We start from the raw sequence: 113839 nt of genomic DNA on the forward strand, positions 1-113839 counted from the left end.
CTGGTAACAGGAGGAAGCGGCTTTTTGGGGCGCAATCTCGTGCACCGGCTGGTGGAAATGGGGCTGGATGTGACCGTATTGCACCGACGCACCTCTACATTGGCGGGTTTGCCCGAAGGGATTTCCTTATTGGAAGGAGATATCATCCAACCGGAAACGATCCAAGGGGCATGTGAAGGGATGGATTGGGTCTTTCATGTGGCGGGAGAGGTAGCGTGGGGTAAATGGCACAGACAACGGATGTACCGGATTAATGTGGACGGTGCCAGAAACATAGCCACCGAAGCGTTGAAAAGTGGCGTCAAGCGGTTTATCCACACCAGCTCGGCTGCGGCGGTGGGATTGCCGGAACGGGATGAAATCGATGAATCCTTTGCGTTTAACGGCAGAGAACTGCAGGTGGAATACGCGATCGCCAAACGGGCGGGGGAAGATGCGGTATTGGCGCTGGTGGAGCAAGGCTTGCCGGCAGTGGTGGTGAATCCGACCGTGATCATAGGGATTCGGGCTGAGCCGGGTGGTTTTGTGCATGCAGTATTGCAAGGAAAGCTGTCTGTTGCCCCGTCAGGTGGGGTAAACGTGTGCAATGTGACGGATGTGGTGTGTGGACACCTGTTGGCGGCGGAAAAAGGCCGGATCGGCGAACGATACATATTGGGAGGAACCAATTTGCCCCTGTTATCCTTCCTCCAACAACTAGCCGACCAAGGGCAAACCGGATTAACCATTCGCCAAGCGCCGCGAAACTTAATGAAAGCGGTGGCCATGCTGGGTGAGCTGGCGTCCGTGGCCACTGGAAAAGATCCAGCTTTTGCTTGGGATTTGGCAAAGCTGACCGGGCGCAACATTTATTATTCTTCCAGCAAGGCGGAGCGGGAATTGGGCTATACGATCACTCCATTAACAGAGACAATCGAGGAGATCGTCGCTTGGGAGAAACAAAAAATGTTGTGATCGTTTGAATCGCATTCATTCTAGGTAGGGTATTTCGTTGTGTTAGAATATAGATGGGATGTTAGAGTAAAGGTGTGAAAGGTTATGGATGTATGGCGGTTTATCCCATATGAAGCATATACGCCCGCGCAAAACATGGCGATAGATGAAGCGATCTTGCAGTTGCACCGGGAAGGGAACGTACCACCAACCATTCGGTTCTACGGTTGGACGCAACCGACCTTGTCCATCGGGTATTTTCAAAAAGCCAAGAAAGAGATCGACTTTGTGAAATTGCGAGAAAAAGGATTTGGATTCGTCAGGCGCATGACGGGAGGGCGAGCGGTGCTACATGATCAAGAGCTGACTTACAGCGTGATCGCGAGGGAGGACCACCCTCTGATGCCAGCGACAGTGAGTGAATCCTACCGTGTCATCAGTCAAGGGTTATTGGCTGGCTTCCGGCGCTTGGGTCTGGAAGCTTACCTCGCTCCACCCAAGACGGAAGGGCGTTCCGGTGTGGCTTCTTCGGCCTGTTTTGATTCCCCTTCCGACTATGAATTGGTGGTTGGCGGGAGAAAAGTGGCCGGAAGCGCGCAAACGAGGCAGCGGGGTGTGATCCTGCAACATGGTTCCATTCTGCTCGATTTGGATGCGGATGCTTTGTTTGATGTGCTGATCTTTCCGTCAGAGCGCGTAAGGCATAGACTGAAACAGTCCTTTGTGGAAAAAGCGGTCGCCATCCGTCAGCTGGCGGAGCGTGAGATCGATCTTGAGGAATGTAAGCGAGCGTTTTATGAAGGATTTGGGGAAGGAATGGGGATTCAGCTCAAGCCGGGCGCATTGACCGAGGAAGAGTGGGAGCGGGCCCAGCAGCTGATCGAAACGCGATATGCCCACGATGAATGGAATTACCTCAGATGAGAGCCAGTAGAGCCATGCTTTGCTGGACTTTTTTAAAACCGCAGACCAGTACGCGCTGTTTTCTTTGCAAGGTTGAATTTGCATTTCCATTGTCTTTACACATAATTCGGTCCATAAATTTTCGAGGAATTTTTAGTTTGTTTATAGAAATTATTTATATAAAACAAGCGAGGAGGTTGGGATGTGAATAGCGCTTCAGGATTGACGTAAATGGACTGGTCCGTTGGAGAGATTCCCCCTCCCGACAGAAGGAAATTTCATGCAAGGGGGTGATTTATTTCTGTACGCGTAACAAAATTGCCCGAATGTACACGGAAATGTCAAAGACTTTTGCCAAATCCCATTGGTTTTATGTTGTTGAATAATTTTCTTCTTGATTTTTCGGTTGCTTATGATAGCATAGAGGTGCTAGCAGATATATGCTATTATTTTCTAATTCATTCTAACTTTCATCAAATCTCATTATCATAAAGGTTAGGGGAAACTAGATTGAAACAGGAAACAAATATGAAGCGTCGATATTATGAAAGATTTCAAGTGGAAGATGTGATCAACTTTTTTTCTGGTCAACTTCTACAAGCGAAATCTGCGGATGGTGCCCAAGTTTTCCTACAAAGCATCAAGATTACACGCCGCCCTCTTCCTAACGGTTATGAAGAAGCATTTCGTCGGCTGCAGCACCCATATTTAGCGCCGATCCTTGACATCATTGAGGAAGAAAACGAGCTGTTGTTGGTTCACCCTCCGTTTGCTGGAGACCCCTTGCCTTTAGTCGTAAATAAAGAACGGGCAATGGACCCAGAAGTGGCTGTACGCATTGTGGGCAAGTGTTTTAAAACGTTACGGGATTTGGAGCGTTTACCCCTACCTCTCAGCGCGACGTTAGATCCTAAGAATATTTTGTTGAACGGACATAAACCCCTTATTTTATTCTATTTTATGAAGGATCCCAAAACACCGCGCTACGATGAGAAATGGCGTGAACTCCTCTTTTATCTCTTAACCGGTCAAACACCAGTAGGCGGAATAAAACAGTGTGAAACGGTCTTGGAACGGAAAAAGATTCCGAGTCGAATCGCCAAATTGGCCCTCATGAGCTTGGATCGCAAACAACCTTATGTGGATGTATTGCAGGCGGTTGAGGGTTACATTGATTCCAAGGGAGACATTCAAGGCAGCGGCTTGAGCCGTAAAAACGCGGCGTCGAAAAAGACGAAACGGAAAGGAGTTGTCACCACGGTTACCATTGCTGCTGCTGCATTGGTATTGGTGACTCTTGCTGTTTCTCAGTGGCAGCCGGAAGATAGTTACACGGGAATTTTTGAAAATCCGGATAATGCGGTTGGCCAACAAGGCGGGGAACAGATTGATACGGGTGGTTCCCTCGTGCAGTCGATTCATTTCTCCAATGACAAAACCCAATTCGCGCTTCCTTACACCTTGACGGGTGACTCCAATTTGCGCGGGGAGTTTGAACTAGCCAAGTTAAACGGGTTTTACGGTTACTTGGAATCTTCCGACGGCAAAGCACAATACGGGATTTATATTAATAAACAAGGTTCGATCGAGCTATATCATACCCTTGGCTCCAAAATGACCAAAGTGGGCGTTTCCGGTGATGGCTATAAGATCAAGCCGGGGAAAAAATACACATTTGAAATTTTGTACTATCCCAACGAACCGATCCGTATGGCATTTTCTGAAGAAGGACAACCTGAAAAATGGGTTGCGACAGGGATCACTCCGGTTTCAGGTGAGTTGAAATTGCGATTCAGCGGAAAAGAAGGCGCCGTGTTGTACTATCCCGAACCGAACCCGGTGACCGATAAGCAAATGGTGGAACGTGTCTGGATGAACCAACAACCTTGGCATATCGATTTTGGGCAAGCGGTGTTGACGCTGGATGAACAGCAACGTTCGCGGCTGAAGGTATTCCCGGCTTCTCAGATTCGTTTGGGTGCCAATGATACGTCTAAATTCTCATTTATTCCCGCGACGCAAGATGATGTGTTCCAAATCGACATTCAAACCATCAACAGCGTTCGCTACCGGCTGGTGTTGGAAGGCAAAGAGAAGAAGGTCAGCTTGTTCAAGTTGGAAGAGAAAATCGAGAAGGTCGCCGAGAAACCATTGGATTGGAAATCGGTTGACGATGTGCCTTATGCGGTTACGATCAAGCCATCCTTCACCACGTTAACCATTGATCTGTCGCGAGGGACCAATAAAACGACATTGGAGCATACGGACCAGTCCCCCGTGCTGCTCAAAGATGTAACCTTGCAGAATCGCAATGGGTTCCAGTTGGTTGAAGAGAAAGAAAATATCCAGGAAGAATTGCAGTAAAAAGACCGTGACTTAAATGGCACGGTCTTTTTCCATGCTTACAAAAAAGGCTGCTGTGATCCAGCAGCCAACAGTGTGAAGGGAGACAATGATGATGAAGGGTTAATCGCTTAAACATGGAGTGAAGTTGAACCATATCAAGACCATGTGAAAGATCCCTCTACATCGGCGTCTACAAACGACTAATTATATGTTCGCCAATGTTGTTGTTTTCCCTTCCATTATTTTCAATAAATTTCAAGAAGGAGTGTCCGAGAGGGTGGTGCGTTTGATCTCATTGACGAACGCTTCCTGGAGCTGTTTGGTTATCGGACCTGGCACGCCTTGATTCACCGGTTTGTTGTCGATTTCGACGATGGGGCAAATTTCCATCGTGGTGCTGCTCAAAAAGACTTCATCCGCTTGGTCCAGCTCTTCCTTGGAGAAAGCTGTCTCACTAAACGGAATTTCGCATTCGTCTGCCAATTTGAGAACCACTTGGCGGGTGATCCCGTTTAAGATCAGATGATTGGTCGGATGGGTATAAAGGGTGCCGTCTTTGATGATAAAGATATTGGTGGAGCTTCCTTCCGTAACGACACCGTCGCGAATGAGAATCGCTTCTTTGGCTCCATGGTCGATGGCCGTCTGTTTAGCCAATACGGCACCAAGCAAGTTTAAGCTTTTGATGTCACAGCGCAACCAGCGGATATCGTCCGTGGTGATGGCCCGGATGCCATGGTTCAATTCAGCCAACGGGCGCTTCGCATGTTGCACGTAGGCGATGGTCAGCGGGCGGGCTTGGTCTGGAAAACCGTGATAGCGAGGCGCGGTGCCACGGCTTACTTGAATATAAATATTCCCTTCTTCAAGCTGGTTCCGCCGGATAAGTTCATGCAACAACTGTTTCAATTCGGCGATGGGATAAGGGAGTTCCAGACGGATTTCTCTGGCACTCCGCTCCAAACGCGCCAAATGCTCATCCATATAGAAAGAACGCCCGTGGTATACCCGAATCATTTCATACACGCCGTCACCAAATTGGTAAGCGCGGTCTTCAACGTCGATGTGGGCTTCTTCACGGGATATTAAACGGTTGTCATATAAAATCATATCGCTTCATCCTCTCTTTATGTATCTTTATTCTAGTTTGCCGGAAGGGTCTGAAAAGTACAAGCCTTGATCTTGTGGGAAATCAAACATCACTTTGCTTGCCAAGCGCCGGTTTTTTTGAAACAATGGGAGTAGCTTTGGTCATACATAGGCGTCAAAATGGATTAGGGATGTGGAAACAGTGGCTATATACGCATTAAGTGATTTGCATCTATCTTTTAACAGACCCGTTACACTTTATGATATTAACCCCGATCAAGATATAGAAAAGCCAATGGATGTGTTTGGCTGGACGCGCCATTATGAACGGATTCGTGACCACTGGAACCGTGTGGTGGACAGGGAGGATACGGTGCTGATTCCCGGCGATATCAGTTGGGCCATGAAATTGGAGGTGGCTCGGTATGATTTTGAGTGGATTAATCAATTGCCGGGCAAGAAAGTGATGTCCCCAGGGAACCATTGCTATTACGCCAACAGCAAGAAAAAGGTGCGGTCGGTGTTACCGGAAGGTATGGAGTGGATCGATGCCGATTACACGCTTGTTGAAGGGAAAATCGTGGCGGGCACGAGAGGTTGGACGTTACCGGGGGATCGCTTTTTTACGGAAGAGGAAGACCGAAAGATATATGAACGCCAAGTGGGCAGGCTTAGGTTGGCCCTGGAGTCGGCCGCGAAGGAGCATCCCGCGAAGGAGAAGATCGTCATGCTCCATTTTCCGCCGCTTACCGTATCAGCGACGGAGTCGGGATTTATGGAGATAATGAAAGAGTTTGGGGTAAGCTTGTGCGTTTATGGGCATATGCATGGTAAAGCGCAAGAGGAAGCGATCCAGGGGCGAGTGGATGGAATAGAATTAAAGTTGGTCGCATGTGATGCGATTGGTTTTTGCCCTGTAAAGCTTTGTGATAGCGGAAACCACCTATCAAGACGGTAGGTGGCTGTTTCACTCCATAAACGGAGTAAATCCCCACCCATTAGTGGGGATCCGCTTAACGGTAAAATTGTTGAGGATGGTCTATGTTGTTGACACATCCCTTCAGCTGTTCGCGAAGTTGCCGGTTTTCTTCGCGCAATTGCTGCACATCGTACAGAAGCTGTTGGAGCAGTTGCTCAATTTGGTTGTACCGTTCATGTTCATTCAATACCGATTGCGCTTGCATTGTTTTTTCGAACTCTATGTAATCTTTTATGATCTGATCGAGGAAATGATTGACTTCATCCATATCGTAACCGCGTACTGCACGTTTGAATTCCTTGTTGTGGATTTCACGGGCAGTTAAGCTGGGCATGTCTCATACCTCCTTGGCAAACATTTATAAATTCAGTATACTCACTCAATTGTGAATGGTAAATACTCTGTCTGGCATGTTGTACACAACTTTTCATAAAAATAGTTCATCGAGAAAAATGTAATGCTGACAAAGAATAAAAATATTAATTTGGTAAGGTAAACGTTAAGGAGATTTCCCCGCTTCATGCGCTGGTAATGGCGTGGGATATTCGGTATACTGTAACGTGCGACAGAAGTAAAAATGTCTGACCAATGGAGAGGTGGCAGCTCGTATGAAAATCCTTGCAGTGCCCGGAAGTTTAAGTGAACAATCGACAACTCATATGGCTGTGGCGATTGTGGCGAATGCAGCTGAAAAAATGGGGGCAACCGTAGAAATTTTTGATTTGCGGGAGTATCCATTGCCGATCTATGATGGACGGGAAGAATCTTTTTATCCCGAGACGGTTCATCTGTTCAAACAAAAAATGCTGGAGGCAGATGGGTTCATATTGGCTTCTCCTGAATATCATGGTAGCATTTCCGGTGTTTTGAAAAACGCCTTGGATTTCATTGGAGCACGCGAGTTGGAAGGGAAATTGGTCGCTTTGCTCGGCACAGCAGGAGGCGCGCTGGGAGCCACGAATACACTCAATACGCTTAATATCATTTGCCGTACATTGCATGCGTGGCCGTTGCCTTCCATGCCATCGGTTCCACAAAGTTATATGGCGTTTAAATCGGATGGTACATTAAAAGATGAGAAACTGCAACAGCGGCTGGAAGACTTGGGGGCAAACTTGGTGAAGGCGATTCGACTATACGGAACAGAGCTGCGCGTCAATGCGAAAAGATAGGAGTAAAATATGCTCTATCCGCAAAAATATGATAAACTAACTTTGATTTTTACTTGCTACGTAGATAGGGGGACTTTCGATGCCAACACCGAGTATGGAGGATTATTTGGAGAACATTTATAAGTTGATTGAACAAAAAGGTTATGCCAGGGTGTCGGATATCGCGGAAGCATTGGAAGTACACCCCTCATCTGTGACAAAGATGGTTCAAAAGCTGGATCAGAATAAGTATCTGGTGTATGAAAAATATCGAGGTTTGGTTTTAACTTCTAAAGGGAAAAAAATAGGAAAACGTTTGATGGATCGACACCAGTTGCTTGAGCAGTTTTTGCGTCTGATCGGGGTAAGTGAAGACCAGATTTATCATGATGTGGAAGGAATCGAGCACCATTTGAGTTGGGATTCCATCACTTGCATCGAAAACCTGGTGGAGTATTTATCGGAACATCAAGAAGTAGTAGCCTACCTACAATCCTTAAAAGAAGCGGATGAACAAGAGGACGGCGAAACGGAATAACCCATGGACTTGTCCTTGGGTTTTTTCACTCTTATCCACATACATTTTTTTACAAGGGCTTTGAAAGAGGAGGGGAATGTGATGTGGGCTGATGCCGTATTTGAAGGCGGTGGCGTGAAAGGGATTGGCTTGGTGGGCGCGTTATCGGTCGCTGAGAGCAAAGGCTACAAATGGAAAAATATTGCGGGGACATCGGCGGGGTCGATTATCGCCGCGTTGCTGGCGGCGGGATATACAGGGAAGGAATTATACGAAATTTTGATGGAGCAGGACTTTTTGCAATTTTTGCCCCCGTCTTGGTATGATTACATTCCCGTTGTTGGTCCCGCTTTGCGGTTGTGGATCAAAAAAGGGCTTTATCCAGGGACGGCCTTGGAAAAATGGGTAGCGGATCTGCTCAAAGCCAAAGGCATTCAGACCTTTAAAGACTTGCCGGATGATGTGAAACTGCGCATCATCGCATCAGACATCTCGCGCAGCCAACTGTTGGTGTTGCCGGAAGATTTGAAGCTGTATGGATATGATCCGGGTTCCTTTTCAGTGGCCAAAGCGGTGTGCATGAGTTGCAGCATTCCTTTTTTCTTTGAGCCAGTTAAGTTGTTGCACCTTCCCACCCGAAAAACGTCATATGTGGTGGATGGCGGGGTATTGAGCAATTTCCCGGTCTGGCTGTTTGACCAGGATAACCCGCGTTGGCCCACCTTTGGCTTTGCCCTCTGTTCAGAAGGGGATAACCAAATCCACCAAATCGACGGCCCGCTCAGCATGTTTCGTTCACTCCTTTATACGATGCTGGACGCGAGGGACAATCGCTTTGTGCAACAACACGAAGAGATTCGAACCATTCAAGTGCCGATCGCCGGTGTGAAGATGACAGACTTTTCCCTCTCGAAAGAAAAAAAGGAACAGTTATTCATGTCGGGGGTGAAAGCGGCTGAATTATTCTTTAACCATTGGAGTTTCGAACAATATCTCAGCGCCCGCGGCAAAAGCAAACAGATCACGTACAAGATGCGCCCGTCTGATCAAATAGGGGGATAGTCATGGCTTATTTGCGATCGGAATCGCAACGGATTCGCATCATTCCTGTTGCAGAGCAAAGGAATCTGCCGTTGGCTGTGATTCAATGGATGCTGTTGAGACTCCACACGGCTGAAGCCGTGGGATTCTTGTGTAGTTAGCGCACTCAATCCATTTCTGCTTCATGCAACTCCCAAGTTCAGGGCTGTCTCATCAGCCCGTCCCATGCAGTTCTACAACTCATGTTGCATGTACCCACATGGGCGGAACGCCTATTACCAGCATTCTAGTTCCGTTTTACTCACTCTCATGATTTTACCCAGTGGGAGAGATTGGTTCGCCACTGGAACCCCATATCATGACGTACAGAGGAACAAAACCCACTACCAGTGGGATGAGCACCGCTCATGCGTTAGATTATACTGAAAATTGTTACTCTTAACAATCCCATAAAGGGATTACCGAGCAACGCCGACTTTCATCCCATCCTTGAAAGAGTTGGGCTTTCAGTCGGCAACTTCTGTAAAAAAGAAAACACCAGAAGTTGCCCGGCTTGAGTGGGGAACTTATTGTTATCATTTGATATCTGTGGGCGAGCGTCCCAATCCGGGCTACGAACTCGAAGTGGTGGAGATTGGCGAGGAACGCGACGAAGGAGCGGAGATCACGGTGCGGGAAAGATGGCCGCTTGCAGATCGGGTATACCCGCAAGTGGTGTCGTATCCCTCGGTATTGGCAGAGATCCTTGGTTCTGTTCGGGTATGGCTGCTGCAAAATGGCCAGAGGCTTCCATTTGAGTGATGTGACCACAAAAAGAACCTAGCGCCACATGCGATTGTGGCAACTAGGTTCTTTTCGTTACAGTGTTTTCTTTTTGTTGTTCCCTTCAATCACGCGAAACGGGTATTTCTTCCGCTTTTTTGGCTTGGGATTGGCTTGTCTTTTGGTTGCTAAGGGTGAGCTGAAGGAGCCTAAGCGCAATAGCCAGCGTGGCGGGAACTTGTACAGGTAGAAGACGATGCCGACAATGATAATGGGCAGGAGCAATTGCTCGGGATGCTGCATTAATTCAATCACGGCACCGAATAACACAAAAGCCAATACCACAACATGCCAACTTTTTTTGTTGGTGGGGTTGATCACGCATTTCACCCTCTTTCCTATGGGCTAACTGGTGTGAGCCAAATGGGAAGCTTGATGAACGTGTTGTTCCTGTTCCAGGGCATCCAGTTCACGCATCCGCACAAAAGCGGCGATAGCCACTTCTACTTGGTCATCGGCAGGTTCTTTGGTCGTGAGCTTTTGCAGCCATAAGCCGGGATATCCCAAATAGGTGAGGACGGGTATATCGCGCACGGCATTGGTCAAGCGAAGCAATTCATATGAGATGCCAATCACGACCGGAAGCAACAACAATCTCGTGGCGATGCGATCCCATACCCCGTCGTAACTGAAGAAAGAGTATAGAATCACACCGACGATAATACTGAGAATGATAAAGCTGCTGCCGCAACGGTAATGAAGGGTAGAATATTTTTGCACATTGGTTACTGTTAATTCTTCCCCATGTTCAAAGGCTGTAATCACCTTATGTTCTGCCCCGTGGTACTGAAAGAGCCGTTTGATCAGGGGTGTTTGCGAGATCAACCACAGATAGGAAAGGAGCAAGAGGGTTTTGATCGCTCCTTCGATCAAGTTTTGAATGATAAGGTTTTGTACAAACCGATCAAACAACACACTGGCCAAAAAGGCGGGAATGGCCGTGAATAGAACTTTGCCAAAGAGAAATGACAGGATGCCCACCACGGTCACACCGATGATCATGGTCCAATTGGATTGTTTCGACCCCGTTGCCCCTTCTTCTTCCGAACCGTCGGATTGATCCAGTTCATATTTCTCGGAAGCGAATTGCAGGTGTTTGGCCCCAGTGGCGCTGGCCGAGATTAAGGCGACGATTCCCCGGAGAAAAGGAACCTTCATGAGAAAGTTTAGCATTGGAGTCGTTGTTTTTTTGCATTCGAATAACTCGATGTTGCCATCTTTACGACGAACGGCAGTGACTTGGGAGTGCTGACCGCCAAACATCACACCTTCAATAACGGCTTGTCCGCCATAGGCAATGGGTTTACCTGACACGTAGGTGCACCACCTTGTTGTAATTAGCAATCATGCAATGTGTATTTATTCTAACACAATGTGTTGGGAAGTGTGAGAGGAGAGAAAATTTGGAGGATCAGAGAGCGTGAATGTACTATATCAATTGTACAAGCGAGCAGGGGATTCCTGCTTGATGAACGAGGAAACGCTTTCATTTAGGGCGGCATGACCCATGGACAAAAATGCCGGTTCATGGGAAAATATAAAATTGCCTGGAGAACGATATCAAGGATGCTCATTTTTGTGTTACAATGGCGAAAGAGTTGCGGGGAGGTGGGTAGAGTGGTGAATGTCCTCGTATTGCATGGTCCAAATCTCAACCGCTTAGGCAAGCGCGAAAAAGCGATTTACGGTCAAACGACGTTGGATGCGATAAATGAACGCCTCATCCAAAAAGGGCAAGAATGGGGCCTCCGTGTCGCTTGTTATCAAAGCAACATAGAAGGGGAATTAATCGATCGGATTCATCATGCCGAAGGGAAATATGATTACATAGTGTTTAACCCAGGTGCTTATACCCATTATAGTTATGCCTTGCGTGATGCGATCGCTGCTGTCGATGTACCCGTGATCGAAGTTCATTTGTCCAATATTCACGCCCGTGAATCTTTTCGACATACCTCTGTAACCGCCCCCGTATCGCGTGGACAGATCATGGGATTCGGTGCGTTGAGTTATGAGCTTGCTTTAGCTGCGATCAGGGAGATGGCTAGCCCAAACATGGACCATGAGGGGTGAAGAGAATGGAACAGCGCATTTTGAGGCTGAGAGAGAAACTGACAGAGCAGGGAATTGAAGCGCTTTTGGTCAGTCATCCTATGAATCGGCGGTATTTGAGCGGATTTACGGGATCGGCCGGCGTGGTGTTGGTAACGGCCTCGGAGCAGATCTTGATAACCGATTTCCGCTATGTGATCCAGGTGCAAGAACAGGCGCCCCATATGACCTTGGTGCAACATCAAGGCGCGATTTATCAAACGGTGGGAGATCAATGCCGAAAATTGGGGATCACGACGTTGGCCTTTGAACAAGAGCATCTGACCTTTGCCGAATTCTTGCAGTTGAAAGAAGCGGCCGGCCAAATCAAACTGTTACCAACCAGTGGCGTTGTGAAAGAGTTGCGCATGGTCAAAGATGCGGCCGAGTTGGCGGTGATGAAAGAAGCCGCCCGGATTGCCGATGAGGCCTTCAGCAAGATTTTGGGGGAAATCAAGCCAGGCGTGCGTGAAAACGAGATTGCCTTTAAGCTTGAATTCACCATGCGCGAAATGGGCGCGACATCCTCTTCATTCGACATGATTGTCGCATCGGGCAAACGTTCCGCGTTACCGCACGGGGTTGCAAGTGACAAAGTGTTAGAACACGGCGATCTGGTGACACTAGACTTTGGAGCCTATTTTCAAGGTTACGCTTCAGACATCACGCGTACGGTCATGTTAGGGAAACCGAGCGAGAAACAAAAAGAGATTTATGATATTGTATTAGAGGCAGGCAAACGTACGATTGAAGCGCTTCGCCCCGGAATGACCGGGAAAGAGGCGGATGCGATTGCCCGTGATTATATCAGCGCTCATGGCTATGGTGAATATTTTGGTCATAGCACGGGTCATGGCCTCGGTATGGAAGTGCATGAACTTCCCATGCTCTCATCCCGGGGGGAAACGGTGCTTGCGCCAAATATGGTTGTAACAGTAGAACCAGGCATTTATCTGCCGGAGCTCGGTGGTGTCCGGATTGAAGATGATGTGGTTATCACTGAAACTGGCTGTGAAGTGCTCACCCACTCCAACAAAGAATTGATCGTAATTGATTAAAAAAATGGAGGAAAGTCAAGATGATTAGCGTTAACGATTTTCGTACTGGTTTGACCATTGAGCTGGACGGCGACGTATGGCAAGTAATAGAGTTCCAACATGTGAAACCGGGAAAAGGGGCGGCCTTTGTCCGTTCCAAACTGCGTAACCTGCGCAACGGAAATATCCAAGAGCGCACCTTCCGTGCGGGGGAGAAAGTGCAAAAAGCGCTGGTGGAAACCCGCCAAATGCAATACCTGTATGAGAGCGGCGGCGAATATACCTTCATGGATAACGAAACCTATGACCAAATCACGCTTCCTGCTGAGCGGTTAGAATATGAATTGAATTTCCTGCAAGAAAACATGAACGTGCAAATCGTTTCCTTTAAAGGGGAGACGATCGGGATCCAATTGCCAAACACCGTTGAATTGGAAGTGGTGGATACGGAACCGGGCATCAAAGGGGACACGGCAACGGGTGGCAGCAAATCGGCAACCCTGTCCACAGGCTTTACGGTGCAAGTGCCGCTCTTCATCAACATTGGTGATCGCCTCATCATTGATACCCGCAGTGGTCAATATGTTTCCCGCGCTTAATCGAGTCATCGGATGCAAAACCTCTGAAGCCAACGCGCTCCAGAGGTTTTACTTTCATGGGAGGAGGAGTTTCGCATGAAAATCGTGTCGATTGAACCCACGCCAAGTCCCAATGTGATGAAGTGCAACTTGGATGAAACGTTGCCTGCCGGCACAAGTTATAATGTGACAAAAGAGACAATGGCCAACGCTCCGCTCCATTTGCAACGTTTGCTGCGGATCGAAGGGGTGAAGAGCCTGTTCCAAGTACTGGATTTCATCTCCATTGAACGCCACCCCAAAGCGGATTGGCCAAGCGTGTTGGCGCAAGTGCGTGAAGAATTGGGGGATGCGACTGGACCCGCCTTTCCTGCCGATGCGGATGATGGGAGGGCGGGCTTAGAAGCCTTTGGCGAAGTCCAAGTCTTTATCCAGAAATTGAAAGGCATCCCGATGCAAGTGAAGTGTGTGAAAAACGGCGAAGAGTTTCGTTTTGGTTTGCCGGAACGGTTTAAAGCGTCGGTGATGAAAGCCCAGGCGGCGACAAGCAATTTGGTGTTTGAGCGTGAATGGGTGGAACAGCGTCCGCGATACGGGAATGTGCATGAAGTGGGCGAGCAAGTCGTTGAAGAACTGGCCGCCGCTTATGATGAGGTGCGGTTGACCCAAATGGTTGAACGGGCTTTTCAACCGGAACAAGAACGAAAAGAGCACAAGATGACCAAAGCGGAAGTGATGCGGGCGTTTACTAAAGAGTCATGGGAGAAACGGTATGCGGCCTTGGAGCAATATGAACCGACGCTGGAAGAACTTGAGGTCTTGGACCGGGCCCTTGACGATCCGAAAGCAGCTATTCGCCGGTTGGCGGTGGTTTATCTTGGTTTTATCGGGGGCAAAGAAGTATTGCCTTATGTGATCCGGGCCTTACGGGACGCCTCGCCGATCGTCCGCCGCACTGCGGGTGATACTTTGTCTGACATCGGCGACCCGGCAGCGACACCGGCGATGTGCGTTGCGCTCAAGGACCCCAACAAGCTGGTTCGTTGGCGCGCGGCCCGATTCCTCTATGAAGTGGGGGATGAATCTGCTTTGCCGGCGCTTAAGGAAGCAGTGAATGACCCTGAATTTGAGGTGCGTCTGCAAGCACAGATGGCTTTGGAACGGATCGAACGCGGAGAAGAAGCCAGCGGCACCGTTTGGCAACAGATGATGAAACGGATGGAAGAAGAGAAAAAGGGAAAAGGAACGGAATAAGATCGATGGGGATAATCCTTCGTTGTCTCACAAGGGTTATCCTTCTCTTTTGGCGTTAGTAAAAAGCCCGCCTTAAGGTAGAGTAGACGGGCTTTTTACCTATTAACTTTCCTGGGCTTTTGAGGAGGCGGAAGGATGAGATTTTGCCAAGAATAAACGACGATATCGCTTCTGTACTGATTGAAAATAGATTTGCAGTTTCTTGTAAAAATAAACAGATACTTTTCCGGCCAAGGCCGCAAATCCCAAAGCGACAATCAGACTTAGAAAGCGCGGAACTTCATAGGGGCCGAACTGAAATGGAATTGAAGCTCCAAATGTATGCATAAGTCCCGCGAGCAGAATGGCAATGGCGGCGATGGCGAATGAAAAACTGACTCCGCCCAAAAATACGGTGACGACCGGGCTGGTCATGCTCGTTGTCGCGAAGAAAACCGTTTTTCTAAACAAAAAGGAGGGGCGTGTTGACTTTTGTTTGAGATAATATTCCCCAACATAACCTTTCGCAAGCTCTTTGGGCTCACCCAATTTGACGATCAATTCATCGATCGGCTTGCCATGTTGGATCCCCTCAAGCAGATGGCTCTCGATTTCTTGAGTGATCTCATCCTGTTCAGCGGATGGCAGCGGATGCAGATAAGAGCGAAGCTTCTCGCTATAGTCTTGGATTTTCGGATTCATGTTGTAACCCCCGTACGAATTCAGTTTGTTCCTCCATCTCAAAATGGCAATCGGATGGGGAAAAAAGAGAGCGACTATGGATGATGAGATGATGGCGTGATGTGATCCGGATCGATGGTGGATGGTGAAAACGATGGATTGGTTCTTTTGTTGGTATCATGGTCTTTCAACGAAATGCTTCAGTTGGTATTATCTTACTATATGGTAAGTGGCAACGCAAGGTACCTCTCTATAATTATTAGCAAATTACCGTTTGCGTTCATTTGTTTATTTTCCAATCAAAAGAAAAAACCTGCTTCGACATGGAAGCAGGGCTAACGGAATATTAATTTGAGAACTTGCAAGAAAAAAGCCGTGAGTCCTGCTGCCATGAGTGGACCAACCGGAATCCCCCGCATGAAAAGGATTCCAAAGATGGAGCCCATGACCAGCCCGACGATAAGCTGGGGGTCCACCTTGAGCAGATCCAGCCCTTTGCCATTCATATATGTGGCGAGCGCTCCTCCCAATAAGGCGAGAATTCCCGGTGTTGAGGTAAAGACGGCCAACATATCTTTGGTGTGGATGCGTCCGGAGGCAAAGGGAACTAAGACGGACAGGGTCAAAAATAACAATCCAAATTCTAACCCTCGCCGCTCAACAGCAGGGAAATATCGTTCAAGGTGAATCAGCTTTAATATGAGTAGTAGGCTCGCAGCGGTGGCGATCAAAGGCGATCGTCCGACAATGCCAATAACGATTAAGACAACGAGTAATATATCGGGATTCATATGGTTAGCCCCTGTCCGAGGTTGTTTAGTATCACTTTATGATGGACAAGTGGGATTTAGTCATCCTTTTCATAAGTGGCCAAGATTCGCCGGAAAGGGGGGTTAATTGATCGGATTATATCCGAATATTTAGAATATTAGTTGCCCGTTGGAAATTGGAATAGAGAAAAGGTATCGGCCCGCAAGCCTCTGCGCAAGGACTCCAAAGAGATGACGTCACAGGCCTGTATATTGCCAAGGTTCACATAATTGCCCAATCGCTTGATGAGTTGGGCTTGCTGTTTGACTTGTGGAGCTTCCCATATGACATACTGAATCGGGATGCGCTCAGCCAGTTTTTCCAGAAAATCTTGATCCAGATTCCCATCATGATCATACATTCCGATGTTTTTTCCGGAGTCTCTGCTCTCCATGATGACGTATGCGGCTCCCGCTTGGCGATCCTGTTCAAACAGGGACACAAACTCCGCCACGGTCGGATGATAGCCATTTTCTTTCTTGCCGATTTCAGTGATGACATGCAAATTCGCCCGGCGTGCTTGTTGAATTAATTGAAAACGGGTTTTCGCGGGAATCGTGATGGTCCCGTCAGAAATCTCGATCCAATCCAACTTCAGATGACGCAACATTTGAAAGTATTCGTTCACCTTATGGCGGCTACAGGCGATTTCAAAGAAGGTTCCACCCAAATAAAGTTGGATTTGATATTGCTTGGCGAGTGTGATCTTTTGCTCGAGAATGTGACGTGGGGTGATCGCGGCCGTGCCGAAGGCGAGCTTAATAAAGTCGATGTATTCGCCTGAAAGCTGTAAGAGATCTTGATAAGCGGATAACCCCAATCCTTTATCAATCACCATCGTGCAACCGGTTGATCGAGGCTTGGCATTATCCGCTCGTGTGCCACTCAAATCGGCTAGAGCTTGCCAAAGATCTTTCTTTTCCATCAGGCTCTCCCCCTTACGCCGTATTCACTTCCACTCTATTGCATAAATGGCAGGAGAAGCAAGTGTTTCTTCTAGGGCGTGTCTGGCAAATCAAGTTGACCATTGGGAGAAGGCGGAAAAACCTTTTCCCGATGAGCGCCGAAGGACAAGTGAAGCGAATGGGAAAACGGTTTTGGAGCCGCCGACATATTTATCAGACACGCCCTAGATAGGCGAAAGACGTTTTTTGCGCATAATCAACCGCGAACGCCCATCTTTCCCTTTGATCCGTTGGGGTGGATGGATGAATGCGACACACAGCCAAGTGACGAGAAATAACGTGATTCCCAGTCCAATGAACAGCAAAAACGGACGATCCGCCAAGGCGCCGAAGACGGGTGGCCCCATGGCCACGCCAAAAAAACGTACGCTTCCATACAATGAAGTGATGATGCCGCGTTCCTGTAAGCCAACGGCTGAGGTAATCAATGTGTTCAAACAAGGCAACACCAAACCGTTCCCCACCCCGATGAATGAAGTCGCCGTGACGAGCAAAGGGGCATTTTTGATCCAAGGGATGGTGGAGATGGCTATGGCCGACAAGAGAAGACCAATCGAAAGCCATTTTTTCATTTGATGGGTATTCTCCTTGACATGCGAACCGGTGAAATAAGCGGTTACGCATAGAGCCAAGAGGGGAATCGCCAGGATAAACCCTTTTTTGATTCCATCGATGCGATACACCTTTTCCAAGAAATCGGATAGATGGAACAACACACCAAACATGGTGAACATGGTAAAGGCACCAGCCAAGAACGCGACACTCATCCATTTGCCTTGCCGCTTGAAAATCTTTTTGATGTGTTCCTTATATTGGGTGAGCGGTTGCGGCTCTTCTTTTTTCGTCGGCTCCTTGACCAGTTTCCATAACGCCAGCGCGGCGGGGATGCATAAAATCGGAAAGGCAAAAAACATGGCGTACCATGTAATCAGGGCAATGAGCGAACCCAAGATGGGGCTTAACACTTTCCCAAATGCATTGGAAGCTTCGATAATTCCCAACGCTTTACTGCGGTTGTCTTTGGTGAACAGGTCACTGACCAACACCATGGCAATGGGCGCCGTGCCTGCGGCCCCCAGCCCCTGGACAATCCTTGATGCGAGCATAAAGCCGTAGGAGCCTCCTTTATAAATGGCGGAAAAACCCGCCAACAATCCGCCTATCCCATACAGAATCAAGCCAAAGATGATGACTTTTTTACGTCCGATTCGGTCGGATAAGACCCCCGCGATCGGAATGGCAAGCGCGGCGGGAATCGAAAAGAGTGTGATGAGCAAGCTGACTTGAAAGGCATTGACCTTTAACACTTTGCCAGCTGTGGGCAAAACGGGAATCAGCATGGAGTTACCCAAAACCATGATCAACGGAATGGAACTTAATGTGATAAGGACAGACCAACTTGGCGCCGTTGTTGCTTTTGCGCTTTTGTCTTGTGGCATCCCAATTTCACCTCTTTCTATATGTCGAAAATAGTTTGCCCTGGAAGCACATCTCCTATTTGCCATTTATTGAATGGATTTGCTTGGGCAAGTTAATGCCAAACTAGTAACAAATTGAAGCTTAAAGAGGTGAATGGTGATGTTCGAAAGCATTAAACGGGATTTATCCTTCATTCAAGGTTTATTGGAAGGCGATTTAAATCATCAGCATCATGTGGAATACCGTGGTTTGTCACGGTTAGCAGATGTGGTGGATTTGTTGGTTGAGTCTGTCGAGCAACTGGAACGCCGTTTGACAGAGCTGGAAGAATATGTTGAGACTATCGATGAAGACTTAAATGAATTGGAATTGCTCTGTTATGAGGATGATGATGAGCTTGATGAATGGGAGCATGAAATCGAAGTCACTTGTCCCGAATGCGGTGAAGATGTCACCATCGATGAAGATGATTTAGATGATGACAATGTGGAGCTTCTCTGCCCCAAGTGCCACACAGTATTGGATATTGAGGAAATTGAAGAAGACGAGATTGAAGATGTGATAAACGAAGATGGAGAGCGGAAATAAATTCCGCTCTTTTTACTATTTGGCATAAATGTTACCACACGAATCGCAAATTAAAGGGCGAGACTCAAGCGTATTTGACCAGACGAACTTTAAATAGCCCGGCGTATGCTTTGATAACCAAACGTTCTAGGGCACTGTGTTTTCTTCCGCAAGGCGGACCTTTAAAAATGTTTCGTTCAATCGTTCAAAACCTTTTTAAGCAAGAAAAGCGAAGTCCAATAAAATCGCACGCATCTAAAGAAAAATGAAATCATAGGACTTATCATAAAGTGTTCTAAGAGCATTTTTCGTAGTGTTTCTGGAACATTTTTTTGCAATTACCGTGTGTCATAAATGGAACAAGCTTACATATGTATGGGAATAAACAAGAACCATGGGACAGGAGGTGTTCCATGCCATTCCAAGCGATCTATGCGATTCTTCCACCCAGGTTGCGCGAAGCCATCCGATCCCTGCCCGCTGAGGTGATCCATTGTTTAGAAGAGATTCGTATCCGCCAAGATCGGCCGCTGGAAGTGATCACTCCCACCCAAGCCTGGTTTGTAAATAGAGAGGGTGCTTTAAGCCGCACTCCATCGCTTCCCTGGATTCCTACGCGAGACGAGTGCCTGAAGTTGTTGAATTTAATCAGCAACCATTCATTGTATGCGCTGGAGGAAGAACTCAGACGGGGATTTGTAACAGTTGAGGGCGGTCACCGCATCGGATTGGTGGGAAGAGTGGTGGTGGAAAAGGGGTTTGTCAAGCATCTAAGGGAGATTACCGGCTTTAATATTCGAATAGCCCGTCAGGTTAAAGGGGTAGGGGACCGCTGGATTTCCACCATTTTGCATGATGGACAGATAGAGAATGTATTAATCGTTTCTCCGCCTCAATGCGGCAAAACGACGTTGATCCGCGATCTCGCTCGATTAGCGGGCACGGGTGGACAAGGGTTCCCCGCATATAAAGTGGGGATCGTTGATGAACGTTCAGAAATTGCTGGTTGTTTGCATGGCGTGCCGCAACATGATGTCGGATTAAGGACGGATGTGCTGGATGGGTGTCCCAAGGCGGAAGGCATGATGATGATGATTCGCTCCATGTCACCCGACATCTTGGTTGTTGATGAATTGGGACGAGCCGAAGACAGCCGGGCGATTCATGAAGCGATTTATGCGGGAGTCTCCTTATTTGCCACCGTGCATGGGCAATCGATCGAAGAGTTGACGCTCCGGCCCACGCTTGCCCCGCTGTTGGAGGAACGGGTTTTTTCCCGCATTATGATCCTCAGCCGCAAACAAGGGCCGGGAACGGTGGAAAAAATATTGGATGATTCGTTGCGGCCGTTTTACTGGAACGGGAAAGAAGGAATGGTGGTTCGGGGATGATGATGAAGCTGATCGGTGGATTGTTGGTGCTCTTCACCACCAGTTGGTTGGGCTTTACCCTTGCCGGACATGTGCGGGAACGCCCTAAACAGATTAGGCAGCTCCGTGCTTATCTCGCTTTATTGCAAACGGAAATTGAATATGGGACAAGGCCACTCGCCGAAGCGTGCGCCAATATTGCCGAACATGAGGATAACGAAGTGTCCGCTTTATTTCGGGCAAGTGCCCATCAGTTGATGAAACGGGATGGCTCTTCTACATTTGAATGTTTTAAGCGCGCCATTGATCAAGAATGGAGACAGACGGCGCTGCAACAAGCGGAACAGGACGTATTGTTGCAACTGTGCCAAGTGCTTGGCACATCAGATCGCCATGATCAAGTGCATCATCTGACGATGGCGTGTAATCATTTGGAATTAGAAGAAAAGCGCGCCCGTGATGAACAAGATCGGTCTGAAAAAATGTATAAAACGATGGGGGTTTTAAGTGGAGCTTTATTGGTGATTCTCATGATTTGACCGAAATTTGGAATGGAGGGTGCCTATGCCGTATCATCTGGATTCCGTGTTTCAAATCGCGGGCATCGGGATTATTGTCGCGATGATCCACACGGTACTGAAGCAAATGGGGAAAGAGGATTTCGCCCATTGGGTGACCTTGTTTGGATTTGTCGTCGTACTCTTTATGGTGGCGATGCTGGTGGAAGATTTGTTCCAGACAATTAAGAATGTGTTCCTGTTTCGCACATGACGGGAGGCGATCCGCTTGGAAATTATCCAGGTGGTGGGACTGGGTCTCATTACCACGTTTCTCGTCTTGGTCATCAAGGAACAGAAACCGGTCTTTGCTTTTCTTTTGGCTACTTTTGTTGGCGTCATTATCTTTATCTCCATCGCGGGGAAAATCGCCGAGGTACTGGGAGTGTTGCAGAACTTAGCCCACCAAGCGCGTGTGAACGACCTTTTTCTGGAAACGATCTTGAAGATCATCGGCATCGCCTACATTGCTGAATTTGGCGCGCAAGTGACCAGAGATGCCGGGCAAGGGTCGATCGCTTCCAAGATTGAACTGGCGGGAAAAGTGCTTATCATGGTGATGGCGATTCCCATCATCACCGTGATTATCGAAACGATCATCCGAATTTTGCCTGCGTAAGGATGAAGATAGATGAAACGAGTCGATTGGACCTTGAATTTCTTCCTGTGCCTTCTCATTATGCTATGGTCAACCCCGGCGTTTGCCACGGAAGAAGAGCCCGGTTCCTCTGTGGTGAACCAGTTGGTGCGCAGCCAGTTAAACGAATTGCAAGTGGAGCAAGTGGACGAGTTTTGGAAGCAACTGAAGAGCGATTATGGCCAGTATCTCTCTGAACCGCAGGGACAAAACATTTTTGATCTTTTGCTGTCACCCAACAAAGAGTTGTCACTGAAACATGTCCTGATGGCGTTTGCGCGCTATTTCTTCCATGAGATTTTGTATAACGGCAAACTGCTCGGCACGATCGTGATATTAACGGTGTTAAGCATGCTCTTGCGAACATTGCAGACCGCTTTTGAGCAGAACCAAGTGAGTCAAGTAGCTTACGCGATTGTGTTCATGGTGCTGATCGTCTTGGCTGCCAACAGTTTTCATGTGGCGGTGGATTCCGCCAAGACGGCGATCGGACGGATGATCGACTTTATGCTCGCCTTGGTGCCGATGATGTTGACGCTATTGGTGTCCATGGGCAACTTCGGATCGGTGGCCTTATTCCATCCACTGATCGTGTTCATGATCCATATGATTGGCACCTTTATCTACACCGTCGTCTTTCCGTTGCTTTTCTTGTCGGCCATTTTAAGCATCGTCAGCTGTTTGTCCGAAAAGTATAAATTGGATCACCTGGCGGGGTTACTGAGGAAAATCAGCGTGTCGGTGTTGGGGGGATTGTTGGCGATTTTTCTCGGCGTGATCTCTATTCAAGGGGCGACCGCCTCGATTGCCGATGGAGTCACGCTGCGGACAGCCAAGTATATCACAGGGAATTTTGTGCCGGTGGTTGGGCGCACCATTTCAGAAGCGGCAGATACGGTGGTCGGTGCCTCACTTTTGGTCAAAAACACGATTGGACTAGCAGGTGTACTCATCTTGTTGTTTATTTGCGCGTTTCCCGCATTGAAAATTTTGTCGCTCGCCTTTATCTACAACTTTACGGCGGCAGTGATGCAACCCTTGGGCAACAGCCCCATCATCGAGAGCCTAAGCACCATTGGCCGCACCCTCATCTATGTTTTTGCCGCGTTGGCAACGGTGGGCTTGATGTTTTTCTTGGCCATTACAATTATCGTAGCTTCCGGAAATGTCTCGGTGATGATGAGGTAGGTGATCCAAAGTGATCGAGTGGATAAGTGATTGGCTGAAACAGATTATCATTCTGGTGTTGATTGCGACGTTTATCGATTTGTTGCTGCCCAACAATGCCCTGGATCGTTATGTCAAGTTGGTGATGGGGCTGCTCATCATCATGGCCATCCTGACACCCATCTTCCAATTGTTGACGCAAGATTTGGACTTGTCGGCGCTGGCTTTTGCCAATGTACCAGCAGAGCAAAAACAAATGGCCTCCCTTCACCAAATTCAAGAGCAGAGCAACCAGATGAAAGCGACGCAAGACCGGCTCATTCAAGAGCAAACGACGAAGCAGATGGAGCTGAACGTCACAGAACAAGTGGAGCAAAAGTTTGGCGTGGAAGTGATGGAAGCCAAGGTCGCGTTGCAAACTGGGCCAGAGGGCATGGCCCAGATTAAACACATCCACGTGATGGCCCGTGTGCCGATATCTCCTCACTCCGCCGCTGAAGGCAAACCGATTCAACCCGTACATATTGCGGTTGGCGAAGGGGAAACGGTTCCCGCTTCAGGGCGGGTGGAGCAAGCGGGGCAAGCGTTCATTTCCAAAATCTCAACTTACCTTTCGGATGTTTGGCATCTGCGGCGAGAACAAGTGCATGTGGTGGTGGATGCGCTTTAGGGCAAAGTGGGAGGTGAAGCAAATTGCTCAGTAAATGGATGAAACGGTTGGAAGCAAAAATGGGAAGCAGCGACAAGCAGAAAAGTAAGTTGGGATGGATGGTGATCTTAGGGGGAGCCGGTGTGGCAATCATGTTGTTCTCTTCGTTCATCGGGGTGAAAGAAAATGCCACGCCGCCTGATCCGATGAGTGTAATGCCCACGTCAGCCAAGCCTCAAGCGAAACAGCCAGTATCGACCATGCAGGATTACGAACGGCAGGTTGAACAACAATTGGCGGAAGTGCTGAGCAAAATTGTCGGCGTGGACGATGTCTCGGTTGTTGTCAACCTCGATTCGACCGAGGAAGAAGTGGTGCAAACCGATGAGCGCCAATCAGAGCAAGTGACGACAGAACGGGACAAATCAGGAGGCAATCGCTCCATTACGCAAAACACCCGTGACAAAAAGACGGCTTATTATCGCAATGAAAATGGCGAGCGGCCCGTCGTCGTGAAGAGGCTCAAGCCCAAAGTGCGCGGCGTGCTGGTCGTGGCGCGCGGGGTGGAAAACCTGCAAGTCAAGGCCATTGTGATTGAAGCCATCCAGCGCACCTTGGATGTTCCCATGCACCGCATTTCCGTTTTGCCAAAAGGATAAGGAGGGTTAAACATGTCAGTGAATAAACAAACGGTATGGCTGGTAACCATGTTGTCGATTATGGTGGTGTTGTCCGCCTATTACATTGTGACGGGGCCCGTGGAACCTGTCCGCCAAGTGACCAATCAAGTGAAGCAAACGGCGACAGGCGTCGATGTCAACATTAAACCGATCGATCAGCCCGCCGCCAATGCAGGGTCCAAAGACTTGTTGAACAAGAAGGACGAAGGTGACTACTTTGTGGGGTATCAGTTGCAACGGAGCACGCTGCGACAAAAAATGGTTGAAGACTACATGAAGGTCTTGACCAATCCCGATGCGTCAGAAAAAGAGTTGCAGGAAGCCAACCGAAAAATTGAGGAATTGATGAAAGTGGACAATGCGGAAACGGTAATGGAAGAACTGATTCGTCAAGAGGGTTTCCGCGATGCCGTGGTTGTCAGCAACAATCCGCATGTCGATGTCGTCGTACAGACCGAGCAGTTGAGCAGAGCGCAAGTGGTGAAGCTGATCAGTTTGGTGAAACAGCATCTCAATGTGTCACCGCTCAACGTATCGGTTGCTTTTCGGAAGTGAATGGGCGAGAGAGCCGGTTTTCTTTAAGGAAACTGGCTCTTTTTATATAAAAAAGCGTTTGGACGAGGCCAAACGCTTTTCTACTAAGGCTACGTTTTTCATCTGGAGGGGAAATGGGATGACTTCTTTATTATACTCGCTGGTCAAATTGAGTGAAAGATGTTTGTGGTGAAATGTTTTACAATTGTATTAACGTTAACGACTGGATAGAATGGTTGAACATCGGGCGAGAATAAGGGGGAAACCGAGATTGACCATCATGTGCGAATTAGTATCAGGTATTAAAAGTTGATATTAGATTTGGAAACAAGTAGGATGGATGTGTAAGTGATTTTGAAGCTATTTCTGCAAGGATGAAGGAAGAACCAGGTGAGTGACCGATTCCTGTCAAGGGGTGGTCAAACCACTAAAAAAACGTTATGCTATTAGCGTTATTATAATGTATCCTTGACCAAGAAATCACAAGGAGTGAATATGATGGCATTTAAAATGCATGAGATTCGCGAACTGATTCGACTGATCGATGAGTCGAGTATTGAAGAATTCGAAATCGATAACGACGGCACCAAAATAACCATTAAAAAAGCCGGCGAACGAGCCGTGGCGGTCGCGTCACAAGCGCCTGCCAATGTGGTCGCAACCCCTCCCGCTCCGGAGGCTCCCTTAACCGCCCCACAAGCGCCGGTAACCGAAGAAGCGCCACAAGTGGCAGCGTCCGCTAAAGCGGAAGAAAATGTGGATGACGCTAACTTACATAAAATCGTTTCTCCCATGGTCGGCACGTTTTATCGCGCCCCCGCACCAGATGCCGATCCGTATGTGAAAGAAGGCGACACCGTCAACGCAGAGTCTGTTGTCTGCATCGTAGAGGCGATGAAATTGATGAACGAGATCGAAGCAGAGGTGCGTGGAACCATTGTGAAAGTTCTCGTGGAAAACGGTCAGCTGGTTGAGTTCGGGCAACCTCTGTTCCTGGTGAAAACATCATAGGCCAAGGGAGGAGGTTCATTCGATGTTTAAGAAAGTGTTAATAGCCAACCGTGGTGAGATTGCCGTTCGCATCATTCGCGCTTGTCGCGAATTGGGAATCAGCACTGTTGCCGTATATTCGGAAGCGGATCGCGAAGCGCTGCACGTGACCTTGGCAGATGAAGCCTATTGCATCGGACCCGCGATGGCGCGAGACAGCTATTTAAATATGACTAACCTGCTCAGCACGGCAACGTTAGTGGGAGCCGACGCGATTCACCCAGGTTACGGTTTCTTGGCGGAAAACGCGGATTTTGCGGAGTTGTGCATGGCATGCAACATTACATTTATCGGCCCATCGCCCGATGCGATCATCAAGATGGGGGATAAAACCACGGCGAGAGATACCATGAAAGCGGCCGGTGTACCCACCGTGCCGGGAACCGAAGGGGTTATTCAAGACCTTGACGAGGCGGCCAAAACCGCGGGCGAGATCGGCTATCCCGTTATTGTGAAAGCCACGGCGGGCGGTGGTGGAAAAGGGATGCGGGTCGTTTACAATGAAGATGAGCTGAAACGGGCGATTACTTTAGCGCAAAAAGAAGCGGAAGCCAACTTTGGCAATCCAGGGGTCTATTTGGAAAAGTTTTTGGTGGAACCCCGCCATATCGAAATCCAAGTCCTGGCTGACAATTACGGCAACGTGATTCATTTGGGTGAACGGGATTGTTCCATTCAGCGCCGATACCAAAAGCTGATCGAAGAGGCGCCATCCCCCGCATTAAGTGAAGAGTTGCGCTCCCGAATGGGTGAAGCGGCCGTAAAAGCGGCGGAATCTGTTCAATACTCCGGAGCGGGAACAGTCGAATTCCTGCTGGATAAAGAAGGCCATTTCTACTTTATGGAGATGAACACCCGGATTCAAGTGGAACATCCCGTGACTGAGCTGATTACGGGCATCGATTTGGTAAAAGAACAGATTCGCATCGCCGCGGGCGAAAAGCTACAATGGAAACAAGAAGACGTACAATTTGACGGCTGGTCCATTGAATGTCGGATCAATGCCGAACGCCCGGACAAAAACTTTATGCCGTCCCCGGGAAAGATCCAATTTTACCTGCCACCTGGTGGAAATGGCGTCCGCATTGACAGCGCGTGCTACCAAGGGTATCAGATTTCTCCTTTTTACGATTCCATGGTGGCTAAACTCATTGTATGGGGAAAAGATCGGCAGGAGGCGCTTGAACGCATGAACCGCGCACTCAAAGAATTTGCGATCGATGGGGTTCACACGACGATTCCGTTCCATCTCAAGGTCTTAAACCATCCCAAGTTCGTGTCGGGTGATTTCCATATCCAATTCTTGGAGACTACCAATTTAGATGAGGAGAGTATCGATCGGCATGAGTGAATTATATCATTATGATGCGAACCAGCTAGGCAAAGTAGAGATTGCCCCGGAAGTGATACAATTGATTTCGGGCATCGCGGCTTCCCGTGTGGAAGGGGTCATCAGTTTGAGCGGGGGTGTGGTTGGCGACATCAACCAACTGCTTGGCCGCAAAAACCTGAAAAAAGGGATCCGTGTGGATCTGGAAGAGCAACTTACGATTGATTTGGCTGTCGTTGTCCAATACGGCTACCATATTCCCGATGTGGGCCGTGAAATTCAAGAGCAAGTGAAATCGGCGGTGGAAAGCATGACAGGCTTGGCCGTCGATAAAGTGATTGTTCGTGTGGACGGCATCAAGATGCCACAAGAGAAAACGGAGTAAAAACAAAAGAGACGCAACCCCTTGGACGGGCATCAGCTGAATTGCCCATGCAAGAGATCGAACTCATCTGGATAAGATATGAACAAGCGAGTGCCACTCAGAACGGGTGAAGAGTGAGATCAACCATGCTCGATAAAATGGATGCGTCATATTATGGGACCGGGCAGACTCTGCTCGGGCTTCTTTTTGGAGGAAGGTTTTAATGAGCAGAAGAACCGCACGCGAAAGAGTGATTCAGGCATTGTACGAATGCGATTTTCATCCTGATGAAGAAACGAATGTGATCCAGGCGAGAGGAGAAAAATTGGCGCAAGAAGATCGTTCGTTTTATCTCCGGTTGGCCCAAGGAGTGAGGGAGCATCAGGCGACCATCGATTCGATGATTGAAAGCCACCTTAAGGAAGGTTGGTCGCTCGCCCGCATTTCTTCCGTTGACCGTGCCGTTTTGCGTTTGGCGGTATACGAGTTGATGTATGAGACGGATATTCCGCATGCCGCTGTTCTCAATGAAGCGGTGGATTTGGCAAAAGCGTTCAGCGGTGTGGAATCGGGCCGCTTCGTAAATGGAGTGTTGGGTAGACTGGTGGCCGGCTTGAAGCCGCCCCAGCCCATGGGTGAACAAGAAATTGAGACTTAAACGAGGGGTAAATCCCCTCTCATTTTTTCTTTACATCTATATATGAACAGGATAAACTGAACATTAATAGGTTGAATTGCTATTAATGTTAAGAAATAAGGGTGTGAAAAAATGACAGCAACCATTATTGATGGGAAAGCCATTGCACAAGCGGTAAAAAGAAACCTGAAAGGCGAAGCGGACCAATTGAAGGGGAAAGGCGTCATTCCAAGCCTGACGGTGGTGTTGGTCGGAAACCATCCGGCCTCCGAATCGTATGTGAAAGGTAAAATCCGCGCTTCTGAAGAAGTGGGGATCAACTCCCAGCTCATTCGCTTGGAATCGTCTATTTCCGAACGAGCGTTGTTGGACCAGATTGAACAACTCAATGCGGACCCAAGCGTTCATGGCATTCTGGTGCAATTGCCGTTGCCTGACCATATCAATCCGGATAGAGTGATTGCCACCATCTCGCCGGCCAAGGATGTGGATGGGTTCACGCCAATCAATGTCGGCAATTTGGTTATTGGACAAGAGGCGTTCTTGCCTTGCACGCCTTTTGGCATTATGGAATTGTTAAAGCAAAGCGGCACAGAGATTGCGGGAAAACATGCGGTAGTGGTTGGCCGCAGCAATATTGTAGGCAAGCCGATTTCCTTGCTCTTGCAACGGGCCGATGCCACCGTAACGATGTGTCATTCCCGCACCGTGGACTTGGCTTCATATACCAGACAAGCGGATATTTTAATCGCGGCGGTGGGCCGGCCGGAGATGCTTACAAGAGAGCATGTCAAGCCAGGAGCCGTGGTGATTGACGTAGGAGTGAACCGCCATCATGGCAAATTGGTCGGCGATGTGAAGTTTGACGAGGTGAAGGAGATCGCCTCCGCGATTACGCCGGTTCCGGGTGGAGTGGGCCCGATGACGATTGCGATGTTGATGCGCAACACGGTGGAAGCGGCCAAGCGAATTGGCAAATAAGCGTAGACGGTTTTGCCGGAACATGTTATGGTGAGAATGGCTTCAACCATTTTTATTGACGAAGTGAGGGAGCATGATGATCCGTGAGTCCGAACGCGAGGTCTGGTCGGTAACGGATTTGGTTCAGCATCTTTACTACAAACTGGAAAACGACGACAGTTTGAAAGGGGTATGGGTGGAAGGGGAAATATCCAACTTCTCGCAACATACCCATAGTCGCCATATGTATTTTACTTTGAAAGACGAAAACGCCACCCTGAATGCGGTGATGTTTGCCGGAAATAACCGTCGCTTACGGTTTGTCCCCAAAAACGGTGATCGCGTGTTGGTCAAAGGCTATGTTTCCATCTATCAAAAGGGTGGAAGCTTGCAGTTTTATGCCCAAGACATGCGATTGAGCGGTGTGGGTGACTTGTATGTGGCGTTTCAGCGTTTGAAAGAGCAGTTGGCCGCAGAGGGCTTGTTTGAGGCTCCCAAAAAAGCGATTCCTGATTTCCCCAAAACAGTAGGGGTTGTCACTTCGGCACATGGGGCGGCGGTGCGCGACATCATTTCCACCATGCGCCGCCGCTTCCCGCTTACCCGGATCTTATTGTTTCCTGTGTCCGTTCAAGGGGAAAAAGCTCCGCATGAAATAGCGGCAGCGATTGAACAGATGAATCTCCATCGGGAAGCGGATGTGCTGATTGTGGGACGGGGAGGCGGCTCGATCGAAGAGTTGTGGGCATTTAATGAAGAAATTGTGGCCCGCACGATCTATCGCTCAGAATTGCCCATCATCTCAGCCGTGGGCCATGAGACCGATGTGACGATCAGCGATTTTGTGGCCGATGTGCGTGCGGCAACACCAACCGCTGCGGCCGAACTGGCCGTTCCTCATATCGAGGAGATGGAAGAGCGGGTCGCTTTGTTGAAACAACGTTTGCTGAGAGCCCAAGCGTCGGCGCTCAGCCGGGCCAGAGAGCGGTTGGAGAAAAGCGTGGATCATCCCATATTCAAGTACCCTCACGCCCGTTTGCACCAATATGTGCAACGGCGTGATGAGCTGGAAGCGCGGTTGATGCGCGCCATGGCACAACTGGTCAAAGAAAAGAGCCATCGCTTGGCAAGCGAACGCGTTCGTCTGGCGACGCACCATCCGCAAGAACGCATCAAGCAAATGAGGGAGAAAATCGCTACCTTAAAACGGCAACATCGGCAGGAAATGATGCGAAAGCTGAAAGAATGGCGGCAAAAGCATCACTCGTTAGTAGCCCAGTTGGATGCGCTGAGTCCGCTCAAGGTCATGCAACGCGGATATTCGCTCGTCTATCGGCATGGGAGCAACCAATTGGTGAAGTCGAGTCAACAGGTGCAACCCGGTGACCTGATCCGTGTTAGATTGGCTGATGGCCAAATCAAATGTCAAGTATGGAGATCGGAGGGAAAAAGCGATGAGTGATCCTATCGATCTGACTCAACTGGAGTCGCTCCCCTTTGAGAAGGCATTGGAGCGATTGGAAGAAGTGGTGCAGCTGTTGGAGCGTGGGGATGCACCATTGGAACAAGCGATCCAGTTGTTTGATGAAGGGATGAAATTGGCCCATTTTTGCGGCAAAAAGCTGGAGTGGGCGGAGCAACAAGTGGAGATGTTGGTACAGGAAAATGGGGAATGGACGAAAAAGCCGTTTGCTGTAGAGGAGGACTTGGAGTAGGTGCGGATTGAAAGCTACTTGAAAGATAAAGCTGAGCTTGTACATCAGGCCCTTGACGATTACACAACCCAGTTAGAGGGAATTCCATCTACCCTGAAGGAAGCGATGCGTTATTCCCTTTTAGCCGGTGGTAAGCGTTTGCGGCCTGTTCTTGTCTTGGCGACAGTGGAAGCGCTGGGGGGAGACAGTCACAAAGCCTTGCCTTTTGCATGCGCGATTGAAATGATTCATACTTATTCCCTTATTCATGATGATTTGCCGGCGATGGATGATGATGATGTGCGCCGCGGAAAACCGACCAATCATAGGGTATATGGCGAAGCTCAAGCGATATTGGCCGGCGATGCTTTGTTAACGGAAGCCTTCGGTCTTATGGCGCAAGGGGCAAAAGAAACGGGACTTTCACCGGATGTGGCTTTGACCCTGATCGCCGAAGGGTCCCGTGCGGCCGGTGCCAAAGGGATGGTAGGCGGGCAAGTGGATGATCTGTTGAGTGAGAACCAACAGATTACCCTGGCCGAGCTGGAGAGCATCCATCAACGCAAAACGGGGGATCTCATCGCTTTTTCTGTGCGTGCCGGAGCGTTAGTCGGCGGGGCGGATGAAGCGTGCCTGGCTTCTTTGACCCATTATGCTTACCGTTTGGGGTTGGCATTTCAGATTCAAGATGATATTTTGGATGTTGTTGGCGACAGCCAACTGATCGGAAAACCGGTCGGCAGTGATGAAGCCAATCATAAAGCGACTTTTCCCGCTTTGATAGGCTTGGAAAAGTCACGCCAGCGCCTGCTGGAAATGACAGATCAAGCGAAAAACGCGCTTATCGGCCATGCCGGTCTCAATCCGGAACGATTGCTCCAGATTGCAGACTATCTCTTGGCTCGAGATAGGTAAGTTCTGCAAGATGCTAATGCAGTAAGCTTATGCTATAATAAAATGTACTTACGGAAGAGTGGTGCAGTATTCTAGTCAGCCCGCCACCTCTGAAGGCGGGGCTAAAAATCCGCTAAAGGGCACATCGATGAAGTTCTTGGTGTTGGCTTGTGGCGCCCAGCTGCGGGCTGATGCTGAGAGTTAAGGTTGAAGGGCGATCCGCAATGGCATGCGGGCGTTGACCCTTCTTCCGCGGAGGCCCAAGTTCGTCGTGTACGTTCTCACGCGGGAACGACGGTTTGGGGTATGAACCTGCATCTCGGGAGAGAACTGGGTGCAGCGTAGCCTGCCTTGAGTGACAGGGTGGGGATACTTTGTTGGCATAACATGGTTGAAAGCCCTGTTGCAAAAGAGGCTAGGAGACTGGAATGGGCTGTTGAGGAAAACTCCTAGACTGTTTGCTGTAGAAGGCATGGCTATCTAGGGATTAAAGTGCGGACTAAGTGGTAGTCCAGTCCAGCATCCGGTGACGGTGCTGAAAGAGGTTATAAAGGGAAACCGCCCGATTGGCGACGATGGGGATACTTCTTTGGGAAAGCCTACTGGACCTAAGCCGCAGAGTTTACCTAGGTAGTTTCCACTCTTCTCCACATATAGGTGTAAAAACCGGGGAAATTACATACTGACGAAGTGTTAGCTACGGAAACCGGTCCATCTTGAGACCGGCATTTTTCTGGAATGTTGGGGACGAAGGGGACTTTACCTAATGGTTTCATTACTCCGAAAATCAATGCGCTGGGCTATAACGATCAGCCTTCTATCCGCGTCCATTGCTTGTGTATTATCCACCTCTTCCCATACGCTGTTGGCGGGGATGTCTTGGAGTGGAGGGCTCTTGGTCTTATTGATGATCGTGGCGATCGGGATAGGGTTTGACATGTTGGGCATTGCCGCCACAGCCGCTTCAGAAAAGCCGCTTCACGCCATGGCAGCCCAAAAGATCCCGGGGGCCAAGGAAGCGATAGGAATAGTGAGACGGGCTGATCAATTTTCCAACTTTTGCAATGATGTGGTTGGCGATATCAGTGGAGTAATCAGTGGTGCAGTCGCTGTGGCTGTGGTGGCTTCATTTGTGACTTCATTTCCCGAATGGCAACAAGGCAGAGAATGGGTCGATGTCGCATTGGTGTCACTTATTTCCGCGTTGACCGTCGGGGGAAAAGCGCTGGGCAAGACCTTATCCATTCATTATTCCAATCAAATTGTTTTTCAAGTGGGCAAGTTTTTCCATCGGATCAATCAACAGTTTCAACTGTCCTTTTTTCATGTGAAGTCGAAAAAGAAAAGAAAGCGAAAGCGAGGCGTTATTCGTGCTCCTCGAACAGATTAATTCTCCAGATCAACTTAAACGGTTATCTGTAGAAGAATTACCGAAATTAGCAGAGGAAATTCGTCAATTTCTCATAGAGAGCTTATCGAAAACAGGGGGCCACCTGGCGTCCAACCTTGGGGTGGTTGAGCTCACCATCGCTCTCCATTACCTATTTGACAGTCCGCGGGACAAAATGCTGTGGGATGTGGGGCATCAAGCGTATGTCCACAAGATTTTGACGGGACGTCGTGAGATGTTTCCCACGTTAAGGCAATATAAAGGGCTATGCGGGTTTCCCAAGATGAGGGAAAGCGAGCATGACGTGTGGGAAACGGGGCATAGCAGCACTTCCTTATCCGGAGCGATGGGGATGGCCACGGCGCGCGATATCAAAGGTGACGACAACAAAGTAATTGCCATTATCGGCGATGGAGCACTGACCGGGGGAATGGCGCTCGAGGCATTAAACCATATCGGTGAGACCAAAAAAGACCTGATCGTCATTTTAAATGACAACGAAATGTCGATCAGCCCCAATGTCGGGGCCCTGCATAATCATTTGGGACGTTTGCGGACTAATAAAAGCTACAACAAAATGAAAGAAGAAGTGGAACAGCTTCTCATGAAAATCCCCACCGTGGGTGCCCCATTCGCCAAAACGGTGGAGCGGATCAAAGATAGCTTGAAATATCTTGTCGTCTCTGGCGTGTTTTTTGAGACGCTCGGTTTTACCTACTTGGGCCCGGTTGATGGCCACAAGCTGGATGAATTAATGGAAAGCTTGCGGTTGGCCGGAAAGACAAAAGGACCTGTGTTGGTTCATGTTGTGACGAAAAAGGGGTATGGCTACAAACCGGCGGAAAACGATTCGGTTGTTTACCATGGCGTTGGCACTTACAAAATCGAATCGGGAGCATTCCAGAAAAAGGCGAGTGGAGCGCCGGCTTACCCGGCGGTGTTTGGGAATACCCTCGTCCGTTTGGCCGAACAGGATCAACGGATTGTCGCTGTCACCCCAGCGATGTTGACAGGTTCCAAACTGGAGAAATTTCAGGCAACATTTCCAGATCGGTGTTTTGATGTGGGGATTGCTGAGCAGCATGCCGTCACTTTTGCTGCGGGATTGGCCACCCAAGGCCTCAAACCTGTCCTGGCGATATACTCCACCTTCCTGCAACGGGGTTATGACCAAGTCGTGCACGATGTATGCCGCCAAAACCTGCCGGTGGTGTTCGCGATTGACCGAGCCGGGTTTGTGGGAGAGGATGGGGAGACCCACCAAGGAATTTATGACATCAGCTTCATGCGCAACCAACCGAATTTGGTGATCATGATGCCAAAAGATGAAAATGAGTTGCAGCACATGCTCTATACCGCGGTCAAGCACGAGGGGCCGATTGCTGTTCGTTATTCCAAAGAAGCGGGTTTGGGTGTGGCGATGGATGAGGAATTCAAAGAAATTCCAATCGGCAAATCGGAATGCCTGCGCGACGGAAACGACGTGGCCATTCTCGCGTTGGGCACCATGGTGCCGGTTGCGTTGGCCGCAAGTGAGCGCTTGGCGTCCTTGGGGATAGAGGCCCGGGTGATCAATGCCCGATTCGCGAAGCCATTGGATACAGAATGTTTGGATGAGCTGGCACGTGAACGGATTCCTGTCGTCACGGTGGAAGAGGCTTGTATTGCAGGTGGATTTGGAAGCGCAGTACTGGAATATTACGCCGAACAGGAACAAGTTGGGATGAGAGTAAAAGTGCTGGGTGTGCCGGATTATTATGTAGAACATGGTAGCATTGCTGAGCAACGCGCTGAGGTTGGGCTTACGCCGGAAGCGATCGCGGAGGAAGTTCGTCAGCATGTTGCGCAAAAAATCCAGAAAGCATGAGGGTTGCAAGTGGAAAAAGAACGTCTCGATGTATTGCTTGTAGATAAAGGCTTTTTTCCAAGCCGTGAACAAGCGAAACGCTCGATTATGGCAGGGCTTGTGATAGTGAATAATGAACGGATGGATAAAGCGGGGACGAAAGTCCCCGTAGATGCTATTATTGAGGTGAAAGGGGAGCTTCATCCTTACGTTTCCCGTGGCGGCTTAAAGCTGGAAGAAGCCTTGCGCGCTTTTCCGATTCAGATGGTGGGCCGAGTTGTGTTGGATATAGGGGCTTCCACTGGCGGCTTTACGGATTGCGCGTTGCAAAACGGCGCGAAACAGGTGTATGCGATTGATGTTGGCTATGGCCAGTTAGCCTGGAAATTACGTCAAGATGAGCGCGTCATCGTGATGGAGCGAACCAATTTCCGTTATCTTGAACCGCAAGACTTGAAGGGAGATCCTCCTGATTTTGCGGTAATCGATGTTTCTTTCATTTCACTGAGCCACATCTTGCCCGTATTAAAGAAATTATTGCAGCCGCAAGGGGAAGTGATGGCGCTGGTTAAACCGCAATTTGAGGCGGGAAAAGAGCAAGTGGGCAAAAAGGGGATCGTCAAAGACCCATCGATCCACCGTGAAGTGTTGAGCCGTTTTGTGCAAATGGCTACGACGCTGGGTTATGATGTGCGGGGGCTCGCTCCTTCCCCTATCAAAGGGGGCGAAGGAAACATTGAGTTTCTAAGTTATTTGGTCTTGGAACCGCCCACAGAAATCCCGGACTTTCATGAGGAAATAGCCCAAGTCGTCGCCAAGGCTCATGCGAGACACTCGCAAAAGAACGCGCGAATCGACAATCCCTTGAATTTTTAGCAGGGTTCCTTTACCTAGATGCGAATAAATAGGGAAAGGGAGGGAGGGCAATGGCTCAACCTGGGGATACCTTCGTTCTTTTCCTGATGTTAGGTGCCATCATGTACGTCATCGTGATGCAATGGATACCGCGGATAAGAAAAAAATCCGTTCCTGAGACGGATGCGCCGTTTCGGGGAGAAGTGCCGGATCTGTTAAGGGAAAACGGTTATGAAGTCATAAGCGGCAAGCAAAAAGTCCCCCTCTCCATTGAGGTGGATGGCAAGGGTTATGACAGCCGCTTATATATTGATTATATCGCAAGACGGGATGGGGAATGTTATATTGTAATCGTGGCGAGGGAACGGAAACCCTTGCGCCTATCAGGTGCCGGTTTGCGTGATTTTTTTCTGACTCAGTATCTGATGTATCAACCGGACGGCATGTTATATGTTGATCGCGAAAAAAGGTCGGTCAAATGTATACAGTTTGATTTGCCGGAGGTGTCTGTCCATCCCAAACCGTCGCGAAACTGGATGGCGATGGCCGGAGCATTGGGGGTTGGCGTGTTATTGTTGTGGCTGATTCTACTATGATGGACTTGAGGAGATAGAGGTGGAACTGTTGAAAACCATTGGTATCACAGTGAACCAGAGTAAACCAAAGGGAGTGCAAGTGGCGGAGCAACTGGTTCACCTCTTGGAGAAGCGCAAGGCAAAAGTCGTTGTGGACGCAGCTTTGGCTACACAACTTAAACGTCCGGATCTGGGATTGGAGTTGGAACACTTCGCTGACCATGTGCAGCTGGTTTTTGTGTTAGGGGGAGACGGGACTCTCCTCGGGATGGCGCGCCGTTTTGCGGAAGCGCAACTACCGATCCTGGGATTCAACCTGGGGCAACTCGGTTTTCTTTCAGAAGCGGAACCGGATGATTTATCCATGGCCGTTGACCGTGTGTTAAAAGGGGACTATTTCATTGAACAGCGGTTGATGTTAAAGGCGGAAGTATTGCGAGATGGAGCGGTGATTGAAACGGGAACCGCCCTCAATGACATCGGGATCGCCAAAGGTTCCTTTGGTCGGATGATCCAATGCACAGCCTATATGGACGGCATGTTTTTGGGCACATACTCCGGCGATGGTTTGATCGTTTCCACCCCAACGGGATCGACGGCATATTCCCTTTCGTGCGGGGGGCCCATCGTGCATCCGGGAATACAAGTGCTTTTGCTTACACCGATCTGTCCCCACACCCTCACATCGCGGCCGATGGTCTTGCCTGCGGAAGCGGTGTTGGAAATCCATGTCTCCGCTGTTCATCATGAGATGGGAATTACCATTGATGGGCAAATTGGGTATTGTTTGAAGGAAGGGGATGTGGTGCGAGTGAAACGCTCCCGCACACCCGCACACTTGATAAAATGGCAAGACCGTTCATTTTTTGAAGTTGTTCGCAAAAAACTTCAAGGAGAAAGCGTGGATAGTAGGGTAGGAGGAAAGTGATGAAGGCACAGCGTCATATTAAAATTCGTGAAATCATTGGCATGAAAGAGATCGAAACGCAAGATGAACTTGTGGAAGAGTTGAAGCAAGCGGGTTATAACGTTACGCAAGCCACTGTATCCCGTGACATCAAAGAATTGCAGTTAGTCAAAGTTCCTACATCGAAAGGAACGTACAAGTATTCCATGCCTTCTGAAGACAAGCGGATCAATCCGCTCAAAAAGCTTAAACGCACCTTGCAGGAATCGTTCGTTTCGATTGATGCGAGTGAAAATCTGATTGTGTTGAAGACGTTGCCTGGGAATGCCCATGCGATTGCAGCCTTGATGGATCACCTGGATTGGGAGGAGATTTTGGGAACCCTCGCTGGGGATGATACCATCTTGATCATTTGCCGTTCAAAAGAAAAAGCACCAGAGCTAGTGCAACGCTTCTTGGATCTGGTATAAGGGGCGAGAGAAAGAGATGCTCAAAGAACTCGTAATTCGCCAATTTGCGATCATTGAAGAAGTCAGACTGCAATTCAAAGATGGGTTTCATGTGTTAACAGGCGAAACGGGAGCGGGTAAATCCATTTTAATCGATGCGCTCGGCTTGGTGATCGGTGGCCGCGCATCAGCCGACTTTGTGCGGTACGGTGAGGAGAAGGCAGAGATTGAGGCCCTGTTTGAAGTGTCTTCTTCCCATCCTGCTCATGCATTGCTTAGGGAGTGGGGCTTTGCCGACGATGAGTTGGACTCGTTGATCATTCGACGGGAAATCACCGTGAACGGCAAAAGCGTATGCCGTATCAATGGGCGCACCATTACACTAGCCATGCTGAAACAAATGGGACAAACCTTATTGGATATATCAGGACAGCATGAACACCAAGCGCTCTTGCGCGTGGAAGAGCATTTGGCCTGGCTGGATACGTTTGCCGGGAGTGAAGTGATAGAGCTGAGAGAACAGTACGAATCCCGTTATCGCGAATATCAAGCGCTAAAAAAAGAACTGGCCCGTTACCATATGGACCAGAAAGAGTTGGCATACCGGGTGGATATGTTACAGTTTCAGGCACAAGAAATTGAAGCGGCGGCACTGGTGCCTGGTGAAGAAGAAGAACTTGAGCAAGAACGCAACCGATTGGCTCACGCGGAGAAGTTGATGATGCATACGGCTCATGCTTACCAACACTTGAATGGGGAACAAGGCGGGTTGGAGCGGGTTCAAGAAGCGTTGAACCACTTGGAAGGGTTGGTGGAAGTGGATGAGTCGTTGGGCAGTTTGCTGGAAAATGTTCAGTCTGCCTACTATCAACTGGAAGAAGCGGCGCGGGCCATCGGGCGCTATCGGGATGGCTTTGAGTTTGATCCGGGGCGTCTCAATGAGGTTGAAGAACGATTGCATCTGATTAAGCAATTGAAACGAAAATATGGGGAGTCGATTGCCGACATCCTTGCCCACGGGGAAAAAGTGCGGCAAGAGTTGAATCAATTGGAGCATCGCGAAGAGTCCGTCGCCGAACTGGAAGAGAAAATCAGCTCGATTGAAGCCGAGCTCCATGCGATGGCCAAAACGCTTACGCAGTTGCGTAAAGAAGCGGCCGCCCAATTGGAAACGAAAGTGGAGCAAGAACTGGCCGATTTGAACATGGCTTCGACCGTGTTTCACGTGGCCTTTTATTCCGAGTCGTACCAAGCGAATGAGCTTTTGCCGCATGGACAAGATGTGATTGAATTCCAAATTGCCCCCAACCCGGGCGAACCGTTAAAACCCCTGACCAAAATCGCCTCAGGTGGGGAATTGTCACGCATTATGCTTGCTTTAAAGTGTATTTTTACCGCAACGGACAGCGCGCATACATTGGTCTTTGATGAAATTGACACAGGTGTGAGCGGGCGGGCGGCACAAGCGATCGCCGAAAAAATCGCGGTGGTTTCTAAGCAAAACCAAATCTTATGCGTAACCCATTTGCCGCAAGTGGCCTGCATGGCTGATCATCATTTCTATATATCCAAAGAGCTGCAGGATGATAAAACACGCACGAAAGTGGAACCTTTGGATCGTCGTGGACGCACCATGGAATTGGCCCGCATGCTGGGTGGAGTTGAAGTGACAAACCGGACGATGCAACATGCGGAAGAGATGATTCGCATGGCCGAAAAAGTGAAGCGGAACAGATGAATGCCGTTGATTGGATCGAGGGATGATGCCTTTGGTCGGTCAAAGGCATTTTTTATTTGCCGGAGGAAGCATTTGTCGAACATAAAAGCAGAAAGGCACGGTTAACTTAAAGTTAGTAAAGACCTCGAATAAGGCGGAGGGGTAGGCGGGAAGCTTGAGGAGAGTGATGAAAATGAACAGGATTTCAGCAAAACAATGGTTTGGTTTTCTCCTCGTGCTTCTCATCATGTTGGGAAGTACCACCACGACGTTTCGCCAATTTACCAACTTTCCCCATGAAATTCGTCTCTTGCAGGGAGAATGGTGCAAACTTCAGCTTTCCATGCCCGTTTCGGCTACCGCCAGTGTTTCCAATCCCGATATCCTTCATGTGAATGGTTTGGCGAAAGCCCATGTGCCACTTGATCTCCATCACCCCATGACCTTGTTATCCCAGGCGGTAGGAAAAGCCCATCTGACATTAAAATTATTTGGCAGGCTCCCGATCAAAAATGTGGATGTCCATGTGTATCCCAATCTGAAAGTGGTGCCTGGTGGACAATCCATTGGTGTCAAGTTGCGTTCGGATGGGGCGTTAGTCGTGGGACATCATGTGGTGCACGGCAAAAAAAGCGAACAAAAATCACCAGCGGAACAAGCAGATATTCGTGTAGGGGATTATCTTGCGCAAATCAATGGCGTGTCGGTGAAACAGATTGGGGATGTCGCCAGAGCGGTGAATAAAGCCGGCAAAGCGAAACAAATGCTGCGGTTGGTGATCATACGGGATGGGAAAAAAAGAAACGTGTCGATTCGACCTGTGTTTGATGAAAAAGAACAGATGTACCGTTTGGGTCTTTACATCCGAGATTCTGCAGCAGGGGTGGGAACACTAACGTTTTATGATCCAACCCATCAGGTATACGGCGCTTTGGGCCATGTCATTACCGATATGGATACAGGCCAGCCGATTCGGGTGGGTGATGGCAAAATCGTGCAATCCAGTGTTACGTCGATTCAAAAAGGGGAGTCAGGGGAACCTGGCGAAAAACGGGCAATTTTTTTCCAAGAAGATCAGGTCTTGGGCAACATCAAGAAGAACTCGCCGTTTGGCATCTTTGGGCAGATGGGCAAAATTCCAGCTGGAGGCAAAGCTGAGTCCATCATTCCCGTTGCTTTGGCTGATCAGGTAAAAGAGGGGCCAGCAAAGATTTTGACGGTGGTCGACGGACAAAAAGTAGAATCATTCGATATCCAAATTCTGCACGCACTACGGCAAAAGTATCCGGCAACCAAAGGATTGATCATTAAGGTAACGGATCCCCGTCTTTTGAAAAAAACGGGAGGAATTGTTCAAGGGATGAGTGGCAGCCCGATTATCCAAAACGGAAAATTAATCGGAGCCGTCACGCATGTATTTGTGAACACACTACACCAACTTTAATGGAAAGCAGTGTTTGCAAGGGGTTTGGGATGAGGGGGGCTTTTCTGTAGCTCCGCTTTTAAACGTATTTTGGATGGGTCGGTTTTAAAGGGAGTGATCAACGGCTCTTAACTCAAATCTCCCGTTTTTATATGAGATATGCAGGCGATGTAAATGTGGAACAACATCTTCCCGGTAGTAGATGGTTAATCCGTTTGCCTCCGTTACATAATCCCCATCTTTAAAATGGTCCAACGTTAAATGAAACTTGGATAACCCGCATGTGCTTTTCTCGTTGTATCCGATTCGAACCCCGCTTTTCTTTCGCTTTTTCATCAGTTGTTGAAGAAATTGGCTCATTCGTGACAACCACTGCAAATCACCTCATGGCATTTGGTTTATTTAAGTCCGGTTCATTCTTCTATCCATCTTTATCATTCAGATCATTGCACTCTGATAGTTACATTGGTAATGTGCCGATGTCATTCTAATAGTTAAATATACTATAATGATCAGAGGATACCATGATCAATATAAGAGCATAGATCCTCTTCTTTCATACATATAATCGATTGGCAAATATTCCATTTAAATTATTGGGACATGTTCGGCAAATCAAGTTGATTGATAGGAGGCGTCGGAAAAACCTTTTCCCGATAAGCGCCGATGGACAAGTGAAGTGAATGGGAAAACGGGTTTGGAGCGATCGCGATCGCAATAGCCATTTCTCCATCCAAAAGATGGTTTTGAAATAGCTTCTAGAAAAACGCACTGTACAAGGTATTAAGTATGATGACGAAGAAGCAATTTATAGGTAAAACGAATTTAAATGTTAGTTGGAGGGATCAAGAGTGAATCAAGTGATTGAAACAATTTTAAAGCATCGTTCCATCCGCCAATATGACGATCGTCCTTTAACAGACGAACAGATTCGTACGATTGTCGAAGCTGCTCAAGCTGCTTCTACGTCAAGTTATATCCAGGCTTACTCAATTATTGGCATTAAGGATCCTAAGAAAAAGAAAAAACTTGCTGAATTAGCCGGCAATCAACCGTATGTAGAGAAAAACGGCCATTTATTGGTTTTCTGCGCAGATTTGCATCGTCATGATGTAGTGGCTCAAATGGAAGGAAAAGATCTTACATCCTCTCTTGAAAGTACCGAAAAATTCATGGTGTCTCTGATTGATGCGGCATTGGCGGCGCAAAATGCAGCCATCGCGGCGGAGTCAATGGGTCTTGGGATTTGTTATATTGGAGGACTGCGAAATAATTTGAAAGAAGTAGCAAAAGTATTGCGTACACCAGAACGGGTGTTACCGCTTTTTGCCATGACAATAGGATATCCGCTTCATGAATCCTGCAAAAAACCTCGCTTACCATTTGAACATGTTTACCATGAAGAGGAATACGAGCAAGATGAAAATCGGTTAAAAGAACAACTGCAACAATATAATGACATCATTAAAAAGTATTATAGAGAACGTACAGGCGGGGTCCGTAATGATACATGGACAGGCCAGATGGCTCAAAAGCTTTCACATCCAGCCAGGATGTATATGAAAGAGTTTGTTGAGAAGCAAGGCTTTAATAAAAAGTAAACACTAGGAAAAAATGTAAGTTGCTATTTGGAAGCGAAAGTTGAAATCATAAGGGTCTACCCCATTGGGACTAATAAGGGGAATGTTCGTGGCTTAGGTTGGTTGGTCTTGGGTGTGATTTTTCAGAATTTAAAATCCGTTTCTGTGGCAAGCGTTTTGTCGAAACTGGCTGTAAGGAGAAAAAACTGCATGAAACTCTTTCTACATTGAAAATCTAAAAAGACAGTGATTGGTTAAATTCGATTAACCCTTGAAGGAGGAAAGAATATAATGAGTTCGGCAAAGAAAGCCACGAATGGCAGGGTCAACGAAAGGGCCCAAGCAAACGGAACAGTATTCAGCTCTAACAATTGCACCTACTACATGGAGTGGGGAAATGAACTGGGCTATGAGAAGACGAAGGAGGACCTTTGCCGGGTGTTGGCCAAAATCGAATTGGGTATATAGTGGTAGAAACATGTCATGCTAAGTATGAATAATGCTGTCCGTGTGTAATTCGTTCAATTCATCAAAGTCTGTGAACCTCCCGGGGTTTTTACATGATCGGAGGCTTACAGACTTTTTTGACTCAAGGTATGATAACTGGCGAGAACTACTGAAAGCAGCGGGATAAACATCTGCCCTTGACTGGCTGTATGTGGACCATAAGAAACCTTAATCATTTTATATAGTTTTACGAACTCTCCTGTGGCAGTTCAAGCCAGTACGATGATTACACCCCATAATGATACTAAAGGCCACTTTATTCCCCGAGAATAATTGTTAAAATTCGAAATAGATTAACTGTTTCTTTAAGGAGGGAATCAACATTGGATATTAAACTGGGGTGTCTGACGTATTGGCAACAAGAACGCAAAAAAACGATTGAAATGGTCGATTTGATTCCGCAAGAACATGCCGAGTACCGTGTTTCTGAAGACACCATGTCCTTTCGAGAGCATGTCTTGCATCTTTTGTCTATTGAATTTTCATTTATTGAAGGATTGCTGGGAAAAGGATGGGACTTTGACCGTCATGAAGGCTCATGGAGAATATGGGAACCGTATCAATCTGAAAAATACGTTTCTTTGTCCGATGCCAAAAAAGCATTGCAAGAAGGAACGGTTAAACATCGCGAACTTTTGGAAAGCTTGGAGAATTGGACAGAGCCGATCGAAAACCCATTTGCCCCTCCTTTGCCCGCATTTATGCTTTTGCAGATCTTGATCAATCATGAGAACGATCACCGTGGCCAATTGTTCGTCTATCTCAAACAGCATGGGGTGTCCGTACCCACTCCCGGAGTGTACGGGGCCGATTAAGCAAGGGCCACGCATATCCTTTGGGTTTCTCACTGGCCTAAAGCCCCCTAACGTGTTTAGGGGGCTAAATGTCTTTATGTTTAATTGGGCAAGCGTTTCCAACCTTTCAGGAATGAAAGATCTTAATTGCTGATTTGAAGCTCAAGAATGCTGCTAAGCATGGCGATATATGAAGCTGAAACGGGACGGCCTGTTATGAGGGGGTCTTTGTTCTGTTTGAGTGCAATAAAAAGTGGTCGCGTTATCATCGCATTTAGTTGGAGCGTTCACGGGAAAGTTGAAGCAGTGACAAACTTAGAATATAATAGTTTCGAACTTATATCTTTGTCTAACCGGGGGTGCAGCCATAGATGTACGACAAGATTAATAAGTATAACTTTAAAAAAGTGGCCCTTTACATCCGTCGTTCCCGCGCGGATGAAGAGCGTGAAAAGCGAACGGGAGAAGATACCCTGGTTGGACAATTGATGTACATGGAAAAATATCTGAGTAATCTCGGAATCACAGATTACGATGTATATAAAGAGGTTGCTTCAGGGGCATCCATTGAGAACCGGAAAGTGTTTAAAGGCTTATTGAAATTGATCGACCAGGGCGTTTATGATGCCATTGCCGTTAAGGAAACCAGCCGTATCACGCGGGGTGCCTATCAAGACTTGGCGGATATTGAGCGCATTTTCAAGAAAAACCGGATCAAAATCATTGTGGATGGGGACATTCTTGACCTCAATGAATACCAGGCGGCGTTTACCTATGATATGCAACTTTTCATGTCCAGGGCGGAATTGAAACAGTATACGAACCGTGTCACCTCCGCGAAAAAAACATTCGCCATGATGGGCAAGTGGATGCCGGGGGGCAATGCGGTTCCTTACGGGTACAAGGTGGATGAAAAGTCAAGAAAGCTGGTTCCGGATGAAGAGAAAGCTGAACTGATTAAGTTCATCTATCATACCTATGTTTACGGAAAAGACGGGAAAGAGTATGGCTATCGCGCGATCTCCAATGAGCTTTTCCGTTTGGGCATCAAATCGCCGCGCGGTTCGGATCGGTGGGACCAGTCGGTGATCAAGAAAATCTTGACCAATCCCGTGTACAAGGGCGATGTCCGATATAACTACACGGAAGAAGTGGAAAAGGGCAAAAAGCAACTGCGCCCGGAAGAAGAGCGCATTTATGTGGAAAACGCCCATGAACCGATCATTGATCCCGAACTTTGGGAGAAGGCGTTTGAGAAGAGCAAGAACCCCAGGAACAACAAGCATAAAGGCAATCCCTTCAAGGAAGTGTCACCCCTCACCGGTCTGATCGTCTGCGCCAACTGCGAGAAACACATGTTTAAAAGCACGCAGTACAAACAAAGAAAAAACGAACATGGCGAAATCGAGAGATATCCAGTCGTTCAATTGCGTTGCCGGACGTTGGGCTGCAAAAACGATGTGAAGTATGAAGCGGTTGAGGATGCGGTGGTGGGTTACCTTAAATTCATGTTGGCCCTGGACCGCTCAGAGTTTGCCAACTACATTCATAACATCATTCGCGTTGAAAACAGATTGGACGAATTTCATCTCCAGCACAAAGAGGCGCAGATTGAGCGGATCGGCAAAGAGATCGAGAAGTGGAACAAGCGGCTGAAAGTGGCCAAGGAAATGCGGGAAGACGGCGAATACACCCGCGAAGAATTCCTTGAGCGCAAAAAAGAGATCGAAGAGGAGATCAGGGAGCTCCGCGTCATCGAACAGAAGCTCTTGCATGCCGACGAAACGGCTGTGGGCTTGACTGAGGAAGACATCGACAATGCACGGGAAAACATTGAAGTCATCCATGATTACTATTTGCGCGCAAAATCGAATGAGCGAAAAAACGAACTCCTGTCGGCCATCTTTTATGAGATTGTCGTGAAGAAGATCAAATCTGGCTATGGCAGCAAACCTCCCGAGTTGGAACTGCGGTGCAAGCTGAAAGAGGTTGTTCGCTTAAAGAATTTGGTGTCGGCGTAGGGGGTTGATCTGAAACAAGGAACACAAAGTGTGAGCCAATCTATAAAGTGACGAAATGAGTATTATTGCCCCAACTCTTTAAAGGATTGGGGTCTTTTTTTGCGAAAAAATATGGAGCAAAATGGTGTACACAGGTAATATAAATAGTTTAAAATAGTCGAAATAAATTTTTCGCCGAAAGGAGAGGAAGACATCATGACCTTGGCCATCCATGTTAAAGGACTTTCAAAATCCTTTACGGTCAAGCACAAAAAAACCGGCTTGCTCGAATCGATGAAAAGTTTGGTTCATCCCACCCTCTCCGAACAAACGCTGTCCACCCCATTGACTTTCAAGTTGATCAAGGCGAAATATTAGCGTTTCTTGGACCGAATGGAGCGGGAAAATCGACAATCATCAAAATGTTGACGGGGATTCTGCATCCAACCAACGGACACGCCGAGGTGCTTGGTTTCAATCCATGGCAAGAACGGGCAAAGCTCGCCTTTCATATTGGCTCTGTTTTCGGTCAAAAGTCACAACTATGGTACCATTTGCCGCCGATCGACACATTTGAGCTGATGAGCCGGATCTACGAGCTGCCGCGTGGCGATTACCACAAGCGGCGTAAGGAGCTGATCGAACGGTTTGAACTGGGGGAATTTCTCGAAACCCCTGTGCGCAAATTGTCACTCGGTCAACGGATGCGTTGCGAAATTGCCGCCACCCTGTTGCATCGCCCGAAGATCGTTTTTCTTGATGAACCGACCATCGGCCTCGACGTGGTTGTTAAACATAAAATCCGCGACCTGATCAAGGAGATGAACAAAGAAGAGGGCACGACTCTTTTTCTTACTTCCCATGATGCGGGCGATATCGAACAGCTTTGCAAACGGGCCATCGTCATCAATCATGGCCGGATTATTCTGGATGACACGGTCTCCAATATGAAACGACAATTTTTGAAACACAAGACGATTCACTTAAAATTGCAGGAAGTGCCAAGCCGTTTCGACATTCCCGGCGTGAAATTGGTCAAACAAAAGGGTGCGGGTCTTCGCCTCTCTGTGGATACTTCGCAAACTTCCATCGAGAACGTCCTTTCCCACATCGTGCAAAACTATCATCTGGTTGACGTTACCATTGAAGATCCTTCGATGGAGGAAATTATCACGCACATCTATGCACAGCGGAGAGGAGGTTGATTAAAGATGAACACACTCTCCACCAAAAGCTGGCGCTTGCGCGACAAAGTGCAAAAATATATCTCCGTCGGGTACATTACCGTGCGCAATAACTTTGCGTACCTGCGTTCTTTTTTCATTCGCTCCTGGTTTTTGCTTATCATCTTATTCATCTTCGTTCAGCTCTGGCGGATCACGTATCAAGGTGAAGGTTCGGAGGTGATTGCCGGATACACTTTTGAACAGATGATCTGGTATCTCATCTTCGCCGAAGCCATCATTCTATCGTCGCCACGCCTTCCGATCAAGATTGAAGAAGAAGTGAAAAAAGGAGACGTGGGTTATCAACTGACTCGTCCCATGAGCTATCTCCTTTATCACTACTTTTCCTATTTGGGGGAGGCGTACGTTCGTCTTATCGTCAATATCGTTCTCGGCAGTGCGCTTGGTCTGGTTTTGTTTGGACGGCCCGACTTTGGTTGGGGGTTGTTCGGATTTTTTGTCGTCTCGATCGGCTCATTTACGGTCAATTATCTTATGACGATGATGCTATCCCTTTGCTCGTTTTGGGTGGAGGAGACACGGGGGCTTGTATTTGTATACAATAAGATTCTTTTCATTATTGGCGGTCTGATGTTGCCATTGGAGATATTTCCCCCTTATTTGCAAGCCATTTCGCACTGGTTGCCCTTTCAAACGGTCGCGTATTTCGCAGCGAAAGCAGGGGTGCATTTTGCGTGGATCATGATCGGCAAAATGCTAATGATCCAGTTGATCTGGATTGTTTTCCTCTCGTTTCCGCTTCGCATCATCTATCGGAAGGGAGTGCGCAAACTACATGTCAACGGTGGCTAAATATATTCGGTTTGCACTCGCATGCTGGAAGCTCAATCTTGCTGGTGCGATGGAATTTCGTTTAAGTTTCTTCATGACGGCGGGCATGATGATCATCAACAATGTCGTTTGGATTTTCTTTTGGCAGATTTATTTCGATCGCTTCCAGCTCGTCAATGGCTGGGAAGTGTCGGATGTGATGATGCTGTGGGCCGTAACAGCGGGGGGGTTTGGGCTTGCCAATTCTTTATTTGGCAATGCTGACAACATTGGAAACATCATCGTCACCGGGCAGCTGGATACCTACCTTGCCCAGCCGAAACCGGTCCTGCTGCACGTCTTAATTTCTCGCATGTCCGTTTCCGCTTTGGGAGATCTGATCTTCGCTCTGCTCGTCTTCGGCTACTTTGGCGAACACACCTGGACCGGTGTGCTCAAATTTGCGGTGGCGCTGTTCCTTTCCATGTTGATCTTTGTCTTTTTTTCCGTGTGCATACAGTCTCTCGCCTTTTATGTCGGCAACTCGGAAGGGTTGATCGGGCAAGAGTTGATTGTTACTTTCGCAACTTACCCAACGGACATCTTCCGTGGGATGACTAAAGTCCTCCTGTTTACAGCCCTGCCGGCCGGATTCATTTCTTACATGCCGATTGGTTTGCTCCGTGAAGTCCAACCGCTGTTTTTTGGCGCGGCGATCGGTGTCACCTCAATCTTGGTGTTTGGCGGCACAGCTCTGTTTTATCGTGGACTTAAACGTTATGGATCTGGGAATGTGGTGGGAATGCGAATGTAGTTCGAAAAAATCTGCAAGGCGGAAGCTATTTCAAAACCATCTTTTGGCTGGAGAAATGGCTATTGCGATCGCTCCAAAACCATTTTCCCATTGGCTTCACTTGTCCATCGGCGCTCATCGGGAAAAGGTTTTTCCGCTCATCAACGACTTTTGAAATAACTTGTAGCCAAAGAGGAACAAGGGGAAGGGGAGTTTTATGAGATCATAAAAAATGATGATTTAGGGTGTCAAGTAGGGCTCCCCTTCGTTCCTTCAAGGTAACTTGGCTTATGTCAGGAATCTCAGGAGTTCCAATATACCTACCTACCACTTAACTATCCAATATTACATGGTTAATCCGCGATAGCTGTTTTTTCTTTAACTTAATGCCGCATTTACAGATAATACTATGCTTAAGATTTTTTATCTCCGATTGGCACTTCGGACAAACCATTTTTTGAGGTATCACTTTGGTTCCCACCTTTCTAATGAATTAAATCTATGTTGCATCTAACATATGTGTAACTTCTGGATGCAACTTTTGTACGTATTTCGACGAATCGGGAATTTGTGTCAGACGTTGGTGGCCGGAAATAGTTGGCGTTTCATGCAGCTGTAACCACTTTCCTTCATAATCATTCAGCTACAAAACCGACAGGGCATAAATAAATGATCGGTAACCTTTTTATATGATATCGAGTTAGATCAGTTTAATGATAACATCTATCAGTAGAAAACCAATACTTATTGATAATAATTATAAATAAATAACATTTATAAAGAGGGGCCATGGCGCTGGTGGCGTCGTAAAGCTTTTAGTAATGGAAAGTCTATGAACCTCCTAGGTTTTTCATGATCGAAGGTTTATAGACTTTTTTGGCTTGGAGTATGATGAAAGTGGTTGGTATGATTGATGTTTTTGCAAGCATATTGGTATATATTTCTTAATATTGACAATATAATCTTCGTTACAAATAACCTTTGACATTTTTTGAATAGTATTTTATTCTGAAAGGGAAATCAGGCTATGATGTTCCTTCCTTCTATTTACCTCCTTAAAGAGACTAGGGACATCACTCTCCTGATTTTTTTATTGAACAAATATTTTATCAAATAAGGTGCCGCTCTATTATGAAAAATACCATTTACCTTAGAAGAAAACATAAGGTGATCATCCAAGCGGGACAAGATCATCTGCCTGATGCGTATCTGGCTACCTCCTTAAAAAACTTAGAAAGCCTTGGGTACACTTTCTCGATAAAGCTGATCGAACAAGTTCGCACGCTGTCTCTTGATGATTTTGCCGGATTCTATAATCAATTGATAAAAGACATAATGAAAATGGTGGGGGCCCATGTCCATTATCAACCGATGTACCCCAACTTTCCGCAGCAAGTGATGGAAGCGGAGGAGAGTGCGCTTTACATCAATGCCATCATCCATTACCTTACCCACCTTTTCCCCAAAACTGAAGTAAAAGAACGTTTGCCTTTGCTTGATCGAGTGGACTTGAAAGTCATCGATTTAGGGAGCGATCAAGAATTCAATGAAATGGTCAAGCATTTGCTTTCAGCCAATACCTCCATTTCTGACACAGATAAAGGAGATATTGAGTGGGCGATCGCGCATTCTGACGATGTCCAATCCCTTCTTCCTCCTGAAATTCCATTGAAGGAAAATGTGGGTTTTGTGGTAGGAGTCTTGTTGAAATATGAGAAAGCTTCGATGGTTCCGCTTTCGCCCTACTTTAAGACGGCAACGGATGTGTTGCGTTTGGAGACAGCACTTTCTGACGGGGATGTAAGCCTTGCTTCAAACACGAAGTTCAAAAAATTTAAACGCTCTGAAAGACGGTTGATGTTGGGCCTGTTGGAACAATGCCCCCACATCACAGAGGACATGTTGAGACATAAAAATCGCTGGATCCGATTGGGAGAAATCCTTCATCCCGGGGAATATAAAAATCAATTTCACAAGTGCCGCGAAGCGTTTGATGTCCTCAGGAACAACAAAGCGTTCAAAACGTTTGGCAGCGAAGTGGAGACGGCTTTACTCCATAAGAACATGTCCAAAGCCATATCGTTACTGAAAACGCGTCCCGGCGAATTTGCAAGGAGATTGGACCATTTGTTGCGGACAGTGAGCGATCCCCAAGTGGTCATTACCCCTTTTGCCGAAGTCGCTGACCGCGTATCGACACCCATATTACTTCAAGTCCTGGCCCACTTTGCTCACCGGCATGAGTATCCTGACACCCGCATCTTTTTTCCCAAGGGAAATGTCGCAAAAGTGATGGGAATCAAAAATAAATTGCCCGCTTTGGATCGAGAGGTTTGCCTTTCGATGATTCACATCTGCCAAGCCACATTGACAAAGCGGTTTTCGGCACTTCCTTCTTTGGGCAATGTGTTTATCGACAAACGGTTAAAAAATTTTGTGGTGCCTTTTTCCCTGCGTTCCGCCAGCAAAGCGCGACGTACGCTGGTCCGGGGCAGTCAACTGGACATTCCGGAAGGGAACACGATTCGCTTTTTCACTTGGTGGAAAGAAGGCAAGGTGAACGGCATAGAAACGGGGGATGTCGACATCGACCTGTCGGCGGTCATATATGATGACAAATGGTGGTACAAAGAGCATATTTCCTTCACTAATTTAAAATCTGCCGCCTACAATGCATGCCATAGCGGGGATATTGTGTCTGCCCCCGATGGGGCTTGTGAATTTATCGATGTGGATATTCCATCGGCTTTGCGCCATGGTGCACGGTATGTGATCATGTCGTTGCATTCCTACTCCAAGCATCCCTTCAGCGCCTTGCCGGAATGCTTTGCCGGGTGGATGATCCGCCAACACCCCAACTCCGGTGAAGTGTTCGAACCGGCGACGGTGCAGGAAAAGGTGGACCTGGCGGCAGATACGCAAATCTGTATTCCGGCGGTCATTGATTTAAAAGAACGGAAAGTGATTTGGGCGGACTTGGCTCTGAAGCGACATCCGGACTTTTATAATACCGTTGAAGGAAACCAGAGAGGCATGGTGCTGATGGGGAAGGCCATCACGACCCTTATCAAGCCGAATCTGTACGATCTGTTCCAATTGCACGGCATCGCCAGGGGTGTGCTCGTTGAGGAGAAAAGAGGGGCGGATACGGTGTTTGCGGTTCAAGAAGGGATCACACCATTTGATATGGAGAAAATCATGGCGGAATTTTTGGTTTAATCCGTCGAAAACCCAGAGTCTGTGAACCTCCTGTGATTTTTGCATGATCGGAGGTTCCAGACCTTTTTTTGCCTTGGGTCTACTTTGTTTCTTGATTGTTGTGATTGTTTCATCATTTCAAAACGCTTGGGAGGATGCGTATGATTAAATATCCTTTTTTAGAAGAAGGAGCGACAATAGGGGTAACAGCCCCTTCCTCTGGGATACCAATTGAACGACATGATATGTTTAGACTTGCATGTAGTCGTATGGAGATGAAAGGTTTTAACATCATTTGTGGAGACACGGTATGGACGCAAGACAAAGCAAAATCATCACCTGCCAAAAAACGTGCAGATGAGTTTAATCAAATGATGCGTGACGATGCGATTCATATCATCATTCCTCCTTGGGGTGGACAGCTCCTAATTGAGTTTTAAAAATATACGGAACAAATGGGTTTTAGGTTATTCAGATACAAGTCTATTGTTATTGGCCATTACTTTAAGAACAGGGATTGCGACTGCTCATGGAACGAATTTTGTAGATTTAAGGGGGGAATATTGGGATGGCACGACAGCCATGTGGCAGTCTGTCTTATCAACTAAAACGGGAGCATCCATCCTTCAACATTCTTCAGTTAAATATCAAAGGGAATGGCAATACAATCATCCATCACCATGTGTTTTTCATTTAACGGAGCCAACATATTGGAAAACGACTACAAATAACAAAGTAAAGATACAAGGTCGATTACTTGGCGGATGCATAGATGTGATAAGGCATCTCATTGGTACGCCATTCGGTAATGTACAAGGCTTCAGGAAAGAATTTATCAATAGAGAACCCATTTTATGGTATTTTGAGAATTGCGATTTAACAACAACAGATTTGCGTAGATCATTGGTACAAATGAAGTTAGCTGGTTGGTTTGAAGAGTGTTCAGGTATTATGTTTGGTCGCAGTGATGCGAATAAGCCTGTCCAAAACTACACAGTTGAAGATGTTTATAAAGAACTGTCTGATGAACTCCAAATACCAATCATATATGACATTGATTGTGGCCATGTTCCACCACAAATCACTTTCATCAATGGTGCTTATGCTGAAATGAAAGTAGAAAATGGAAAAGGAAGCGTCATCCAACACTTTAGGTAATATCAGCATTTGGCCAGCTTACTGAACCAAAATCAATTTATATTTACAAGTAGGCGCTGGGTTCCTACTCTACCGGGTAGAATGCGGTTAAATATTAAGAGGATATATGCGGATAAGAAAAGGCGACCTATAGAGGTTGTCTTCAAGCAAAACGCATGTTAATTTCTCACAAGAAAACCTCCACTGAATGCATCAGAGGAGGTTGTTTGTTTAAGTTCAAAGTGGATTCAATAAAAGGCTCTTTCATTTCTTTCGCGTGATCAAGTTGATAACTATATCTTCCTAGGATTCTTGTCGAGATGTTTGCATTAATGAAGGAGAGCAGACATGATCGTCATCAGACTTGATGGATGAACAGGTTCAGCAACAAAGGTCACACTTGCAATCAAGGTAAACATCACAAGTCCATAAACGATCAAAATTTTTTTCAACAATGAACCCTCCTTATTTGATATCAATTATAAATATTATATCATCTAATACCTTGATGTCATTCAGATACAATAATGGAAACTCATTAACTTAACGTGTTCCCGCAAAACGATTGGATATTTTATGTAACTGAGATTATTCAAGAGAAAATCATACGCTAAGGCGGTCGACGGCCAAAAAAACCGGCACCCTATGCGCTAAGAGAGGGCCTGGGTCAGGAAGGGAATGTAGGGAAGTTGTTGTTCTTAATCTTTCCCAAGGGCCCCTAGTTCATAAGAAAGTTTGTAAGCTTGTCCTCAATGATATGGCCGCGTTGGCCAAACCATATAAGTGACTTGACTTTCAGCATCCGAAAGAAACAATTCCGCTCGTGGAATCCTTTCAAGGGCATAACGGGCATGGGAAAGATCGACACTTTTATCAAACCGACTGTGAAAAATCAGGGTGGGGGCGGTTCAGCCGCTTTCCTTTTTTGTTCCGAATTCATAGCCGCCAGGGCTTTTTCTACTGGCATCGTGGTAAATTGTTTCATCATTGCTTTCATTGTCCCTTCGGGATTCTGCTTTAAGAAGCAACGAAAGAGCGCCCAGACGCCATTCTCAGTAAAAACCCCGGCCACGGGTAAGCACGTCTTCGATTGTCTTCATGGCCTCCAGGAGGCGCTGTTGGTCCCCTTCGGAGCGCTTTTGTCGGTTTCTTTTGGGACGGGGAACACCGTGTTCCAGAACGGAAAATCCACCTTCTTTTCTTCCAGTATATCTGGACTGAAAAGGGGAGGGAACAATAGGTCCCAAACATGTTACTGTCCACCCAGGGCATCAAAAAAGGCCAAAAACGAGATGTTCTCTTCATCCCGGCCTTTTGAAATAGTGTAAATGAGAATATACTTAATCATATTGGCTTAATTCCTTGATCAATGTTTAATGAGATGTTTAGTAATGTATAATGAAAAGAAGCAAAGATGCCTTGTTTAAGAGGTGGGAAAATGAACGATGCAATGAAAAATGCCAAGGTCTTCTCAAAGGTAACATCTAAAGGGCAGATTATTGTCCCGGAGGAGATCCGTGAAAAGCTGAACATCAAAGAAGGCGATCACATTGCTTTTGTTGAAGTGGATGGACAAATCGTTGTGCAAAAAGCGGAGGTTGTGCCATTCCCTTCCAATCCTGACCTGTATCGCTCCTATCAACGGACCAAGGAAAGATACGAAGAAGCCTTGAAAAACCTCAAGGAGCGTTGACATGGGGATGATTCGGTATTTGTCTGTGGTTGACATGATCGAGTTCCATCATATGATGATGAGTGATTTCGGTGAGGGGGAGCAGGCGGGGGTCATGTTTGAGGACCGGTTGCTCTCTATTGCCGAACGCCCTAAATCTGTCTATTTTGGTGTCGAAATTTTTCCAACCATTTGGGAGAAAGCGGGAGCATTGGTTCAGTCGTTGGTGCAAGTTCACCCATTTCACAACGGGAACAAACGAACGGCGCTGGTATGTTTGGATGCGTTTTTGTATATGAATGGATACGATCTGACGATGCCCAGCCAATACGCCGAAGACTTGATGGTTGCCATTGCCGTCAATCCCGAATACAAAGGGGATGATGGTGTCAAAGCAATCGCACGGGTCATTAGGCAAAACACGTTACCCATTTGATAAAAACGGCGAACAAAGTTATGTCTTAATCGTTTTAAAATATCTTTATAACTTTGCGAGCGAGAAAACCTCTAGCTTCAGCTATGGGGATAAGGCGATTGTGCATATATGAAAAAATACAGCAAGGGGATGTCAGATGAGAATTGATCCTTTTCATTGCGGTGTTTGCGGAAAAAAGTCAACAATCACGTCGGTCCCAAGTATATCGCGATGAGTTTAATCAATGTTCCATCTTGCCTAATAACGTTGAAAGGAGGGCCATCGAGCCCTCCTTTATCTATTATGACGCTTTTGTGTATCCCGAATATACCACTTATTGTTATTAAAAAATAGTGTGAACCAGTCCTCCATCAATTCTGAGTGACGCTCCGTTTATCGCCGAGGAACGCGGACTGCACAGGAATGTGACGAAGGAGGCGATTTCTTCCGGGCGAATCAGCCGTTGAATCAAAGAGCTTGGTCGATGCTCCGACATAAATCGCCGCTCCGCTTCTTCCAATGGCATGGATTCCCCTTTATAAAGCTTTTGAATAAACTCCTCGACTCCTTCCGTGAGCGTCGACCCCGGCATGACGGTATTGACAGTCACTTTTGTGCCTTTTGTCAGTTCGGCCAAGCTTCTGGAGATGGAGAGCTGCATCGCTTTGGTCGCGCTGTAATGTGCCATTTCGGGAGAGGGCATGATCGCTGCTTCGCTGGAAATGAAGAGGATTTTTCCTTCATTTCGCTCCAGCATTCGCTTGAGATAATGCCGAGCCAATCGCACGCCACTCAAGATGTTTGTTTCAAACATCTTCTGCCATTGCCCGTCTCCCGTTTCAAAAAAATCGGCGGGCTCAAAGATTCCCAAATTGTTGATCAAGATATCGATTTCCGGATATTTTTGGATGATCTCTTCGCTTCCCGCCGTTGAACTTAGGTCCGCGACTGCCGGGCGAAGGGACGATTGGGGATGAGATGCTTGAATCTCTTGCATTGTTTGCCGCACTTTCGCTTCTGTTCTTCCATTGATAATGACCGTGCACCCTTCAGAGGCAAGCATTGTGGCAATGGTTTTCCCGATCCCGGAAGTGGAACCCGTAACGAGAACTCTTTTTCCCTCTAAAAACAAGTCCATGTCGAATCCTCCATAGCTTATTTTAAATCTCCCTCAGATTTCAGTCATCTTGTCCAGCGCAACGATATCTTCTGATGCCAGTTTCCATTCTGCGGCCGCCACATTTTGGATCACTTGCTCTTTGTTTTTTGCACCCGTAATGACGGTGGTCACGGCTGGTTTTGCCATAAGCCAGTTTACCGCGACTTGGGCCATCGGCTTGTTGTAACGATCGGCGACGGTGCGGATGTTCTCCACTTTTTCCAAGTTTGCTTCAAATTCCCCTTCTTCAAAAAGCGGATTGAACTGACGGCGAACGTCATTTTCGGGCAGTTTCGTATCTTTGTTGAATTTCCCTGTTAGCAATCCTTGCGCGAGGGGACTGTAAGGGATGAATCCCATGCCCACACGCTCCGTGTAAGGATACTCCGCTTTTTCCACGCCGCGTTGGAGCAAGTTATATTGGGATTGAAGCGAAACCACATTGGCGTATTTACGCGCTTCTTCCATCTGTTCCACAGAGAAGTTGGATACGCCAATATAACGGATTTTGCCGCTTTGGACAAGTTCATTGAGTGTTTCCATCGTTTCTTGGATGGGTGTTTTGTTGTCCGGCCAGTGCACTTGATACAAATCGATGTAGTCCGTGCCCAGGTTTTTCAGGCTTTCATCAATTTCGTGCAAGATGTTTTTTCTGCTCACATCAAATGCAAAATCACCTTTACTGTCCCACACAATGCCAAACTTCGTCGCGATGATGACTTTGTCCCGAACGGGCTTGAGTGTTTTCCCGAGAATGCGTTCAGATTCCCCGTAACCATAGAAAGGTGCGGTATCAAAGAAGTTCACTCCATGGTCAACCGCGGCCCGGATCGCTTCGACGATATCTTGTTCTCCGACATTTCCCCAACCCGATTTTCCGGCGGCCCAGGCCCCAAAGCCAATCACAGAGACATTCAGTTCGCTATTTCCCAATCTTCTTTTTTTCATGATGTTTCTCCTTCATTTTTTAGTATGGTGAAACTCAGGCAACACATATTCAGCCAACTCGTGCAACACGTCCGGAATGGGACGCTGAGAGTGGCGGAAATTGAAAGCGACATGAGAAACGCCGATATCTTCCAATGTTTTCAGGTGGCGAAGCAGTTCGTTTCTTCCAATCGTCGCTCCAAATTTGAACGGCTTCGCCGGGTGGTGCGGATGCTCGTGAAGATCCAAATGATAGGCGGTAATATAAGGCTTGCTTTCCGTCATTCCATGATCTTCGTGCGCTTTTTTCCACTCGCCAATCTGGTGCTCAGTGGAAGCGATCCCTCTGGGATAATTAAACCAGGCATCCAGATGTTGAGCGATCCAGTCCAGCGTTTGCGTTCCCCGGCCCGCCATCGCAAGCGGTATCGTATGTTGAACAGGCTTGGGGAGCAGATCCAATTGGTTGCCAAATAGCATTTGATCCTTCTTCCAGGCTTCTTTCATCATGTGAACGCTTTGTCGAAAGATTTCGCCTTTATTTTCTTCTTCCACCCCGAAGATCGGAAACTCCACCGGGCGATCCCCTGTTGCGACACCCATGATGAATCGTCCGCCCGAAAGTTGATCAATGGTGGAGGCGGCTTTGGCTACATGATAAGGATGGCGCAATGGGAGGACAATCGCTCCTGTGGCTAAAATGACATCATGCGTGATGGCGACCAGATATCCCAAGTAAGCAAAGGGATCAAACAGTTGGGCCGCATCACCGAAACGATGGGGGTCAAAAAAAGGTACATCCCGTATCCACATGGATTTGAAACCAAGTTGATCTGCCAAGCGGGCATATTCCGCATGGCGTTCCATATTGGGGACACCGAAGGGACGCCCCTCTTTTTTCGCTTGTTTGAGCCCTTCCGGAGACCAATCGGTATCCATGGGAAGCTCAACCCCAAGTGTCATGCGCGAAGAAGGAATCATTTTCCGCAATGCAGAGATACTCATAAGAAGCACCTCCTTTCTCGAGACGTTGTATCAAACTTGTTCTTTTTGTTCCAAAACCATGCTCCAACCGGTCAGTATCACGGCTCCCACGACCATCAGCGCTCCAACCCAGGAAGTGTGAATGAGTCCCAATGAATCTGTGACCATTCCTCCCAGATAGGAGCCGATCGCAATTCCCGCATTAAACGCGGCAATATTGATGGCAGAGGCAACGTCCACTGCGGAAGGAACGTATTTTTCAGCCAACTGGACAACAAAAAGCTGAAGTCCGGGAACGTTCATGAAAGCGAACAGTCCCATGAAAATGATCGTAATAAGCCCCGCAGTTTTGAAAGGTGCGGTAAAAGTCAAGACAAACAATACGACCGCTTGAATAATGAACATATAGAATAGGGATTTGACGGGATTCCGATTCGACAGTTTCCCCCCGATGATGTTTCCAATCGCTATCGCGATTCCGTAGACAAGCAGAATGACGCTTACGGCACTTGCTTGAAAGCCCGTGATTTCCTGCAGTAATGGAGAGAGATACGTAAAGGAAACGAATGTCCCTCCATAACCCAAAGCCGTGATGATGAAGACAAGGAGCAAACGGCCATTTGTGACCAGTTTCAATTGATCACGGAAGGACGTAACAGCCCCCCGATGGAGATGGGAAGGAATGAGAACCGTGTTGGCAATGAGAGAAATCAGGCCGATCACGGCAATTCCCGCAAAGGAAATCCGCCAACTAAATGTTTGGCCGATAAATGTGCCAAACGGAACGCCTGTGACAGTGGCCACAGTCAGACCGGTGAACATAAACGCAATGGCACTCGCGCGCCGGTCTTCCGGAACCAGGTCCGCTGCAATCGTCGAACCGATGGACATAAACACCCCATGGGAAAGGGCTGAGATGACTCTGGCAACTAGCAAGACCCCAAAGCTTGTTGCTGTGGCGGCGAGACTATTCCCGATCACAAATACAATCATGATCCACATCAGCAGCGTTTTTCTTGACATCGCCGAAGTAAGAGAAGTCAAGATCGGCGCGCCAAAAGCCACTCCCAGGGCATAAAGGGAAACAGTGAGTCCGGCTGTCGTGACAGGAACATGCAAATCCTTTGAAATGGGTGGCAACAATCCCACACTGATAAATTCTGTCGTGCCAATGGCAAAAGCGCTAATGGCTAAAGCGAGCAGGGGAAACAAACTTTGACTTTGCTTGCTCTTGCTTTTTTCACTGGATAAAGTGTGTGTGGTCATAAAAATACCTCCTTGAATAGAAAATGATTTATTTCAATTAAATAAATGGAAATGGAGAAAAACAGATAATGAATTAATCTGTTCACTCAATCTGGAAATTCATCTCGACAACCACGGGACTTATTATGTAACATATACTTATGTTTTGGAAGTACGTACTTTTTAGTGATATTGATACTTATTAGTGATATAGGAACCAATAAGTAACATAGTTACTAAAAAGGAACTATTGACCGATATCATTCAAACAGGAGGGAAAAACGCAATGAAAACAGCGGATAAATCCTATAACATTCCCGTCGAAGCAACTTTGGAAGTGATCGGCGGAAAGTGGAAAACCGTCATTCTGTGCCATTTGACCCACGGGCCGATGCGAACAAGCGAACTGAAAAAAGCCATGCCAAACATCACCCAAAAAATGTTGACGCAACAGTTGCGTGAATTGGAGGAAGATGGTGTTATCAACCGCATTGTTTACAATCAAGTTCCACCCAAAGTGGTTTATGAACTGAATGAGTTCGGCTGGTCGTTAAAGCCCATCTTAGATCAAATGTGCGCATGGGGAGAAGAATATATCAAAGAGCGATCCAATAAATAAGCAAAGAAAGCAGAGGATCTGGTGTATGTTGTTTCTAGGGCGTGTCTGGCAAATCAAGTTGACCATTGGGAGAAGGCGGAAAAACCTTTTCCCAATGAGCGCCGATGGACAAGTGAAGCGAATGGGAATACGGTTTTGGAGCCGCCGACATATTGATCAGACACGCCCTAGACACCTCTGCTTTCATACTAACAATCACTTTATATTAGGCGTCGCATTGGATTGTTCATTTAAAAGAGAGATGAAAGGACAGGGCAATAAAGATGGTGGATTTTGAATGGTATAGAAGCTTTATCAGCATTTACAAGCACAACTCCGTGTCGGAAGCAGCCAAATCCAGAATGATGACCCAGCCTGCTATGAGTCAACATTTAGCTTCTTTGGAAGCGGAGATCGGGGAAGCCCTTTTCACAAGAACCTCAAGAAAAATGAAGCCGACAGAGAAAGGCAAAGAGCTTTACACACAGGTGGCTCCTCTGATTGAATCATTGGAAGAAATCACGATGGGCTTTAAAGCTTCCTCTTCCTCCACAATGCCCGCCGTCAGGATCGGATCCGCGCCGGAGTTTTTTCGCGAAAAAATTCTTCCCAACCTGGATCAAATCAATATGAAAATGATTGCCCACTATGGCATTGCCTCCGTTATTTTGGAGCTGTTAAAGGAAGATAAAGTCGATGTGATCATCACATCGAAAAAATATCAAACGCCCGGCATTGAACATATTAAACTGATGGATGAAAAGTTTGTTATCGTGGCTTCTTCAACCATGGAAATTCCGGAGATTGCCGATCTGGGTTCTCTTGAACAATGGTTGTCCTCCCAAAGATGGCTGAGTTATGGATTGGAATTGCCGATCATCAGAAGGTTTTGGAGAGAACATTTAAAAAAACGCCCATTATTGCAACCTGTCCATGTGCTGCCTGATTTGCATATGATTTTGAACAGCATTGAAAACGGGGATGGAATGAGCTTGCTTCCCACCTACATGCTTGAAAAGTCGATCAAGTCTGGAACAGTGAAGGTGGTCTTCAGTGAGTATTTCGTTATGAATGAATTGTATGTGGCTTATAAACTGAAACATAAAAACGATCCATTGATCAAAGAGATCGTCGATTTTATTAAGAGTACTTGCTGAAAAAAGCTGGCATCGCCATGGACACCAGCTTTTGATTAAGGTTAACCTAGTTTTTCAATCACCGATTTTGTCACGGCGAGAGTGGACTGCGGATTTTGTCCGGTAATCAGGTTGCCGTCCACTTCATGATGTGTTGTCCAGTTTGGTGCGGCAACAAAAATGGCACCCAGTTCACGCAGTTTGCTTTCAAGCAGAAACGGCATATGGCGATCAAGGGTGGTTTCCGCTTCTTCGCGGTTGGTAAAGGCGTTGACGCGTTTGCCGGCCACAAGCGGTTGACCGTTCGACAATGTGGCGCCAACCAAACCTGCCGGACCGTGGCAAACAGCAGCAACAATCTTATTTCCTTCATAGAAACCACGCAGCAATTCCTGAAGTTTTTGATTCCCTGGCAGGTCGAACATGGTGCCGTGACCGCCCGGCAAGAAGATCGCATCGAAATCTTCGGCGGTCACTTCATCAAGTTTCACTGTGTTTTCCAAGTTTTTGGCCGCATCCAAGAAGTCTTGCGGCGTGTTTTCATCTACGCTGCCGGGATCGATCGGACCTTTGCCTCCAAGAGGACTGGCCACCGTAACCTCGTACCCTTTCTTTGTGAATTCGATATATGGTTCGGCAAACTCTGACAGCCAAATGCCCGTCTTTTTGCCTTCATTCAATTCTGTATGATTAGTGACAACCATCAACACTTTTTTTGCCATTGGTGTTTCCTCCTCATGATCTATTTATGTGTTGCAAGTATTATTGTAGTGAAAGACAAACTATAAAACAAATTATGAAATAGTAGGTTATATATAAATATATTTATATATTTGCGCGAGACGGGTGCAAAGGCATTTCCGCCCTCAAGGTAGTGGTTGACGGTTGTAACCATTACAAAAAGGTGACCTGTCAAAGAAGATCACTTTTTTTCCATCCTGTCGTTATTTCATTTGATGCAAATAAATGTCCCGCTCCTATTCCATACCGATTTTGATTCATGTTTCATCATCCCATGATCTGTGAACCTCCCGGGATTTTTGCATGATTGAACGTTTACAGACTTTTTTGACTTGGGGTAAGATGAAAGGGATTGGTATGATTGATATTCCCAGACGGGTTAGTTGTAACCATAGTGGGATTAAAAGGCCAATACCAACGTACTGCAACACAGGGGCAATGTATAGGCTATGTGAAGCTTCGCCCTGGTTCCAGCCCTCGCTCTTTTGAGGCAAGTTCACTTTGTCCATGAATATCTACGAAATGATTATTTAGCTTCATTTCTGTAGAATGACGTAGTAATCCATTCATTTCGTATTTTATTTAGTACAGTTAAAATAGTTTTGACCACTTCCCATGCCTAATGGCAGGGAATTCTTGGGTAATCCCGCGACGCTCGCTCTCATCCCCATAGCTGAAGCTAGGGGGTTTCTCGCTCGCATTGATATAAAAAGGGGTGGAAAGGTGAACAGACAATGGAGTGTAGGTATTTTAATATTTGAAGATGTCGAGGTGCTTGATTTTGCAGGCCCTTTTGAAGTGTTCTCTGTCACTACCTACCCGGATGCACAGTCTAAGCCTTTTGTTGTAAAAACGATATCGGAAACTGGTAACCTCGTACTTGCTCGTAACGGTTTAAAAGTCCAACCTGATTATAGCTTTGATAACGCGCCACATTTTGATATTTTGATTGTCCCGGGAGGTCCGGGAGCGCGTAATCGTGAAGTTTACAATGAAAGAGTTATACAGTGGCTTTTGAACCGTATGGATCATGTTCAATTAATGGCTTCCGTTTGTACTGGAGCACTTTTATTAGCCAAGGCAGGATTGCTTAATGGAAAAAAAGCAACGACTCATTGGGCCAGTTATGATCGTTTGGAAAATGAATTTCCGGAAATCTCTGTGCAACGAGATGTGAAATTTGTTGATGAAGGAAACATTCTTACATCTGGTGGGATTTCGGCTGGAATGAACATGTCATTTCATATAATAAAAAGGCTATTAGGTTCAGACATTGCTCAAAGGACAGTTAAACGAATGGAATATGATATCATTTTGTGAGACCATCATAATTAAGTAACAGACATAACCTGCTCTTGTGGTGTCGGGTAGGGCAAGCCAAGAGACCAGGATATAGGTTCATGAAAAGGCTCATGCTATGTTAAACCGAAAAGTAGGTGCAGTGTGTTTACGCATGTGTTTGTAAATGATCCAACTTCGGGGTATGGAACGTTTATTGAATGGATGTTACAGGATGCAGGTGTGATGCAATCTACAGCGGGTGCCCTTCAGGCTTCCGCTTTTTTTTGGACAATAACAAAAAGCAGAGGAGGATAAAAGATGATCAGCGAGTGGATGGATCAGTCGAACAAAACGGTGGTTTTCACCGGTGCAGGCATGTCAACGGAAAGCGGATTGCCTGATTTTCGTTCGGCGTTGCAGGGAATGTGGCGCAACAAGGATCCGAAATATTATGCAAGTACATACGCGCTTACGCACGCACGGGCAGAGTTTATCCAATTTTACCGACAGCGGATAACGGGATTGCTTGCCCATCGTCCGCATGTAGGACATCATTTGTTGGCGGAGTGGGAAAGGCGGGGGCGGGTGCAGGGAATTATCACCCAAAATGTGGATGGGTTTCATCAAGCGGCGGGAAGCTTGCGGGTGGCCTCATTGCATGGAAATTTGAACCGATTGTTTTGCATGGGATGCCAAGCGACTTACCCGGCGGAACAATTTTTAACCGATGCTGGAATCCACTGTCAATGCGGCGGATTTATTCGACCGGCTGTTGTCTTATTTGGTGAAGCGCTGCCGGATCATGAAGTGAGATTGGCGGAAGAATTGATTTCGGGTGTGGAGCTGTTGATCGTCCTCGGTTCGTCTTTGCAAGTGAGTCCCGCCAATCTGTTTCCCTTGCTGGCCAAAGAGCAGGGGGCAAAGCTGGTGATTGTCAATTGGGAGCCGACCGAATTTGACGAAGAAGCCGATTGGGTAGTGAACGGGAAGAAAATAGGGGATTGGTTGCAACAAGTTCACAGGGAATTGAATCAAAAATAAGACTGCTGGTTAACCTAAACCAGCAGTCTTATTTACATTAGGCCGCTTTCTTTACTTCGGCCAGATAAGATTGTCCTTTTTGATCGTCATACTGTTTTTCCCATTTGGACATCACAACCGCGGCCAAGGAGTTTCCGACGACGTTTACAACGGTGCGAGCCATGTCCATGATGCGGTCAACTCCCGCGATAAAGGCCAAGCCTTCCGCTGGAATTCCGACAACGTGGAGCGTAGCCAACAGCACGACGAAGGAGACGCCGGGCACCCCTGCAATCCCTTTCGAAGTAACCATCAGCGTTAACAGCAAGGTCACTTGTTGGGTAATGGAGAGATCGATTCCGTACATCTGTGCGATGAAAATGGCGGCAATCGCTTGATATAGCGTAGAGCCATCCAAGTTGAACGAGTATCCGGTCGGAATGACGAAGGAAGTGATCGCTTTCGGACAGCCGAATCTCTCCATCTTCTCGATCAATTTAGGCAGTACCGTCTCCGAACTGGAGGTGGAGTAAGCCAAGATCAATTCGTCTTTCAAGATCCGGATCATCGAGAAAATGTTGATGCCGAACAAACGGGCGGTGAGGCCGAGGACGACGATCACGAAGAAGATCATCGCCAAGTACACCAGAATAACCAGCTTGCTCAATGGGATCAGGGACTGCAAACCGAATTTGGACACCGTAACCCCAATCAGCGCAAATACACCAAATGGAGCGAACTTCATAATCGTGTTGGTGACATAGAACATCGCGTCAGCGACGCCTTGGAAGAACTGCAGCACCGGTTTGCCGCGTTCGCCGATGGCGGCGACGCCAAGACCAAACATGACGGAGAAGAAGATGATGGCCAACATGTCCCCTTCAGCCAAAGAGGAGAACAAATTCTTTGGCACGATATTGACAAACGTTTCCACAAAACCGTGATTTTCCACTTCGCTGGTGGTATCTACATATTTTTGAATATCTGTTTTTTGAATCGCTTTCATGTCGACGCCGGCACCAGGCTGGAAGACATTGGCGACAACCAAGCCGACGAGCAGGGCGATCGTGGTGATAATCTCAAAATAGAGAATGGTTTTACCGCCGATCTTACCAAGCTTTTTGATATCCCCCACACCGGCAACGCCGACCACGATACTGGCGATAACGATCGGAATCACGATCATCTTGATCAAACGCAAGAAGATATCCCCGATCGGTTGCAGGTAACTTTCTATGTTGGGATTTCCATAGAATGCGGCGCCGACAGCAATACCAAGAATAAGCCCGATCAAGATTTGCCAAGCTAAACCGATTTTTTTCTTTTTCATAAAACCACCTCACGCATAACTTGATAAATGAAAGAAATTTATACTCGCAATAATAAAATAACATGATCATAACATTTGACTTAGTCAATAATCGCACGTTAAACATGTTAAATTATTTTACGTTGTAAATCAACCTTTATAACAATAATAATATTAGTTAGAAAAGAGATTATATTTTTTATCGTTGCAAAAAAGAAAACCGAATGGCAAACATGGCCATTCAGATGGGTGCGGTTCTATGTAGATGGACGATCAGGACCGGTTAATTTTTTATCACTGACAAAGGTCTTGGTCCCAGTCGTTTTCATCGCGGGTGACGCTTGTTTGTTTTCCCGCTCTTTCTGTTGTTGTTCAATGCTTCGGAAATCACGTTGTTTCATTTTTAATCGCCTCCTTAGTTTGTATGGTTCTTCAAATGGGTAAAAGATATTCGATGAAGATAAATGGTTTATTACTAAAGTGAAATAATGATTTCCCGAGATTTACAAATTTTCCGTATTCAACACCGGAAATTGCAGGAAGATTTTCTCGTTTGTCGAATGGAAAAAAGGAAACTGGTATGGATGATTAGGAGGGTCTCTCATTGAATCAGATCCGGGTCATATTAGCGGATGACAATCGGGAATTCGCCGAGCTCTTAAAAGAGCATCTCATGAACCAAGGGGATATCGAGGTGATCGGAGTTGCTCACCATGGTGGCGAAGTGATTGACATGATTAAACAGCGGGTACCGGATGTACTCGTATTGGATATTATCATGCCACATCTGGATGGTTTGGGCGTATTGGAACAAATCCAACAGATGAACTTGCAACCAGTGCCCAAAGTGATTATGTTGACCGCATTTGGGCAAGAAAACATAACGCAGCGAGCGGTGGAACTTGGTGCTTCTTATTACATACTCAAACCATTTGATTTGGATGTGCTAACCCATCGAATCAGGCAGATGAAGGGGATCAGCGGCAAGGCGTCGTTTGTGAAGGCGGCGCAGGTGAGCGTGTCTGCTCCACGGGCGAATAACTTGGATGCCAATATCACCAACGTGATCCATGAGATTGGCGTGCCGGCCCATATCAAAGGCTACCTCTACTTACGGGAAGCGATTTCCATGGTTTATAACGAAGTCGACCTGCTCGGGGCGATTACCAAGTCGTTATACCCACGGATCGCGGAAAAGTACAATACCACCCCAAGCCGTGTGGAACGGGCCATCCGCCATGCGATTGAGGTGGCTTGGAGCCGGGGAAACATGGACTCCATTCGCAATCTGTTTGGTTATACCATCAATGTGTCGAAAGCGAAGCCGACCAACAGCGAGTTCATTGCGATGGTCGCCGATAAATTGCGGATTGAACACAAAGTTGGCTAGCTTCAAATCCTGAAAACGTCCTCAACCGATTTGCCATGCAGCGGAGCGTTATTTCTTGAAAAGGTTTTACAGAAACAGCCATCTGAAAGCCTACGGTTTTAATCGTGGGCTTTCAGATGGCGTCTCAACTCTGTCAGTTGATGATGTTGCAATAACCTCTGGACAGGAGCCAACGATGTTACCGTTTGTGATACATTGGGTAACTTCGGTGGCTCCTTTTTGTTTCGCCAATAAAAGAATGATTAAAATAAAATTCATATTTAAGTGAGGATTTCACTTCTCTCCTCATTTATGATAAGGTCATAATACCAGCTACTAATTTGCCCATTTGATCAAGAAGGCCCACATAATCTGAACCCGCTCTAGCCGATACTGTTGTTAGATGATTACATAACCATTGGGGTGCGAGCAAATGACAGGCTATCAGATCATAAGGGTATAGCTGGATGAACACGGTTTCTTTACGCAGGTATATGTGGATGATAAGATTTATGCGGATCGCAACGAAGCGGAGAAAAGTGTAACCAAGCTGATGGAGACAGACAAACGGATGAAAGCTTATCGAATCAAAGAGGTTACCATTTTGCCGAAACAGTAAAGAGACAACCAGCCGTCCCATTATCCTGCGCGAATGGCTGGTTGTGCGTTTTTGTGTTCATTTCACCTCGACGCGTTCATTGCGGTAAAGCAGGAGGCGATGTTCACGGCGAACCGCTTCAATCTCCCGCAAGAGTCGGCGTGCCCCTTCGTAATCACGCGCTTGCAAAGATTGGCGATATCGCTTTTCCAATGGGGCGATCACATCGCGATAAAACAGATTGGCTTGGTTCGTGTAGCGGGGTTTCGGCGGATTATTCGTTTTTTTCTCTTTCTTATACGCCTTGTTTTTGGTCATGGAAACCACCTGCCTCGAGCGTTTAATAGGGTTGCCAGAGAATTTGGCGGGCGATGCGGAAACGTTCGCTGACATGGGGCCAGTTGACCACATGCCACCAAGCGTCAATATATTCTTTTCTCTTGTTGGGGTACTTAAGGTAATAGGCATGTTCCCATACATCGAGCGGCAGGAGTGGAATGACATCCTGTTGGGACAAGTTTTGGTGTTTTTCCGCTTGCAAGATTTCGAGATGTTGGGCGCGGGGGCTCCAAACCAAGATGGCCCAGCCACCGCCTTCCACTTTCTCCGCGGCTTCGGAAAAATGCTGTTTAAACGCCTCAACACTGCCAAAATCTTGGATGATTTGTTTCCTGAGCGCGCCTGTGGGCTCGCCCCCACCGCGTGGACTCATGCTTTCCCAGAAGAGCGTATGGAGATAATGGCCAGCCCCGTTAAAAGCGGCTTCCCTCTCCCAATGCTTGATCAGCGAAAAGTCTCCCGTTTGCCGTGCGTGCTCCATCATGTTCTCCGCTGTGTTCAGGTCATCTACATATTTTTTGTGATGTTCGTCATGATGAATGCGCATCGTTTTTTCGTCGATATAGGGTTCCAGCGCATCGTAGGGATAAGGCAGAGGGGGGAGTTGATGTTTTCCGATGGGCACCGGCTGATAAGCGATGGAAGTGGCTGCATCCCGTGGGTCAGTGCCTCCCTCGCTCGGATGATTGGAGGTTGAGGCAGAGGGTGATGCGGGAGCACAATACAACAAGGGTGTGCATTGCTTTAGCCAATGGTTCCATTGTTGCTCTCCATATGCTCTGAGATACGGGTTTGGGGTGAAGAGAGTGTGCTCTATGTGGGTAAGTTGTTCCTGCAATTGGGACAACAGCTCGAGCTGTTCTTGATCGGTTGTCGCTTGAGATCGTTGGTTGAGCCAGTTGCGGAAAAAGGAGATAGATGAGGCTATCGGTCCATGGGACTGGCGGGCATTCCAGATAGACTGTGGATAAACCATGTGCTTCCCCTCCTCACATCGTCATCCTCAGGTTATGTGCCCAGCGGGGAATGGGTGAATGACAGCACAAAAAAACATCCGCCCATTTATGCGGATGCCCCATTTAGTGACCCGGTTTGTTGTGGTGGGTTGGCTCGTTTTTCTTGCCGATGAGTCGGGGTTGGATTCGCTTTCGTTTGCGGTCATGGTGAAAGAGAAACCCGCCGATCAGGGCCAAACCCATGATGAGAAGGGTAAGTCCGCCCAAGAAAGGAAGCCAAGCCATTCCCCGGCCGCCAAAGGCGTTGAATAAGACGTCCCGCATCAATGTCCAACCGTATATGGCGAGCACGCCGGGCACACACATGAGCAGGATCGCGATAATCCGTTGATAAACTGGTTTCATGTTGTATCCGTCCTTTCTGTATATCAAGGCTAATAGTAACGCAATTTAGCGTTTATGGCTAGCCGTCCCCGGTACTGTTTACCTTACTGGTGTCCAAACATCCAAGTCAATGGGGCGAAACAACGTTTGCAGCAAACAGAGTATGGTAAGATAGGGGACGGATGGAAGAAAGGAGGGAGACGATTGCAATCCTTTTTGATCGTTGGCGGTGGCAAAGGCGGAAAAGCCATCTTAGAAACCCTTTCCTCAGTCGATTTTGTTCGTGTGATTGGTGTGGTCGACTTATTGTCAGATGCTCCCGCGATGGTGGAGGCGCGTAAACAAGGGATTCCGACCTCTGCGGATGTGGAAAGTTTTCTGACTCCCCCTCCTGATGTGATTTTGGAAGTGACGGGTCGAAGAGATGTGTTGGAGCGTTTGATGTCCTTGGATTTGCCCAAAACCCATGTGATTTCGGGAGCCATTGCCCAATTGATGGTCAAGCTGGTGGATCAGGCCTGGAAACGGAGGCAAAACGAGTTGGAGGCGATCATCAACTCCACGCATGATGGCATGATCGCCGTCAATCAACGCGGTGAGGTGACGCTGTTCAATAAGGCGGCGGAGCGGATGATCGGCATTGAAGCGGGACAAGCCTTAGGGCGACCGGTGACCCAAGTGATTTCCAACACGCGCTTGGATTATGTTCTCAAGCAGGGAGTCAGTGAGTTGAATCGGCGGCAAACATTGGAAAATGGGCTGGAGATTATCACCAACCGCGTGCCGGTCAAAGGGCAGGATGGAAACGTGATTGGCGCCGTTGCCGTTTTCCGGGATATTAGTGACATCAAGCAGCTGACACAGCAAGTGCTTGATCTGGAAAGCATGAGAAGCTTGCTGCAAGCGATTATCAACTCGTCTGATGATGCCATCTCAGTGGTGGATGCCGAGGGGATGGGGATGTTAATCAATCCCGCCTACTCCAGATTAACTGGCTTATCTCCTGAACAGGTGATTGGCAAACCGGCGGAAACGGATATATCCGAAGGGGAAAGCATGCACAAAAAAGTGTTGAAAACGCGCCAGCCGGTACGCGGGGTTCATATGAAAGTGGGGCCGCATCACAAAGAAGTGGTGGTGAATGTGGCTCCGATCATCATTGGTGAAGAGCTAAAAGGCAGTGTGGGCATTATTCACGATGTGACCGAGCTTAAACAACTGAACCGGGATTTGGAACGGGCGCGGCGCATCATTCGCACACTGGAGGCAAAGTATACATTTGAGGATATCATTGGCAGCAGCGAGTCGATGCGCCATTCGCTCTTGCAAGCCAAACAAGCGGCGCAAACCCGGGCGACCGTGTTGTTGAGGGGGGAATCGGGCACAGGGAAAGAGTTGTTTGCCCATGCGATACACAATGCGAGTGACCGGAAGTACAGCCAATTTGTGCGGGTCAATTGCGCCACCCTTTCGGAGACGTTGCTGGAAAGTGAATTGTTTGGATATGAAGAGGGGGCTTTTACCGGAGCGAAACGCGGCGGAAAAAAAGGGCTGTTCGAAGAAGCGAGCGGCGGCACCATTTTTTTGGATGAAATCGGAGAATTGAGTTTAAGCACGCAAGCGAAGTTGTTGCGGGTATTGCAAGAAAAAGAGGTGCTCCGGGTGGGGGGCACGAAATCGATTCCCGTCGATGTGCGTGTCATCGCGGCGACCAATGTATATTTGGAAAAAGCGATTCAAGAAAAACGGTTCCGCGAGGATTTGTATTATCGCCTGAATGTCCTGCCGATCCATATTGCCCCTCTGAGGATGCGGAAAGAAGATTTGCATGATTTGGCTTTGCACCTGATCAAAAAGTTTAACCAGGAGTATGGGCGGCAAGTGAATGAGATTGATGTTGACGCCATTCACGCTTTATCGCAGTATGATTGGCCGGGAAATGTGCGCGAGCTGGAGAATGTCTTGGGACGGGCGATGATCAACATGGCGTTTAATGAAACGACGATGAAACGGAACCACATTCCCCCGCTTGATCTGACGCGCATGTCGCAACCGGAGACGATGGCGGCGATTCCCGATACAACAAGTGACAAAATGCTTAAAGATGTGTTGGCGGAAGCAGAACGGAAACATATCACCCAAGTTTATCTGGAGTGCGGTCAAAATAAAACAGAAACGGCGCGGCGGTTGGGGGTTTCCATCCGAAGCCTTTATTACAAACTGGAACGATATGGACTTCTATAAGTCTGCATAATTTTGCATGCACATGGATGCAGGAGGTCTGCAAGGGCTTGCAAATGATTTTATTTAGGTATGAAATGGATAGAGCGGAAGAATCGAACTTTTGTTACCTGCCGATTAGTTGGCATTGCATTTGCATATATGGTATTGCGACCGACTAATCAGAGAAAACTATTTTTGACCCAAATTAAAAACAGACAAATATAGTCGGAAAAAGAGGTGTGTACGGTGATAAAAACATTTGAAGAAGTGGTTAAAAAAGCGGAATCCTTGCCTTCTGTCGTCGTGGCGGTGGCCCAAGCCGCGGACGAGGATGTGCTAGAGGCGGTACGTGAAGCAAAAGAGCGCAATATTGCAGACTTTCTGCTGTTTGGAGATAAAGATACCATCCTTTCCTTAAGCCAAAAGATAGGCTTGAAGGTGGACCCGGCTGCGATCGGGCATGCCGAGTCGGATGCGAAAGCCGCTCAAATGGCTGTATCCGCAGTGCGTGAGGGCAAAGCAAATGTTGTGATGAAAGGCATGATCCAAACGGCCGACTTCTTGAGAGCGGTCCTTAACAAAGAGAACGGTCTGCGCACGGGTAAAGTGCTAAGCCACGTGTCAACCCATGAAGTGGCCGGATATGATCGGCTGATCCATGTGACCGACCCAGCTTTAAACGTGGCACCGACATTACAAGAAAAAGCGCAAATCGCCCAAAATGTGATCGGTTATTGCCAATCTCTCGGCAACGCTGAACCGAAAGTGGCTGTATTGGGTGCGGTAGAAGTAGTTAACCCCAATATGCCCCCCACTTTGGATGCGGCGGCCCTGACGCAAATGAACCGACGCGGTCAAATTAAAGGCGGCATCATCGATGGGCCGTTTGCCTTGGACAATGCGATCTCTGAGGAAGCCGCAAAGCATAAAGGAATCAAAAGCCCAGTGGCGGGTGTGGCGGATGTCTTGCTCGTACCAGATATTGAAGCAGGCAACATGTTATACAAGTCGCTCGTTTACTTTGGTAAAAGCAAAATTGGAGCACTGGTGTTGGGAGCTGCCGCACCCATCGTCTTAACCTCCCGTGCGGACTCTCCAGAAGCGAAGATGTACTCCATCGCATTGGCGGTTTTGCAAGCAGCTAGTCAAAAACGCGCGTAATTGAGGGGGAAATACACATGAAAATCTTCGAATACATGGGGAAATACGATTACGAACAATTGGTGCTTTGTCATGATGAACAATCGGGTTTAAAAGCGATAATCTGCATTCACGATACCACTCTGGGGCCGGCTCTTGGCGGCACCCGGATGTGGACATATGACACGGAAGAAGCGGCCATTGAAGACGCGTTGCGCCTGGCTCGCGGCATGACTTACAAAAACGCCGCGGCGGGTCTCAACCTGGGTGGGGGCAAAACGGTCGTCATCGGTGATCCGAAGAAGGATAAGAGTGAAGCCCTTTTCCGAGCGTTGGGTCGTTATATTCAAAGCTTGAATGGTCGGTATATCACTGCGGAAGATGTGGGTACCACCGTGGAAGATATGGACACCATTCGCGAAGAAACCAAGTTTGTCACCGGTGTTTCCCCTGCCTTCGGTTCCAGCGGGAATCCATCTCCTGTGACCGCGTATGGCGTGTACAAAGGAATGAAAGCGGCTTCTAAAGTTGCCTTTGGTGACGATTCCCTCAAAGGAAAAGTCGTCGCGGTGCAAGGTGTGGGACATGTCGCGTATAACCTGTGCAAACATCTGCATGAAGAAGGCGCCAAGCTCATTGTGACCGACATTAATCAGGCCAATGTGGATCGTGCCGTGCAGGAGTTCGGCGCGGAAGCGGTAAACCCTGACAAAATTTACGATGTTGCGTGCGATATCTTTGCTCCGTGCGCACTCGGCGCTATCATCAACGACGAAACCATCGAACGCTTGACTTGCAAAGTGGTGGCGGGAGCGGCCAACAACCAGCTCAAAGAAGAAAAGCATGGGGAAATGTTGGAGCAAAAAGGGATCATCTACGCGCCTGACTACGTCATCAATGCGGGCGGCGTGATTAACGTCGCGGATGAATTATACGGTTACAACCGTGACCGGGCGATGAGAAGAGTGGAAACGATCTATGATAACATTCTCAAAGTGTTTGAAATTGCGAAGCGCGATGGAATCCCAAGTTACCAAGCGGCTGACCGGATGGCGGAAGAGCGTATCGCGGCGATGCGGAATACGAGAAGCACCTTCTTGCGTAGCGAACACAGCATCTTAAGCCACAGATAATACAGCGCAGAAGAAACGGAGTGTTGATGGTGGAACCGATTCGGGTTCTCGCGATTAACCCAGGGTCAACTTCAACCAAAATCGGGGTGTTTGATGACGAAAAGCCCATCTTGGTTGAAACGTTGCGACATGATCCAGATGAAATCGCGAAGTTTAATGATTTGTTTGACCAATATCCATTTCGAAAACAAGTGATCTTGGATACCCTTGACAAAGAAGGGATGAATCTGACGCGGTTGGATGCGGTTGTGGCGCGTGGCGGGCTTTTGCGTCCCATTCCGGGAGGAACGTATGCGGTGAGCCAACCGATGTTGAATGATTTGCGTTCCGGTGAATATGGTGTGCACGCTTCCAACCTGGGAGCGATCATCGCGCATGAGATTGCCACGCAACTGAATATCCCCGCTTTTATCGTGGACCCAGTGGTTGTGGATGAGATGCAACCGTTGGCCAAGATTTCGGGCATGCCCGCCATAGAGCGGCGAAGCATTTTCCATGCATTGAACCAAAAAGCGGTCGCCCGCCGGATTGCCAAACAGAACGGGACGAGTTATGAACAAGTGAATTACATTGTTGCCCATATGGGAGGCGGAATCACCGTCGGTGCGCATGCCAAGGGACGCGTCATTGATGTGAACAACGGTTTGCATGGGGATGGTCCGTTTTCGCCTGAACGGGCGGGCAGCATTCCGGTCGGGGATTTGGTGTCACTCTGCTTCTCGGGCAAATATTTTGCCGGGGAAATCATGCGGATGGTTGTGGGTCGTGGCGGATTGATGGGTTATTTGGGAACGACCGATGCGCGTGAAGTGGAAGAGCGCATCCAACGGGGCGATGAAAAAGCCAAACGCATCTATGAAGCGATGGCGTATCAAGTCGCCAAAGAAATCGGCGCTTGTGCGGCCGTGTTGGAAGGAAAAGTAGACGGCATCATTTTAACGGGTGGCTTGGCTTATGGGAAAAGTTTTACCCAAATGATCCAAGAGCGAGTAGAGTGGATTGCCCCTGTCCATTTGGTACCGGGTGAAAATGAATTACAAGCGCTTGTGGAAGGGGCACTGCGGGTTGTGCGCGGAGAAGAGGCAGCCAAGAGTTATCCACCTGTCGCAGAAAAAGTGGGGGTTACGCATGGCGGAAAATATTGATCTGGTTGTACTGGGCGCGGGTCCTGGCGGCTATGTTGCCGCTGTCCGTGCGGCCCAATTGGGGATGAAGGTAGCGGTTGTCGAAAAGGAGAAAGTGGGCGGGGTTTGTCTCCATAAGGGATGCATTCCATCCAAGACCCTGCTGAGAAGTGCAGAAATCTACCAACACATGCAACACGGAGAAGAGTATGGCATCCGTGTGGGGGATGTGACCCTCGATTTTGCCGGTGTGCAAGCGAGAAAAGAAAAAGTGGTGAGCCAACTTCATAAGGGTGTGCAAGGACTGCTCAAGAAAAATAAAGTAGATGTTTATGAAGGGTTCGGGCGGATTTTAGGGCCTTCCATCTTCTCGCCGCAGCCGGGAACGATTTCGGTGGAGAAAGAGGATGGCAGTGAACCGACGATATTGGTTCCGCAATATGTCTTGATTGCGACCGGTTCACGGCCACGCACGCTGCCGGGATTGGAAGTGGACGGAACCTATGTGATGAACTCGGATCACGCTTTGCAGATGCAAGAATTGCCGCAATCAATCATTATTGTGGGCGGTGGCGTGATCGGGATCGAGTGGGCGTCTATGTTGAGCGACTTTGGCGTCGAAGTGACCGTGGTTGAGTTCGCCGACCGGATTTTGCCATTTGAAGATGAAGATGTGAGCAAAGAGATGACGCGTTTGATGAAGAAACGCAAAGTCAAAGTGCTGACCAAAACGAAAGTATTGTCTGAAAGCGTTTCCATAGAAGGCGGAACGGTTACATTGCAAGCGGAATCAGGTTCCGATGTGATCACTTTATCGGCGGAAAAGGTGCTCGTCTCTGTGGGGCGGCAAGCCAATATCGAAGATATCGGGTTGCATAATACCGCGATTGAGACGGAAAAAGGCGTCATCAAGGTGAATGAGTTTATGCAAACCAAAGAAAAGCACATTTATGCGATCGGCGATGTCATTGGCGGATACCAATTGGCCCATGTGGCTTCACATGAAGGGATTCTGGCGGTGGAGCATATGGCGGGGTTGGATGTGCATCCGATGAATCCGCTCCATGTTCCGCGTTGCACCTACAGCCGTCCTGAAGTGGGAAGCATTGGACTCACCGAAGCCGAAGCGGTGGCGCAAGGATATGAAGTGAAAGTGGGCAAATTCCCCTTCCGCGGTGTGGGCAAGGCGCTTGTATATGGTGAAGTGGATGGCTTTATCAAGATCGTTTCCGATGCGAAGACAGACGACTTGTTGGGGGTGCATATCATTGGCCCGCACGCAACGGATATGATCTCGGAAGCGGGATTGGCCAAAGTGCTTGATGCCACCGCTTGGGAGATTGCGCAAGTGATCCATCCTCACCCGACCTTATCGGAAGTTTATCTGGAGGCGGCATTGGCGATGGACGGCAAAGCGATCCATGGGTGATAAAAGGAGGAACGTGCAATGAGCGAACTAAACCATCAACAGTTAGGGTTGAGCGATCAGCAAGTGCTGGAAATGTATCGCACCATGCTGCTGGCTCGTAAAATCGACGAACGCATGTGGAAATTGAATCGCGCCGGTAAAATTCCCTTCGTGATCTCCTGTCAAGGGCAAGAAGCGATTCAGGTAGGCGCGGCTTTTGCGATGGACCGGGATAAAGACTGGCTCTGTCCGTACTATCGTGACTTGGGCATGGTGCTGGCCTTCGGTCAATCGGCCAAAGACCAAATGCTGTCTGCTTTTGCGAAAGCGGAAGACCCCAATAGCGGTGGGCGCCAAATGCCTGGACATTACGGTGATAAGCGTTTCCGCATCCTGACGGGTTCCAGTCCGGTTACTACGCAAGTGCTTCATGCGGTTGGCATTGCGTATGCGGGAAAATTGGAAAAGAAAGACCATGTCGTGCTGACCTCTTGCGGTGAAGGGTCGAGTAACCAAGGGGATTGGCATGAAGCATGCAACTTTGCGGGCGTGCACAACTTGCCGGTCATTTTTATGGTGGAGAACAACAAATATGCGATCTCTGTTCCAGTCAGTAAACAAGTGGCTGGAGGCGAGATCTGGAAACGTGCGGAAGGTTACGGATTCCCTGGGGTACGCGTCGACGGAAACAACCCGCTGGAAGTGTACAAGGCGATGAAAGAGGCTGTGGAACGGGCCCGCCGCGGGGAAGGACCGACTTTGATTGAGGCGGTGGCTTATCGGTTGGTTCCACACTCCAGCGACGATGATGACCGTGCTTACCGGAGTCGGGAAGAAGTGGAGGAAGCGAAGCAAAATGACTCCTTGATTCGATTTAAAGACTACCTTGTGGCACAAGGCGTGTTGACGGAAGAGAAGGAACAGGAGCTGCTTGCCGAGATTAACCGGGAAGTGGATGAGGCGACAGAATATGCGGAACGAGCGCCATATCCAGATCCGCAAGAGACGTATAAGCATGTGTACGCTTAAGGCAGGAGGAGAGAGAAATGCCCGTAATTTCATATATTGACGCCGTAACACAGGCATTGATGGAAGAAATGAAGCGCGATCCACGCGTGTTTGTGCTGGGTGAAGACGTTGGGGTACGCGGTGGGGTTTTCCGTGCGACCGCTGGGCTCATCGAAGAATTTGGCGAGGATCGGGTATTGGATACGCCACTGACCGAGTCCGCGATTGCGGGAGTGGCGATTGGTGCGGCTGCGTATGGGATGCGTCCGGTGGCAGAAATGCAATTTGCCGATTTTATTATGCCGGCAGTGAACCAAATTATTAGCGAAGCAGCGAAAATTCGTTATCGCTCCAATGGGGATTGGCAGTGTCCTCTAGTGATTCGCGCTCCATATGGGGGTGGTGTTCACGGGGCACTCTATCACTCGCAAAGTGTGGAAAAGATTTTTACAGGTGTGCCGGGATTAAAAATCGTCATGCCGTCTAACCCCTATGATGTGAAAGGGCTGTTGAAGGCGGCGATTCGCGATGAAGACCCTGTGCTCTTCTTTGAACATAAACGGTGCTATCGCCTGATTAAAGGGGAAGTGCCGGTTGAAGATTATACCGTTCCCATCGGGAAAGCCGATGTAAAACGGGAAGGAACCGATGTCACGGTCATCTCTTACGGGTTAACCCTGCATTTTGCCCTGCAAGCGGCTGAACAATTGGCTCAGGAGGGGATCAGTGTGCATGTGCTTGATTTGCGCACCTTGGTTCCGCTTGACAAGGAAGCGATTCTGGAAGCTGTTTCAAAAACCGGGAAAGTCTTGGTGGTTCATGAAGATAACAAAACGGGGGGCTTTGGAGGAGAAGTGGCTTCCATCATCGCAGAAGAAGCCTTCTTTGAGCTGGATGCTCCGGTTAAGCGCTTGTGCGGTCCCGATGTTCCCGCCATGCCATACAGCCCACCGCTTGAGAAAGAATTTATGCTGAATCCAGACAAAATCGCAGCGGCGATTCGTGAACTGGCAGAGTTCTAGGCATACGGAGGAGGACAATGATGGCAACCGATATCAAGATGCCGCAACTTGGCGAGAGTGTAGTGGAAGGCACCATTGCGAAGTGGCTGAAAAAACCGGGCGATCGGGTGGAGAAGTATGAGCCGATCTGTGAAGTGTCCACAGACAAAGTGAATGCTGAAGTCCCATCGACGTTTGATGGCGTGATGGTGGAAATTATCGCCCAAGAAGGCACCACTGTTGAAGTGGGGCAATTAATTTGCCGCATTGACGCGGAAGGCGCGGCGGATGCTGGGCCCACCGCCGCCTCTGCGAATACGGCTGCTCCGGAAACGAGTGCGGCCGCCCCAACCACGGACGGGAAAACGGAGGGGGAATCTTCCGGCAAAGCTCGTTATTCCCCGGCGGTTTTGCGCCTGTCCCAAGAGCATGGCATTGATCTGACCCAAGTCAAAGGAACAGGGAAAGGGGGCCGGATCACGCGCAAGGATGTGTTGCAAGTGATTGAGCAAGGTGGCACACAGCCGACTGGGGCGACCACTGTCCAAGCACCGGTCAAAGAGACGGTTACCCCGGTTCCGACGGCACCCGTGGTTCAACCTGCGCCCACGGCTACTCCTGCTCCAGCACCAGCGGCTTCGTCAGCCGCAGGTACCGTGTTGGAAAACGGTGACCGTGAGATTCCGGTGACCGGCGTGCGGCGGACGATTGCGCAACGGATGGTGCAGAGCAAGCACGAGGCTCCTCATGCTTGGACGATGATGGAAGTGGATGTGACGGGTCTGGTTGAACTGCGCAATCGCTTAAAACAAGAGTTCAAACAGCGGGAAGGCGTCAATCTCACCTTCATGCCATTCTTCATCAAAGCCGTGGTTGATTCCTTAAAGGAGTTTCCGCAGCTGAACTCCGTTTGGGATGGGGATCGCATCATCCTGAAGAAACGCATCAACATTTCCATTGCTGTCGCCACGGATGATGCCTTATATGTTCCGGTTATTCATGATGCCGACGAAAAGAGCATCCTCGGCTTAACCAAAGCGGTGCACCAGTTGGCCGAAAAGACGCGTGCGGGCAAGCTGGAGTTGAAAGATATGCAGGGCGGCACCTTCACGGTGAATAATACCGGCTCGTTCGGCTCGGTGTTGTCCGCGCCGATCATCAATCAACCGCAAGCGGCGATTTTGTCGTTTGAATCGATTGTGAAGCGGCCGGTGGTATTGAATAACAACATGTTTGCGGCACGCGACATGATGAACATCTGCATGTCGCTTGACCACCGCATCTTGGATGGCCTGATGGCGGGCCGCTTCCTGAAGCGCGTGAAAGAGCGGTTGGAAGCGTACGGGCCAAACAGCGAAATTTAACGAAAACGTTTCGACGTGATACAATAACAGAAGGAGCGGCCCATTGTGCCACTCCTCCCTTATCATTAGTGGCATCCTGTCATGGGGATGCCTTTTCGACATGGAGAAGGTGATTTAGATGAACTTTGCAGTACAACGTCTGGGATTGGCTCCCTATATGGAGACATGGGATAAACAAAAAGAATTGGTGCAAAGCATTGACCGGGGGCAACTTGACAATCAATTGCTGTTGTTGGAACATCCCCATACGATTACCTTGGGACGCGGTTCGCACCAGGAAAACATCATCTTTTCCGAAGATTATTATCGCGAGCAAGGAATCCACTTGGTGGAGATTGATCGCGGTGGCGATGTCACTTACCATGGACCGGGCCAACTGGTTGGCTATCCTTTATTCCATTTGGGAGAACGGGGGAACAACGCCCATGGGTACCTGCGGGATCTTGAGGAAGTGTTGATTCGCGCTTTGAAGCATTTCGGGATTGAAGCCGGTCGCAAGGAACCCTATACGGGTGTATGGGTGGGCGATGTGAAGATAGCGGCGATCGGCGTGAAGTTTAACCGTGGCCGCAACCGGCGCGGTTATATCACCAGCCATGGCTTCGCTTTGAATGTGAATACGGATTTGCGTTATTTTCAGTTGATCGTTCCGTGCGGCATTCAGGAGTACGGGGTGACCTCCATGCAGGAACAGTTGGGGAAACCGGTCGACATGAATGAAGTGATGGAGCAAGTGATCAAAAGCACGCGAGAGGTGTTCGGTTCTTAAGGCGCTCTCTCCCAAGTAGACAATGGGAAAAGCATGACGTTCCATGTTACTTGGGAGAGATTTTTTATTTAGACCCATAACCCGCTTTAAAACCGTTTTCCCATTCGCTTCACTTGTCCATCGGCGCTCATCGGGAAAAGGGTTTTCCGCCTTCTCCCAATGGTCAACTTGATTTGCCAGACACGCCCTAAACGATTGATTACTCCGGTGGTAAATTAAAGTCAAACGGCAAAAAAGTCCAAAAGGAGTCTCGACATGAGACTCCTTTTGCTTTATAACACATTTTTTTGTTTTGTTGCGTTGAATTGCTGCAATAGGGTATTCACTTTGCCCCAATAACATTGAAGGTTGGACTTAAAAGCGGCAAAGGTTGTCCTTACTGAAGGTCCGCCCAGTTTGGCAAACGGGTAAGGAACCTTCCCATGAAATTTAAACAAATAAAGTTCGCCACGCAGGTGGATCTGCTCTTCCATCACGGTGAAGCGGGTAGCCACAATCACCGTTACGTGTGGGGAAAGAGGGATGCGATGGAGAATGGCCTCGGCATGGGGCGAAAAATCTTTTTCTAACCAGGTCAATTTGCTTAATTCAGCCAGTTCGGCTTCCCTGGCCTTGATGCTCCGGGCGAGATGATCCATTTCTTCCTGAAGGCACCGTCGCTTGCGGGACAGGGACAAAATCTCACGGGCAAATGTGCGAAAAAAAGCTTGGTCCCTTTCGTGGCGGGCTTTTTTGCGGGAACGATAAAATCCCCACTCCGCCCCTTTTTGCGCCAACCTGGCCCACAGAGAAGGGGATGGCGCCGGGAGCCATTTTTCTCTGGAGGCTTTATATTTGGCTTGCTGCTTTCTCCATTCGTGTTCGGTTACAATCAATTGTTTTTGCAGCAACGGGAATCTTTGACTGATGGCGCGGATTTCCTGATTCAGGTCAGATACGAGGGAACGCCAGCGAGCGACATAATCATGCTGAACAAGCGGATAGTCTATGGATTCATGCCGCGTGTATTGCAAAAACGCTTGTTGAATGGCAGCGAGTTGCACTTGTGGATGGGGAAGGGTGATGAACCGGTTGCCGCTGATGGGTGTTAGCTGATGGGGAAGTGAGTGTATTTTCATAAAGAACTGGGTGCCTTGGGTATGTAGGAATCCGCAACAGGCGATATGGCGCCGATGAAAAGGGCGAATGGCGGCTTCAGAATATAAAAAGCGGGAAAGAATGAGCTCACAGGTATCACTGGGATGGTCGCCGGATAAGGTGATGCGGTGTGTGGTGGGTGTGGTGCGAATGCGCGTCACTTGACCCATTAAGGTGATGAGCTTACCCGATGTGGAGGGTAGTAGGTTCTTTAACTCCCTGAGGTCGGCCAATCCATAGATGAAGCGGGTAAGCGGAATGAGGGTTCCATCGGCGCATTGCACATGATAAGCGGTTGTTTCCTTGAACGCATGCAGCTTCATTCTGGAGAAGACGGCATAGAGCCATGCCATCCAGCGCTGATGCTCTTCGCTTTGCCATGCTTGGGTCGAAAGAGGCATCGACTCGTTTTGGTGAGCGGGTACGGTTAAGGGAATGACACCATTTAGATTTTGAATATTCAACGAATAATTCGCGTCTTTAACCGGATGGTTTCGTATCGCCCATGCAGGGAACCAATGGCGAAGCGGCAGAGTGCGAACTCCCTTCAGTCTTAGACTCCTTGGGTGGTGGCCAAACAAAGAACCCAAACAGGATATCCCCCTTCCACGAAAGACTGAAGAATAAAAGTTCTCACTTTTATTATAAATGAAATTCGGTTGCCGGCGGAGTTTTTTTTTGAGAAAAAGCTCCCATCTCAGTGACAGGAGCTTGCCTATGTAGGGACTATTGGATGCCTACGAATAAGTCATACAGGGACAACAGAGTTACGCCAAGCAATGCGAGCGTAAAGATGCCCCCGATGATGAAACCCGGTTTGTTGCCGATCTTTTTGTTATCGATCACACCGCGGATCGACAAGATGGTAATGATCACAAGAAGAGGTACCATAAAGTATTCCATTGCCTTTTCACCTGCTTTCTTCACGTCAGCACTTGGTCTAAGCGCTATCAGTAAATAGTATAATCGATTCATTTCCTGATTAACATACAATACCCTTATGAATTATAGAAAGAGATAGGCGCTCGTGGCAAGGGTTGAAACGAGAAGCGAAAGAATGACCAGATAAACCGTCACTTTGATCCAAGTTGGCTTCACGATAAATTCACCTCACAACACATTATTGTATCCAACCGTTGGGATATTGTCCATGAAATCGCCAGCATGCGAAAACTTCGTTCAAACAAACGTAATATTTGATATATTAAAAAGTGAAAGCGTTTCATTATGATGAGGGGGAGAACATTCAAATGGGAAATAAAAACGAGAACAAACAACGGTGGGAAGAAAAAACGGCTCGTTGGTTAGAGAAAGCGCCTGAACGAAAACCAACCTTCACCACCCTCTCTGGCATTGAGGTGGAACGGTTATATACCGAACATGATACACCAGAAGAATGGCCTGGTGAATTCCCTTATACGCGCGGCATCCATCCGACCATGTATCGGAGTCGCTTATGGACGATGCGCCAGTACGCCGGATTCGGCTCCGCCAAAGAGACGAACGAGCGTTTTCGGTATCTTTTGCGCCAAGGACAGTCGGGGTTGAGCGTCGCTTTTGATCTCCCCACTCAAATTGGGTATGACTCAGATGATCCGATGGCGCTCGGGGAAGTAGGGAAAGTGGGCGTGGCCATAGACTCTTTAAAAGATATGGAACAATTGTTTGCGGGGATCCCCCTTGATGAGGTGAGCACCTCCATGACCATTAACGCGCCCGCTGCGATCCTGTTGGCGATGGTGATCGCGGTTGGCGAAAAACAAGGGGTCAAACCGGCGCAACTGCGTGGAACCATCCAAAACGACATTTTGAAAGAGTACATTGCCCGTGGCACGTATATCTTTCCTCCCCAGCCGTCCATGCGCTTGATCACAGATATTTTTCAGTATTGTGCGGAGCATGTGCCGAAGTGGAACACAATCAGCATCAGCGGTTACCATATTCGCGAAGCCGGATCAACCGCTGTTCAGGAAGTGGCCTTCACCTTGGCCAATGGCATTCAGTATGTGAAGGCGGCCTTGGCGGCAGGATTGGAAGTGGATCAATTTGCCCCGCGTTTGTCCTTCTTCTTCAATGCGCATAATCACTTTTTTGAAGAAATTGCGAAGTTTCGCGCAGCCAGACGATTGTGGGCGAAGATTATGAAGCATCGTTTTCATGCGTCGAACGAGCGCTCGTTACAACTGCGTTTCCATACTCAAACCGGCGGATCGACACTGACCGCGCAACAGCCGGACAACAATATCGTGCGGGTCACCTTGCAAGCTTTGGCGGCGGTGCTGGGGGGGACGCAGAGCTTGCACACCAATGCCCGCGATGAAGCGTTGGCTTTGCCCACAGAAGAGTCGGCCCGGATTGCCCTCAGAACGCAACAGATTATCGCCCATGAGAGCGGCGTGGCCGATACGGTGGACCCCTTGGGTGGTTCGTATTACATTGAAACGTTGACGGATCAGATCGAACAAGAAGCGGAAAAATTGATTCGGCAGATAGATGAACTGGGGGGAGCGGTGCATGCCGTTGAACAAGGATTTATGCAACGGGAAATTCGCCGGGTGGCGTTGGAGACGCAACGCAAGATCGAGCGGGGCGAAGAAGTGGTGGTGGGGGTGAACCGATTTACGCTGGAGAATGAAACTGAGCCCCCTTTAATGCGTGTCAACCCCGCTTTTGCCAAAGAACAGATCACGGCATTACAAGCGTTGCGGGAGACGCGCAATCAAGAGGAAGTGAAGCGGACATTGGAGCGTCTCAAGCAAGCGGCGGCGGGGACAGAAAATGTGATGCCTTTTATTCTGGATGCGGTGAAAGCGTACGCCACCGTAGGCGAGATCTGTCATACGTTAAGAGGGGTATTTGGTGAATATAAACCAGTTTAGGGGGAGACGAACATGAATCGACCGATACGCGTGTTAATTGCCAAACCAGGGTTAGATGGTCATGATCGTGGCGCGTTGATCATCGCTCAAGCATTGCGGGATGAAGGCATGGAAGTGATTTACACCGGTTTGAGGCAGACACCGGCGCAAATTGTCGCGACTGCGATTCAAGAAGATGTGGACGTGATTGGCTTGTCTTGCTTGTCGGGGGCGCACAATGAGCTGTTTCCCGAAGTGATGCGACTGTTGCGGGCGGAAGGGGCGGACGACATCATCGTGATCGGGGGCGGCGTCATCCCGCAAGAAGATGTCGCCTATCTGAAAGAGCAAGGGATTGCCGAGGTGTTTACATCTGGCGCGACAACGACGGAAACCGCGGACTACATTCGGCAAGCGGTGCTGAACAAGGAGGCCCAGGCATGAACCCTCCTCCACATAAAATCAGTCACATCGGCATTGCCGTTTGGAATTTGGAGCAAGCGTGCGCATGGTATAGGGAAGTGTTGGGTTTATCGCTGGAAGGCGTGGAGGAGGTGGAAAGCGAACAGGTGCGGGTCGCCTTCTTTCGCATTGGGGAAAGCCGCATAGAACTGCTTGAGCCCCTTTCAGAACAAAGTGTCATTCATAAATATTTGATTCATTACGGTGAGGGGATTCATCATGTGGCCCTTGAGGTGAGTGATCTCAAAGCCCGTTTGCGAGAAGTGGCGGAGCGTGGTGTCCGCTTGATTCATCAGGAGCCCAAGCCGGGCGCCCATCAGATGAACATCGCTTTTCTCCATCCGAAATCGACGGGCGGAGTGCTTTTGGAATTGTGTGAACCGCAAGAGAAACCGGGAGAGGAGAGTTGACAAACATGGATATGTACCAAAAGATCGAACAGTTAGAGGCAAAGCGGCGCAAAGTGGAGTTGGGTGGTGGAGAGTTGCGGATTCGCTCGCAGCACAAACGCGGAAAATTGACGGCCCGCGAACGGTTGGACCTCTTGCTGGATGAGGACTCGTTTGTTGAATTGAACGCGTTTGTGGAACATCGTGCCACCCACTTTGGCATGGAGCATACGGAAGCCCCGGGAGAAGGGGTGGTGACGGGCTATGGGAAGATTCATGGACGGCTGGTTTATGTGTTTGCCCAGGACTTTACGGTGTTTGGCGGGGCGCTGGGGGAGATGCATGCCTTAAAGATCGCCAAGCTCATGGATTTGGCGGCGAAAAATGGGGCGCCCATTATTGGGTTGAATGACTCCGGCGGAGCCCGCATTCAAGAAGGGGTCGTGTCGCTGGATGGCTACGGGCACATTTTTTACCGCAATTCCATCTATTCTGGGGTCATTCCGCAAATATCAGTCATTTTGGGTCCATGTGCGGGAGGGGCGGTTTATTCCCCCGCGATTACTGATTTTGTGTTTATGGTTGAAGAGACGAGCCAGATGTTCATCACCGGCCCCAAAGTGATTGAGGCCGTAACCAAAGAGAAGATCACGGCCGAAGAATTGGGCGGTGCTGGGATGCACACAACCAAGAGCGGAAACGTCCATTTCACAGCCCCGACGGAAGCGGAAGTCCTGGAAGAGGTGCGGCGCTTGCTTCGGTTTTTGCCCCAAAACAATCGGGAAGAACCCCCGCGAGTGGAGGTTGGCGAGAGCGATGAAGAAGATTGGATTGAAGCGTTGGCGGAGAAGGTTCCCGTGGAGGGAACGCGGGTCTATGATGTGCGGGAAGTGATTCAATCCATCGTGGACGGCGGGGAGTTTATGGAGGTGCACCGCGACTTTGCTCGCAACATTGTCGTCGGATTTGGGCGGATCAGAGGGCAGGCGGTGGGTCTTGTCGCCAATCAGCCGAAAGTGATGGCAGGGAGCCTTGACATCGATTCGTCGGATAAACTGAGTCGGTTTATCCGGTTTTGCGATTGCTTCAACATTCCGCTGATCACTTTTGTCGATGTGACGGGATTTTTTCCCGGAGTGAATCAGGAGCATCACGGCATTATTCGACATGGCGCCAAAATCTTGTACGCATACTCGGAAGCCACCGTGCCGAAGATTACGGTCATTCTGCGCAAAGCATTTGGCGGGGCTTATGTTGCGCTCAACAGCAAGGCGATCGGGGCCGACTTGGTTTATGCCTGGCCCTGTGCCGAAATTGCCGTGATGGGAGCGGAAGGGGCGGCCAATATCATCTTCCAACGTGAAATCGCGGAAAGTGAGCAACCGGAACAAACAAGGCTTAAGCGGATTGCGGAGTATCGTGAGAAATTCTCAAACCCCTATGTCGCCGCGGCCCATGGCATGGTGGATGACGTGATTGATCCTCGGGCAACAAGGCAAAAATTAATCAGCGCGTTGGAGATGCTAAAACACAAACAAGAATCCCGACCGGCTAAAAAACATGGAAATATTCCCCTGTAAATGGGGGGAAGGCACCTGGCGAACGGATCACCGCCGGTGCCTTTTATATGGGACGGGGTATAAAGGGAAACGAGTTGGGCAGGCTAGGGACAAAGCCTCTCTTACAGCAATTGCCAATAGGTTCAAAGTTGCGAGGGGAGAAAAAAGCGGTGGAAAACGGTTTTATTTACATATAGAATAAAAAGCGAAAAGTTACTGAAAAATTTCGCATTACAAAGCGCCCTGCTAGTTAAAACTGGCAAATTTTATAGCTTTGTACAGGTTTTTTTCGCCAAATGGCTGTCAATAGTCAAAGATCCGCGTTTTTTGCTTGATTTTAGGCTTTTGGTCACCAACAAGATGAATAAAGTCGTGGTAAAATAGGTACTAATTTTATCGTGATTGGAGGAGTAACACGTGGTGAACAAACAACGTTTAATCGATGAATTTATAGAATTAGTAAAAACAGATAGTGTGACTGGTGATGAAAGAGCCATTTGTGACCTTCTGACCCAAAAGCTGACTGAATTGGGGTTGGATGTGGTTGAGGATGGCTCTGCTCAATTGACGGGACATGGCGCGGGAAATTTGGTGGCCACTTTAAAAGGAACGCTTGACGGCGCACCCAACATTTATTTTACCTGCCATATGGATACCGTGGCGCCAGGCAACGGGATTCAACCACAAATCAATGGGGATATCATTGAATCGGATGGCACGACCATTTTGGGTGCGGACGATAAAGCGGGCTTGGCCGCTCTGTTGGAAGGGATTCGCCTCTTGAAAGAAAAGCAACTTCCCCATGGTCAAATCCAGTTGATCATCACAGCGGGCGAAGAATCCGGCTTGATCGGTTCACGCCACCTGGATATGTCCTTGGTGGACGCTGACTTTGGATTTGCCTTGGATTCGGATGGAGAAGTGGGGGAGATTATTACGGCGGCTCCTTCGCAAGTAAAGGTGTTGGCGACGATTCATGGCAAAGCCGCACATGCCGGTGTGAACCCCGAAGATGGAATCAGCGCAATCCAAGTGGCTAGTCGGGCCATCTCCAAAATGCGTTTGGGGCGGATTGACGAAGAGACGACAGCCAATATCGGTCGTTTCCAAGGGGGCACCGCTTCCAACGTGGTTCCGGAGCGCGTCGAAATCTTGGCCGAAGCGCGCAGCCGCAATCCGTTGAAATTGCGCAAGCAAGTAGACAGCATGGTGAAAGCTTTCCACGAAGCCGCTGAAGAATTCAAAGCCAAAGCCGAAGTGGAAACGCAAACGTTGTATCCGTCTTTCCAATTTACCGAGGAGGATCTTGTGGTCCAAAAAGCGAAAGAGGCGGTCAAACGGATCGGTCGCACGCCACGCATCGGCGCCAGCGGCGGGGGGAGCGATGCCAACGTGATCGCGGGGCATGGCATTCCGACGGTAAACCTGGGTATCGGTTACCAAAATATCCACACCACCAAAGAACGGATGCCGATCAAAGAATTGGTTAAGGCAACCGAATTGGTCGTTGCCCTCATTGAAGAATCGGCTAAGGTAGAGATGATCACCACCGGAACGAGCACCCTTGAGAACTGAGGGTTCTCTTGTTTTTTTCAGCCAGGTTTAGACGCCAAACACCCCTTAGTCTGGGAAGATGGGCGAGAAAATATTCCTGTTTCTTCTAAAAAGCTTCTGTTGCCCAATAAGAAAAACGGTCTCCCCATGGAGGCCGTTTGCTTGATTAAAAGTTGTATTTGATCAATCCATCATCGTTCTCCAAGCGTGCTAACTTTTCCAGTATTCGGCGCTTGCGGTAGAGCATTTGGCCCGCTTCCGCCACTTCATCGATGGTGGAGCGGTTGATGTAAGCGCCAAAGACAATCCCCACGACAGGGACCAGCTGGAACAGCTTTTTCCAACCGTAGTTCTCCCCGTAGGTTAGAATCACTTCGCGCCACCCTTCCAATTTGGAGATGGATTCGCTCGCTTCATGGGTTGCGTTGACTGTGGTCAACTCTTTGATGATGGCTTGTTTGCCCACGTAATCGGAGGAAGCAAACTGAAGGCATTTCACGATGAATACGCGTTCTTGCTTGTCCTTGGGATTAAAGCCGTAGCTAAGAGCCATTTCTTGCAGGACCTTAAGGGAAAGTCCCAACAGGGCGGGAATGTCGATCGCCAAGGTGAAGATTCCCCCAAAGCCGGTTGTCGCTCCTTGCATGGTGGCAAATTGTTTGCGGGATTCTTTGAGATCTGTCGCCACGTGGTCCATGGCCTGGATGGGAAGATCGGCCACTTTGTCCAACGAAAGGAAGTCGGATCGCAGTTGCGCCAATTTGGCCAACCGGAATGTGACCTCTTGCTCGTTGATCAAATATTGCCCCCCTGTTTGAATGTAACTCCCCAGTTCATCCAAAAGTTTTCCAAGCCTTTCATGAACGATTTTGGGTGTGATGCGGTCGAGCAGGGCAAATGGAATTCTCCCCAACTTTTCCCAAAACCAGAGATCCTTCTGGTCGTGCTCCCATTTCTCGATTCGTTTTAATTCTTCCAATAACATTTCCCTGTTTTCCATTGTTTGTTCCATCCCCTACTCTATTTTACTTTGATAAGGCGTGTTCCGACTTGTTGACCACTTTTAACGCCGCCTGGTACGCCGTGATGATGCGGTCCAGCTTCGCCCGTTCAGGGTTTGTGAGCCGCGTTTGGTTCTGGGTGAGAAAGGTTTGCAAATCTTTGAGGCGTTGATTGATGAGATGGGTTTCCAACTGGATCAGCCCCTCCACCAAAGAGGGGGCCGGGGAGGATGAAGTAGGATGAAGCGGAATGGGTTCATAGCGCTTGATTTTCACCATCGTGCGAAAGTGTAACCCATCTGTTCCTTTGATTTGCCCCAAGTGGGTTACTTCAATCAAATCGCGATCCTCCAATCTCCTCAAGGCGCGGCGGATGGTTGAGCGCGTGAGATCGAGATATTTTTCCAACAGCCGGTAGGAAATGATGCAAGCCCCTTTGGGAATGGGGACCTGATATTCAGGATGAATGATTTCTTCGGGCGCGGCTAACCGCACCAGCTCAAAATATGTTTGTCGTTCGCGGGGCGTAAGCTGGTTCAGCACCGACTGATTAGGTTGAACATTCATGTTGTCACTCCCTTGATGTGGATAAGCCTGATATATCTGATCATGCTGAAATTTGCATATATGAACCCATTGCATCATCATTGTAAACTACAAGGAATCCCGAAGAAAGGGGGATATGAAGCAGGCTTGATAAAATTGACATGGTTTCGATCGAATGGAAAAGTTATTATTTTTATGCGTAATAGGCAAATATTTTGTATTGACAGTTTTATATGTACAATGCATAATACTAAATGTACATAATCAAAGACTTTGTCTAGCCGATGGCACGGTGATACGCCGTGTGGGACGTGATGGGACACATTCATCACCCGGCTCCGCGTTACTTGGTCAGCCCTAGTGCACACCATAGTGTGTTAGGTTCTGCCTAAGTAGGCGTAGCCGGACCTAACGACTATGGTGTGCACTAGGGCTTTTTCAGTGCGAAGCCAGCTCCACAGACTGTTAGTAGACAAAGTGAGTCATGCCTGACCTGATTCTCCGGGTCGGGCATTCTTTTTACTTGGAAGGAGGATTGGGAATGGCTGACCATGAGAAGGTGAATGTGGCGCTTCCCCAAGCGGAGCGTGAATTTTTGGAGCATGAAGCATGGTGGGAAAAAGAAGAACCCAAGGCTTGTTTGCCAAAAAAGATTGAAACGATGTTGGAGAAACAGGATCAAGCGGCAATAGATGAAGTCTTGAAATTTGCCTGCCTGCAGGATGGACGATTGTGGGAGTGGGACGATCACCAGCGTATATGGAAAAAGGTTCCATTGCCCGACGAGTTGCAAAGTCAAGCGGGCCCACTAGACGGCTCTTGGTTGTGGACGCTGTACATAACCGGAAATCCGTTGGCGCAAACGGCGGTTCGCCAATTGTTAAGTTATCACTCCCATCGAAGTCGGTTGTTTGCGGACAGATATTCGCTACGCAAACAGGAAGTCAAGTGGCGCGGTGGCCGGCGGAATACGTTCATTCCCTTTGACGCCAAATACTTTCGCTATGTGAAAGCCATCTTTAAACTGGCTGAAAAGAAGCGGGACGCCAAAACGTGGGCAGTCTTGGCCCACCGGTTTGACTTGGAGAGGAAGGGAAAGCACACGTATCGCACCCAAGAGGGCCAAGAGGTGGAGGTATACAGTGATGAAACCCATTATTACTTGCGCCGCCGCTGTTGGCGTTATCTAAGGAAATTGGGTGAAGCCGGTGATCCGGCGTATGTTCAATTTGCGGTGGAAGTATTGTTGCGTTATGAAGATCAAGATGGACGCAACCAATCGAGGTGGAGCAATGAAGAAGATCGTTGGATTCACAACAGAAGTTACAGCCACCTTTGGCTCTTTAACCATTTGCTTTTCCATCACAGCAAACGGTTTAAGCCAAGCAGACTGCAATGGGAAGGCGTTTCTGTATCAGAAGATTGGGTCAATGAACGGGAAGAGGCGTTTTCCGAACTATGGGATCAACATCCGGAGCAGTTATGGCGCTTATTTTGTGAAGCGAAATCGACGACGGTCATCCAATTTGCTTGGAGAGCTTTAAGTGCGAAAAACAGGATTTTTTTGGAGCAGTTGTCTAAATCGCAGTGGTTGGCCCTTTTACAGGATGATTACTATAAGAGAGGGAAATGGGCCTTTCAGTGGTTGATGGACAACTATCTTCTGACGGTGAACGGAAAAGTTGATTTAAAATTGTTGAAACAGATGCTGTTCCATGAAAAGCATGAGGTGCGGCAGGAAGCTTCCGCTTGGTTTGGAAAGTTGGGGGACAAATTGCCCCATTCATTTAAGGTGCATGTGACACAGGCTGTCCTCAATGAGCTCGAGAAAGACTGGGATTACTGGAGAATGCAAGATGCCTATCGGTTGTTGAAGGATCATTGCCGGCCTTATTTGCGTGAACTGGCCGACTTGGCTTTGGCGCAATCCTTTCATGTCCGGGTGAGGCGCTGGTGCAATCGCCCCACGGCCGAGGTAGTGGCTCTGATCTTGGAGACGCTGGATGTGGAACGTCTCGGCGTCACGGGGGATGAGTTATTGCCGTATTTGCGTTCGTTTGACAGCAGAGTGCGCAACGGCGCCGCCAATATGATTCAACAGCATTTTGAAAAGTTGAGCCTCGACTGCGAGTTTCTCATCAAACTCATCTCCATTCCCGACGAGCAAGTTCAAACCTTCACCACCCAGTTTTTGTCAGCCCGTCGATTGTGGGTAGTCCCTTTCTATCCGACTCTCTTGCCGCGATTATGGGAGATGATGCTGGATGAGAACCAATCGACGATTGTGCGTAACTATGTCCGCGAGTCATTGTTGGGGAAATTGTTCTTTGAAGAATTGAGGGATACGCCCGTTAGCCAAGTGTTGGAATTGTTGCAACATCAAGAACATGCCGTGCAGGTCTTTGGCGCGAAACTGCTGGCACTGATCGAACCGAAACCATACGATTTCACCTTGCCGCAGCTGGTCAGCTTGGCCCACCGGCCTTTGGCCGCGATTCGCGGGGCGGCCTGCCGGATGTTGGAAAAACTGCGGGTCATCTGGACTCCGGATTTGTTGGTCAACGTGATGGAAACGGAGTGGGATGATACCCGGGAGTGGGCCATGCAGATTGTGTCTTCGCTTCCCGATGAAGAGCGGGCGCCGGAATTGATCTACGGTTTATTGGATACGGCACGGCAGGACATTCGCACACTGGCCATGGATTTGATCAGGCAACATCTTGAACAACTGGATATATCAGAACTGATGCTGAGAGCGAGTGAAAGCCCATATTTGGAGGTTCAGGAATTCGCCTTGACCCTGGCGGAACGGCTCACTTGGACCGCCCAGCGTTATTCCGAGTTGGAACTGTTTTTCCGTACGGTGTTTTTCCGGGTGCACCAGGGACGGCGCGCCAAAAATTTGGCGTTTGCCTTGTTGGAGAGATTGGCCTTGCAGAAAAAAGAATGCGCTGAAGCGATGGTGCCTCTGCTCGGCGATTTGGCACGGAACTTTGGTCGCCAGGATTTTGAGCGGATCCTTCATCTTCTCACACAGATTCAAGTTCGTTATCCGGACATCAACACTCCACTGTCTTTGGGATAAATCATAGCGAGGAGGAGCGTGCATGCAGTTTCAACAGACGTATGCCAAAGCAAGTAGCATCAGCCATGTGGGTGGTCGCACGCTGGTTGATTTTGCCCCGGATTTAGGTCGGGAACCTACGTTTTTCCAGGGGAGAATCAAAGAGCCCATTCGTTATCGGGATGCCATGATCGCGTTGCGCGATGTCGTCGTCTCTGATTTGAACGTGAAACCCAAGGATCACCGCGCTTATCAAGAATGGGTGCAAGAGCAATATGTATTGGACCTGATTAACACCTTGGGAACGGAAACGGGTGAGGCGGCGCGGATGTTACTCATTCGGCAACGCATGCAAGAGCTGGACCGATTGCGAACCAAGCGCATGGGGCCCTATTACCAGGCGAGGGCCCGTTATTTTAACTGGTTGTACCACAATCATCCCGATGCCTGGTTCGTGTTGGACCCCGTGATTACGGTGGCGCCCGACCAAGTGTTCTTTGAAGCGTTTTCGTTGGACGAATCATCCTATGGTCGGTTGGCGGTTCATTCTGAGCTGTTTGACGATGTGAAAGAATTTGCCTATGGTACCACAAACATCGATTTCTCCGATGCTTTGTTAAGTGAAATACAACGCATCCGCACTTATCGCCCAACCGAATTTCAGGTGGATCCAGCCGGATTTGAAGTGGCGACGGAAGGGCGGGATGTGTACAAAGAGAAAAAAATCGATGTGCCGGTAAGTTGGATACGTGGATTTCTCCAAGTGCAATCGGCGATGACGCTGCCGGCGGCCACGTTTGATGCCAAGCCGATCGATCTCTACAATCTCTGCACCTTTTTGCGGCGGCATAAAGAGCGGCACAGCCCACGGTCGCTGAAGTATTTGCTCAAGCCCGGCCAACCGGTGCAGGTCGTCATTGAACCTTGGAATGAAGTGATGACGTTCAGTGATTCCGTTTATCTGGGGGATGCGGCACAAGAGATTCGCACGTGGGGCCGCCGCCGCCTGTTCTTGTTGGAGCGGTTGCTTCCGCTGGCGCGCAAAATCACCATCCACTTGCTGGGAACCGGACTACCCAGCTTCTATGTGGCGGATTTGGGCAACCTCAGCTTCACCTTGGGATTGTCCGGGTGGACCCGCAACGATTGGGCTGGAGCGGCCAACTTTGACCTTTTGGTCGGCAGTTCGGCGCAAGTGACCCCGGAAGAGAGCAAACAGGTTTTTTCGCAGATGAAATGGAAGAAGACAGCCACGGCGGAAGAATTGGCGCAATGGACTCACTTGCCCAACGCCACCGTCCAGGCCGCGTTGCGTCAATTGTGCAGTGCCGGACGGGTCATGTTCGACCTGGAAATCGGCAAATACCGGCTCCGTGAGTTAACGCGCGATCCGTTGCCTGTCGATCAGCTGCGTTATGCCAATCCACGTGAGGAAAAAGCGAAACGGTTGATCCAAAATGGCGATGTGACCTTGTCGGGGCGGGAAACGTTGGCCCATGGCAGTGTGGCGCTTTATGGAAGCGCCAGAACCAAAGGTCGCTCCCTTGAATCCAAGGTGGTATTGGATCATGATGGGCGGATTGAACAAGGAGAATGCACGTGTTATTTCTACAAGCAAAACCGGCTCATGCAAGGTCCGTGTGAGCATATGATGGCGCTTGTGTCCATCGCGCGCAACTAAGCCAAAGAGGAGGGAGAGCGATGTCGAAGGAGAAACGTCCCCTGACAAGGGAAGAGTGGATTCAAAAAGTAAGTGTGCAAGGCCGAGAAGCGACCATTCGTGAAGAGATGATCCGGTTGGGTTTCTGGACGGAATCCTCTATTTCCGTAGAAGAGCAGAAACAACAGCAACTTGAGGATGAAGAGCGCGCCCGCCTGTTCGCGGAATTGCGACGGTTGCAGGCCAAAGGGATGAATATGCCCGAAGTGCAGCGATTGCTGCAAGAAGTTCGCCAAAAACGGATCGAAGCGAGCAGGCAAAAACGAGAAGAACAAAAGGCGGAGCGGGAATGGAATCGCCAAGAGGCCAAAATAGCATGGGAACGGCATCGGGCTAGCCATGTGATTTATGCGGGAGAAGGCGTTTCGGGTGGCTTGGGGAAAACGGAATGCCAGCTGGAAAAGTTGCAACAAGCCCAGTTGCCCATCGTAACCACCGCGGAGGAGCTGGCGGAGGCGATGGGACTGACGGTAAGCAAGTTGAAATGGCTTACTTATCACCGCAACACCGCGACACTGTCCCATTATATTCGGTTTACCATTCCCAAACGGAATGGGGGAGAGCGTGAAATTTCCGCTCCCAAGTCGACGCTCCGTCAAGCACAAGCCTGGATTAAAGCCAATATCCTGGATCACTTACCCGTTCACCACGCCGCGCAAGGATTTGTTCCAGGTAAAAGCATTGTGGATAACGCCCGGACACATGTGGGGCAAACGGCTGTCATAAAAATGGATTTGCAGGATTTCTTTCCCTGCATTCATTTTTATCGGGTACGGGGGTTGTTTCAGTCCTTTGGGTATAGCGAGCTGATCAGTACTCTATTGGCTCTCATCTGCACCGAGCCGCCGCGTCGCGCGGTTACGTTTGGTGACAAGGTATATCATGTGGCCATTGGCGACCGGCAACTGCCGCAAGGGGCTTGTACCAGCCCGGGATTGACCAATCTCTTGTGCCGCCGCCTGGATGAACGGTTAGCCGGACTCGCGGCCAAGCATGGTTTCCGTTATTCCCGTTATGCGGACGACTTGACCTTTTCCTGCGACGAGGCCGGGTTGCCCCAGATCGGGGCCCTGATGAAACAGGTGCGCCGAATCGTTGCCTTTGAAGGGTTTACGGTCAACGAGCAGAAAACGAGTGTGTTGCGGGAGACCAGCCGCCAGACCGTGACCGGGATTGTCGTCAATGAGAAGGTGAACGTCAATCGGCGGGAGTGGAAAACATTCCGCGCGCTCTTACATAATGTGGAGAAAAATGGGCTGGAAGCGGAAAATCGGTGGGGTCATCCGCGTTTTTGGGATTACATCAAGGGATACGCCAGCCACGTGCGCATGGTTCGTCCCGATTTGGAAGGAAAACTGGTCGACCAATTGCGGGCCATCGCCGCCAAGCATCAATTGCCGTTGCCGGGTTGGGCCAAGGAAGCAGTCGAGTCTTAAGGGAAATGAAGCCGGGCCGTGATCAAGTGGCCCGGCTTCATTTTCGTCGACATTCTGGTCGCCTTGGTTGTTCCATTTCAGCACGCTTTCTTAATTGGGAAGAAAAGAGATCGTCCGTTCATGGACTAAGGGGCGACGAGTGGTTTCGCTGTTTCCGTTCGACATATTGCTTCACCGTCAGGGGATGTTTGGCCAATTGGCGCAATAAGGCCCGCACTTGCCAGCCTTTGCCGCTGATGGAGAAGCCCGCTTGTTGCCAACCGCATTTCATCCGGATCACCACCTGGGTCTCTATGCCAAAACCTGCAATGGCTTATTTGTTTTTTATACGCCCAAGACCATAAAAATATACGGTGGACAGTTGGTTCGATTGAGAAGGTTGTAAGTTATAATAAGGAAAGTATGAGACAGGAGTGACAACCATGCGAAATTTTGAAGAGAAAACGATTGCGAGTGAAACCATTTTTTCGGGAAAAGTGGTTCATTTGCAAGTGGATGAAGTAAGGTTGCCCGACGGTCGCACCGCGAAGCGGGAAATTGTGAAACATCCGGGGGCGGTGGCCGTGCTGGCGATTACGGAGGAAAAGAAACTGGTACTGGTGAGACAATACAGAAAACCGCTGGAAAAGACGATTTTGGAAATCCCGGCGGGCAAGTTGGAAGCGGGAGAAGAGCCGAGTGCCTGTGCGGCGCGGGAATTGGAAGAAGAAACGGGTTATCGGGCCAAGGGGCTGTCCCACGTTGTTTCCTTTTACACCTCCCCAGGCTTTGCCGATGAATTATTGCATATTTACCAAGCGGATGGACTGGCCAAAGGGCAAGGCAACCCTGATCAAGATGAGTTTGTGGAATTGGTGGAGTGCACGCTGGAGGAGTGTATGGAGCATATTCAAAATGGTGACATCATGGACGCGAAAACCGTTGCGGCTGTTTATCTATGGCAAAACCAGGTGCTGAGTGGACGATGAGTTTGCAAGAGGTTTTTGCTGACTTGCATATCCATATCGGACGCACAAACGGCAATCTTCCCGTTAAGATCACGGCAGCGCAAAACATGACCTTTGAGGCGATTATCAAGGAAGCCTCCTGCCGCAAGGGCATACAGATGATCGGAATCATTGACGCGCAATCCCCGCCTGTGCAGCAAGAGATTCAAGCGGGGTTGGACAGAGGGATTTATCAGGAACATCCGGATGGCGGCATTATCTATCAAGATACGACGTGCATATTGGGGGCGGAAATCGAGCTGAAGGAACCTGACTCGGGTGCCTTTCACGCATTGGTTTATTTAAAGACATTTGAGCAGATGAAGGCCTTCAGCGCTTGGTTGAGCCAACATATGAAAAATGTCCAGCTCAGTACGCAACGGTTGTATCAATCCGTCTCCGCATTGCAGGATATGGTGTGGGAGTGGGGTGGCCTTTTTATCCCCGCGCATGTGTTTACCCCGTTTAAAAGCGTTTATGGCAATGCCGCGGATCGCATGGGTCAGCTGTTGGATATGGGGAAAGTGTCGGCGGTGGAGTTGGGGTTGAGTTCCGATTCCAACTTGGCGGATCAGCTGTCTGAATTGGCGCCGCTTACTTTTGTCACCAATTCAGATGCCCATTCCCTGCCGAAGATTGGCCGCGAATACAATAAATTGTTGGTGCGCGAAAGCAGTTTTCAGGAGTTGAAGCGGGCACTCACAAGGCAGGAAGGCAGGCAAGTGTTGGCCAATTATGGTTTGAATCCGCGCTTGGGGAAATATTATCGCACGCGGTGCTTACAGTGTGAAGGGCTGTGGCCGACAAGTCTGATCGAACGATGCCCGAAATGCGGGAGCGAGAAGAAGGTGAAAGGGGTGAAAGATCGGATCGAGGAGATCGCCGATCAGGCAAGCCTTCATCCGACCCATCGTCCCCCTTATGTATATCAGGTGCCGCTCGAATTCATTCCCAAACTGGGCAAAAGGACTTTGGATAAGTTATTGCATGCTTTTGGAACAGAGATGAACGTTCTCCATCGTGTGGAAATGGAAGAGATAAGCCAAGTTGTCGGACCCGCGATTGCGCGCTCCATTCAATTGGCGCGGGACCGGCAACTGGAGGTGTCTGAGGGCGGCGGCGGCATTTTTGGCAAAGTGAAATCATAGCAAAAAGCTAACCGATCTCGGTTAGCTTTTTTGCCTAATCCCTCGCCCCGTGTTTTTCTAAAATGGCTTCCGCTTCTTGCGCCCGATCTGGGGAGGCAAACACGGTGACGCACACGTCTTCCAGCGAAGACATGGCTTGGCCGCCCGACAGGCCGCTCGCATCCGGATGGGCGGCGAACAAAACACTCTTATCGGGATCGAATTCAGGCCCCCCCAATGTGCTTTCGGTCAGCGACATCCGCGGATTCTCAAACGGGTTGCTGAATGTTGCGTCGCCATCCGCATCCTTTCCGCCGCCTATCGGGGAGAAACGGCTCACATCCACTTCAAAGCCCGCTTGTTTTAATTCCGCGGCCGCTTGTTGCGCGGCATCGGTCGTTTGGAAATATCCGAATATGGCTCTTTCTGCCATATGCATTCCTCCTTTCCTCACCTATAATGTCGGTCAGTCGCGAAGGAGTTATTCCCACCGGGGGCCATCCGCGGAAAGGAAAGCAAATCCACGCGTTCCATCTATGCTTTGCCCCCCTTGATGTGATAGATTGAAGGTAACTGGAACGATGGAAGAAATGATCATGGATGAGGGGTCGAACCAAGTGAGCCATAAGAAGTTTACGGCTCCCGTAGCCGTGCATCTGATGTTTGTGCAACATCAGCAAGTGTTGTTGTTGCGCCGTTATAACACCGGTTATGAGGATGGAAAGTATAGTGTCGTTGCGGGTCACTTGGATGGCGGAGAAGAAGTGATACAGGCGGCCATCCGGGAGGGGAAAGAAGAAGCCGGTGTTAAAGTGGACGAGAGGGATGTGCAAGTAGTGGGGGTGATGCATCGGAAGGCGGTGGACGAGCGCATTGATTTTTTTGTCCGCATTCATCGGTGGCAAGGTGAGATTCGCAACCTGGAGCCGCACAAATGTGATGATTTGCGATGGTTTCCGTTAGACGCTTTGCCCGACAACATGATTCCCTATGTGAAGCATGCGCTGAAGCTGGGTGTGGAACCGATGTGGTTTTGCAGCTTTGGTTGGGATGATCCGCAAGATAGGCTTATCTAAGGATATTTAAAAGGTTATAATAATTTCAGATAAATACAATATTTGATTACGGATAAATTTTTATGTAGGTAAGATGGCGAAGAGTCATTTTTTCATTTTAGGGATGTGATTGACGAGATATTACGGATGTTGGTTACTGAAGTATTGCCAGTAAACGGCTCACCGCCTACGCTGAGGCATGGAGACGGAGCTTGTAACAATCCAGTCGTCAACTCCGACCTTTCAAATGGTGTTGCATCAGGGCAGGTTGAGTCCCATACCAGACACGCTGATATGGTCACTGCACAAAGGTACTCAACTTCCCTTACGGTGCAGACATCTTTCTTGATAGCGTGTATCTTTTACGCAGTTGCGCATTACCTACTGCAACTCCATAGATACAGTTGTCAAAGAACAAGGAGTGCCTTTAGTACAAGGTATACTCAAGTTCACATTTGGCGCGTATATTCGATATTCCTGCAACCAAAAGAGAATGTTGTTGCTCCAAGCATTCGAATTCGAATTAACGGGACACCGGGCAACGCCCATCATTCCTCCCCGACTAAGAGGTCGAGGTATCCTGGAGGAGGCGTTTTTGATGAATATGAGTCAACTCATCTGGTCAGGAAAAGTGTTAACGAGCCTTATGACCTTATTATTTGTTTTTATCGTTGGATTAATCGCCATCAAATCATTAATCTTCCTGCTCAGACGCAAGAAAATTGGTTACTTGGTAGCCGGTTTTAAAACGGTTTGGGTGATGTTTGGATTAAGCTACTTTCTGTTTTTGGGCTTTTATGTGTTTCAAAACTTGCTGACCTCGCAGACGACAGAAGATTGGCTGCGCAATGCCGTGATCACCTTTGTCATCTTGTTGGTGGGGATCATGTGCTGGCTGGGACCTGTACGGGGCATCCTTGGCTTAACCGTTCAAAAATCGCAAGCGCAATCGAAACAGGGAAACGTATCGGCCGACGGTTGGGTGGTAGAGAGTTGGTTAGGCGAGGGAGCGGGATTTCACCTTTATTCCGTCGGGGAGAAGAAAGGGAAGTCGAACAAGAAATTGAGTAGTTGAATCGCGCTCTCAAACTCTACCTTCATTCAGCATACTCTTTTCGCTTCTGTCATAGAGTAGAATGACGGATGGAAGGAGGCGGAGTTGGATGAAGCAGATGAATAGGTGGGGGCATTCGATTCAATTACATATTCAGAGTCAAAAGTCACTCTACTTGTTTGTAACCGTGTTGTTCATGATGGGGGTGGTTTTTGGGGCGATTATCGTGAATACGCTTGATCCCGCGCAAAAGGAAGGATTATTGACTTATTTGGGGCATTTTTTCCGGGGCTTGGATCAGCACACCATTGCGGAACCGGAAGTGGCGTTTCAACACGCGCTTGGCGATCACTTGAAAACCATTGGGTTGATGTGGATTTTGGGGTTGTCGGTCATCGGGATCCCCCTCTTGTTGGTGTTTATCTTTTTGAAAGGGCTTGTGATCGGGTTTACGGTCGGTTTTCTTGTCAACCAACTGAGTTGGGAAGGGCTGTGGTTTGCTTTTGTCTCAGTGGTGCCGCAAAATCTTCTGATGATTCCCGCGCTGATTATCGTGGCGGTGGCGGGGATTCACTTTTCTACGTTATTGGTCAAGAATCGCCTGATTCATTACCGGGGAACCATTTACCCGCAGTTTGTCTCCTTTTCGATTTTGGTTACGGTCATGGCTGCGGTGATGCTTGTTTCAGCCGTTTTTGAAGCATATCTTTCCCCAGTCATGATGAAAGAAGCGATCCCAACAGAACAACTACTTGACCAATCATGGAATTAGTGTTATTTTTAAAATAATTATTATCTAATACTCTCTTTTATGTGGTTTGACTTCTTCCACCACTCTCCAATATAATGGTGTCAGATAGACAGGGGGGTGTTTTTTGTGGAAGAACGGGTGACTCAAATTAAACAGCAATTATCCGCCCATAATTATAAATTAACCCCCCAACGGGAAGCGACGGTCCGTGTGCTGCTGGAAAACGAAGAGGATCACTTAAGCGCAGAGGATGTCTACCTGTTGGTGAAGGAAAAAGCTCCAGAAATTGGTTTGGCCACGGTTTATCGGACATTGGAGCTATTAAGTGATTTGCAGATTATCCACAAATTAAATTTTGGCGACGGTGTTACCCGCTATGAGTTTCGTGCGGAAGGAGCGGAACATCATCACCATCACCTCATCTGTCTCAATTGCGGTACGGTGGATGAAATTATGGAAGACTTATTGGGTCCGATTGAGGAGCAGGTTGAGCGGGAGTATGATTTTCAAATCGTCGACCATCGGTTAACCTTCCATGGAATTTGTTATCGATGCAAAGGAAAAGTAACTGATCCGAAAAAACTAGTAGGTTCCAAAGTGACGTGAGATCTTTTTTGAAAAGGTCTCACTTTTTTTGTGGAATATAATATTTAACCGGAAATTAGCACATGAATATGATAGGAATATCAAGGAGGGGTTTATCATGATTATAGGAGTGCCAACAGAAATAAAAAACAATGAAAACCGCGTGGCCATCACGCCGGCGGGTGTGGATGCTTTGGCGCAGGCGGGTCATGAAGTCCTGATTCAAAGCGGGGCGGGAAATGGAAGCGGTTTCTCGGATGAGCAGTATGTGGCGCATGGCGCCAAGATCATGTACACCGCTAAAGAAGTGTGGGAAAACGCGGACATGATCATCAAAGTTAAAGAGCCGCTACCAGAAGAGTATGCTTATTTTCGGGAAAATCTCATCCTCTTCACTTATCTTCATTTAGCGCCGGAACCCGAACTGACCAAAGCGTTGATGGATAAGAAAGTGGCCGCGATCGCATACGAGACGATCCAACTGGATAATGGGGCCCTACCCCTGTTGACGCCGATGAGTGAAGTGGCCGGGCGAATGTCAGTGCAAATCGGAGCCCAGTTTTTAGAGAAACCCAAAGGGGGCAAAGGGGTTCTGCTCGGAGGCGTCCCAGGCGTATTGCCGGGGGAAGTGGTGATTGTCGGAGGCGGTGTCGTGGGAACCAATGCGGCCAAAATCGCTTTGGGGATGGGGGCCAACGTCACGATTCTCGATATCAATGCTGATCGGTTGAGACAATTGGATGACCAATTCCAAGGTGAACTGCGCACCTTGATGTCGAACCGGTACAATATAGCTGAGGCGGTCAAAAAAGCGGATCTGTTGGTGGGGGCAGTCTTGATTCCCGGTCGTCGCGCGCCTCGCCTGGTGACGGAAGAGATGGTCCAATCCATGCAACCGGGCTCCGTGATTGTCGACGTGGCGATCGACCAAGGGGGTTCCATTGAAACCATCGACCGGGTCACGACTCATAGTGATCCCACTTATGTGAAGCATGGGGTCGTTCATTATGCGGTGGCCAATATGCCCGGGGCTGTGCCCAGAACGTCGACGATTGCGCTAACCAATGTGACCATTCCGTATGCCGTTCTCATCGCCAACAAGGGGTTGGCGCAAGCGCTCTCCGAAAATCGATTCTTGGCGCGCGGCGTCAACGTCATCAATGGGCAGGTTACCTATCCCGCAGTTGCGGAGAGTCTGGGACTCCCCTTTGTGTCGCTGAATGATGCGGTGGGGCGGCAACTCGCATAGTTTGCATATTTGATCGTCCTTTTCCATAGGTTATAGCAACTAGATGATGCAATGCGTCAAAAACCGTTTTCGCAACGGTTTCCGCTCTCCGACAGTTTTGGAAATCATTTGTAGGAAAAGGACGATGGCTTATGGTCATTTCATTGCGCCGTTTAAAAAGATGGAGTCAATTCCTCTTGTTGTTTGTGTTATTCACCCTTCTCTTGTATCAGTTGTTCGCATTCTTGGTTCCCTTGTTCAAACCGGATTATATGTATAAAGAGCCAAGTGGGGGAGCGGTCAAAGTGTTTGGTCAACATGAGGAACCACGGGTGGATGAGGCGCCGATGAAAAAGATAAAAGAGCGGTTGCTTATTTTTTACTGGTTGGGAGAATGATGGGAAACGACAAGCTTACTTGTTCGTTTCTTTTTTTTTCTCTATTTGTAATGAACTTCATTTCAATCTAGGGTTTTTTGGTTAACGAGGTTATAATGTTAGTAGGAGTGATGAAAATGAAAATATTTCCCCGTGTTGCACTTATCGTATTGGATAGCGTAGGCATTGGGGCCATGCCCGATGCTGCTGAGTATGATGATGCCGGGGCGCATACTCTAGGCCATATTGCCGAATTCAAAAATGGATTACATATGCCGAACTTGATGAAAATGGGCTTGGGCAACATCGAACCCGTCCGCGGCATTGAAGCGGTAAAGGAGCCGCAAGCCTACTATGCCAAAATGACCGAACTCTCAAAAGGCAAAGATACGACAACGGGGCATTGGGAGTTTGTCGGCGTATATACGGACAAACCATTCAAAACGTACCCGGAGGGGTTTCCCAAAGAGTTGATTCAAGCGTTTGAAGAGCGCACAGGCCGCAAAGTTTTGGGCAATAAGCCTGCTTCCGGCACGGAGATTATCAAGGAATTGGGCGAAGAGCATATGCGGACAGGCGACCTGATTGTCTATACGTCCGCCGACAGTGTATTTCAAATTGCAGCGCATGAAGAGGTAATTCCGTTGGAGGAGTTATACCGATATTGCGAAATTGCCCGCGAACTGACGTTGGATGAAAAATATTCCGTCGTCCGCGTGATCGCCCGTCCCTTCATCGGTGCGCCCGGCCAATTCACGCGCACGGCCAATCGTCGCGATTATTCGGTGAAACCGCCGCATCCGACCGTCCTGAATGCCTTGAAAGAGGCGGGTCGGGATGTGATCGCGATCGGGAAAATTTCCGATATTTATGCGGAGGAAGGAATTACGCGTTCCATCCACACCAAATCCAACATGGATGGCGTGGACCAGCTTTTAAACGTATTGAATGAACCGTTTGCCGGATTGGCTTTTATCAATCTGGTTGATTTTGATGCGAAGTTTGGCCATCGCCGTGATCCGGCGGGCTACGCAGCGGCGTTGGAAGAGTTCGACGCGCGCGTGCCGGAAATTCTCGCCCGTTTGCACGAAGATGATCTGCTGATCATCACGGCCGATCACGGAAATGATCCCACCCATCATGGAACGGACCATACCCGGGAATACACGCCGTTATTGGTGTACAGCAAATCGTTGCCGCAAGTGGGCAAATCATTGGGAGTGCGCGCAACTTTCGCCGACATTGGCGCGACGCTTGCCGAGAACTTTGGAGTCCAACCTCCCCACATCGGCCAGAGTTTTTTAAAAGAACTTGAATGAGGTGATCCATATGACGACCCGTGCACAAATCAGTGAAGCGGCTCAGTTTATTCGTGAAAACACCAAGGTGACTCCCAGAATCGGCTTAATCTTGGGTTCAGGCTTGGGCATATTGGCGGATGAGATTGAAGATGCCCGTCACATTCCATACCAAGACATTCCGCACTTTCCGGTGTCCACCGTTGAAGGCCATGCGGGCGAATTGATCATCGGTGATTTGGAAGGCACCCCCGTTTTGGTGATGGCTGGCCGCTTTCATCTGTATGAGGGGCATGATGCGGCAAAAGTTTCGTTTCCGATCCGCGTTATGAAAGAATTGGGCATCGATTATCTGCTGGTGACCAACGCGGCGGGTGGCATCAATGAAAGCTATGAAGCGGGCAATCTCATGTTGATCAAGGACCATATCAACATGATGTTCCGCAATCCGCTGATTGGACCCAACGACCCGGATTTGGGTGTGCGTTTCCCGGATATGTCCAATGCCTATGACGTTGAATTGCGTGAGTTAGCGCACCGGGTCGCGAAAGAACAAGGCGTCCAGTTGAAGGAAGGGGTTTATGCCGCTGTTCTGGGCCCCTCCTATGAGACACCAGCCGAGATTCGCATGCTGCGCACATTGGGCGGTGATGCTGTGGGCATGTCGACTGTGCCCGAAGTGATTGTCGCCCGTCATGCTGGCATCCGCGTGTTGGGAATCTCTTGCATCACCAATATGGCGGCAGGCATTTTGCCGCAACCGTTAAGTCATGATGAGGTGATGGAGACGGCAAACCAAGTGAAGGGGATGTTTATTCGCCTTGTCAAAGGCTTAGTTCGGGAGATGGGCGCATAAGGAGGATATGAGATGAAGCAGAGAGAGAAGATCGAAGCCGCCAAACGGAAAATCGCAGGCTTGACCACCATCCAACCGGAGATTGGCTTGATTCTCGGTTCGGGCTTGGGCGATTTGGCTAATGAAATCGAAGACGCGGTGGTCGTGCCATATGGGGAGATTCCCCATTTCCCTGTGTCCACCGTCGAAGGGCACGCTGGCCAGTTGGTCGTCGGCACATTAGCCGGAAAAGCGGTGGTGGCGATGCAAGGGCGGTTTCATTTCTATGAAGGATACAGCCAACAAGAAGTCGTGTTCCCCGTATATGTGTTGAAAGCGCTCGGGGTGAAAGTCCTGATTGCCACCAATGCGGCGGGTGGCATGAATCCGGCCTTCCAACCAGGCGATCTGATGGTGATTACCGACCATCTCAACTTTACGGGTTCCAACCCATTGATCGGACCCAATGATCCGGAGTTGGGTCCCCGTTTTCCGGACATGTCCCAAGCGTACAGTCCGGCGCTCCGCGAATTGGCGCACCGAGTGGCGGACAAGCAAGGAACCCGCTTGCAACAAGGGGTGTATGCCGGGATTAGCGGGCCAACTTATATGACGGCGGCGGAGTTGATCATGTTGCGACGCGTGGGCAGTGATGCGATTGGGATGTCCACGGTGCCGGAAGTAATTGCCGCCCGCCATGCGGGCTTGGAAGTGCTGGGGATTTCCTGCATCACTGACATGGCGGTGGGCGAGGAACTGGCCGCGGAGCCACTCACCCATGAACAAGTGGTGGAAGTGGCCAATCGGACGAAACCGGTCTTTATGAATCTGATCAAAGGAATCGTGCAAGAGGTAGAAAGCAAATGAACACGGTAGAAATCATTCGCAAAAAGCGGGATGGGCAAGAGCTCACCACCGCGGAGATTAAGAAACTCATCCGTGGTTACACCGATGGCTCCATCCCGGATTACCAGATGTCGGCCTGGGCGATGGCCGTCTATTATCAAGGCATGAGTGATCGCGAAACGGCCGATCTCACCATGGCGATAGTGGAATCCGGTGAGCAAGTGGATTTATCGCAAATCGCAGGCATCAAAGTGGATAAGCACAGCACGGGCGGAGTGGGGGATACCACCACCCTCGTGCTTGGCCCGCTCGTGGCGGCGGCGGGGGTGCCCGTTGCTAAATTGTCCGGTCGGGGCCTGGGCCATACCGGCGGCACCATCGATAAATTGGAGTCGATTCCCGGTTTTTCCACCGAACTGGCATCAGCTGAATTCGTCAAACGGGTGAATGATGATAAGATTGCCGTGATCGGCCAAACGGCCGATCTCACCCCAGCTGACAAAAAGCTGTATGCGCTCAGGGATGTCACGGCGACAGTGGACTCGATTCCGCTCATCGCCAGTTCGATCATGAGCAAGAAAATCGCTTCAGGTGCCGATGCCATTGTCTTGGATGTCAAGACGGGCGAAGGGGCGTTTATGAAAGAGGAAGCAGATGCGATCCGCCTGGCGCAAGCGATGGTGGCGATCGGCAAACATGTCGGCCGGACAACCGTGGCGGTGGTCAGCGATATGAGCCAACCATTGGGATATGCCGTGGGCAATGCGGTGGAAGTAAAAGAAGCCATCGACACCTTAAAAGGGGAAGGTCCGGCTGACTTAACGGAACTCAGCCTCATGCTTGGCTCCCATATGCTTGTGTTGTCAGGGAAATACGGGAACGCCGCCGAGGCGAGAAAAGCGTTGGAACAAGCGATTCGCGATGGCTCCGCTCTGGCGAAGTTTAGAGCGTTTGTCGTCGGGCAACATGGCGACGGGACGGTGATTGATCAGCCGGACCGTTTGCTGCAACCGCGGACAAAGCGTAAAGTCCTGGCGGAACGGGATGGCGTGATCAATAAGATTCATGCTGAAGAAGTGGGTTTATGTGCGATGAAACTGGGGGCGGGCCGAGCGACCAAGGAAGATCAAATCGACTACGCCGTGGGGATTTTGTTGCACAAAAAAGTGGGGGAACCCGTGAAAAAAGGAGAACCGTTGGCTACTTTGTATGTGAATAATGAGGAGCCTGTCCAAGAAGTGGAAGCGCGGTTGCGGAGTGCGATGGAAATAGGAACGGAGCCAGTCACTCCGCCTGCCTTGATCCGCTCTATTGTGACCGAAGCAGGTGTGACCCGGGTGTAAGGATGACGTTGGAGCGCCGGTTTCGGAACGCATGCATGAAATGAATACCAACCGATATCGCCGGTCTGTTCGCTTTATTCCGCGAGGCAGGCCGGCGATGTTGTTACTTGGAAAGGGTGCGGGTCAGCGCGGTCAGTTCCGTCAACAGATGTTCCAACCGCGGAAGCGCATTATCGCTAACCTTCCCTTGGTCATCGATTTCTTTTTGATCAATGATACATTGTTCCGACAAGACGAGTCCGCCTACACCGCGGATCACGAGCCGCAAATTGTTAAGGGCGTTGATGCCGCCTTTTCCGCCACCGGCGGCACAAGCCATCGCGACGGGCTTCTTGTTGAATTGGGCTGATCCCAAAAAATCAAGCGCGTTCTTCAGTGCCCCACTCATGCCATTGTGATATTCGGGCGTCACGATGAAAAAGCCATTCGCCCGGTTGGCCGCTAGGATCCACTGTGACACTTCCGGTTGCCTGCTAGTCGCTTCCTCCCCATCAAAAATGGGAAGTCGGCGTTGCTGAAGATCCCATAAAGCCACAGTTGACCCCGTCGATTTCAGAAAAGAGACCGCCGTTTGGGCGATGGCCAGAGAATTGGATTGTTTGCGGGGACTGCCACTAATGACTAAGAGATTCATGGTGCTTCGCTTCCTTTCAGTTGACTGGGAGCCAGATAGTATCATATCGTTTGAAAAGTATATTATTTCTGTATGCTTATAGTCAATCAAAGAATGTCAGAGGATGAATCCCGAGAAGGGGCTGATCGCAAAGTGGAACCAGGCGCGGACCAGAAAGTGCAGGCATCGGCTGGACGCTATATCGAGGTGTTGCAGGGATAAGAACCTTGCGGGAAATCATTCAACCCAAGCTTGAGAGGGAGCTTGGGTTTTTGTGATGTCACGATTTCCGCCGAAGCATAACAAAAAAGCTTGGGATTTATCTTTTGCGAAATGTTAATGTGTTAATTCATGATGATTATATATAATCTTGAAAAAACATTAGCATAATTTATAATAAATAGTGTGTTTTTATTTTATCAGCAAAGGGGGAACGGCATGAAGCGTAACAAGTCAGTGATCGCCCTGCTTTCTTCCTCTTTCTTGGTGACGGCGATGGTGGCGATACCTTTGGGAAGCTTCGCTGCACCTTCGCCAAACAAGAAGGCGGCAGCGCAGCAGATCGATTGGTCAGTGGTCAATGAACAAGCTTTAATCGACGCCCTGAAAAAACGCGGTCAATTGAGAAAAAACGCCACCGCGACAGAAATTGAACAAGCGATCAAGGCATATGTGACACGTGGGGTCAACCCGCATAGCGCAACCGACGGGATCGATACGTCAACATCTTTTGGCAAGCGCGCCTATAAAAGCAAAAAAGCGGTACAAGCCAAAGCGGCGCGCAAGATAGCTGGCTTACACGAGAGTTCGTCCGAGAAAAAATCGAGCGAACGGCAACATGTGGATCATGCCGTTGTCGCTTTGATCGAGTTTCCCGATTATCCTCACAACCAACTTCCCAATCCGGGAGACCGGAATTTTTGGGTGAAAGATTTCAATCCTGAACATTATTGGAATTTGCTTTTTAATCGGAGTGGTTTCACAACGGAAGGCGGCAAAAAATATTTGTCCGCAACCCAGTATTACTTGCAGCAATCGGCTGGTTTCTGGGCGCTGGATGGCAAAGTCGCCCCCTGGGTGCAAGCGAAACATGATGCGGCTTATTATGGTGCCCATTATGTGGGAGATGGTTTTGAACTAAATGACATTCGGGCACAAGCTTTGGTGAAAGAGACGCTGGAGTCTGTAGGGAAGCAAATCGCCGGGAATGAAGCAATGTATGATCAGCGCGACCCTTACGATGCTGACGGGGATGGCAATGTAATGGAGCCCGACGGTTTGCTGGATAACTTGTTTATCGTCCATTCGGGTATGGGGGAAGAAGCCGGAGGTGGGGAGCTGGGAGATAATGCGATCTGGTCCCATCGCTCCGTGATTGGCTCGGAGCCTGTGCAAATCCCGGGCAGCAAACTGAAGGCGTATGACTATATCATTCAACCGGAAGATGGCGCGACCGGCGTCTTTGTCCATGAGTATGGCCATAATATCGGATTGCCGGACGAGTATGATACCGGTTATTCGGGAACCGGCTCGCCGGTGGAAGCATGGTCGCTGATGTCCTACGGCAGCTGGACGGGTAAAGTGCCCGGGACGGAACCAACCGGATTCAGCGCATGGTGCAAACTCTTCTTCCATGAGTTATATGGCGGCAATTGGCCCCAACCGACTGTGATCGATTTGAACCGCTTGGATGAAAAACGGACCGTGCTCCTGCAAGAAGCGGTTGCCAATACGAAGCGCGGCAAGCTGGTTAAAATCAATCTGCCGGATCGCTTGGTGGACCCGCCCACGCAACCACTCGGCACCCAATCTTACTTCTCCACCAAAGGGGACATGTTGGATACCAAAATAGTGTCGCAAGAAATCGATTTGACCCCAGCGAAGTCGGCGAAGCTCCGCTTTGAGACATGGCGTGAACTTGAAGTGGCCTATGATTATCTTTATGTGAATATATATGCGGACGGAGCCGCCACTCCCGTGAAAGTGAAAGAGTTTTCTGACACAACCGAGGGTGCTTGGGTCAAAGAAGAGGTGGATTTAAGCGCGTTCGCCGGGAAGAAGATCAAAGTGGAGTTTCAATATGTCACCGATATCGCTGTGACCGAAGAGGGCGCTTATGTGGATAACATCGTTGTTGAAGCGGATGGCAAAGTGGTATTCAGCGATGATGTGGAAGGCACTCCTTCCTTTGCTTTAAATGGGTTTAAACTGTTTAATGGCGCCAAGATCCCCTTTGCGAACTACTATTTGATTGAATGGCGCACCCATCATGGAGTGGACAAAGGCCTGGCGCATGTGCGCCGGAACGACAGCCTGCTGTCGTACGATCCGGGGATGCTCGTCTGGTATTATGATGGGCGATATGGTTCCGACAACATGACGGGGAAACACCCGGGTGAGGGCTTCATCGGTGTCGTCGACGCCCATCAACGTGGCCATTATTGGAACAATGGTCAAGTGGGAACCACCCGTTATCAAGTGAACGATGCGGCTTTCCACTTCAAACCGACCTCCCCCATCCATGTGGTCTACCCCGATACCTACATGAAATACGATGCCTTGCCAGGGATCACCAACTTCTATGATGGCAATGATTATTCAAGCCCTTTCAATCCAGCCGGCGGGAAACGGTTGCCATACCACGGGCTGAAGATCAATCTCAAAGCGGTCACTCCTGATGAAAAATTGGCGTGGATTACCGTGTCAAAGCAAACGAAATAAGCGGCTTGATCCAAGGCTTTCCCGTTCTTCCAAAACGGGAAAGCCTTTTTGCATATTTTTCCATGGAGGAGACAGACTAAGGAACACCGGACGATAGGAGGGAAATGTCGATGCTGAAAAAGCTCAGCCGAATGGTGTTAGCCGGCTGTCTCTTAGGTGCCAGTCTGTTTATTTGCCTCGGGCACACGTATGCCGTCGAAGCGGAACAAGACTTAGCCCCGCATGCCGTTTCCGCTGTATTGATGGATGCGGGAACCGGGAAAGTGCTGTTTGAAAAAAATCCTCATCTATCGCTGCCCCCTGCCAGCATCACCAAATTAATGACGATGCTCTTGGTAATGGAGGCGGTGGGACAAGGAAAAATCACCCTGAAAGATCCAGTTCGGGTCAGCGAACATGCCGCGTCGATGGGTGGCACGCAAATCTTTCTCGAACCGGGCGAGCAGATGAGTGTGCATGATATGTTAAAAGGGGTGGCGATCGCTTCAGCCAATGACGCATCCGTTGCGTTAGCGGAATTTCTGGGTGGAACCGAAGGCAATTTTGTGCGCATGATGAACGAACGCGCCCGGCAATTGGGCATGAAAAACACCCACTTTCAAAATGCCAACGGACTTCCGGCAAAGAATCATTATTCTTCCGCGTATGACATCGCTTTGCTCTCTCGAGAGATCTTAAAATATCCACTTATTACGAAGTTTACCGGCATCTATCAAGATTACCTGCGCCAAGGCTCCAAGAAACCTTTTTGGTTGGTCAACACCAATAAGTTGGTGCGTTATTACCAAGGCGTGGATGGCCTTAAGACAGGTTATACTTCCGAAGCCCGATTCTGTTTGGCGGCCACGGCCAAACGGGAGGGGTTGCGCCTCGTCTCGGTGGTGATGGGTGAACCGGATGCCAAGACGAGAAACGCAGAAGTGGCTGGGATGTTCGATTACGCCTTTAACCAATATACATCCCACACCCTTTACAAAAAAGGGGATGTCGTAGCCGTCAAAAAGATTGAAAAAGGCGATCACCGGACATTGGTGATCAGAGCCAACCAGCCCATCACCATTTTGGTCAAAAAAGGGGAACATCCGCAAAGCTATAAGAAAAAATGGACTTGGACGACATTACAAGCCCCGATCAAACCGGGACAGTCGCTCGGCAAGATACAAATCGAGAAAGAGGGTCAAGTCGTGCAAGAGTTGGAGTTGGTGAGTACAGTTGAGATTAAGCGGGCCAACTTATGGACTTCGATCAAGCAAGCGATCGGTGAAGTGCTGTTTTTGCCTGATGAGCTAAAGGAAACAGAATGAAAGCTAATCGGGGATTCCTAAAATTCTTGTCGGGAATCCTCGATTTTTTTGTTATTTCGAGCGAGGGAAGGAACAAAAAGGAAATTCGTAGAACAATAGGGGTAAAAAAGAGAGAGGAGCACACTTATGGGTTTACATATTCAAGTGAAGCATTACCGCAATGTCTTGGTTGTCCGTTTGCGGGGTGAGCTGGACCATCACGCATCAGAGCAGGTGCGCCGATCCATTGAGGATGAATTGGCCAAAGGGCAATCCTCACATCTGGTATTAAATTTGGCCGACCTTGAATTTATGGACAGCTCCGGGTTAGGCGTGATATTGGGCAGATATAAAAAAGTGTCCCAGTTGGGCGGCAAAATGATGCTATGTGCCATTCGCCCGTCGGTGCACCGCTTGATGGAGATGTCGGGATTGTTTAAAATTTTGCCTACGTATGAAGATGAGCACAGTGCGATTACGGCTTGTGGGGTGGCGTCATGAAAGAAGTGCAAAAAAACTTTATGGAACTCCGTTTTGCGAGCAGGTCGGAGAATGAAGCTTTTGCCCGCATCGCAGTCGCCTCGTTTATCTCGCAGTTGGATCCAACGGTGGAAGAGTTGACAGATATCAAAACGGTGGTTTCCGAAGCTGTCACCAATGCGGTGATTCATGGGTATGAGGAGAAGCCGGAAGGAACGATCTATATTCGAACGGAAATTGAAGGGACGCGGATCAGCATTACCATCTCTGACAAAGGGGTGGGAATTGATGATGTCAACATGGCCCGTCAACCCCTTTATACGTCCAAGCCGGAGTTGGAACGGTCTGGGATGGGCTTTACCATCATGGAAAATTTCATGGATGAAGTGTTGATCCATTCGAAACCGGGCCATGGCACGACGGTGCATATGGTGAAATATCTAAAAAGCCGCCATCAGACGATGGCTAATTGAGGGATGCCCATGGACGCGGATGTACGTTACAGCAGGCACCCCCATCTCTCTGATGAGGAAGTGAAACAACTGATACAGGCGAGTCAGAGTGGGGACATGGAGTCCCGCAACAAGCTGATTCGCCATAATATTCGGTTAGTGTGGTCGGTCGTTCAGCGTTTTTTGAACCGTGGATATGATGCGGAGGATTTGTTTCAAATCGGTTGCATCGGTCTGTTAAAAGCGATCGACAAATTTGACCTCAACTATGAAGTCAAGTTCTCCACCTATGCCGTTCCCATGATCATTGGGGAAATTCAGCGCTTTTTGCGTGATGACGGCATGGTAAAAGTGAGTCGTTCGTTGAAAGAGATGGCCAATAAGATCCGCAAAACCAAAGATGAGCTGTCCAAACGCCTCAATCGCGTGCCCACCATCCAGGAAATTGCCGCAGCCATGGGGGTGGAGCCGGAGGAGATCGTCTTTGCGCAAGAAGCGAATCGCGCGCCAGCTTCCATCCATGAAACGGTATATGAGAATGATGGGGACCCGATTACCTTGATGGATCAAATCGCGGACGAACCGGTGACGACCTGGTTTGACAAATTGACGTTAAAAGATGCGATTCATCGCTTATCGGACAGGGAAAAATTGATTGTCTATCTTCGTTACTATAAAGATCAAACCCAGTCAGAAGTTGCTGAGCGCCTAGGTATTTCCCAAGTGCAAGTATCTAGGTTGGAAAAGAAGATTATTGCTCGGATGCGTGAAGAATTAGATCTCAAGCATGAGAAATGATGTGGGGCACCTGTTCTGTTCAGGTGCTTTTTTATATTTTGTGGAAAGTGGAAGCATACTAGGGATATCAACACAGCTGAAAGGAAGTTGCCCATGAAGCCCATACTTTATCTTCGCTTGAAGAA

Annotated in this window: 119 protein-coding genes and 2 pseudogenes (2 of these 121 only partly in view); 93 read left to right on the plus strand and 28 right to left on the minus strand. The window is 48.7% G+C overall.

What is annotated here, in order from left to right:
- The 3 genes from ACFQNG_RS07160 to ACFQNG_RS07170 form a co-directional block, all read left to right on the plus strand.
- Positions 1–954, plus strand: partial view of an NAD-dependent epimerase/dehydratase family protein gene (locus ACFQNG_RS07160; protein WP_379864212.1) — the 3' portion only. 9 nt of this gene lie to the left of the window's left edge; only the last 954 of its 963 coding nucleotides appear in the window; the start codon falls outside the window, past its left edge; its stop codon occupies positions 952–954.
- An 84-nt stretch (positions 955–1038) separates the two neighbouring features.
- A complete protein-coding gene (locus ACFQNG_RS07165; protein ID WP_379864213.1) occupies positions 1039–1857 on the plus strand; it encodes a lipoate--protein ligase family protein in 819 nt (272 codons plus the stop codon).
- A 489-nt stretch (positions 1858–2346) separates the two neighbouring features.
- Positions 2347–4200 carry a hypothetical protein gene (locus ACFQNG_RS07170; protein WP_379864214.1) on the plus strand — a complete coding sequence of 618 codons (1854 nt, stop codon included), beginning with the start codon at positions 2347–2349 and terminating at the stop codon, positions 4198–4200.
- Between the two features lie 237 nt (positions 4201–4437).
- Here the strand turns inward: ACFQNG_RS07170 and dat are convergent, their stop codons facing one another.
- Entirely contained in the window at positions 4438–5292 is an 855-nt protein-coding gene (gene dat, locus ACFQNG_RS07175) for a D-amino-acid transaminase (RefSeq protein WP_379864215.1), read from the minus strand.
- A gap of 181 nt (positions 5293–5473) precedes the next feature.
- Between dat and ACFQNG_RS07180 the strand changes: the two genes are divergently transcribed.
- Entirely contained in the window at positions 5474–6229 is a 756-nt protein-coding gene (locus tag ACFQNG_RS07180; RefSeq protein WP_379864216.1) for a metallophosphoesterase, read from the plus strand.
- 55 nt (positions 6230–6284) lie between these two features.
- Here ACFQNG_RS07180 and ACFQNG_RS07185 read toward each other — a convergent pair whose 3' ends face one another.
- Positions 6285–6584, minus strand: coding sequence for a DivIVA domain-containing protein (locus tag ACFQNG_RS07185; protein WP_379864217.1), 300 nt, complete (start codon positions 6582–6584; stop codon positions 6285–6287).
- Between the two features lie 274 nt (positions 6585–6858).
- Between ACFQNG_RS07185 and ACFQNG_RS07190 the strand changes: the two genes are divergently transcribed.
- From ACFQNG_RS07190 to ACFQNG_RS07210, 5 genes are all read left to right on the plus strand, one after another.
- Positions 6859–7422 carry an NADPH-dependent FMN reductase gene (locus ACFQNG_RS07190; RefSeq protein WP_379864218.1) on the plus strand — a complete coding sequence of 188 codons (564 nt, stop codon included), beginning with the start codon at positions 6859–6861 and terminating at the stop codon, positions 7420–7422.
- A gap of 79 nt (positions 7423–7501) precedes the next feature.
- The gene (gene mntR, locus ACFQNG_RS07195; protein WP_379864219.1) at positions 7502–7939 is read left to right on the plus strand and encodes a transcriptional regulator MntR; all 438 of its coding nucleotides are present in this window, start codon (positions 7502–7504) and stop codon (positions 7937–7939) included.
- A gap of 81 nt (positions 7940–8020) precedes the next feature.
- The gene (locus ACFQNG_RS07200; protein ID WP_379864220.1) at positions 8021–8980 is read left to right on the plus strand and encodes a patatin-like phospholipase family protein; all 960 of its coding nucleotides are present in this window, start codon (positions 8021–8023) and stop codon (positions 8978–8980) included.
- A gap of 2 nt (positions 8981–8982) precedes the next feature.
- Positions 8983–9120 (plus strand): hypothetical protein, encoded by a 138-nt coding sequence (locus ACFQNG_RS07205; RefSeq protein WP_379864221.1) that lies wholly within the window; start codon positions 8983–8985, stop codon positions 9118–9120.
- A gap of 418 nt (positions 9121–9538) precedes the next feature.
- The gene (locus tag ACFQNG_RS07210; protein WP_379864222.1) at positions 9539–9760 is read left to right on the plus strand and encodes a protease complex subunit PrcB family protein; all 222 of its coding nucleotides are present in this window, start codon (positions 9539–9541) and stop codon (positions 9758–9760) included.
- A 57-nt stretch (positions 9761–9817) separates the two neighbouring features.
- On the opposite strand, the gene ACFQNG_RS07215 is transcribed toward ACFQNG_RS07210, so the two are convergent.
- Positions 9818–10102, minus strand: coding sequence for a hypothetical protein (locus ACFQNG_RS07215; RefSeq protein ID WP_379864223.1), 285 nt, complete (start codon positions 10100–10102; stop codon positions 9818–9820).
- A gap of 24 nt (positions 10103–10126) precedes the next feature.
- Entirely contained in the window at positions 10127–11044 is a 918-nt protein-coding gene (locus ACFQNG_RS07220) for a DUF1385 domain-containing protein (protein ID WP_379864346.1), read from the minus strand.
- Between the two features lie 354 nt (positions 11045–11398).
- On the opposite strand from ACFQNG_RS07220, the gene aroQ reads away from it, so the two are divergent.
- The 4 genes from aroQ to ACFQNG_RS07240 all read left to right on the plus strand — a co-directional run bounded on the left by aroQ (position 11399) and on the right by ACFQNG_RS07240 (position 14741).
- Positions 11399–11854 carry a type II 3-dehydroquinate dehydratase gene (aroQ, locus tag ACFQNG_RS07225; RefSeq protein ID WP_379864347.1) on the plus strand — a complete coding sequence of 152 codons (456 nt, stop codon included), beginning with the start codon at positions 11399–11401 and terminating at the stop codon, positions 11852–11854.
- Positions 11855–11859: 5 nt separating this feature from the next.
- Positions 11860–12930 (plus strand): M24 family metallopeptidase, encoded by a 1071-nt coding sequence (locus ACFQNG_RS07230; protein WP_379864224.1) that lies wholly within the window; start codon positions 11860–11862, stop codon positions 12928–12930.
- A 20-nt stretch (positions 12931–12950) separates the two neighbouring features.
- On the plus strand, positions 12951–13508 hold the full coding sequence (gene efp / locus ACFQNG_RS07235; RefSeq protein WP_379864225.1) for an elongation factor P: 558 nt from the start codon (positions 12951–12953) through the stop codon (positions 13506–13508).
- Positions 13509–13583: 75 nt separating this feature from the next.
- Positions 13584–14741: a conserved virulence factor C family protein gene (locus ACFQNG_RS07240; RefSeq protein WP_379864226.1), complete on the plus strand. Its 1158-nt coding sequence runs from the start codon at positions 13584–13586 to the stop codon at positions 14739–14741.
- 102 nt (positions 14742–14843) lie between these two features.
- Here ACFQNG_RS07240 and ACFQNG_RS07245 read toward each other — a convergent pair whose 3' ends face one another.
- From ACFQNG_RS07245 to ACFQNG_RS07260, 4 genes are all read right to left on the minus strand, one after another.
- Entirely contained in the window at positions 14844–15422 is a 579-nt protein-coding gene (locus ACFQNG_RS07245; protein WP_379864227.1) for a DUF1700 domain-containing protein, read from the minus strand.
- 314 nt (positions 15423–15736) lie between these two features.
- Positions 15737–16192: a DUF441 domain-containing protein gene (locus tag ACFQNG_RS07250; protein ID WP_379864228.1), complete on the minus strand. Its 456-nt coding sequence runs from the start codon at positions 16190–16192 to the stop codon at positions 15737–15739.
- A 137-nt stretch (positions 16193–16329) separates the two neighbouring features.
- Positions 16330–17136: a phosphosulfolactate synthase gene (comA, locus tag ACFQNG_RS07255; protein ID WP_379864229.1), complete on the minus strand. Its 807-nt coding sequence runs from the start codon at positions 17134–17136 to the stop codon at positions 16330–16332.
- Between the two features lie 204 nt (positions 17137–17340).
- On the minus strand, positions 17341–18615 hold the full coding sequence (locus tag ACFQNG_RS07260; protein ID WP_379864230.1) for an MFS transporter: 1275 nt from the start codon (positions 18613–18615) through the stop codon (positions 17341–17343).
- 139 nt (positions 18616–18754) lie between these two features.
- On the opposite strand from ACFQNG_RS07260, the gene ACFQNG_RS07265 reads away from it, so the two are divergent.
- From ACFQNG_RS07265 to spoIVB, 25 genes are all read left to right on the plus strand, one after another.
- Positions 18755–19183, plus strand: coding sequence for a CD1247 N-terminal domain-containing protein (locus ACFQNG_RS07265; RefSeq protein WP_379864231.1), 429 nt, complete (start codon positions 18755–18757; stop codon positions 19181–19183).
- 392 nt (positions 19184–19575) lie between these two features.
- Entirely contained in the window at positions 19576–20553 is a 978-nt protein-coding gene (gene spoIIIAA, locus ACFQNG_RS07270) for a stage III sporulation protein AA (RefSeq protein ID WP_379864232.1), read from the plus strand.
- Entirely contained in the window at positions 20550–21071 is a 522-nt protein-coding gene (spoIIIAB, locus tag ACFQNG_RS07275) for a stage III sporulation protein SpoIIIAB (RefSeq protein WP_379864233.1), read from the plus strand. The genes spoIIIAA and spoIIIAB overlap by 4 nt, the downstream gene beginning before the upstream one ends.
- A 25-nt stretch (positions 21072–21096) precedes the next feature.
- Entirely contained in the window at positions 21097–21303 is a 207-nt protein-coding gene (spoIIIAC, locus tag ACFQNG_RS07280) for a stage III sporulation protein AC (RefSeq protein WP_379864234.1), read from the plus strand.
- 15 nt (positions 21304–21318) lie between these two features.
- Complete coding sequence (gene spoIIIAD, locus ACFQNG_RS07285) at positions 21319–21708, plus strand: stage III sporulation protein AD (RefSeq protein ID WP_379864235.1); 390 nt, start codon at positions 21319–21321, stop codon at positions 21706–21708.
- 12 nt (positions 21709–21720) lie between these two features.
- Positions 21721–22914: a stage III sporulation protein AE gene (gene spoIIIAE, locus ACFQNG_RS07290; protein ID WP_379864236.1), complete on the plus strand. Its 1194-nt coding sequence runs from the start codon at positions 21721–21723 to the stop codon at positions 22912–22914.
- 10 nt (positions 22915–22924) lie between these two features.
- Positions 22925–23563 carry a stage III sporulation protein AF gene (gene spoIIIAF, locus ACFQNG_RS07295; RefSeq protein WP_379864237.1) on the plus strand — a complete coding sequence of 213 codons (639 nt, stop codon included), beginning with the start codon at positions 22925–22927 and terminating at the stop codon, positions 23561–23563.
- Between the two features lie 23 nt (positions 23564–23586).
- Positions 23587–24201, plus strand: coding sequence for a stage III sporulation protein AG (gene spoIIIAG / locus ACFQNG_RS07300; protein WP_379864238.1), 615 nt, complete (start codon positions 23587–23589; stop codon positions 24199–24201).
- Between the two features lie 12 nt (positions 24202–24213).
- Complete coding sequence (locus tag ACFQNG_RS07305; protein ID WP_379864239.1) at positions 24214–24777, plus strand: SpoIIIAH-like family protein; 564 nt, start codon at positions 24214–24216, stop codon at positions 24775–24777.
- Positions 24778–25251: 474 nt separating this feature from the next.
- Positions 25252–25767: an acetyl-CoA carboxylase biotin carboxyl carrier protein gene (accB, locus tag ACFQNG_RS07310; RefSeq protein ID WP_379864240.1), complete on the plus strand. Its 516-nt coding sequence runs from the start codon at positions 25252–25254 to the stop codon at positions 25765–25767.
- 22 nt (positions 25768–25789) lie between these two features.
- The gene (accC, locus tag ACFQNG_RS07315) at positions 25790–27157 is read left to right on the plus strand and encodes an acetyl-CoA carboxylase biotin carboxylase subunit (protein ID WP_379864241.1); all 1368 of its coding nucleotides are present in this window, start codon (positions 25790–25792) and stop codon (positions 27155–27157) included.
- The gene (locus tag ACFQNG_RS07320) at positions 27150–27521 is read left to right on the plus strand and encodes an Asp23/Gls24 family envelope stress response protein (protein WP_379864242.1); all 372 of its coding nucleotides are present in this window, start codon (positions 27150–27152) and stop codon (positions 27519–27521) included. The genes accC and ACFQNG_RS07320 overlap by 8 nt, the downstream gene beginning before the upstream one ends.
- A 202-nt stretch (positions 27522–27723) precedes the next feature.
- Positions 27724–28158: a transcription antitermination factor NusB gene (gene nusB, locus ACFQNG_RS07325; RefSeq protein ID WP_379864243.1), complete on the plus strand. Its 435-nt coding sequence runs from the start codon at positions 27724–27726 to the stop codon at positions 28156–28158.
- A 111-nt stretch (positions 28159–28269) separates the two neighbouring features.
- Positions 28270–29118, plus strand: a complete 849-nt coding sequence (gene folD / locus ACFQNG_RS07330; RefSeq protein WP_379864244.1) for a bifunctional methylenetetrahydrofolate dehydrogenase/methenyltetrahydrofolate cyclohydrolase FolD — start codon at positions 28270–28272, stop codon at positions 29116–29118.
- A 76-nt stretch (positions 29119–29194) separates the two neighbouring features.
- Positions 29195–30559 (plus strand): exodeoxyribonuclease VII large subunit, encoded by a 1365-nt coding sequence (gene xseA / locus ACFQNG_RS07335; protein WP_379864245.1) that lies wholly within the window; start codon positions 29195–29197, stop codon positions 30557–30559.
- On the plus strand, positions 30552–30812 hold the full coding sequence (xseB, locus tag ACFQNG_RS07340) for an exodeoxyribonuclease VII small subunit (RefSeq protein WP_379864246.1): 261 nt from the start codon (positions 30552–30554) through the stop codon (positions 30810–30812). The genes xseA and xseB overlap by 8 nt, the downstream gene beginning before the upstream one ends.
- A complete protein-coding gene (locus ACFQNG_RS07345) occupies positions 30813–31706 on the plus strand; it encodes a polyprenyl synthetase family protein (protein ID WP_379864247.1) in 894 nt (297 codons plus the stop codon).
- Positions 31707–32451: 745 nt separating this feature from the next.
- Entirely contained in the window at positions 32452–33075 is a 624-nt protein-coding gene (locus ACFQNG_RS07350) for a hypothetical protein (protein ID WP_379864248.1), read from the plus strand.
- Positions 33056–34942, plus strand: a complete 1887-nt coding sequence (dxs, locus tag ACFQNG_RS07355) for a 1-deoxy-D-xylulose-5-phosphate synthase (RefSeq protein WP_379864249.1) — start codon at positions 33056–33058, stop codon at positions 34940–34942. The genes ACFQNG_RS07350 and dxs overlap by 20 nt, the downstream gene beginning before the upstream one ends.
- Before the next feature lie 9 nt (positions 34943–34951).
- The gene (locus tag ACFQNG_RS07360; RefSeq protein ID WP_379864250.1) at positions 34952–35797 is read left to right on the plus strand and encodes a TlyA family RNA methyltransferase; all 846 of its coding nucleotides are present in this window, start codon (positions 34952–34954) and stop codon (positions 35795–35797) included.
- Between the two features lie 50 nt (positions 35798–35847).
- On the plus strand, positions 35848–36372 hold the full coding sequence (locus tag ACFQNG_RS07365) for a hypothetical protein (RefSeq protein ID WP_379864251.1): 525 nt from the start codon (positions 35848–35850) through the stop codon (positions 36370–36372).
- 28 nt (positions 36373–36400) lie between these two features.
- Positions 36401–37279 carry an NAD(+)/NADH kinase gene (locus ACFQNG_RS07370; RefSeq protein ID WP_379864348.1) on the plus strand — a complete coding sequence of 293 codons (879 nt, stop codon included), beginning with the start codon at positions 36401–36403 and terminating at the stop codon, positions 37277–37279.
- The gene (ahrC, locus tag ACFQNG_RS07375; RefSeq protein ID WP_379864252.1) at positions 37276–37728 is read left to right on the plus strand and encodes a transcriptional regulator AhrC/ArgR; all 453 of its coding nucleotides are present in this window, start codon (positions 37276–37278) and stop codon (positions 37726–37728) included. The genes ACFQNG_RS07370 and ahrC overlap by 4 nt, the downstream gene beginning before the upstream one ends.
- Positions 37729–37744: 16 nt before the next feature.
- Positions 37745–39445, plus strand: a complete 1701-nt coding sequence (gene recN / locus ACFQNG_RS07380; RefSeq protein ID WP_379864253.1) for a DNA repair protein RecN — start codon at positions 37745–37747, stop codon at positions 39443–39445.
- A gap of 172 nt (positions 39446–39617) precedes the next feature.
- Positions 39618–40868, plus strand: coding sequence for a SpoIVB peptidase (gene spoIVB / locus ACFQNG_RS07385; protein WP_379864254.1), 1251 nt, complete (start codon positions 39618–39620; stop codon positions 40866–40868).
- Between the two features lie 84 nt (positions 40869–40952).
- On the opposite strand, the gene ACFQNG_RS07390 is transcribed toward spoIVB, so the two are convergent.
- The gene (locus tag ACFQNG_RS07390; protein ID WP_379864255.1) at positions 40953–41207 is read right to left on the minus strand and encodes a hypothetical protein; all 255 of its coding nucleotides are present in this window, start codon (positions 41205–41207) and stop codon (positions 40953–40955) included.
- A 233-nt stretch (positions 41208–41440) separates the two neighbouring features.
- A complete protein-coding gene (locus ACFQNG_RS07395) occupies positions 41441–41572 on the minus strand; it encodes a hypothetical protein (protein ID WP_379864256.1) in 132 nt (43 codons plus the stop codon).
- Between the two features lie 126 nt (positions 41573–41698).
- On the opposite strand from ACFQNG_RS07395, the gene nfsA reads away from it, so the two are divergent.
- From nfsA to ACFQNG_RS07445, 10 genes and pseudogenes are all read left to right on the plus strand, one after another.
- A complete protein-coding gene (gene nfsA, locus ACFQNG_RS07400) occupies positions 41699–42448 on the plus strand; it encodes an oxygen-insensitive NADPH nitroreductase (RefSeq protein WP_379864257.1) in 750 nt (249 codons plus the stop codon).
- A gap of 270 nt (positions 42449–42718) precedes the next feature.
- Positions 42719–42895 (plus strand): hypothetical protein, encoded by a 177-nt coding sequence (locus ACFQNG_RS07405; RefSeq protein ID WP_379864258.1) that lies wholly within the window; start codon positions 42719–42721, stop codon positions 42893–42895.
- 362 nt (positions 42896–43257) lie between these two features.
- Positions 43258–43749 carry a DinB family protein gene (locus tag ACFQNG_RS07410; protein ID WP_379864259.1) on the plus strand — a complete coding sequence of 164 codons (492 nt, stop codon included), beginning with the start codon at positions 43258–43260 and terminating at the stop codon, positions 43747–43749.
- Positions 43750–44099: 350 nt separating this feature from the next.
- The gene (locus ACFQNG_RS07415; protein ID WP_379864260.1) at positions 44100–45749 is read left to right on the plus strand and encodes a recombinase family protein; all 1650 of its coding nucleotides are present in this window, start codon (positions 44100–44102) and stop codon (positions 45747–45749) included.
- A 195-nt stretch (positions 45750–45944) separates the two neighbouring features.
- A complete protein-coding gene (locus ACFQNG_RS07420) occupies positions 45945–46106 on the plus strand; it encodes a hypothetical protein (RefSeq protein ID WP_379864261.1) in 162 nt (53 codons plus the stop codon).
- Complete coding sequence (locus ACFQNG_RS07425) at positions 46100–46933, plus strand: ABC transporter ATP-binding protein (protein ID WP_379864349.1); 834 nt, start codon at positions 46100–46102, stop codon at positions 46931–46933. The genes ACFQNG_RS07420 and ACFQNG_RS07425 overlap by 7 nt, the downstream gene beginning before the upstream one ends.
- Positions 46934–46939: 6 nt before the next feature.
- Positions 46940–47767 (plus strand): ABC transporter permease, encoded by an 828-nt coding sequence (locus ACFQNG_RS07430; RefSeq protein WP_379864262.1) that lies wholly within the window; start codon positions 46940–46942, stop codon positions 47765–47767.
- Positions 47751–48539 carry an ABC transporter permease gene (locus ACFQNG_RS07435; RefSeq protein ID WP_379864263.1) on the plus strand — a complete coding sequence of 263 codons (789 nt, stop codon included), beginning with the start codon at positions 47751–47753 and terminating at the stop codon, positions 48537–48539. The genes ACFQNG_RS07430 and ACFQNG_RS07435 overlap by 17 nt, the downstream gene beginning before the upstream one ends.
- A 1110-nt stretch (positions 48540–49649) precedes the next feature.
- Entirely contained in the window at positions 49650–51737 is a 2088-nt protein-coding gene (locus ACFQNG_RS07440; protein ID WP_379864264.1) for a TerD family protein, read from the plus strand.
- Positions 51738–51877: 140 nt separating this feature from the next.
- A pseudogene (locus ACFQNG_RS07445) lies at positions 51878–52874 on the plus strand (S66 family peptidase).
- Positions 52875–53182: 308 nt separating this feature from the next.
- Here ACFQNG_RS07445 and ACFQNG_RS07450 read toward each other — a convergent pair.
- Entirely contained in the window at positions 53183–53305 is a 123-nt protein-coding gene (locus ACFQNG_RS07450) for a hypothetical protein (protein WP_379864265.1), read from the minus strand.
- Between the two features lie 399 nt (positions 53306–53704).
- Between ACFQNG_RS07450 and ACFQNG_RS07455 the strand changes: the two genes are divergently transcribed.
- The 3 genes from ACFQNG_RS07455 to ACFQNG_RS07465 all read left to right on the plus strand — a co-directional run bounded on the left by ACFQNG_RS07455 (position 53705) and on the right by ACFQNG_RS07465 (position 54961).
- Entirely contained in the window at positions 53705–54181 is a 477-nt protein-coding gene (locus ACFQNG_RS07455; protein WP_379864266.1) for a hypothetical protein, read from the plus strand.
- 110 nt (positions 54182–54291) lie between these two features.
- Positions 54292–54546 carry an AbrB/MazE/SpoVT family DNA-binding domain-containing protein gene (locus tag ACFQNG_RS07460; RefSeq protein WP_379864267.1) on the plus strand — a complete coding sequence of 85 codons (255 nt, stop codon included), beginning with the start codon at positions 54292–54294 and terminating at the stop codon, positions 54544–54546.
- Between the two features lies 1 nt (position 54547).
- Entirely contained in the window at positions 54548–54961 is a 414-nt protein-coding gene (locus ACFQNG_RS07465) for a type II toxin-antitoxin system death-on-curing family toxin (protein ID WP_379864268.1), read from the plus strand.
- A 322-nt stretch (positions 54962–55283) separates the two neighbouring features.
- Here the strand turns inward: ACFQNG_RS07465 and ACFQNG_RS07470 are convergent, their stop codons facing one another.
- The 4 genes from ACFQNG_RS07470 to ACFQNG_RS07485 are packed head-to-tail and all read right to left on the minus strand — an operon-like array spanning position 55284 to position 59276.
- Complete coding sequence (locus ACFQNG_RS07470; protein ID WP_379864269.1) at positions 55284–56078, minus strand: SDR family NAD(P)-dependent oxidoreductase; 795 nt, start codon at positions 56076–56078, stop codon at positions 55284–55286.
- 33 nt (positions 56079–56111) lie between these two features.
- Entirely contained in the window at positions 56112–57047 is a 936-nt protein-coding gene (locus tag ACFQNG_RS07475) for an aldo/keto reductase (protein ID WP_379864270.1), read from the minus strand.
- A 12-nt stretch (positions 57048–57059) separates the two neighbouring features.
- Entirely contained in the window at positions 57060–58031 is a 972-nt protein-coding gene (locus tag ACFQNG_RS07480) for an LLM class oxidoreductase (protein ID WP_379864271.1), read from the minus strand.
- 30 nt (positions 58032–58061) lie between these two features.
- The gene (locus ACFQNG_RS07485) at positions 58062–59276 is read right to left on the minus strand and encodes an MFS transporter (RefSeq protein WP_379864272.1); all 1215 of its coding nucleotides are present in this window, start codon (positions 59274–59276) and stop codon (positions 58062–58064) included.
- Between the two features lie 265 nt (positions 59277–59541).
- Here ACFQNG_RS07485 and ACFQNG_RS07490 point away from each other — a divergent pair, with 265 nt between their 5' ends.
- Positions 59542–59874 carry a winged helix-turn-helix transcriptional regulator gene (locus ACFQNG_RS07490; protein ID WP_379864273.1) on the plus strand — a complete coding sequence of 111 codons (333 nt, stop codon included), beginning with the start codon at positions 59542–59544 and terminating at the stop codon, positions 59872–59874.
- Between the two features lie 263 nt (positions 59875–60137).
- The gene (locus ACFQNG_RS07495) at positions 60138–61010 is read left to right on the plus strand and encodes a LysR family transcriptional regulator (RefSeq protein ID WP_379864274.1); all 873 of its coding nucleotides are present in this window, start codon (positions 60138–60140) and stop codon (positions 61008–61010) included.
- A gap of 41 nt (positions 61011–61051) precedes the next feature.
- Here the strand turns inward: ACFQNG_RS07495 and ACFQNG_RS07500 are convergent, their stop codons facing one another.
- A complete protein-coding gene (locus tag ACFQNG_RS07500) occupies positions 61052–61711 on the minus strand; it encodes a type 1 glutamine amidotransferase domain-containing protein (RefSeq protein WP_379864275.1) in 660 nt (219 codons plus the stop codon).
- A gap of 742 nt (positions 61712–62453) precedes the next feature.
- Between ACFQNG_RS07500 and ACFQNG_RS07505 the strand changes: the two genes are divergently transcribed.
- The 3 genes and pseudogenes from ACFQNG_RS07505 to ACFQNG_RS07515 all read left to right on the plus strand — a co-directional run bounded on the left by ACFQNG_RS07505 (position 62454) and on the right by ACFQNG_RS07515 (position 64052).
- Positions 62454–63050 carry a DJ-1/PfpI family protein gene (locus tag ACFQNG_RS07505; protein ID WP_379864276.1) on the plus strand — a complete coding sequence of 199 codons (597 nt, stop codon included), beginning with the start codon at positions 62454–62456 and terminating at the stop codon, positions 63048–63050.
- Between the two features lie 111 nt (positions 63051–63161).
- Positions 63162–63326 (plus strand): annotated as a pseudogene (locus ACFQNG_RS07510) (SpoIVB peptidase S55 domain-containing protein); the annotation flags it as partial.
- Between the two features lie 3 nt (positions 63327–63329).
- On the plus strand, positions 63330–64052 hold the full coding sequence (locus ACFQNG_RS07515; protein ID WP_379864278.1) for an NAD-dependent deacylase: 723 nt from the start codon (positions 63330–63332) through the stop codon (positions 64050–64052).
- Positions 64053–64089: 37 nt separating this feature from the next.
- Here ACFQNG_RS07515 and gltP read toward each other — a convergent pair whose 3' ends face one another.
- Both gltP and ACFQNG_RS07525 read right to left on the minus strand, forming a co-directional pair.
- Complete coding sequence (gene gltP, locus ACFQNG_RS07520; RefSeq protein WP_379864279.1) at positions 64090–65361, minus strand: glutamate/aspartate:proton symporter GltP; 1272 nt, start codon at positions 65359–65361, stop codon at positions 64090–64092.
- A gap of 236 nt (positions 65362–65597) precedes the next feature.
- On the minus strand, positions 65598–65741 hold the full coding sequence (locus ACFQNG_RS07525; protein ID WP_379864280.1) for a hypothetical protein: 144 nt from the start codon (positions 65739–65741) through the stop codon (positions 65598–65600).
- A gap of 203 nt (positions 65742–65944) precedes the next feature.
- On the opposite strand from ACFQNG_RS07525, the gene spo0A reads away from it, so the two are divergent.
- Both spo0A and ACFQNG_RS07535 read left to right on the plus strand, forming a co-directional pair.
- The gene (gene spo0A, locus ACFQNG_RS07530) at positions 65945–66730 is read left to right on the plus strand and encodes a sporulation transcription factor Spo0A (protein ID WP_379864281.1); all 786 of its coding nucleotides are present in this window, start codon (positions 65945–65947) and stop codon (positions 66728–66730) included.
- 475 nt (positions 66731–67205) lie between these two features.
- Positions 67206–67328, plus strand: a complete 123-nt coding sequence (locus ACFQNG_RS07535; RefSeq protein WP_379864282.1) for a hypothetical protein — start codon at positions 67206–67208, stop codon at positions 67326–67328.
- A gap of 57 nt (positions 67329–67385) precedes the next feature.
- On the opposite strand, the gene ACFQNG_RS07540 is transcribed toward ACFQNG_RS07535, so the two are convergent.
- The 3 genes from ACFQNG_RS07540 to ACFQNG_RS07550 form a co-directional block, all read right to left on the minus strand.
- Positions 67386–67625: a hypothetical protein gene (locus tag ACFQNG_RS07540; protein ID WP_379864283.1), complete on the minus strand. Its 240-nt coding sequence runs from the start codon at positions 67623–67625 to the stop codon at positions 67386–67388.
- A gap of 22 nt (positions 67626–67647) precedes the next feature.
- Positions 67648–68622, minus strand: a complete 975-nt coding sequence (locus tag ACFQNG_RS07545; RefSeq protein ID WP_379864284.1) for a superoxide dismutase — start codon at positions 68620–68622, stop codon at positions 67648–67650.
- Between the two features lie 103 nt (positions 68623–68725).
- Positions 68726–69007: a DUF2627 domain-containing protein gene (locus tag ACFQNG_RS07550; RefSeq protein ID WP_379864285.1), complete on the minus strand. Its 282-nt coding sequence runs from the start codon at positions 69005–69007 to the stop codon at positions 68726–68728.
- 183 nt (positions 69008–69190) lie between these two features.
- On the opposite strand from ACFQNG_RS07550, the gene ACFQNG_RS07555 reads away from it, so the two are divergent.
- The 9 genes from ACFQNG_RS07555 (at position 69191) to lipB (ending at position 80156) form a co-directional block, all read left to right on the plus strand.
- Complete coding sequence (locus ACFQNG_RS07555; RefSeq protein ID WP_379864286.1) at positions 69191–71230, plus strand: sigma-54 interaction domain-containing protein; 2040 nt, start codon at positions 69191–69193, stop codon at positions 71228–71230.
- A 225-nt stretch (positions 71231–71455) separates the two neighbouring features.
- Positions 71456–72370, plus strand: coding sequence for a phosphate butyryltransferase (gene ptb / locus ACFQNG_RS07560; protein WP_379864287.1), 915 nt, complete (start codon positions 71456–71458; stop codon positions 72368–72370).
- Positions 72371–72387: 17 nt separating this feature from the next.
- On the plus strand, positions 72388–73482 hold the full coding sequence (locus tag ACFQNG_RS07565) for a Leu/Phe/Val dehydrogenase (RefSeq protein ID WP_379864288.1): 1095 nt from the start codon (positions 72388–72390) through the stop codon (positions 73480–73482).
- Positions 73483–73508: 26 nt separating this feature from the next.
- Positions 73509–74627, plus strand: a complete 1119-nt coding sequence (gene buk, locus ACFQNG_RS07570; protein ID WP_379864350.1) for a butyrate kinase — start codon at positions 73509–73511, stop codon at positions 74625–74627.
- The gene (lpdA, locus tag ACFQNG_RS07575; RefSeq protein WP_379864289.1) at positions 74611–76035 is read left to right on the plus strand and encodes a dihydrolipoyl dehydrogenase; all 1425 of its coding nucleotides are present in this window, start codon (positions 74611–74613) and stop codon (positions 76033–76035) included. The genes buk and lpdA overlap by 17 nt, the downstream gene beginning before the upstream one ends.
- An 18-nt stretch (positions 76036–76053) precedes the next feature.
- Positions 76054–77043, plus strand: coding sequence for a thiamine pyrophosphate-dependent dehydrogenase E1 component subunit alpha (locus ACFQNG_RS07580; protein WP_379864290.1), 990 nt, complete (start codon positions 76054–76056; stop codon positions 77041–77043).
- A gap of 17 nt (positions 77044–77060) precedes the next feature.
- A complete protein-coding gene (locus tag ACFQNG_RS07585; protein ID WP_379864291.1) occupies positions 77061–78044 on the plus strand; it encodes an alpha-ketoacid dehydrogenase subunit beta in 984 nt (327 codons plus the stop codon).
- Positions 78045–78064: 20 nt separating this feature from the next.
- Positions 78065–79387, plus strand: a complete 1323-nt coding sequence (locus ACFQNG_RS07590) for a dihydrolipoamide acetyltransferase family protein (protein WP_379864292.1) — start codon at positions 78065–78067, stop codon at positions 79385–79387.
- Between the two features lie 118 nt (positions 79388–79505).
- Positions 79506–80156 (plus strand): lipoyl(octanoyl) transferase LipB, encoded by a 651-nt coding sequence (lipB, locus tag ACFQNG_RS07595; RefSeq protein ID WP_379864293.1) that lies wholly within the window; start codon positions 79506–79508, stop codon positions 80154–80156.
- A 272-nt stretch (positions 80157–80428) separates the two neighbouring features.
- Here the strand turns inward: lipB and ACFQNG_RS07600 are convergent, their stop codons facing one another.
- Both ACFQNG_RS07600 and ACFQNG_RS07605 read right to left on the minus strand, forming a co-directional pair.
- Positions 80429–81883: a hypothetical protein gene (locus tag ACFQNG_RS07600; RefSeq protein ID WP_379864294.1), complete on the minus strand. Its 1455-nt coding sequence runs from the start codon at positions 81881–81883 to the stop codon at positions 80429–80431.
- Positions 81884–82019: 136 nt separating this feature from the next.
- Positions 82020–82196 carry a hypothetical protein gene (locus ACFQNG_RS07605; RefSeq protein ID WP_379864295.1) on the minus strand — a complete coding sequence of 59 codons (177 nt, stop codon included), beginning with the start codon at positions 82194–82196 and terminating at the stop codon, positions 82020–82022.
- 347 nt (positions 82197–82543) lie between these two features.
- On the opposite strand from ACFQNG_RS07605, the gene ACFQNG_RS07610 reads away from it, so the two are divergent.
- From ACFQNG_RS07610 to ACFQNG_RS07630, 5 genes are all read left to right on the plus strand, one after another.
- On the plus strand, positions 82544–84172 hold the full coding sequence (locus ACFQNG_RS07610; protein ID WP_379864296.1) for an acyl-CoA mutase large subunit family protein: 1629 nt from the start codon (positions 82544–82546) through the stop codon (positions 84170–84172).
- A gap of 12 nt (positions 84173–84184) precedes the next feature.
- A complete protein-coding gene (locus ACFQNG_RS07615) occupies positions 84185–84595 on the plus strand; it encodes a cobalamin B12-binding domain-containing protein (protein WP_379864297.1) in 411 nt (136 codons plus the stop codon).
- A complete protein-coding gene (mce, locus tag ACFQNG_RS07620) occupies positions 84592–85023 on the plus strand; it encodes a methylmalonyl-CoA epimerase (protein ID WP_379864298.1) in 432 nt (143 codons plus the stop codon). Before ACFQNG_RS07615 ends, mce begins: the two co-directional genes overlap by 4 nt.
- Before the next feature lie 11 nt (positions 85024–85034).
- On the plus strand, positions 85035–86582 hold the full coding sequence (locus ACFQNG_RS07625; protein WP_379864351.1) for an acyl-CoA carboxylase subunit beta: 1548 nt from the start codon (positions 85035–85037) through the stop codon (positions 86580–86582).
- A gap of 396 nt (positions 86583–86978) precedes the next feature.
- Entirely contained in the window at positions 86979–88136 is a 1158-nt protein-coding gene (locus tag ACFQNG_RS07630) for a M20/M25/M40 family metallo-hydrolase (protein ID WP_379864299.1), read from the plus strand.
- A 145-nt stretch (positions 88137–88281) separates the two neighbouring features.
- On the opposite strand, the gene ACFQNG_RS07635 is transcribed toward ACFQNG_RS07630, so the two are convergent.
- Positions 88282–89115 (minus strand): EcsC family protein, encoded by an 834-nt coding sequence (locus ACFQNG_RS07635; RefSeq protein WP_379864300.1) that lies wholly within the window; start codon positions 89113–89115, stop codon positions 88282–88284.
- A gap of 25 nt (positions 89116–89140) precedes the next feature.
- Positions 89141–89683 carry a hypothetical protein gene (locus ACFQNG_RS07640; RefSeq protein WP_379864301.1) on the minus strand — a complete coding sequence of 181 codons (543 nt, stop codon included), beginning with the start codon at positions 89681–89683 and terminating at the stop codon, positions 89141–89143.
- Between the two features lie 520 nt (positions 89684–90203).
- Between ACFQNG_RS07640 and ACFQNG_RS07645 the strand changes: the two genes are divergently transcribed.
- From ACFQNG_RS07645 to ACFQNG_RS07655, 3 genes are read left to right on the plus strand one after another with little or no spacing between them, the layout of a single operon-like run.
- Complete coding sequence (locus ACFQNG_RS07645; protein ID WP_379864302.1) at positions 90204–92747, plus strand: HEAT repeat domain-containing protein; 2544 nt, start codon at positions 90204–90206, stop codon at positions 92745–92747.
- 22 nt (positions 92748–92769) lie between these two features.
- Complete coding sequence (locus tag ACFQNG_RS07650; protein ID WP_379864303.1) at positions 92770–94407, plus strand: hypothetical protein; 1638 nt, start codon at positions 92770–92772, stop codon at positions 94405–94407.
- 20 nt (positions 94408–94427) lie between these two features.
- A complete protein-coding gene (locus tag ACFQNG_RS07655) occupies positions 94428–95882 on the plus strand; it encodes a reverse transcriptase family protein (protein ID WP_379864304.1) in 1455 nt (484 codons plus the stop codon).
- A gap of 118 nt (positions 95883–96000) precedes the next feature.
- Here the strand turns inward: ACFQNG_RS07655 and ACFQNG_RS07660 are convergent, their stop codons facing one another.
- The gene (locus tag ACFQNG_RS07660; RefSeq protein WP_379864305.1) at positions 96001–96153 is read right to left on the minus strand and encodes a hypothetical protein; all 153 of its coding nucleotides are present in this window, start codon (positions 96151–96153) and stop codon (positions 96001–96003) included.
- Between the two features lie 151 nt (positions 96154–96304).
- Between ACFQNG_RS07660 and ACFQNG_RS07665 the strand changes: the two genes are divergently transcribed.
- A complete protein-coding gene (locus ACFQNG_RS07665) occupies positions 96305–96850 on the plus strand; it encodes an NUDIX domain-containing protein (protein WP_379864306.1) in 546 nt (181 codons plus the stop codon).
- Positions 96847–98016, plus strand: coding sequence for an endonuclease Q family protein (locus ACFQNG_RS07670; RefSeq protein WP_379864307.1), 1170 nt, complete (start codon positions 96847–96849; stop codon positions 98014–98016). The genes ACFQNG_RS07665 and ACFQNG_RS07670 overlap by 4 nt, the downstream gene beginning before the upstream one ends.
- Positions 98017–98050: 34 nt before the next feature.
- On the opposite strand, the gene ACFQNG_RS07675 is transcribed toward ACFQNG_RS07670, so the two are convergent.
- Positions 98051–98428: a hypothetical protein gene (locus tag ACFQNG_RS07675; RefSeq protein ID WP_379864308.1), complete on the minus strand. Its 378-nt coding sequence runs from the start codon at positions 98426–98428 to the stop codon at positions 98051–98053.
- A 157-nt stretch (positions 98429–98585) separates the two neighbouring features.
- Here ACFQNG_RS07675 and ACFQNG_RS07680 point away from each other — a divergent pair, with 157 nt between their 5' ends.
- From ACFQNG_RS07680 to ACFQNG_RS07725, 10 genes are all read left to right on the plus strand, one after another.
- On the plus strand, positions 98586–99071 hold the full coding sequence (locus tag ACFQNG_RS07680; protein WP_379864353.1) for an NUDIX hydrolase: 486 nt from the start codon (positions 98586–98588) through the stop codon (positions 99069–99071).
- Positions 99072–99648: 577 nt separating this feature from the next.
- Entirely contained in the window at positions 99649–100125 is a 477-nt protein-coding gene (locus ACFQNG_RS07685) for a hypothetical protein (RefSeq protein WP_379864309.1), read from the plus strand.
- Between the two features lie 88 nt (positions 100126–100213).
- Positions 100214–100876 carry a stage II sporulation protein M gene (gene spoIIM / locus ACFQNG_RS07690; RefSeq protein WP_379864310.1) on the plus strand — a complete coding sequence of 221 codons (663 nt, stop codon included), beginning with the start codon at positions 100214–100216 and terminating at the stop codon, positions 100874–100876.
- A 105-nt stretch (positions 100877–100981) separates the two neighbouring features.
- On the plus strand, positions 100982–101461 hold the full coding sequence (gene fur / locus ACFQNG_RS07695) for a ferric iron uptake transcriptional regulator (protein WP_379864311.1): 480 nt from the start codon (positions 100982–100984) through the stop codon (positions 101459–101461).
- 97 nt (positions 101462–101558) lie between these two features.
- Positions 101559–102689, plus strand: a complete 1131-nt coding sequence (ald, locus tag ACFQNG_RS07700) for an alanine dehydrogenase (protein ID WP_379864312.1) — start codon at positions 101559–101561, stop codon at positions 102687–102689.
- A 131-nt stretch (positions 102690–102820) separates the two neighbouring features.
- Complete coding sequence (locus tag ACFQNG_RS07705; protein ID WP_379864313.1) at positions 102821–103066, plus strand: DUF4227 family protein; 246 nt, start codon at positions 102821–102823, stop codon at positions 103064–103066.
- A 116-nt stretch (positions 103067–103182) separates the two neighbouring features.
- Positions 103183–104364, plus strand: a complete 1182-nt coding sequence (gene deoB / locus ACFQNG_RS07710; RefSeq protein ID WP_379864314.1) for a phosphopentomutase — start codon at positions 103183–103185, stop codon at positions 104362–104364.
- Between the two features lie 10 nt (positions 104365–104374).
- Entirely contained in the window at positions 104375–105199 is an 825-nt protein-coding gene (locus ACFQNG_RS07715; protein ID WP_379864315.1) for a purine-nucleoside phosphorylase, read from the plus strand.
- A 12-nt stretch (positions 105200–105211) separates the two neighbouring features.
- Entirely contained in the window at positions 105212–106045 is an 834-nt protein-coding gene (locus ACFQNG_RS07720; protein ID WP_379864316.1) for a purine-nucleoside phosphorylase, read from the plus strand.
- The gene (locus ACFQNG_RS07725) at positions 106042–107367 is read left to right on the plus strand and encodes a pyrimidine-nucleoside phosphorylase (RefSeq protein ID WP_379864317.1); all 1326 of its coding nucleotides are present in this window, start codon (positions 106042–106044) and stop codon (positions 107365–107367) included. The genes ACFQNG_RS07720 and ACFQNG_RS07725 overlap by 4 nt, the downstream gene beginning before the upstream one ends.
- Before the next feature lie 103 nt (positions 107368–107470).
- Here the strand turns inward: ACFQNG_RS07725 and ACFQNG_RS07730 are convergent, their stop codons facing one another.
- Entirely contained in the window at positions 107471–108001 is a 531-nt protein-coding gene (locus tag ACFQNG_RS07730; RefSeq protein ID WP_379864318.1) for an NADPH-dependent FMN reductase, read from the minus strand.
- Between the two features lie 417 nt (positions 108002–108418).
- Here ACFQNG_RS07730 and ACFQNG_RS07735 point away from each other — a divergent pair, with 417 nt between their 5' ends.
- From ACFQNG_RS07735 to ACFQNG_RS07760, 6 genes are all read left to right on the plus strand, one after another.
- Positions 108419–110701, plus strand: a complete 2283-nt coding sequence (locus ACFQNG_RS07735; protein ID WP_379864319.1) for an immune inhibitor A domain-containing protein — start codon at positions 108419–108421, stop codon at positions 110699–110701.
- A gap of 110 nt (positions 110702–110811) precedes the next feature.
- Positions 110812–112005, plus strand: a complete 1194-nt coding sequence (locus ACFQNG_RS07740; protein ID WP_379864320.1) for a D-alanyl-D-alanine carboxypeptidase family protein — start codon at positions 110812–110814, stop codon at positions 112003–112005.
- A gap of 126 nt (positions 112006–112131) precedes the next feature.
- Positions 112132–112485, plus strand: coding sequence for an anti-sigma F factor antagonist (gene spoIIAA, locus ACFQNG_RS07745; protein WP_379864321.1), 354 nt, complete (start codon positions 112132–112134; stop codon positions 112483–112485).
- Entirely contained in the window at positions 112482–112937 is a 456-nt protein-coding gene (gene spoIIAB / locus ACFQNG_RS07750) for an anti-sigma F factor (RefSeq protein WP_379864322.1), read from the plus strand. The genes spoIIAA and spoIIAB overlap by 4 nt, the downstream gene beginning before the upstream one ends.
- A gap of 9 nt (positions 112938–112946) precedes the next feature.
- Positions 112947–113714 (plus strand): RNA polymerase sporulation sigma factor SigF, encoded by a 768-nt coding sequence (gene sigF / locus ACFQNG_RS07755; RefSeq protein WP_379864323.1) that lies wholly within the window; start codon positions 112947–112949, stop codon positions 113712–113714.
- 93 nt (positions 113715–113807) lie between these two features.
- Positions 113808–113839: the 5' end (the start) of a stage V sporulation protein AA gene (locus tag ACFQNG_RS07760; RefSeq protein ID WP_379864324.1), read on the plus strand. The gene runs 574 nt beyond the window's last position; only the first 32 of its 606 coding nucleotides appear in the window; the start codon lies at positions 113808–113810; the stop codon falls past the right edge of the window.

Origin of the sequence: Laceyella putida (assembly GCF_042665195.1) — a bacterium.
Classification (GTDB): Bacteria; Bacillota; Bacilli; order Thermoactinomycetales; family Thermoactinomycetaceae; genus Laceyella; species Laceyella putida.

Excerpts from the sequence above, each read along its gene's own strand:
- spoIIIAE (WP_379864236.1), top strand. The coding sequence starts at position 21,721 with ATGAAACGAGTCGATTGGACCTTGAATTTCTTCCTGTGCCTTCTCATT.
- ACFQNG_RS07230 (WP_379864224.1), top strand. The coding sequence starts at position 11,860 with ATGGAACAGCGCATTTTGAGGCTGAGAGAGAAACTGACAGAGCAGGGA.
- ACFQNG_RS07240 (WP_379864226.1), top strand. The coding sequence starts at position 13,584 with ATGAAAATCGTGTCGATTGAACCCACGCCAAGTCCCAATGTGATGAAG.
- ACFQNG_RS07525 (WP_379864280.1), bottom strand. The coding sequence starts at position 65,741 with ATGAAACAACGTGATTTCCGAAGCATTGAACAACAACAGAAAGAGCGG.
- gltP (WP_379864279.1), bottom strand. The coding sequence starts at position 65,361 with ATGAAAAAGAAAAAAATCGGTTTAGCTTGGCAAATCTTGATCGGGCTT.
- ACFQNG_RS07720 (WP_379864316.1), top strand. The coding sequence starts at position 105,212 with ATGAAGCAGAGAGAGAAGATCGAAGCCGCCAAACGGAAAATCGCAGGC.
- lipB (WP_379864293.1), top strand. The coding sequence starts at position 79,506 with ATGAACTTTGCAGTACAACGTCTGGGATTGGCTCCCTATATGGAGACA.
- ACFQNG_RS07420 (WP_379864261.1), top strand. The coding sequence starts at position 45,945 with ATGACCTTGGCCATCCATGTTAAAGGACTTTCAAAATCCTTTACGGTC.
- comA (WP_379864229.1), bottom strand. The coding sequence starts at position 17,136 with ATGGAAAAGAAAGATCTTTGGCAAGCTCTAGCCGATTTGAGTGGCACA.
- ACFQNG_RS07590 (WP_379864292.1), top strand. The coding sequence starts at position 78,065 with ATGGCAACCGATATCAAGATGCCGCAACTTGGCGAGAGTGTAGTGGAA.
- ACFQNG_RS07625 (WP_379864351.1), top strand. The coding sequence starts at position 85,035 with ATGTACCAAAAGATCGAACAGTTAGAGGCAAAGCGGCGCAAAGTGGAG.
- ACFQNG_RS07260 (WP_379864230.1), bottom strand. The coding sequence starts at position 18,615 with ATGCCACAAGACAAAAGCGCAAAAGCAACAACGGCGCCAAGTTGGTCT.
- ACFQNG_RS07680 (WP_379864353.1), top strand. The coding sequence starts at position 98,586 with ATGATCATGGATGAGGGGTCGAACCAAGTGAGCCATAAGAAGTTTACG.
- spoIVB (WP_379864254.1), top strand. The coding sequence starts at position 39,618 with ATGAACAGGATTTCAGCAAAACAATGGTTTGGTTTTCTCCTCGTGCTT.
- spoIIIAA (WP_379864232.1), top strand. The coding sequence starts at position 19,576 with ATGCCATTCCAAGCGATCTATGCGATTCTTCCACCCAGGTTGCGCGAA.
- ACFQNG_RS07480 (WP_379864271.1), bottom strand. The coding sequence starts at position 58,031 with ATGAGTATCTCTGCATTGCGGAAAATGATTCCTTCTTCGCGCATGACA.
- ACFQNG_RS07220 (WP_379864346.1), bottom strand. The coding sequence starts at position 11,044 with ATGTTTGGCGGTCAGCACTCCCAAGTCACTGCCGTTCGTCGTAAAGAT.
- ACFQNG_RS07490 (WP_379864273.1), top strand. The coding sequence starts at position 59,542 with ATGAAAACAGCGGATAAATCCTATAACATTCCCGTCGAAGCAACTTTG.
- ACFQNG_RS07655 (WP_379864304.1), top strand. The coding sequence starts at position 94,428 with ATGTCGAAGGAGAAACGTCCCCTGACAAGGGAAGAGTGGATTCAAAAA.
- lpdA (WP_379864289.1), top strand. The coding sequence starts at position 74,611 with ATGGCGGAAAATATTGATCTGGTTGTACTGGGCGCGGGTCCTGGCGGC.
- ACFQNG_RS07435 (WP_379864263.1), top strand. The coding sequence starts at position 47,751 with ATGTCAACGGTGGCTAAATATATTCGGTTTGCACTCGCATGCTGGAAG.
- ACFQNG_RS07540 (WP_379864283.1), bottom strand. The coding sequence starts at position 67,625 with ATGACCAAAAACAAGGCGTATAAGAAAGAGAAAAAAACGAATAATCCG.
- ACFQNG_RS07205 (WP_379864221.1), top strand. The coding sequence starts at position 8,983 with ATGGCTTATTTGCGATCGGAATCGCAACGGATTCGCATCATTCCTGTT.
- ACFQNG_RS07245 (WP_379864227.1), bottom strand. The coding sequence starts at position 15,422 with ATGAATCCGAAAATCCAAGACTATAGCGAGAAGCTTCGCTCTTATCTG.
- ACFQNG_RS07585 (WP_379864291.1), top strand. The coding sequence starts at position 77,061 with ATGCCCGTAATTTCATATATTGACGCCGTAACACAGGCATTGATGGAA.
- accC (WP_379864241.1), top strand. The coding sequence starts at position 25,790 with ATGTTTAAGAAAGTGTTAATAGCCAACCGTGGTGAGATTGCCGTTCGC.
- recN (WP_379864253.1), top strand. The coding sequence starts at position 37,745 with ATGCTCAAAGAACTCGTAATTCGCCAATTTGCGATCATTGAAGAAGTC.
- ACFQNG_RS07545 (WP_379864284.1), bottom strand. The coding sequence starts at position 68,622 with ATGGTTTATCCACAGTCTATCTGGAATGCCCGCCAGTCCCATGGACCG.
- deoB (WP_379864314.1), top strand. The coding sequence starts at position 103,183 with ATGAAAATATTTCCCCGTGTTGCACTTATCGTATTGGATAGCGTAGGC.
- ACFQNG_RS07365 (WP_379864251.1), top strand. The coding sequence starts at position 35,848 with ATGGCTCAACCTGGGGATACCTTCGTTCTTTTCCTGATGTTAGGTGCC.
- folD (WP_379864244.1), top strand. The coding sequence starts at position 28,270 with ATGACAGCAACCATTATTGATGGGAAAGCCATTGCACAAGCGGTAAAA.
- spoIIAB (WP_379864322.1), top strand. The coding sequence starts at position 112,482 with ATGAAAGAAGTGCAAAAAAACTTTATGGAACTCCGTTTTGCGAGCAGG.
- ACFQNG_RS07640 (WP_379864301.1), bottom strand. The coding sequence starts at position 89,683 with ATGAATGTTCAACCTAATCAGTCGGTGCTGAACCAGCTTACGCCCCGC.
- ACFQNG_RS07250 (WP_379864228.1), bottom strand. The coding sequence starts at position 16,192 with ATGAATCCCGATATATTACTCGTTGTCTTAATCGTTATTGGCATTGTC.
- ACFQNG_RS07670 (WP_379864307.1), top strand. The coding sequence starts at position 96,847 with ATGAGTTTGCAAGAGGTTTTTGCTGACTTGCATATCCATATCGGACGC.
- spoIIAA (WP_379864321.1), top strand. The coding sequence starts at position 112,132 with ATGGGTTTACATATTCAAGTGAAGCATTACCGCAATGTCTTGGTTGTC.
- ACFQNG_RS07440 (WP_379864264.1), top strand. The coding sequence starts at position 49,650 with ATGAAAAATACCATTTACCTTAGAAGAAAACATAAGGTGATCATCCAA.
- ACFQNG_RS07475 (WP_379864270.1), bottom strand. The coding sequence starts at position 57,047 with ATGAAAAAAAGAAGATTGGGAAATAGCGAACTGAATGTCTCTGTGATT.
- xseA (WP_379864245.1), top strand. The coding sequence starts at position 29,195 with ATGATCCGTGAGTCCGAACGCGAGGTCTGGTCGGTAACGGATTTGGTT.
- ACFQNG_RS07650 (WP_379864303.1), top strand. The coding sequence starts at position 92,770 with ATGCAGTTTCAACAGACGTATGCCAAAGCAAGTAGCATCAGCCATGTG.
- ACFQNG_RS07405 (WP_379864258.1), top strand. The coding sequence starts at position 42,719 with ATGAGTTCGGCAAAGAAAGCCACGAATGGCAGGGTCAACGAAAGGGCC.
- ACFQNG_RS07395 (WP_379864256.1), bottom strand. The coding sequence starts at position 41,572 with ATGGCTATTGCGATCGCGATCGCTCCAAACCCGTTTTCCCATTCACTT.
- ACFQNG_RS07735 (WP_379864319.1), top strand. The coding sequence starts at position 108,419 with ATGAAGCGTAACAAGTCAGTGATCGCCCTGCTTTCTTCCTCTTTCTTG.
- ACFQNG_RS07635 (WP_379864300.1), bottom strand. The coding sequence starts at position 89,115 with ATGGAAAACAGGGAAATGTTATTGGAAGAATTAAAACGAATCGAGAAA.
- sigF (WP_379864323.1), top strand. The coding sequence starts at position 112,947 with ATGGACGCGGATGTACGTTACAGCAGGCACCCCCATCTCTCTGATGAG.
- mce (WP_379864298.1), top strand. The coding sequence starts at position 84,592 with ATGAACCCTCCTCCACATAAAATCAGTCACATCGGCATTGCCGTTTGG.
- mntR (WP_379864219.1), top strand. The coding sequence starts at position 7,502 with ATGCCAACACCGAGTATGGAGGATTATTTGGAGAACATTTATAAGTTG.
- ACFQNG_RS07660 (WP_379864305.1), bottom strand. The coding sequence starts at position 96,153 with ATGAAATGCGGTTGGCAACAAGCGGGCTTCTCCATCAGCGGCAAAGGC.
- ACFQNG_RS07615 (WP_379864297.1), top strand. The coding sequence starts at position 84,185 with ATGAATCGACCGATACGCGTGTTAATTGCCAAACCAGGGTTAGATGGT.
- efp (WP_379864225.1), top strand. The coding sequence starts at position 12,951 with ATGATTAGCGTTAACGATTTTCGTACTGGTTTGACCATTGAGCTGGAC.
- ACFQNG_RS07265 (WP_379864231.1), top strand. The coding sequence starts at position 18,755 with ATGTTCGAAAGCATTAAACGGGATTTATCCTTCATTCAAGGTTTATTG.
- ACFQNG_RS07200 (WP_379864220.1), top strand. The coding sequence starts at position 8,021 with ATGTGGGCTGATGCCGTATTTGAAGGCGGTGGCGTGAAAGGGATTGGC.
- ACFQNG_RS07455 (WP_379864266.1), top strand. The coding sequence starts at position 53,705 with ATGGGAAAGATCGACACTTTTATCAAACCGACTGTGAAAAATCAGGGT.
- ACFQNG_RS07430 (WP_379864262.1), top strand. The coding sequence starts at position 46,940 with ATGAACACACTCTCCACCAAAAGCTGGCGCTTGCGCGACAAAGTGCAA.
- ACFQNG_RS07610 (WP_379864296.1), top strand. The coding sequence starts at position 82,544 with ATGGGAAATAAAAACGAGAACAAACAACGGTGGGAAGAAAAAACGGCT.
- ACFQNG_RS07665 (WP_379864306.1), top strand. The coding sequence starts at position 96,305 with ATGCGAAATTTTGAAGAGAAAACGATTGCGAGTGAAACCATTTTTTCG.
- ACFQNG_RS07485 (WP_379864272.1), bottom strand. The coding sequence starts at position 59,276 with ATGACCACACACACTTTATCCAGTGAAAAAAGCAAGAGCAAGCAAAGT.
- ACFQNG_RS07460 (WP_379864267.1), top strand. The coding sequence starts at position 54,292 with ATGAACGATGCAATGAAAAATGCCAAGGTCTTCTCAAAGGTAACATCT.
- ACFQNG_RS07550 (WP_379864285.1), bottom strand. The coding sequence starts at position 69,007 with ATGAAACCAGTTTATCAACGGATTATCGCGATCCTGCTCATGTGTGTG.
- ACFQNG_RS07350 (WP_379864248.1), top strand. The coding sequence starts at position 32,452 with ATGGTTTCATTACTCCGAAAATCAATGCGCTGGGCTATAACGATCAGC.
- nusB (WP_379864243.1), top strand. The coding sequence starts at position 27,724 with ATGAGCAGAAGAACCGCACGCGAAAGAGTGATTCAGGCATTGTACGAA.
- ACFQNG_RS07645 (WP_379864302.1), top strand. The coding sequence starts at position 90,204 with ATGGCTGACCATGAGAAGGTGAATGTGGCGCTTCCCCAAGCGGAGCGT.
- ACFQNG_RS07705 (WP_379864313.1), top strand. The coding sequence starts at position 102,821 with ATGGTCATTTCATTGCGCCGTTTAAAAAGATGGAGTCAATTCCTCTTG.
- ACFQNG_RS07415 (WP_379864260.1), top strand. The coding sequence starts at position 44,100 with ATGTACGACAAGATTAATAAGTATAACTTTAAAAAAGTGGCCCTTTAC.
- ACFQNG_RS07190 (WP_379864218.1), top strand. The coding sequence starts at position 6,859 with ATGAAAATCCTTGCAGTGCCCGGAAGTTTAAGTGAACAATCGACAACT.
- ACFQNG_RS07605 (WP_379864295.1), bottom strand. The coding sequence starts at position 82,196 with ATGGAATACTTTATGGTACCTCTTCTTGTGATCATTACCATCTTGTCG.
- spoIIIAC (WP_379864234.1), top strand. The coding sequence starts at position 21,097 with ATGCCGTATCATCTGGATTCCGTGTTTCAAATCGCGGGCATCGGGATT.
- ACFQNG_RS07715 (WP_379864315.1), top strand. The coding sequence starts at position 104,375 with ATGACGACCCGTGCACAAATCAGTGAAGCGGCTCAGTTTATTCGTGAA.
- ACFQNG_RS07725 (WP_379864317.1), top strand. The coding sequence starts at position 106,042 with ATGAACACGGTAGAAATCATTCGCAAAAAGCGGGATGGGCAAGAGCTC.
- ACFQNG_RS07165 (WP_379864213.1), top strand. The coding sequence starts at position 1,039 with ATGGATGTATGGCGGTTTATCCCATATGAAGCATATACGCCCGCGCAA.
- ACFQNG_RS07515 (WP_379864278.1), top strand. The coding sequence starts at position 63,330 with ATGATCAGCGAGTGGATGGATCAGTCGAACAAAACGGTGGTTTTCACC.
- ACFQNG_RS07390 (WP_379864255.1), bottom strand. The coding sequence starts at position 41,207 with ATGAGCCAATTTCTTCAACAACTGATGAAAAAGCGAAAGAAAAGCGGG.
- ACFQNG_RS07565 (WP_379864288.1), top strand. The coding sequence starts at position 72,388 with ATGAAAATCTTCGAATACATGGGGAAATACGATTACGAACAATTGGTG.
- accB (WP_379864240.1), top strand. The coding sequence starts at position 25,252 with ATGATGGCATTTAAAATGCATGAGATTCGCGAACTGATTCGACTGATC.
- ACFQNG_RS07675 (WP_379864308.1), bottom strand. The coding sequence starts at position 98,428 with ATGGCAGAAAGAGCCATATTCGGATATTTCCAAACGACCGATGCCGCG.
- ACFQNG_RS07580 (WP_379864290.1), top strand. The coding sequence starts at position 76,054 with ATGAGCGAACTAAACCATCAACAGTTAGGGTTGAGCGATCAGCAAGTG.
- spoIIM (WP_379864310.1), top strand. The coding sequence starts at position 100,214 with ATGAAGCAGATGAATAGGTGGGGGCATTCGATTCAATTACATATTCAG.
- ACFQNG_RS07500 (WP_379864275.1), bottom strand. The coding sequence starts at position 61,711 with ATGGCAAAAAAAGTGTTGATGGTTGTCACTAATCATACAGAATTGAAT.
- ACFQNG_RS07740 (WP_379864320.1), top strand. The coding sequence starts at position 110,812 with ATGCTGAAAAAGCTCAGCCGAATGGTGTTAGCCGGCTGTCTCTTAGGT.
- ACFQNG_RS07685 (WP_379864309.1), top strand. The coding sequence starts at position 99,649 with ATGAATATGAGTCAACTCATCTGGTCAGGAAAAGTGTTAACGAGCCTT.
- ACFQNG_RS07470 (WP_379864269.1), bottom strand. The coding sequence starts at position 56,078 with ATGGACTTGTTTTTAGAGGGAAAAAGAGTTCTCGTTACGGGTTCCACT.
- buk (WP_379864350.1), top strand. The coding sequence starts at position 73,509 with ATGGTGGAACCGATTCGGGTTCTCGCGATTAACCCAGGGTCAACTTCA.
- ACFQNG_RS07305 (WP_379864239.1), top strand. The coding sequence starts at position 24,214 with ATGTCAGTGAATAAACAAACGGTATGGCTGGTAACCATGTTGTCGATT.
- dat (WP_379864215.1), bottom strand. The coding sequence starts at position 5,292 with ATGATTTTATATGACAACCGTTTAATATCCCGTGAAGAAGCCCACATC.
- ACFQNG_RS07730 (WP_379864318.1), bottom strand. The coding sequence starts at position 108,001 with ATGAATCTCTTAGTCATTAGTGGCAGTCCCCGCAAACAATCCAATTCT.
- ACFQNG_RS07185 (WP_379864217.1), bottom strand. The coding sequence starts at position 6,584 with ATGCCCAGCTTAACTGCCCGTGAAATCCACAACAAGGAATTCAAACGT.
- ACFQNG_RS07465 (WP_379864268.1), top strand. The coding sequence starts at position 54,548 with ATGGGGATGATTCGGTATTTGTCTGTGGTTGACATGATCGAGTTCCAT.
- ACFQNG_RS07495 (WP_379864274.1), top strand. The coding sequence starts at position 60,138 with ATGGTGGATTTTGAATGGTATAGAAGCTTTATCAGCATTTACAAGCAC.
- ald (WP_379864312.1), top strand. The coding sequence starts at position 101,559 with ATGATTATAGGAGTGCCAACAGAAATAAAAAACAATGAAAACCGCGTG.
- xseB (WP_379864246.1), top strand. The coding sequence starts at position 30,552 with ATGAGTGATCCTATCGATCTGACTCAACTGGAGTCGCTCCCCTTTGAG.
- ACFQNG_RS07320 (WP_379864242.1), top strand. The coding sequence starts at position 27,150 with ATGAGTGAATTATATCATTATGATGCGAACCAGCTAGGCAAAGTAGAG.
- spoIIIAB (WP_379864233.1), top strand. The coding sequence starts at position 20,550 with ATGATGATGAAGCTGATCGGTGGATTGTTGGTGCTCTTCACCACCAGT.